Annotated in this window: 107 protein-coding genes and 1 pseudogene; 45 read left to right on the top strand and 63 right to left on the bottom strand. The window is 64.9% G+C overall.

Going from position 1 to position 115,343, the window contains the following annotated elements:
- Positions 1-223: 223 nt before the first annotated feature.
- Positions 224-523 (top strand): chorismate mutase, encoded by a 300-nt coding sequence (locus ACFWCF_RS13250; RefSeq protein ID WP_378561861.1) that lies wholly within the window; start codon positions 224-226, stop codon positions 521-523.
- A gap of 82 nt (positions 524-605) precedes the next feature.
- Here the strand turns inward: ACFWCF_RS13250 and ACFWCF_RS13245 are convergent, their stop codons facing one another.
- Positions 606-1,070 (bottom strand): hypothetical protein, encoded by a 465-nt coding sequence (locus ACFWCF_RS13245; RefSeq protein WP_378561858.1) that lies wholly within the window; start codon positions 1,068-1,070, stop codon positions 606-608.
- Positions 1,071-1,216: 146 nt separating this feature from the next.
- Positions 1,217-2,641, bottom strand: coding sequence for an aldehyde dehydrogenase family protein (locus ACFWCF_RS13240; protein ID WP_378561855.1), 1,425 nt, complete (start codon positions 2,639-2,641; stop codon positions 1,217-1,219).
- 326 nt (positions 2,642-2,967) lie between these two features.
- On the opposite strand from ACFWCF_RS13240, the gene ACFWCF_RS13235 reads away from it, so the two are divergent.
- Together ACFWCF_RS13235 and ACFWCF_RS13230 are read left to right on the top strand one after the other, a co-directional pair.
- Entirely contained in the window at positions 2,968-8,457 is a 5,490-nt protein-coding gene (locus ACFWCF_RS13235) for a glutamate synthase-related protein (RefSeq protein WP_378561852.1), read from the top strand.
- Positions 8,454-10,211, top strand: a complete 1,758-nt coding sequence (locus ACFWCF_RS13230; RefSeq protein ID WP_378561849.1) for a sulfite reductase subunit alpha — start codon at positions 8,454-8,456, stop codon at positions 10,209-10,211. The genes ACFWCF_RS13235 and ACFWCF_RS13230 overlap by 4 nt, the downstream gene beginning before the upstream one ends.
- 82 nt (positions 10,212-10,293) lie before the next feature.
- Here ACFWCF_RS13230 and ACFWCF_RS13225 read toward each other — a convergent pair whose 3' ends face one another.
- The 8 genes from ACFWCF_RS13225 to ACFWCF_RS13190 all read right to left on the bottom strand — a co-directional run bounded on the left by ACFWCF_RS13225 (position 10,294) and on the right by ACFWCF_RS13190 (position 18,273).
- A complete protein-coding gene (locus ACFWCF_RS13225) occupies positions 10,294-10,830 on the bottom strand; it encodes a hypothetical protein (RefSeq protein WP_247274371.1) in 537 nt (178 codons plus the stop codon).
- A 53-nt stretch (positions 10,831-10,883) separates the two neighbouring features.
- On the bottom strand, positions 10,884-11,237 hold the full coding sequence (locus ACFWCF_RS13220; RefSeq protein ID WP_247274370.1) for a hypothetical protein: 354 nt from the start codon (positions 11,235-11,237) through the stop codon (positions 10,884-10,886).
- A complete protein-coding gene (locus ACFWCF_RS13215) occupies positions 11,234-11,938 on the bottom strand; it encodes an ABC transporter ATP-binding protein (RefSeq protein ID WP_247274369.1) in 705 nt (234 codons plus the stop codon). Before ACFWCF_RS13215 ends, ACFWCF_RS13220 begins: the two co-directional genes overlap by 4 nt.
- Positions 11,935-12,648 (bottom strand): ABC transporter ATP-binding protein, encoded by a 714-nt coding sequence (locus ACFWCF_RS13210; RefSeq protein WP_247274368.1) that lies wholly within the window; start codon positions 12,646-12,648, stop codon positions 11,935-11,937. The genes ACFWCF_RS13215 and ACFWCF_RS13210 overlap by 4 nt, the downstream gene beginning before the upstream one ends.
- Positions 12,626-14,749 (bottom strand): ABC transporter permease, encoded by a 2,124-nt coding sequence (locus ACFWCF_RS13205; RefSeq protein WP_247274367.1) that lies wholly within the window; start codon positions 14,747-14,749, stop codon positions 12,626-12,628. Before ACFWCF_RS13205 ends, ACFWCF_RS13210 begins: the two co-directional genes overlap by 23 nt.
- Positions 14,749-16,137, bottom strand: a complete 1,389-nt coding sequence (locus ACFWCF_RS13200) for an ABC transporter substrate-binding protein (RefSeq protein ID WP_378561842.1) — start codon at positions 16,135-16,137, stop codon at positions 14,749-14,751. Before ACFWCF_RS13200 ends, ACFWCF_RS13205 begins: the two co-directional genes overlap by 1 nt.
- Before the next feature lie 413 nt (positions 16,138-16,550).
- Positions 16,551-17,159 (bottom strand): class F sortase, encoded by a 609-nt coding sequence (locus ACFWCF_RS13195; protein ID WP_378561839.1) that lies wholly within the window; start codon positions 17,157-17,159, stop codon positions 16,551-16,553.
- A gap of 1 nt (position 17,160) precedes the next feature.
- Positions 17,161-18,273 (bottom strand): collagen binding domain-containing protein, encoded by a 1,113-nt coding sequence (locus ACFWCF_RS13190; protein WP_378561836.1) that lies wholly within the window; start codon positions 18,271-18,273, stop codon positions 17,161-17,163.
- A 224-nt stretch (positions 18,274-18,497) separates the two neighbouring features.
- Here ACFWCF_RS13190 and ACFWCF_RS13185 point away from each other — a divergent pair, with 224 nt between their 5' ends.
- Entirely contained in the window at positions 18,498-20,552 is a 2,055-nt protein-coding gene (locus ACFWCF_RS13185; RefSeq protein WP_378561833.1) for an elongation factor G-like protein EF-G2, read from the top strand.
- A 69-nt stretch (positions 20,553-20,621) separates the two neighbouring features.
- Complete coding sequence (locus ACFWCF_RS13180) at positions 20,622-20,801, top strand: hypothetical protein (RefSeq protein WP_378561830.1); 180 nt, start codon at positions 20,622-20,624, stop codon at positions 20,799-20,801.
- 53 nt (positions 20,802-20,854) lie between these two features.
- Here the strand turns inward: ACFWCF_RS13180 and ACFWCF_RS13175 are convergent, their stop codons facing one another.
- Both ACFWCF_RS13175 and ACFWCF_RS13170 read right to left on the bottom strand, forming a co-directional pair.
- On the bottom strand, positions 20,855-21,667 hold the full coding sequence (locus ACFWCF_RS13175; RefSeq protein ID WP_378561827.1) for an alpha/beta fold hydrolase: 813 nt from the start codon (positions 21,665-21,667) through the stop codon (positions 20,855-20,857).
- 31 nt (positions 21,668-21,698) lie between these two features.
- On the bottom strand, positions 21,699-22,649 hold the full coding sequence (locus tag ACFWCF_RS13170; RefSeq protein ID WP_378561824.1) for an ADP-ribosylglycohydrolase family protein: 951 nt from the start codon (positions 22,647-22,649) through the stop codon (positions 21,699-21,701).
- 61 nt (positions 22,650-22,710) lie between these two features.
- Here ACFWCF_RS13170 and ACFWCF_RS13165 point away from each other — a divergent pair, with 61 nt between their 5' ends.
- Complete coding sequence (locus ACFWCF_RS13165; protein WP_378561821.1) at positions 22,711-23,397, top strand: NUDIX domain-containing protein; 687 nt, start codon at positions 22,711-22,713, stop codon at positions 23,395-23,397.
- 34 nt (positions 23,398-23,431) lie between these two features.
- Here ACFWCF_RS13165 and ACFWCF_RS13160 read toward each other — a convergent pair whose 3' ends face one another.
- Together ACFWCF_RS13160 and ACFWCF_RS13155 are read right to left on the bottom strand one after the other, a co-directional pair.
- Positions 23,432-24,346, bottom strand: coding sequence for a pseudouridine-5'-phosphate glycosidase (locus ACFWCF_RS13160; protein WP_378561818.1), 915 nt, complete (start codon positions 24,344-24,346; stop codon positions 23,432-23,434).
- A gap of 16 nt (positions 24,347-24,362) precedes the next feature.
- A complete protein-coding gene (locus tag ACFWCF_RS13155) occupies positions 24,363-24,926 on the bottom strand; it encodes a maleylpyruvate isomerase family mycothiol-dependent enzyme (protein WP_378561815.1) in 564 nt (187 codons plus the stop codon).
- A gap of 37 nt (positions 24,927-24,963) precedes the next feature.
- Here ACFWCF_RS13155 and ACFWCF_RS13150 point away from each other — a divergent pair, with 37 nt between their 5' ends.
- The gene (locus tag ACFWCF_RS13150) at positions 24,964-25,803 is read left to right on the top strand and encodes a helix-turn-helix domain-containing protein (protein WP_378561812.1); all 840 of its coding nucleotides are present in this window, start codon (positions 24,964-24,966) and stop codon (positions 25,801-25,803) included.
- A 5-nt stretch (positions 25,804-25,808) separates the two neighbouring features.
- Here the strand turns inward: ACFWCF_RS13150 and ACFWCF_RS13145 are convergent, their stop codons facing one another.
- On the bottom strand, positions 25,809-26,507 hold the full coding sequence (locus ACFWCF_RS13145) for a hypothetical protein (protein WP_378561809.1): 699 nt from the start codon (positions 26,505-26,507) through the stop codon (positions 25,809-25,811).
- 129 nt (positions 26,508-26,636) lie between these two features.
- On the opposite strand from ACFWCF_RS13145, the gene ACFWCF_RS13140 reads away from it, so the two are divergent.
- Positions 26,637-27,065, top strand: coding sequence for a PPOX class F420-dependent oxidoreductase (locus ACFWCF_RS13140; RefSeq protein ID WP_378561806.1), 429 nt, complete (start codon positions 26,637-26,639; stop codon positions 27,063-27,065).
- Positions 27,066-27,079: 14 nt separating this feature from the next.
- Here the strand turns inward: ACFWCF_RS13140 and ACFWCF_RS13135 are convergent, their stop codons facing one another.
- Positions 27,080-28,129: a DNA polymerase IV gene (locus ACFWCF_RS13135; protein ID WP_378561803.1), complete on the bottom strand. Its 1,050-nt coding sequence runs from the start codon at positions 28,127-28,129 to the stop codon at positions 27,080-27,082.
- Positions 28,130-28,158: 29 nt separating this feature from the next.
- Between ACFWCF_RS13135 and ACFWCF_RS13130 the strand changes: the two genes are divergently transcribed.
- Positions 28,159-28,791, top strand: coding sequence for a maleylpyruvate isomerase family mycothiol-dependent enzyme (locus ACFWCF_RS13130; protein WP_378491447.1), 633 nt, complete (start codon positions 28,159-28,161; stop codon positions 28,789-28,791).
- A 16-nt stretch (positions 28,792-28,807) separates the two neighbouring features.
- Here ACFWCF_RS13130 and ACFWCF_RS13125 read toward each other — a convergent pair whose 3' ends face one another.
- Both ACFWCF_RS13125 and ACFWCF_RS13120 read right to left on the bottom strand, forming a co-directional pair.
- Entirely contained in the window at positions 28,808-29,551 is a 744-nt protein-coding gene (locus ACFWCF_RS13125) for an energy-coupling factor transporter transmembrane component T family protein (protein ID WP_378491448.1), read from the bottom strand.
- Complete coding sequence (locus ACFWCF_RS13120) at positions 29,551-31,566, bottom strand: ABC transporter ATP-binding protein (protein ID WP_378561800.1); 2,016 nt, start codon at positions 31,564-31,566, stop codon at positions 29,551-29,553. The genes ACFWCF_RS13125 and ACFWCF_RS13120 overlap by 1 nt, the downstream gene beginning before the upstream one ends.
- 301 nt (positions 31,567-31,867) lie before the next feature.
- Between ACFWCF_RS13120 and ACFWCF_RS13115 the strand changes: the two genes are divergently transcribed.
- The 3 genes from ACFWCF_RS13115 (at position 31,868) to ACFWCF_RS13105 (ending at position 34,158) form a co-directional block, all read left to right on the top strand.
- Positions 31,868-32,518: a DedA family protein gene (locus tag ACFWCF_RS13115; RefSeq protein WP_378561797.1), complete on the top strand. Its 651-nt coding sequence runs from the start codon at positions 31,868-31,870 to the stop codon at positions 32,516-32,518.
- 75 nt (positions 32,519-32,593) lie between these two features.
- Positions 32,594-33,751, top strand: a complete 1,158-nt coding sequence (locus tag ACFWCF_RS13110) for a serine hydrolase domain-containing protein (protein WP_378491451.1) — start codon at positions 32,594-32,596, stop codon at positions 33,749-33,751.
- Positions 33,752-33,891: 140 nt separating this feature from the next.
- Entirely contained in the window at positions 33,892-34,158 is a 267-nt protein-coding gene (locus ACFWCF_RS13105) for a hypothetical protein (RefSeq protein WP_378561794.1), read from the top strand.
- Between the two features lie 51 nt (positions 34,159-34,209).
- On the opposite strand, the gene ACFWCF_RS13100 is transcribed toward ACFWCF_RS13105, so the two are convergent.
- The 7 genes from ACFWCF_RS13100 to ACFWCF_RS13070 form a co-directional block, all read right to left on the bottom strand.
- Positions 34,210-36,939 carry a fumarate reductase/succinate dehydrogenase flavoprotein subunit gene (locus tag ACFWCF_RS13100; RefSeq protein WP_378561791.1) on the bottom strand — a complete coding sequence of 910 codons (2,730 nt, stop codon included), beginning with the start codon at positions 36,937-36,939 and terminating at the stop codon, positions 34,210-34,212.
- A gap of 11 nt (positions 36,940-36,950) precedes the next feature.
- Complete coding sequence (locus ACFWCF_RS13095) at positions 36,951-37,679, bottom strand: ABC transporter ATP-binding protein (RefSeq protein ID WP_132471363.1); 729 nt, start codon at positions 37,677-37,679, stop codon at positions 36,951-36,953.
- Positions 37,680-37,788: 109 nt separating this feature from the next.
- Entirely contained in the window at positions 37,789-38,937 is a 1,149-nt protein-coding gene (locus ACFWCF_RS13090) for an RNA-guided endonuclease TnpB family protein (RefSeq protein WP_132471190.1), read from the bottom strand.
- Between the two features lie 84 nt (positions 38,938-39,021).
- Complete coding sequence (locus ACFWCF_RS13085; RefSeq protein ID WP_132471191.1) at positions 39,022-39,864, bottom strand: ABC transporter permease; 843 nt, start codon at positions 39,862-39,864, stop codon at positions 39,022-39,024.
- Positions 39,861-41,285, bottom strand: a complete 1,425-nt coding sequence (locus ACFWCF_RS13080; protein WP_378561787.1) for an ABC transporter substrate-binding protein — start codon at positions 41,283-41,285, stop codon at positions 39,861-39,863. Before ACFWCF_RS13080 ends, ACFWCF_RS13085 begins: the two co-directional genes overlap by 4 nt.
- 19 nt (positions 41,286-41,304) lie before the next feature.
- Complete coding sequence (locus ACFWCF_RS13075; RefSeq protein WP_054715267.1) at positions 41,305-41,532, bottom strand: ferredoxin family protein; 228 nt, start codon at positions 41,530-41,532, stop codon at positions 41,305-41,307.
- Positions 41,529-42,290 (bottom strand): GntR family transcriptional regulator, encoded by a 762-nt coding sequence (locus ACFWCF_RS13070; protein ID WP_378561783.1) that lies wholly within the window; start codon positions 42,288-42,290, stop codon positions 41,529-41,531. Before ACFWCF_RS13070 ends, ACFWCF_RS13075 begins: the two co-directional genes overlap by 4 nt.
- A gap of 459 nt (positions 42,291-42,749) precedes the next feature.
- Between ACFWCF_RS13070 and ACFWCF_RS13065 the strand changes: the two genes are divergently transcribed.
- Genes ACFWCF_RS13065 through ACFWCF_RS13055 form a run of 3 tightly spaced genes read left to right on the top strand, consistent with a single transcriptional unit; the run spans position 42,750 to position 45,435 of the window.
- Positions 42,750-43,583, top strand: coding sequence for an ABC transporter permease (locus tag ACFWCF_RS13065; RefSeq protein WP_054715288.1), 834 nt, complete (start codon positions 42,750-42,752; stop codon positions 43,581-43,583).
- Positions 43,580-44,641, top strand: a complete 1,062-nt coding sequence (locus ACFWCF_RS13060) for an ABC transporter substrate-binding protein (RefSeq protein ID WP_378561780.1) — start codon at positions 43,580-43,582, stop codon at positions 44,639-44,641. The genes ACFWCF_RS13065 and ACFWCF_RS13060 overlap by 4 nt, the downstream gene beginning before the upstream one ends.
- The gene (locus tag ACFWCF_RS13055) at positions 44,638-45,435 is read left to right on the top strand and encodes an ABC transporter ATP-binding protein (RefSeq protein ID WP_132471195.1); all 798 of its coding nucleotides are present in this window, start codon (positions 44,638-44,640) and stop codon (positions 45,433-45,435) included. Before ACFWCF_RS13060 ends, ACFWCF_RS13055 begins: the two co-directional genes overlap by 4 nt.
- 59 nt (positions 45,436-45,494) lie before the next feature.
- Here ACFWCF_RS13055 and ACFWCF_RS13050 read toward each other — a convergent pair whose 3' ends face one another.
- From ACFWCF_RS13050 to ACFWCF_RS13015, 8 genes are all read right to left on the bottom strand, one after another.
- A complete protein-coding gene (locus ACFWCF_RS13050) occupies positions 45,495-46,649 on the bottom strand; it encodes an LLM class flavin-dependent oxidoreductase (protein WP_378561776.1) in 1,155 nt (384 codons plus the stop codon).
- 213 nt (positions 46,650-46,862) lie between these two features.
- Positions 46,863-47,201, bottom strand: a complete 339-nt coding sequence (locus tag ACFWCF_RS13045) for a 4Fe-4S binding protein (protein ID WP_378561773.1) — start codon at positions 47,199-47,201, stop codon at positions 46,863-46,865.
- Positions 47,198-48,790 carry an FAD-dependent oxidoreductase gene (locus ACFWCF_RS13040; protein ID WP_378561770.1) on the bottom strand — a complete coding sequence of 531 codons (1,593 nt, stop codon included), beginning with the start codon at positions 48,788-48,790 and terminating at the stop codon, positions 47,198-47,200. Before ACFWCF_RS13040 ends, ACFWCF_RS13045 begins: the two co-directional genes overlap by 4 nt.
- 65 nt (positions 48,791-48,855) lie before the next feature.
- The gene (locus ACFWCF_RS13035) at positions 48,856-49,659 is read right to left on the bottom strand and encodes an ABC transporter ATP-binding protein (RefSeq protein ID WP_378489468.1); all 804 of its coding nucleotides are present in this window, start codon (positions 49,657-49,659) and stop codon (positions 48,856-48,858) included.
- Positions 49,656-50,711 (bottom strand): FecCD family ABC transporter permease, encoded by a 1,056-nt coding sequence (locus ACFWCF_RS13030; protein ID WP_378489469.1) that lies wholly within the window; start codon positions 50,709-50,711, stop codon positions 49,656-49,658. The genes ACFWCF_RS13035 and ACFWCF_RS13030 overlap by 4 nt, the downstream gene beginning before the upstream one ends.
- On the bottom strand, positions 50,708-51,694 hold the full coding sequence (locus ACFWCF_RS13025) for a FecCD family ABC transporter permease (protein ID WP_378489586.1): 987 nt from the start codon (positions 51,692-51,694) through the stop codon (positions 50,708-50,710). Before ACFWCF_RS13025 ends, ACFWCF_RS13030 begins: the two co-directional genes overlap by 4 nt.
- A 53-nt stretch (positions 51,695-51,747) precedes the next feature.
- Positions 51,748-52,779, bottom strand: coding sequence for an iron-siderophore ABC transporter substrate-binding protein (locus tag ACFWCF_RS13020; protein ID WP_378562064.1), 1,032 nt, complete (start codon positions 52,777-52,779; stop codon positions 51,748-51,750).
- A 151-nt stretch (positions 52,780-52,930) separates the two neighbouring features.
- Positions 52,931-53,698 (bottom strand): AraC family transcriptional regulator, encoded by a 768-nt coding sequence (locus ACFWCF_RS13015; protein WP_378561766.1) that lies wholly within the window; start codon positions 53,696-53,698, stop codon positions 52,931-52,933.
- 82 nt (positions 53,699-53,780) lie between these two features.
- Here ACFWCF_RS13015 and ACFWCF_RS13010 point away from each other — a divergent pair, with 82 nt between their 5' ends.
- Positions 53,781-54,029 (top strand): FAD-dependent monooxygenase, encoded by a 249-nt coding sequence (locus ACFWCF_RS13010; protein WP_378561763.1) that lies wholly within the window; start codon positions 53,781-53,783, stop codon positions 54,027-54,029.
- Here the strand turns inward: ACFWCF_RS13010 and ACFWCF_RS13005 are convergent.
- A complete protein-coding gene (locus ACFWCF_RS13005) occupies positions 54,017-54,679 on the bottom strand; it encodes a TetR/AcrR family transcriptional regulator (RefSeq protein ID WP_378561760.1) in 663 nt (220 codons plus the stop codon). The genes ACFWCF_RS13010 and ACFWCF_RS13005 overlap by 13 nt on opposite strands.
- A 151-nt stretch (positions 54,680-54,830) precedes the next feature.
- On the opposite strand from ACFWCF_RS13005, the gene ACFWCF_RS13000 reads away from it, so the two are divergent.
- A complete protein-coding gene (locus ACFWCF_RS13000) occupies positions 54,831-56,057 on the top strand; it encodes an oxygenase MpaB family protein (protein WP_378561757.1) in 1,227 nt (408 codons plus the stop codon).
- Between the two features lie 66 nt (positions 56,058-56,123).
- On the opposite strand, the gene ACFWCF_RS12995 is transcribed toward ACFWCF_RS13000, so the two are convergent.
- Positions 56,124-57,002, bottom strand: coding sequence for a sulfurtransferase (locus ACFWCF_RS12995; protein WP_378561754.1), 879 nt, complete (start codon positions 57,000-57,002; stop codon positions 56,124-56,126).
- A 118-nt stretch (positions 57,003-57,120) separates the two neighbouring features.
- Positions 57,121-57,666, bottom strand: a complete 546-nt coding sequence (locus tag ACFWCF_RS12990) for a hypothetical protein (protein WP_378489474.1) — start codon at positions 57,664-57,666, stop codon at positions 57,121-57,123.
- A 274-nt stretch (positions 57,667-57,940) separates the two neighbouring features.
- On the opposite strand from ACFWCF_RS12990, the gene ACFWCF_RS12985 reads away from it, so the two are divergent.
- A complete protein-coding gene (locus ACFWCF_RS12985; protein ID WP_378489475.1) occupies positions 57,941-58,534 on the top strand; it encodes a TetR/AcrR family transcriptional regulator in 594 nt (197 codons plus the stop codon).
- Here ACFWCF_RS12985 and ACFWCF_RS12980 read toward each other — a convergent pair.
- Together ACFWCF_RS12980 and ACFWCF_RS12975 are read right to left on the bottom strand one after the other, a co-directional pair.
- Positions 58,518-58,928, bottom strand: coding sequence for a serine/threonine protein kinase (locus ACFWCF_RS12980; protein ID WP_378489476.1), 411 nt, complete (start codon positions 58,926-58,928; stop codon positions 58,518-58,520). The genes ACFWCF_RS12985 and ACFWCF_RS12980 overlap by 17 nt on opposite strands.
- Before the next feature lie 232 nt (positions 58,929-59,160).
- Positions 59,161-59,565, bottom strand: coding sequence for a MarR family winged helix-turn-helix transcriptional regulator (locus tag ACFWCF_RS12975; protein WP_378489588.1), 405 nt, complete (start codon positions 59,563-59,565; stop codon positions 59,161-59,163).
- A 104-nt stretch (positions 59,566-59,669) separates the two neighbouring features.
- On the opposite strand from ACFWCF_RS12975, the gene ACFWCF_RS12970 reads away from it, so the two are divergent.
- On the top strand, positions 59,670-60,344 hold the full coding sequence (locus tag ACFWCF_RS12970) for a maleylpyruvate isomerase family mycothiol-dependent enzyme (RefSeq protein WP_378489477.1): 675 nt from the start codon (positions 59,670-59,672) through the stop codon (positions 60,342-60,344).
- A 52-nt stretch (positions 60,345-60,396) separates the two neighbouring features.
- On the opposite strand, the gene ACFWCF_RS12965 is transcribed toward ACFWCF_RS12970, so the two are convergent.
- Positions 60,397-61,194, bottom strand: a complete 798-nt coding sequence (locus ACFWCF_RS12965; protein WP_378489478.1) for a hypothetical protein — start codon at positions 61,192-61,194, stop codon at positions 60,397-60,399.
- Positions 61,191-61,904 carry an ABC transporter ATP-binding protein gene (locus ACFWCF_RS12960; protein ID WP_378489479.1) on the bottom strand — a complete coding sequence of 238 codons (714 nt, stop codon included), beginning with the start codon at positions 61,902-61,904 and terminating at the stop codon, positions 61,191-61,193. Before ACFWCF_RS12960 ends, ACFWCF_RS12965 begins: the two co-directional genes overlap by 4 nt.
- 82 nt (positions 61,905-61,986) lie before the next feature.
- Here ACFWCF_RS12960 and ACFWCF_RS12955 point away from each other — a divergent pair, with 82 nt between their 5' ends.
- Both ACFWCF_RS12955 and ACFWCF_RS12950 read left to right on the top strand, forming a co-directional pair.
- Positions 61,987-62,514: a helix-turn-helix domain-containing protein gene (locus ACFWCF_RS12955; protein WP_378489480.1), complete on the top strand. Its 528-nt coding sequence runs from the start codon at positions 61,987-61,989 to the stop codon at positions 62,512-62,514.
- A 138-nt stretch (positions 62,515-62,652) separates the two neighbouring features.
- The gene (locus tag ACFWCF_RS12950; protein ID WP_378489481.1) at positions 62,653-63,156 is read left to right on the top strand and encodes a hypothetical protein; all 504 of its coding nucleotides are present in this window, start codon (positions 62,653-62,655) and stop codon (positions 63,154-63,156) included.
- Positions 63,157-63,276: 120 nt separating this feature from the next.
- On the opposite strand, the gene ACFWCF_RS12945 is transcribed toward ACFWCF_RS12950, so the two are convergent.
- The 7 genes from ACFWCF_RS12945 to ACFWCF_RS12915 all read right to left on the bottom strand — a co-directional run bounded on the left by ACFWCF_RS12945 (position 63,277) and on the right by ACFWCF_RS12915 (position 71,298).
- The gene (locus ACFWCF_RS12945; RefSeq protein ID WP_378561749.1) at positions 63,277-63,849 is read right to left on the bottom strand and encodes a TetR/AcrR family transcriptional regulator; all 573 of its coding nucleotides are present in this window, start codon (positions 63,847-63,849) and stop codon (positions 63,277-63,279) included.
- A gap of 31 nt (positions 63,850-63,880) precedes the next feature.
- Positions 63,881-64,567 carry an ABC transporter ATP-binding protein gene (locus tag ACFWCF_RS12940; protein ID WP_378561746.1) on the bottom strand — a complete coding sequence of 229 codons (687 nt, stop codon included), beginning with the start codon at positions 64,565-64,567 and terminating at the stop codon, positions 63,881-63,883.
- Entirely contained in the window at positions 64,564-65,694 is a 1,131-nt protein-coding gene (locus ACFWCF_RS12935; protein ID WP_378561743.1) for an ABC transporter permease, read from the bottom strand. The genes ACFWCF_RS12940 and ACFWCF_RS12935 overlap by 4 nt, the downstream gene beginning before the upstream one ends.
- A gap of 138 nt (positions 65,695-65,832) precedes the next feature.
- Positions 65,833-68,991, bottom strand: a complete 3,159-nt coding sequence (locus tag ACFWCF_RS12930; RefSeq protein ID WP_378561740.1) for a helicase HerA domain-containing protein — start codon at positions 68,989-68,991, stop codon at positions 65,833-65,835.
- A 17-nt stretch (positions 68,992-69,008) separates the two neighbouring features.
- Positions 69,009-69,680, bottom strand: coding sequence for a hypothetical protein (locus ACFWCF_RS12925; protein ID WP_378561737.1), 672 nt, complete (start codon positions 69,678-69,680; stop codon positions 69,009-69,011).
- Positions 69,677-70,738, bottom strand: coding sequence for an endonuclease domain-containing protein (locus tag ACFWCF_RS12920; RefSeq protein WP_378562061.1), 1,062 nt, complete (start codon positions 70,736-70,738; stop codon positions 69,677-69,679). The genes ACFWCF_RS12925 and ACFWCF_RS12920 overlap by 4 nt, the downstream gene beginning before the upstream one ends.
- 122 nt (positions 70,739-70,860) lie before the next feature.
- Positions 70,861-71,298: a hypothetical protein gene (locus tag ACFWCF_RS12915; protein ID WP_378561734.1), complete on the bottom strand. Its 438-nt coding sequence runs from the start codon at positions 71,296-71,298 to the stop codon at positions 70,861-70,863.
- 79 nt (positions 71,299-71,377) lie between these two features.
- Here ACFWCF_RS12915 and ACFWCF_RS12910 point away from each other — a divergent pair, with 79 nt between their 5' ends.
- From ACFWCF_RS12910 to ACFWCF_RS12890, 5 genes are all read left to right on the top strand, one after another.
- Positions 71,378-71,677: a hypothetical protein gene (locus tag ACFWCF_RS12910; RefSeq protein ID WP_378561731.1), complete on the top strand. Its 300-nt coding sequence runs from the start codon at positions 71,378-71,380 to the stop codon at positions 71,675-71,677.
- Complete coding sequence (locus ACFWCF_RS12905) at positions 71,674-74,178, top strand: hypothetical protein (protein WP_378561728.1); 2,505 nt, start codon at positions 71,674-71,676, stop codon at positions 74,176-74,178. Before ACFWCF_RS12910 ends, ACFWCF_RS12905 begins: the two co-directional genes overlap by 4 nt.
- Before the next feature lie 149 nt (positions 74,179-74,327).
- Positions 74,328-74,975 carry a hypothetical protein gene (locus ACFWCF_RS12900; RefSeq protein WP_378561725.1) on the top strand — a complete coding sequence of 216 codons (648 nt, stop codon included), beginning with the start codon at positions 74,328-74,330 and terminating at the stop codon, positions 74,973-74,975.
- A 131-nt stretch (positions 74,976-75,106) separates the two neighbouring features.
- Complete coding sequence (locus tag ACFWCF_RS12895) at positions 75,107-75,760, top strand: hypothetical protein (RefSeq protein WP_378561722.1); 654 nt, start codon at positions 75,107-75,109, stop codon at positions 75,758-75,760.
- 8 nt (positions 75,761-75,768) lie between these two features.
- The gene (locus ACFWCF_RS12890; RefSeq protein ID WP_378561719.1) at positions 75,769-76,545 is read left to right on the top strand and encodes a hypothetical protein; all 777 of its coding nucleotides are present in this window, start codon (positions 75,769-75,771) and stop codon (positions 76,543-76,545) included.
- Between the two features lie 188 nt (positions 76,546-76,733).
- Here ACFWCF_RS12890 and ACFWCF_RS12885 read toward each other — a convergent pair whose 3' ends face one another.
- The gene (locus ACFWCF_RS12885) at positions 76,734-79,520 is read right to left on the bottom strand and encodes a DUF2804 family protein (protein ID WP_378561716.1); all 2,787 of its coding nucleotides are present in this window, start codon (positions 79,518-79,520) and stop codon (positions 76,734-76,736) included.
- Between the two features lie 294 nt (positions 79,521-79,814).
- Between ACFWCF_RS12885 and ACFWCF_RS12880 the strand changes: the two genes are divergently transcribed.
- The 6 genes from ACFWCF_RS12880 (at position 79,815) to ACFWCF_RS12855 (ending at position 85,889) form a co-directional block, all read left to right on the top strand.
- Positions 79,815-81,452 carry a flavin-containing monooxygenase gene (locus ACFWCF_RS12880; protein WP_378561713.1) on the top strand — a complete coding sequence of 546 codons (1,638 nt, stop codon included), beginning with the start codon at positions 79,815-79,817 and terminating at the stop codon, positions 81,450-81,452.
- Positions 81,453-81,488: 36 nt separating this feature from the next.
- Positions 81,489-82,550 carry an alpha/beta fold hydrolase gene (locus ACFWCF_RS12875; RefSeq protein WP_378561710.1) on the top strand — a complete coding sequence of 354 codons (1,062 nt, stop codon included), beginning with the start codon at positions 81,489-81,491 and terminating at the stop codon, positions 82,548-82,550.
- Positions 82,551-82,698: 148 nt separating this feature from the next.
- Positions 82,699-82,899: an EthD family reductase gene (locus tag ACFWCF_RS12870; protein ID WP_378562058.1), complete on the top strand. Its 201-nt coding sequence runs from the start codon at positions 82,699-82,701 to the stop codon at positions 82,897-82,899.
- Between the two features lie 216 nt (positions 82,900-83,115).
- Positions 83,116-84,849, top strand: coding sequence for a sigma-54-dependent Fis family transcriptional regulator (locus ACFWCF_RS12865; protein ID WP_378561707.1), 1,734 nt, complete (start codon positions 83,116-83,118; stop codon positions 84,847-84,849).
- Between the two features lie 109 nt (positions 84,850-84,958).
- On the top strand, positions 84,959-85,084 hold the full coding sequence (locus tag ACFWCF_RS12860; protein ID WP_378562081.1) for a hypothetical protein: 126 nt from the start codon (positions 84,959-84,961) through the stop codon (positions 85,082-85,084).
- Positions 85,038-85,889: an alpha/beta hydrolase family protein gene (locus tag ACFWCF_RS12855; RefSeq protein ID WP_378562055.1), complete on the top strand. Its 852-nt coding sequence runs from the start codon at positions 85,038-85,040 to the stop codon at positions 85,887-85,889. The genes ACFWCF_RS12860 and ACFWCF_RS12855 overlap by 47 nt, the downstream gene beginning before the upstream one ends.
- Positions 85,890-85,981: 92 nt before the next feature.
- Here the strand turns inward: ACFWCF_RS12855 and ACFWCF_RS12850 are convergent, their stop codons facing one another.
- A complete protein-coding gene (locus ACFWCF_RS12850) occupies positions 85,982-87,703 on the bottom strand; it encodes a CocE/NonD family hydrolase (protein WP_378561704.1) in 1,722 nt (573 codons plus the stop codon).
- 176 nt (positions 87,704-87,879) lie between these two features.
- On the opposite strand from ACFWCF_RS12850, the gene ACFWCF_RS12845 reads away from it, so the two are divergent.
- The 3 genes from ACFWCF_RS12845 (at position 87,880) to ACFWCF_RS12835 (ending at position 90,002) form a co-directional block, all read left to right on the top strand.
- Positions 87,880-88,299: a hypothetical protein gene (locus ACFWCF_RS12845; protein WP_378561701.1), complete on the top strand. Its 420-nt coding sequence runs from the start codon at positions 87,880-87,882 to the stop codon at positions 88,297-88,299.
- 160 nt (positions 88,300-88,459) lie between these two features.
- Positions 88,460-88,837 (top strand): DUF4345 domain-containing protein, encoded by a 378-nt coding sequence (locus ACFWCF_RS12840; protein ID WP_378561698.1) that lies wholly within the window; start codon positions 88,460-88,462, stop codon positions 88,835-88,837.
- Between the two features lie 121 nt (positions 88,838-88,958).
- On the top strand, positions 88,959-90,002 hold the full coding sequence (locus tag ACFWCF_RS12835; RefSeq protein ID WP_378561695.1) for a flavin-containing monooxygenase: 1,044 nt from the start codon (positions 88,959-88,961) through the stop codon (positions 90,000-90,002).
- Positions 90,003-90,131: 129 nt separating this feature from the next.
- Here ACFWCF_RS12835 and ACFWCF_RS12830 read toward each other — a convergent pair whose 3' ends face one another.
- A complete protein-coding gene (locus tag ACFWCF_RS12830; RefSeq protein WP_378561692.1) occupies positions 90,132-90,542 on the bottom strand; it encodes a flavodoxin domain-containing protein in 411 nt (136 codons plus the stop codon).
- A gap of 378 nt (positions 90,543-90,920) precedes the next feature.
- Here ACFWCF_RS12830 and ACFWCF_RS12825 point away from each other — a divergent pair, with 378 nt between their 5' ends.
- Positions 90,921-91,874: a ScbA/BarX family gamma-butyrolactone biosynthesis protein gene (locus tag ACFWCF_RS12825; protein ID WP_378561689.1), complete on the top strand. Its 954-nt coding sequence runs from the start codon at positions 90,921-90,923 to the stop codon at positions 91,872-91,874.
- Between the two features lie 7 nt (positions 91,875-91,881).
- On the opposite strand, the gene ACFWCF_RS12820 is transcribed toward ACFWCF_RS12825, so the two are convergent.
- Positions 91,882-92,538, bottom strand: coding sequence for a ScbR family autoregulator-binding transcription factor (locus ACFWCF_RS12820; protein ID WP_378561686.1), 657 nt, complete (start codon positions 92,536-92,538; stop codon positions 91,882-91,884).
- A gap of 146 nt (positions 92,539-92,684) precedes the next feature.
- Here ACFWCF_RS12820 and ACFWCF_RS12815 point away from each other — a divergent pair, with 146 nt between their 5' ends.
- Entirely contained in the window at positions 92,685-93,587 is a 903-nt protein-coding gene (locus tag ACFWCF_RS12815; protein ID WP_378561683.1) for an NAD-dependent epimerase/dehydratase family protein, read from the top strand.
- A 191-nt stretch (positions 93,588-93,778) separates the two neighbouring features.
- Here ACFWCF_RS12815 and ACFWCF_RS12810 read toward each other — a convergent pair whose 3' ends face one another.
- The 5 genes and pseudogenes from ACFWCF_RS12810 to ACFWCF_RS12790 all read right to left on the bottom strand — a co-directional run bounded on the left by ACFWCF_RS12810 (position 93,779) and on the right by ACFWCF_RS12790 (position 98,774).
- Positions 93,779-94,201: an organic hydroperoxide resistance protein gene (locus ACFWCF_RS12810; protein ID WP_378561680.1), complete on the bottom strand. Its 423-nt coding sequence runs from the start codon at positions 94,199-94,201 to the stop codon at positions 93,779-93,781.
- A gap of 7 nt (positions 94,202-94,208) precedes the next feature.
- Positions 94,209-94,664, bottom strand: coding sequence for a MarR family winged helix-turn-helix transcriptional regulator (locus ACFWCF_RS12805; protein WP_378561677.1), 456 nt, complete (start codon positions 94,662-94,664; stop codon positions 94,209-94,211).
- A gap of 96 nt (positions 94,665-94,760) precedes the next feature.
- Positions 94,761-96,155, bottom strand: coding sequence for a hypothetical protein (locus tag ACFWCF_RS12800; protein ID WP_378561674.1), 1,395 nt, complete (start codon positions 96,153-96,155; stop codon positions 94,761-94,763).
- A pseudogene (gene treS, locus ACFWCF_RS12795) lies at positions 96,152-97,576 on the bottom strand (maltose alpha-D-glucosyltransferase); the annotation flags it as partial. The gene ACFWCF_RS12800 and the pseudogene treS, both read right to left, overlap by 4 nt.
- 34 nt (positions 97,577-97,610) lie before the next feature.
- Positions 97,611-98,774, bottom strand: a complete 1,164-nt coding sequence (locus ACFWCF_RS12790; RefSeq protein WP_378562052.1) for an RNA-guided endonuclease InsQ/TnpB family protein — start codon at positions 98,772-98,774, stop codon at positions 97,611-97,613.
- A 134-nt stretch (positions 98,775-98,908) separates the two neighbouring features.
- On the opposite strand from ACFWCF_RS12790, the gene ACFWCF_RS12785 reads away from it, so the two are divergent.
- Both ACFWCF_RS12785 and ACFWCF_RS12780 read left to right on the top strand, forming a co-directional pair.
- Complete coding sequence (locus ACFWCF_RS12785) at positions 98,909-99,949, top strand: SMP-30/gluconolactonase/LRE family protein (protein ID WP_378561671.1); 1,041 nt, start codon at positions 98,909-98,911, stop codon at positions 99,947-99,949.
- A 136-nt stretch (positions 99,950-100,085) separates the two neighbouring features.
- Entirely contained in the window at positions 100,086-100,466 is a 381-nt protein-coding gene (locus ACFWCF_RS12780; RefSeq protein WP_378561668.1) for a hypothetical protein, read from the top strand.
- A 28-nt stretch (positions 100,467-100,494) separates the two neighbouring features.
- Here ACFWCF_RS12780 and ACFWCF_RS12775 read toward each other — a convergent pair whose 3' ends face one another.
- The 5 genes from ACFWCF_RS12775 to ACFWCF_RS12755 all read right to left on the bottom strand — a co-directional run bounded on the left by ACFWCF_RS12775 (position 100,495) and on the right by ACFWCF_RS12755 (position 103,741).
- Positions 100,495-100,860, bottom strand: a complete 366-nt coding sequence (locus ACFWCF_RS12775) for a VOC family protein (protein ID WP_378561665.1) — start codon at positions 100,858-100,860, stop codon at positions 100,495-100,497.
- Positions 100,861-100,949: 89 nt separating this feature from the next.
- The gene (locus ACFWCF_RS12770; protein WP_378561662.1) at positions 100,950-101,474 is read right to left on the bottom strand and encodes a flavodoxin family protein; all 525 of its coding nucleotides are present in this window, start codon (positions 101,472-101,474) and stop codon (positions 100,950-100,952) included.
- 76 nt (positions 101,475-101,550) lie between these two features.
- Positions 101,551-102,516: a TIGR03557 family F420-dependent LLM class oxidoreductase gene (locus ACFWCF_RS12765; protein WP_378561659.1), complete on the bottom strand. Its 966-nt coding sequence runs from the start codon at positions 102,514-102,516 to the stop codon at positions 101,551-101,553.
- 125 nt (positions 102,517-102,641) lie between these two features.
- Positions 102,642-102,821 carry an RGCVC family protein gene (locus ACFWCF_RS12760; RefSeq protein WP_378562049.1) on the bottom strand — a complete coding sequence of 60 codons (180 nt, stop codon included), beginning with the start codon at positions 102,819-102,821 and terminating at the stop codon, positions 102,642-102,644.
- A 272-nt stretch (positions 102,822-103,093) separates the two neighbouring features.
- A complete protein-coding gene (locus ACFWCF_RS12755; RefSeq protein WP_378561656.1) occupies positions 103,094-103,741 on the bottom strand; it encodes a TetR/AcrR family transcriptional regulator in 648 nt (215 codons plus the stop codon).
- Positions 103,742-104,083: 342 nt separating this feature from the next.
- Between ACFWCF_RS12755 and ACFWCF_RS12750 the strand changes: the two genes are divergently transcribed.
- A complete protein-coding gene (locus ACFWCF_RS12750) occupies positions 104,084-105,397 on the top strand; it encodes an alpha/beta hydrolase (protein ID WP_378561653.1) in 1,314 nt (437 codons plus the stop codon).
- Between the two features lie 15 nt (positions 105,398-105,412).
- Here the strand turns inward: ACFWCF_RS12750 and ACFWCF_RS12745 are convergent, their stop codons facing one another.
- Positions 105,413-108,526 carry a DEAD/DEAH box helicase gene (locus ACFWCF_RS12745; RefSeq protein ID WP_378561650.1) on the bottom strand — a complete coding sequence of 1,038 codons (3,114 nt, stop codon included), beginning with the start codon at positions 108,524-108,526 and terminating at the stop codon, positions 105,413-105,415.
- 151 nt (positions 108,527-108,677) lie between these two features.
- Between ACFWCF_RS12745 and ACFWCF_RS12740 the strand changes: the two genes are divergently transcribed.
- The 5 genes from ACFWCF_RS12740 (at position 108,678) to ACFWCF_RS12720 (ending at position 113,663) form a co-directional block, all read left to right on the top strand.
- Positions 108,678-108,983, top strand: a complete 306-nt coding sequence (locus ACFWCF_RS12740; protein ID WP_378561647.1) for a hypothetical protein — start codon at positions 108,678-108,680, stop codon at positions 108,981-108,983.
- Positions 108,984-109,036: 53 nt separating this feature from the next.
- Entirely contained in the window at positions 109,037-111,370 is a 2,334-nt protein-coding gene (locus ACFWCF_RS12735; RefSeq protein WP_378561644.1) for a hypothetical protein, read from the top strand.
- Positions 111,367-112,113 (top strand): hypothetical protein, encoded by a 747-nt coding sequence (locus ACFWCF_RS12730; RefSeq protein ID WP_378561641.1) that lies wholly within the window; start codon positions 111,367-111,369, stop codon positions 112,111-112,113. The genes ACFWCF_RS12735 and ACFWCF_RS12730 overlap by 4 nt, the downstream gene beginning before the upstream one ends.
- 67 nt (positions 112,114-112,180) lie before the next feature.
- A complete protein-coding gene (locus ACFWCF_RS12725; RefSeq protein ID WP_378561638.1) occupies positions 112,181-112,888 on the top strand; it encodes a hypothetical protein in 708 nt (235 codons plus the stop codon).
- A gap of 31 nt (positions 112,889-112,919) precedes the next feature.
- Positions 112,920-113,663 carry a hypothetical protein gene (locus ACFWCF_RS12720; protein ID WP_378561635.1) on the top strand — a complete coding sequence of 248 codons (744 nt, stop codon included), beginning with the start codon at positions 112,920-112,922 and terminating at the stop codon, positions 113,661-113,663.
- A 239-nt stretch (positions 113,664-113,902) separates the two neighbouring features.
- Here the strand turns inward: ACFWCF_RS12720 and ACFWCF_RS12715 are convergent, their stop codons facing one another.
- Complete coding sequence (locus ACFWCF_RS12715) at positions 113,903-115,207, bottom strand: lipase family protein (RefSeq protein WP_378561632.1); 1,305 nt, start codon at positions 115,205-115,207, stop codon at positions 113,903-113,905.
- Positions 115,208-115,343 lie beyond the last annotated feature (136 nt).

The following is a 115,343-nucleotide window of genomic DNA, read 5'->3' as shown; positions in this document are numbered from 1 at the left end:
GCACCCCGCCAGGCACCCAGCACAAAGTCTTGGCACACGCCAGTGTGACGATTACCATACGGACCGGTCAGTTGGGGTATTTATCCAGTTCACAACGGATTTATGGGGAGTCGATTCGGCCATGGCGGCAGTGCCCGAGAATTTTCATGTACGGATGAGTAACACGTTCGCCGGAGAACACGACACAATCTGTGACGATTCAGACGAGACCGGAGGAATCTGCATGACCATCCAGCTTGATTCGCCTGGCATCGAGCGCGCCGAAGCAACATCGTCGGCCGACGACACGGATCTGGGAAGCCTCTTCGACCAGATCCGCGACCTCGACGCCCATATCCTCGAGGCGGTCAAGCGGCGCTCCGAATTGTCCCAGCAGATCGGCGCCGCAGCGAAAGAATCGGGTGAAACCCGCGAAGCACAGACCACCGAGATGGGTGTGCTCGACCGCTTCGCCGAACTCGGCAACGACGGCAAGACCCTGGCCATGACCCTGCTTCGTCTGGGACGCACACGCCGGTCCTGACCGCACCCGCTTGCACGGAGCCCCCGCACCGAGGTGCGGGGGCTCCGTGCGTCGGCGGGACTCCCACCGGCCGACCTCTCGTCTATCCGACGACCGTGCGAGCCGACTCGTCCAGTTCGAATTCGGCCAGTGCACGGCCGGCCAGTGCTGCGGCCCTCACGGAGGGCAATCCGTCGTACGCGCTCAGCACGATCGTGACCTGTTCGAGCGGCGAGAGTGCCCCGAAGAGCACGGTGTCATCGACGCCGAGATCCGGATGCGGCGGACCGAGCCGAGGCCGCTGCGACTGCAGCAGATACCCGAACCAGTACAGGACGTAAGCACACAGTTCAGGGCCGACCGGCTCTCGCCAGGTCGCTGCGGCGCGAGCCACCGCACGATCGAGCAGTGCGGTGTCCTCGTCGCGCCTGCCCGCCAGGACTCGCGCGCACGGCGCGAGAGCCGGAAGCCTCGCCTCGAGGATCGCGCGCAACTGCTGCTCGGCACCGCCACCCGGACCACCGCCGTGCCCGAACCCACCGTTGTCCGTGTTCGCCGACCAATACATAGCCGCGCTTCTTCCTGTGCCGTTGCGTCCTGCGCCACGATTCATCGCTTGCTTCGACTATCTGCCTACCTCGACTATCGTCCGAGATGTGCGGAACGTCACACACCGAGAGCTCGGCGTGTCGCGGCGCAGGCACGCAGTGCCAGTCAGCGCAAGATCGTTTTGATCTCCAGGAATTCTTCGAGCCCGAACACACCCGCTTCACGGCCGATACCCGACTGCTTGTAACCGCCGAACGGGGCGTCGGTGTTGAACGCCCCGCCGTTGATGTACACCTGCCCGGTACGGATACGACGCGCGACGGCCTCGGCGCGCGCGGGGTCGCTCGACCACACACCACCGGACAGGCCGTACTCGCTGTTGTTGGCGATGCGCACGGCATCGTCCTCGTCCTGGTAGCCGATGATCGACAGCACCGGACCGAAGATTTCCTCCTTGGCGATGGTCATGTCCTCGGTGACGTTGCCGAACACCGTGGGCCCGACGAAGTATCCGGTGGAGAATCCGTGCTCTCGACCGTCGAGCGCCAGTTCGGCCCCTTCCTCCACACCCTTGTCGATGTAGGACAGGACCCGCTTCTGCTGCGTTCCGCTCACGAGCGGACCGAGCTTCGAGCCTCGCTCGGAGGGCAGCCCGACGGTGTAGGCCTTCGCCACCTCCGTCGCGATGGCGGTGGCCTCGGGAAGCCGCTGCGCGGGCACCAACATGCGGGTCAGTGCCGTGCAGGTCTGGCCGGAGTTGAGGAAGCACTTGCCCACTCCCTCGGTGACAGCAGCGGTGAGGTCGGCGTCGTCGAGGATCAGGTTCGCCGACTTGCCTCCGAGTTCGAGCGCCACCTTCTTCACCGTCTCGGCGGCGACCACCGCGACGCGCTTGCCCGCGCGTGTCGACCCGGTGAACGACACCATGTCGACGTCGGGATGCGCGGCGATGGCCTCACCCACGACCGGGCCGTATCCACTGACGACGTTGAGGACACCCTCCGGCAGCCCCGCTTCGTCGACGATGTCCACGAGCGCATAGGTGATCAACGGCGCGACCTCGGTGGGCTTGAGCACCACGGTGCATCCGGCCGCAAGTGCCGCGAACACCTTGAGGACCACCTGATGCAGCGGATAGTTCCACGGGGTGATCGCCCCGACGACACCGATCGGCTCGCGCACGACGAGGGCGTTACCGAGCTCCTGATCGTCGAAGTCGTAGGTGCCTGCCAACGCAGCATAGGCGGCGATGTTCTTGAGCGGCATACCGATCTGCACCGGCTTCGCCAGGCTCAGCGGCATACCCATGTCCTGCGACACGGTCGCTGTGAGCGCATCGACACGCGAGTTGGCGAGAGACGAGATCTTCTCCAGATAGGCGGCGCGTTCCGCACCGCTCAGGGCCGACCACGCCGGGAACGCCTCGCGGGCCGCTGCCACCGCACGGTCGACATCGGAGGCGACGCCCTCCGCGACCGTCGCGATGACCTGCTCGGTGGTCGGATCGACGACGTCGATGCGTCCGGCACCATCGGAATCGACCCACTGTCCGCCGATGTAGATCTTGGTGCGGTCGAGGACTTCACTCATCTGCAACACCCCTGCTCTTCTGAATCGGACGACGTTCGCAGCGTATCCGAACGCTGTGACCTGCCGCACTCGCTCGCACGTCGCCCCGACTGTGACGCATGACGCGGACGCACAGCCGTAACCTGTGCGCTACAATCGACAACGCTGCTCGCGCGCTCCACTGTCGCAACGCTCGGCGCATTCGGACAAAGACGTCTGTTTCTTCATCTTTGGTCACCTTCGCCGGCACCGGTCTATCTCTCGCGCATTCTGTGCAGCACAGCTGCTTACTTGCGCCCTCCGCCGCCGCCGACGGTCGACTTCGAATCGCCGAGGAGGATGGTCCGTTGACGCATGACACCGATACCGGGTTGTACGACAGCACGCTCGACAAGAGCAGTTGCGGAGTCGGGTTCATCACCCGCAAGGACGGCGCCCAGACTCACGAGGTCCTCACTCGTGGACACGAAGCGCTGTGCGTGGTTCCCCACCGCGGCGGCATGTCCGCCGAGGGCGTCGGCGACGGCGCCGGTGTCAACGTCGACCTGTCCGTCGATTTCTTCTCCGCGCTCACCGGACACCCTTTGCGCGCACAGGAATTCGGCGTCGGGAACTTCTTCATGCCTGCCGACCGATCCGTGCACCACGACACGGAAGCGTTGGTCACCGGAGCGCTCACCGCGGTCGGTGTCGAGGTCATCACCGTCCGTGAGATCCCCGTCGACGATTCCGTATTGCGTCCGTCGGCCGCGGCCTACCAGCTGCCGATCCGTCAGTGGATCTTCGGACGGCCCGACAGTTGCACGTCGGCAGAGGAATTCGACCGCATCCTGCACGAGATACTGCTCACGATCGAGTCCCGCGCCTACACCGAGCCTGCCCTGGCCGGCCTCTACCCCCTGTCGCTGAGCGCCCGCACCCAGGTCCTCAAGGGCCGCTTGAACTCTCACGAGGTCATTCCCTACTTCCGAGACCTCGTCGACCCGCGACACGCGGTGCACACGTTGTTCTTCCACACTCGCTTCTCCACCAACACCGACCCGCATCCGACGATGGCACAACCGTTCCGGCTCATGGCCCACAACGGGGAGCTCAACACCGACCGGAAGAACCGCCTGTTCGAAGGCGCCCAGGCGCGCGCCGCCGGACGCGACATCATCCGCCCGCCCGGACAGTCCGACAGCTGCCGATTCGACCAGACCCTCGCTGCGCGCATCGCGCCGGGCGATCTGGATCTCGTCACTGCGGTCGTCCAGATGGTTCCGCCCGCGTGGGAGAACGATCCGACCGTGTCGCCGCAGGTCCGAGCGATGCTCGAGTTCTTCTCCCTCTACGAGGAGAAGAACGACGGGCCCGCCGCACTGATCTTCGGCAACGGCACCGTCGTGGGCGCGCGCCTCGACCGACTCGGCCTGCGTCCCCTGCGGACCGTCGAGACCGACGAGTATCTCGCCGTCACCTCCGAGGCCGGCCAGTTCGACTTCGCGCCCGAAGCCGTGATTCGGCGCGGCCGCATCGAAGCCGGCGGCATGCTGTACTTCGATCACCGCACCGGCCGGTCGTACGGAGCCGACGAAGCACTCGAGATGCTTGCGGCTCAACGAGATTACGCGACGCTGGTCGACGAGGCCCGCCGCAACCTCGACGCGCTGCCTCCGGTCCCGGCCGAGAAAGCCGGCTCACCGCTGCGCTACAACGGCAACCTCGCGCGGCACCAGCGCTACGTGTCGTACTCGCTCAATCAGGAATCGTTCCGGTTCATGCTCGACCCGATGCTCGCCTCGGGACAGGAGCGAATCTCGGCGATGGGCTACGGCAACGCGATCAATGCCCTCTCCGATCAGGAGGGCGGTGTTGCGAAGTACTTCTCCCAGCGATTCGCGCAGGTCACCAACCCGTCACTCGACTCCATTCGCGAAGCCGACGGCATGACGCTGAGGGTCGCGCTCGGTGCACGCCCCGGCAGCGGTGCACCCTCCGCGGCACAGATCGTCGTTCCCACCCCGATCCTCACCCACCTCGACATGCTCCGGATCCGCGAGCAGTCCGAGACACCGACACAGCGTTTCGAGATGCTGTACTCCCCCGTGTTCGACGACAGCAAGGCCAATGCCGCGGCGCTCGCCGCCGCCGTCGACGTCGTCGCCGACCGGATCACCGAATTCGCTCGCACTACAGGCGGTATCGCAGTCCTGACCGACCGCCACGTGTCCGCCGACCACGCGCCGCTGCCGATGATTCTCACCGTCGCGGCCGTGAACCAGCGACTCATCGACGACGGCGTACGCCTCCGGGTGTCCGTGATCGTCGAATCCGGTCAGCTGTTCTCGTCGCACCACATCGCTGCCACGCTCGGCTTCGGCGCCGCCTCCGTCTACCCGCTGACAGTGCAGATGCGCGCCGAGGAGAAGTTCAGCGACGACGCCGACGCGGCATTCCTGAAGTTCCGCAAGGCCGCCGAGAAGTCACTCATGAAGACGATGGGCCGGGTGGGTCTGTGCACCGTCGAGTCGTACATCGGTGGCGAGTTCTTCGAACCGAGTTACCTCGACACCGACGACGAGGTGCTGAGCCGCTGGTTCCCCAACGTCAGGACCCCGGTCGGCGGTGTCGGATTCACCACCATCGCGCAGGCCGTCGCCGACTGGCACAGCCACGCCCTGAGCGTGCAGGGTGAGACCGACGTGCCGTTGCTCGGCCTGTTCAAGGAACGCGCCGACGGCGCCGGTCACTCCTTCGGCACCACCGCGGTGCGCGGGTTCGTCGACATGACCGAGGAAGAGGTCACGTTGCCGGCCGAGCGTACGGGCGAGGCCGACCTGACCGATTCCCTGCGGCTGCTTCCGCTGCACCGGCTGTCCGACGCACACGGCCTCGACGACAACGCCTACCGCTACGGCGGATTCCGCGCGCTCACCCCCGACGAGATCGACGCGTTCGACATCACTCCCGGCTACCGCGCCTTCGCACGCACGATCGCCGACGAACGTATACGCCGCCCCGCCGCATTGCGCGACGTGCTCGCACTGCCCGCCGACGTCACGTACCTCACCGGCGCCGACGACTTCAAGCGCGAGATGGGCCGGTTCGCCCGGTACGGCAACAACTCCATGCTGGTGCGCGGGCTCTCCGCGTCCCGCGTCGGCGACAACGAGTTCGTGCTGCGCCTGACCGGCCCGCTGGCCGACGACCACACCCGCCCCGAGGCGCTCGCGCAGTCGCTCGTCGCACGGTTCGGCGACTCGATCGTCGAGTATCGCAGTTACTGCGACACCCTCACGGTGCGGGCACTCGGGCAGGCCGCCGACTATCTCGGGCAGATCCGGCAGGCGCCGCAGAGCCTGCGTCTCGACAGGATCCAGCCGGCCCACGAGATCACCCGCACCCTCGCGTCCGGTGCGATGAGCCACGGTGCTCTCAACTCCAACGCTCACGAGGCAGTCGCACACGGCACCAACATGGTCGGTGGCATGTCGAATTGCGGTGAGGGCGGCGAACACATCTCCCGCTACGGCACCATCCGCGGATCGCGGATCAAGCAGTTCGCGTCGGGTCGCTTCGGAGTGTGGGCCGGGTATCTGGCCGATCCGATGCTCGAGGAGATCGAGATCAAGATCGCGCAGGGCGCCAAGCCGGGCGAGGGCGGCCAGCTTCCCGCGAAGAAGGTCACCGTCGAGATCGCCGCCGCCCGCGGTGCGACCCCCGGTGTCGAACTGGTCTCCCCTCCCCCGCACCACGACACGTACTCGATCGAGGATCTAGCGCAGCTCATCCACGACGCGAAGGCAGCCCGCGTGCGGGTGATCGTCAAGCTCGTCTCCTCGGAGGGCATCGGCACGATCGCCGTCGGTGTCGCCAAGGCCGGCGCAGATGTCATCAACGTCGCAGGCAACACAGGTGGCACAGGTGCCGCATCGGTGACCTCGCTCAAGTACGCCGGCCGGTCCGCTGAGATCGGTGTCGCCGAGGTCCACCAGGCGCTGTGCGCGAACGGATTGCGCGACAAGGTGATCCTGCGGTGCTCGGGTGCTCACCAGACCGCCTCCGACGTCCTGACCTCCGCACTGCTCGGCGCCGACAGCTTCGAGTTCGGCACCACCGCACTGATGATGCTCGGTTGCGTCATGGCGAAGAACTGCAACGTCAAATGCCCCGCCGGCCTGACCACCAACCCTGAGATGTTCAACGGCGACCCACGGGCGATGGCGCAGTACCTGCTCAACATCGCGCACGAGACCCGCGAGTTGCTCGCCCGTCTGGGCCTGCAGTCGCTCCGCGACGCACGCGGCCGGTCCGACCTGCTGCACCTGCTCGACCATCCGTCGAGCGTCGGCGAACTGGACCTGCGGGCGATGCTCGCCGTAATCCCCGAGGTCCACGTCGACAACCCGGTGTATCTGGAGAAGGACTACTCGCTCGACGACGAGTGGATCAGCGAGCTCCGCGGCGCTCTCGACAACGAGAACGAACTCACCGTCGTACTCGGCGAGGGCGTGCGGCTGACCAACAACAACAAGAGCGTCGGCGCGCAGCTCGCGATCGACATCGAGCGCATGCTCAACCACGAGCAACTCGGCCACGTGCCATCCGCGCTCACCGACGAGCGCGGACGCCGCTGGCTGCGCGACGGCACCGTCACCATCACCACCACCGGCTCGGCAGGCCTGTCGTTCGGGGCGTTCTGCAACGACGGCATGGTGCTCCACCACACCGGCACCGCCAACGACGGAGTCGGCAAGGGCCAGTGCGGCGGGCAGATCGTCGTGTCCTCCCCAGGTGGTGGCGCGAACGACCGCGGCGGCAACGTGCTGATCGGCAACTTCGCGCTGTTCGGCGCCACCGGCGGCCGCTTGCTCGTACAGGGTGAAGCAGGCGATCGTTTCGCCGTCCGCAACTCCGGTGCGACCGCCGTCGTCGAAGGTGTCGGCGACTTCGCGTGCGAATACATGACCAACGGTGCGGTACTCAACATCGGTGGGTTCGGCAAGGGCGTCGGCAACGGCATGTCGGGCGGGTTCGTCTACCAGTACGACCCCGAGGGTCAGCTCTCCGGCAAGGCCAGCGCCGATTCGATCGTGCTCGGCTCGATCACCGGCGACGACCCGCAGGCCGCGATCCACAACGCGACCGTGCTGCGACTGCTGCACCTGCACGTCGAGGCCACCGGATCCGAGAAGGCCCGATTCCTCATCGACAACTGGCAGGTCGAGCAGCAGCACTTCGCGTACGGCATGCCGCGCGCTCTGCTGCAATACCAGGACTTCGACGCGATCCTCGCCGCCTCGACCCGCAAGGAACTCGCGAGTGAGGTCGCCACAGCACTCGTCGCCCATCAGGTGCGCAAATTCAAGGAGAGCTACCGGTCGGGTGCGCCCGTCGCCGGTGGTGTCACCCCGAACGGCACCGACACCGAGTCGATGTACGCGCTGCTCAACAACTACACGGTGCTCGCCGCCGCACAGGAGATGGCACTGCAGAAGGTCCCCGGCGCAGCAGGCACCGACGATCCCGCAGTCCAGAAGGCGGCGCGAAATCTGTTGCTCACCGAGGACTTCTTCCTCATCAGCAAGCTCGAACGCTATGCACTCGAAGCGATTTCAGACCACACCGACACTCAGTTGGCGGCGCTCGTCGCCGACAAGCGGCTCACCGACTACAAGCAGGCCCTCGCGCTGCGCAACGTCCGCTCGGTGGATGCACCCGGCACCTACGGGTGGATCCTGTGGCAAAGCGGCAAGAATCTCGACATCGCCGGTGATCTTCCGGGCTACGAAGAACTGTTCGCCCGCCACGCGGTACCCGGCCTTGTTGCCCCGACTCTGGGAGTTTCCACATGACCGCTCCGTTCATCCCCGTCGACGCTCCTTTCACCACCGACCAGCGTTCGTGGCTGGCCGGCTTCCTCGCGGGCATGCAGACCCGTCTGTTCTCCGGTGGTCCCGCCAGCGCTGTCGGCGCCACCGGTTCGGCTCCCGCCCTGCACGTGCTGTACGGGTCGCAGACCGGCAACGCCGAAACGGTTGCCGAGGATGCCGCAGCAGCGGCCCGCACGCACGGATTCGCGCCCGTGGTCTCCGCCCTCGACGATGTCGATCCCGCGACGTTCGCGTCGCTCGGGCGGGTCCTGATCATCACGTCCACCTACGGTGAGGGTGAGATGCCCGACAACGCCGAACTGTTCTGGGACGCATTGTCGGACGAATCCGCACCTCGTCTCGACGGTGTGGACTTCGCAGTGCTCGCTCTCGGCGACACCGGCTACGACGGATTCTGCCAGGCAGGCAAGCTGATCGATATGCGCCTCGAGCAACTCGGAGCGGCGCGCATCGTATCGCGCGTCGATTGCGACGTGGAGTTCGAGGACGTCGCGGCAGCGTGGATCGCCGAGACGTTGCCCCTCGTCGCTGCGGTCGAGGGCATCAACGGCGACAGCGCGGCCGCCGCTCCGGCCGAGACCGCACCGGCACGGTCGAAATCACAGTGGACACGGAAGAACCCGTTTCCCGCCACGCTGACTGTCAACCGACGGCTCTCGAGTGAGGATTCCGCGAAGGAGATCCGGCACTTCGAGTTCGCGCTCGCCGACTCGGGCATCGAGTACGAGGCGGGCGACGCACTGAACGTGGTTCCGGTCAACGACACCGGGCTCGTAGGATCGTTGCTCGGTGTACTCGGGCTCGACGGCGAGACGGTCCCCGACGGTCACGACGAGACACTCGAGCACCTTCTGACCTATCGGTACGAGATCACCGCGCCGAACGTCGACCTGCTCGAGGCAGTCGAAGAGCGCACGGGCAACGAAGAGCTCACCTATGTATTGCGCCACGGCGACAAGGCAGCCCTCGACGAATGGCTCTGGGGCCGAGATATTCTCGATCTCCTGTCGCTCGAACCTACGCCGGCGTTCTCACCGGAAGAGCTCCTCTCGGTCCTCAAGCCCCTGCAGCATCGGGCCTATTCGATCTCGTCGAGCCCCAACTGCGCCGAGAGGTCCGTGCACCTGACGGTCGCGGCCGTGCGTTACGGCAACGACGAGCGTGAACGGCGCGGCGTGTGCTCGACGTTCCTCTCCGACCGTGTCGGCGAGAACACGGTCGGAATCTTCGTGACGAGGAACAAGTCGTTCCGCGTCCCATCCGATGACACCGCGCCGATGATCATGGTCGGACCGGGCACCGGTATCGCACCGTTCCGCGGTTTCCTGCAAGAGCGCCGCGCCCGCAGTGCGACCGGCAAGAATTGGCTGCTGTTCGGCGACCAGAAGCGCAGCTGCGACTACATCTACGAAGACGAGCTCGCCGACTTCGTCGAGTCCGGTCTGCTCAGCCGCCTCGACCTGGCGTTCTCCCGCGACCAGGCCCAGAAGATCTACGTCCAGACCCGGATGAAGGAGCACGGCGCCGAGCTGTTCGCGTGGCTCGAAGAGGGCGGGCACTTCTACATTTGCGGCGACGCGTCGCGGATGGCGAAGGACGTCGACGTCGCGCTCCACGAGGTCGTTGCCGAACACGGCAACATGAGCGCAGAGCAGGCCACCGAGTACATCACCTCACTCAAGCGTGAAAAGCGGTACGTGCGCGACGTGTACTGACGCTGACGGTCCGCTGACACGCTCGATGGCCGAATGTCACGATGTGGCATTCGGCCATTCGACCGTTCAGGGTCTGGCAGCGTCAGCAGCCGGGCACCTGACTGCCATCGCCTTGGATCGCGAGCAGCGTGCAGAAGGTCACGGCGGACACTTTCCACTGACCGTCCTCGAGCAGTGCCTCACCGGACTGGTCGGGAAGTACGGGAGCGCCGTTCATCAGCAGTGTCCACGAGACGGTCGCAGCATCATCTCCCGCGCTCATCACACCTTCCACTGTGGCAGTGGTCGCCGTCGCCTGCGGATCTGCAGCCATTCCCTGCAGCGCAGGGAGGAACTCGTCACCGTTCTCGACGAGGCCCGCGCGGGTCTCCGGCGGGGTCGTTCCGTTGAAGAACGCGACCCAGGCGTCGGTGACCGCCTGTGTCGTCTCCGCGTCTGCGGCGCCCCCGGCAGCCTCCGTCGTCTCCTCGGCCTCCGTGGTGGCGGTGGCGACAGTGGTCGAGGTCGTGTCGTCGGTGGCGTCCGACGAATCGTCACTACTGCAACCGACGACTCCGGCGAGAGCCACGGCGGCGATTCCGGCAACCGCCAATGCCCGACGGATGGAATGTGTGCGCACTTGGTGTTCCTTTCGAAGGGTGGACCCTCGTCCACGTGGGTGGTGCAGTCGAGTCAGGGTGCGGTGGGGTCCGCGGGAAGTCGATCACCGAGTCGAGCGAATTCGTACGACTGCCGAGCGAGCCAGAATCTCAAGAATCCCGTGATCGAATATCGCAGGAATACAGCCGCTCCCACGACTGCCACCGCAATACCGAGTAACGCCACGATGATGGCGTCGCGTTGAACGAGCGCGTCGGAGGTGTTGTGCGACAGGAAGTACGCCACGATCGCGAGCACCGGCCCGAGAACCATCAGCGCGACACCGAGTTTCAACCACAGGCCGGATCGGCCGGCAGCCGGATCGGGGATCTTCAGTTCGGTCAGTTCGCGCGCAAACCTGTCGGCGCGTGTTTCCGTCGCGGTCATGATGCACTTCCTAGGTAGAGGGAGGCGAGTTCGTCGCCGAGTTCGTCCGGTGGGCCTTCTATCTCGATCTCGCCGCGGACGAGCACCGCGGCGTGATCAGCGGTGTGGAGCACCGCAGTGGCAAACTGCTCGACCACCAAGACCGCGACCCCCTGCGCCGCGGCCTCGGCGACGTGCTCGTACAGTTCCGCCACGATCCGGGGAGCCAATCCCATCGACAGCTCGTCGAGCATGAGCACCGCAGGATCGGTTGCCAATCCCCGTGCCAGTGCAAGCATCTGCTGTTCGCCGCCGGACATCGTTCCGGCCGTCTGCGACACGCGTTTACCGAGGATCGGGAACCGCGTGTAGGCGATCTCCTCGATCTCTTCGATCGAGCGTCCCGTGAACGTCATCATCACGAGGTTCTCCCGGACCGTCAGGTTGGGGAAGACCCCGCGACCCTCCGGGATCAAGCACACACCGATACGGGCGAGGTCGCGCGATGAGGCACCTGTCATGTCGCGGCCGCCGAGCAACAGTTGACCCGAACTGACGGGATGAGCACCGCACGCAACGCGTAGCGTCGTGGTCTTGCCCGCGCCATTGGGGCCGAGCAGCGCCACGACCTGTCCGGGCATCACGGCGACGTTCACACCGCGCAGGACGGTGATCTTCCCGTATGCGGCGGAGACATCGCGGAGTTCGAGAATGGGGTTCATGACGCTCCCAGGTAGGCCGTGATGACGCGTTCGTCGCTGCGGATCTCATCCGGAGTACCGACACTGATGATCTTCCCGAGATCGAGGACGTGGACGGTGTCGCACACCTTCATCACCAGGTCCATGTCGTGCTCGACGAGCAGGACCGCCACGCCGTCGTCGGCAACCGTACGCAGCAGCGTGGAGAAGCGCTCGGTTTCCTCGTGATCCTGGCCTGCGGCGGGTTCGTCCAAGAGAAGCACGCTGGGCCGCGCGGCCAGTGCGCGTCCCACTTCGACGAGGCGCCCCATGCCGGTCGACAGCGCATCCGCGGTCGTGTCGGCGATGGTCCGTAGATCGAGGCGATCGAGGAGTCCGTCGACCACGGTGGACGCCTGCTTCCGGTCGGGTCCCATCTCGGCTGCGACGAGGAGATTGTCGCGGACGCTGAGCCGCCCGAACAGTTCGAGCCGTTGGAAGGTACGGGACATCCCGAGCCGCGCGCGGCGCGCGGGGCCGAGCTTGGTGATCTCCCGTCCGCCGAGGGCAACGCTCCCGTTCACCGGCTTGCGCAGTCCGGAGATCACGTCGAACAGCGTGCTCTTTCCCGCCCCGTTGGGACCGATCAGCCCGGTGACATGTCCCGGTTCGGCCCGGAGGTCGACACCGTCGAGGGCTCTGCGGCCGCCGAATGCCACCGTGACGTTCTCAACCTCGAGTTGTGATGGCACGATCGAGCACCTCCTCATCGTTCTCGTCCCACGGGCGCTGCAGTCCCCACCACTCGACGGGGATATCCAGCTCCGAGCCCGTCTCGGGCACGCGACGCGCACCCCATCCGAAGGCGACCGCTGCTGCGATCACGATCCCCAGGACGAGCACGTAGCCGTTGATCACGTCGGCGATCCGCAGCAACCACAGCACTACGACCGCTATCGTGAGCGAGCCCATGGCAATCGGGTTGCGAAGCGCACCGTCGAATCGTTCTCTCAGGGAGGGCACCACACCGTCGTCGACCGTCCCCGACCCGTAGGCGAGTCCGGCCGCTGCCGGGAGGGTCTGCACGAGATTCTGGGTTGCAGGCCACAGCGCGACGATCGCGTTCATCGGTCCGGCGATCATCGCACCGGTGAACAGTCCATTGCCGACCACACCGAGTCCGCCGACCACCGCGATCAGGAAGATACCGAGACCCGCAACGAAGTTGAACTGCTGGGGTGCCACCGCTTGCAGTTGCATCCCGTACAGCACACCGCCGAGTCCAGCGATCGCAGCGGAGATCGCAAACACCAGCGCCTTCATGTACAGCAGACTGCCACCGAATGTCGCGTATGCGGTTTCGCTGTCGCGCAATGCAATCAGACGACGACCGAGCTTCCCTCGCCGAATCGCCGCGACGAACGCGGTCACCAATGCCAGACACACGGCAGCGAACACGGTGAGCTCGGCTGTGCTGTCGAGGTGGTATCCGGCAAAGCTGGGCCCCACCAGGTTTGCCGATCCTTGGTTGAAGAAGGTGAACTCCCTGCCGAACACCGTCACCGGTGCCAGGGGGAAGACCCACCGATCGAGAACAACCGCAATTGCAGCTGTCCCCAAGGCCAGATACACCCCGGACAGGCGCAACGCCGGCAACGCCACTAGCGCACCGATCGCACCCGCCACCACCATCGCGAGAGGTATCGCCCACCATTGACCCTCCGCACCGAAGTTCGCGCACACGACCGCACCGATGCCGGCCATTCCCAGCTGAGCCAGCGAGATCTGCCCGGCGTAGCCGATGAGCGGCACCATCGACAACGCAATCACACCGAACGCGAAGATCTGACCGTAGGTGATCAGGTCGCCTTCACCGAGCACCGTCGCCAGCATGAGACCGAAGACGACGATGACGACGGCGAATGCGATCGTGCCCCGCACTGTGGGCACCGGCACCTGTGTGAGATTGCGTTCGCGTCCACGGAGTTTCCGATGCGGGAAGATCAGCAGTGCGATCAACAGCAGGAGCGCCGGCGCCGCGAGACGGAGCCCCGGCAAATAGTCGTTCTGTGGTAGGTATCCCGCGAGGTAGGCCTCCATGCATCCGACGACAATCGCACCGACGAACGTCATCGGCAGGCTCTTCAGCCGACCGAAGATAGCGGCCGCATACGCGCTGACGATCAAGAGTGACAGCTGAGTCGCGTCGAGCGACACCATAGGTGCGATCAACACCCCACCGAGAGCAGCGAGCATAGTGCCGGCTACCCAAGCAACGCGGTTGGCCCGCACCGGGTCTGCTCCGGTGAGCCCGACGAGCGCCCGGTCGTCGACGGTGGCCCGCATCTCGACGCCGGTGCGGGTATTGAACAGCAGGACGCGGAGTGCAAGCGCCACTGAAACGGCAATCACCATCGTCAGTGCCTGATGCCAGCTGATCGTCGCCGAACCGATATGGAAGGGCACCCGGTCAGCGAAGAAGGTGGGAAGTGATCGCGCCTCTGTCGGATTCCACACCCACCGCGCAAGCGCGATCAGGCCGCTCAGCAACGCGATCGTCATCACGAGTTTCTCAGCGTCACCGAGCTTTTGGACGGGTCGCATCAGCAGTTCGACGAGGATCCCGAACAGCGGTGCCAGCACCACCAGAATGATCGGCAACGCCAGCCACACGGGCCATCCCCAACCGACACTGAGCTGCCAGTAGGCGAAGGCCGCCATCATTCCGGTCGCGCCATGCGCGAAGTTGAACACACCGGTGGTGGTGTAGGTGACCACCAAACCGCTGCTGATGACCGCATAGATCGCAGCCGTCGAGAGGCCTACGAGGCCGAAGGTGATGAACTGGTCCATTATTCGACGTCGTTCATGCTCTTGCCGACGTCGGCGAGCGTCATGGGCACACCGTAGTCGCCGGTGAGCTCACGAGCCGGGATGTCGCACCGGTACAGACCGTTGTCGGCTCCGAAGTCTGCCGTCTTCCATCCGTCGGATGTGGCCCGCTCGACGTTGAAGCATGGCTGCGGGGGAAGTGGTTCGGCCACATTGATGGGGACGTTGAGTCCGCCACCGGTCCACTCGGTTTCCTGCCTCGCCGTGTCGTAGAGGCATCGGCGTGTCAGGTCGTCTCCACATGCATCCGCGGACTTCGCAAAGAGCAACCAGGACGACCACGCGCGCAGCGCGGGAAGAGTGATCTGGGCATCCGGCGCGTACTTCTCGTACAGCGCACGAAGTTCCTCCACCGCCGGCTCGCCACTTTCAAGCGGAGCAACACCGCCGAGATCGACCAGGTTGTTCTGGAAGTCCGCAGATCGACCGAGCAATTCGATGAATTGGTCGTTGTATGCGTTGTTGTTGGCGTCGATCCAGTCGAGCTTGTAATCCATGTTGGTGAGCGACTCTTCGAGCTTGGCGAGCTGCTCGAAACTACCCATGAAGATCAGGCCGCGCACGCCTTTGGACTTGATGGCCTGAGCGTAGGGAGTCCAGTCGGCGACTCCCATTGCCGGATAGAGCTCGTCGTAGATCACCGTGGCCCCGATGTCCTGGAGGGTTTCGTTGCTGATCTCTCCGACGACTCTGGTCACCGCGGAGTCGCCGTTGATCATGCCGACCGCAGCTTTGGACTCCGGGTACGCCTCGTTCAGCACCCAGGTGCGGAATCCCGCGTAGTTGTCGTAGCCGGGAATCTTGGACGGTGAGGCCGAGATCTCGAGGTCTGCACCCGCGGCCTTCTCCTGGACGGCCTGGGCCGTGAAAGTGGGCAACATGCACTCGAGACGTGTCTCGACACCGAGCGCATCAAGTCCTGCACCGCCTCCGACAAGCGCGAAGTCGTCGCGACACGCTTCGATCATCCGCTGGCGCGGCTCCATGAGTTTGGCGTCACGCGTGGTCGCGATGAGCTCACGACCGTTGATGCCGCCGGCCTCGTTGCACCACGAGGTGAAGACCTTCGCGGCGTCCACGAACTCGGAGTTCTTGGTGAATCCGATGTCGGAGAACACCCCGACCTCGATGGAATCGGCCGTCACGCCTTGAGCCGAGGCCGTGGAGGCGTCGCCCGGACCGCATACCTCGGACAGGTCACCGAAGTTCGCTGTCGCCACCGAGTCGGATTGTCCCGAGCCGGAGTCGACCTCCTCCGCGCCACCCCTGCCACCACATCCGGTTGCGAGCACTGCGAGAGCCGCGAACGCCACAACCACCTTGTGCAATTTCAATATTGAATCCTTCATCCGGGCCGTTTCCGGCCGTGCTGATGATCCGGGCAATCACAGCGCCCGGAAATCCCCAGGGAGAGTGCGTCATTGACAAATGGAATCGATGCCACTCGCCGCGTACTTTCTCGAGAATGCTGCCGTTTCGACCCCTCTGCCCCGTAGCCCCCCACCACGTCGAGCGCGTTCGATCTGCAATCGACCCCCATATGGTGCAACTCACATACTCGAATGTCAATAACGCAATTCTCATTCGTGAAATACGTTATTTCTCCGTGGAGTAACTATCCCTGCGGGTATGTTTTCGTCGTCGAGATCACCTATTCGACCCAGGTATGGACGACGATGGGCCGACGGGCTTTCCTGCGTCCGGTTCAGCACTCGCGTTCCGATACTCAGGCGCCGAGCGCCGAGCGCCGAGCGCCGAGCGCCTACGCCAGCGGCGAGGCGAAGACGAAGTCGTTGTCTGCGTACCCCAAAGGCGGTCCGACGAACTCTCCCCCGCACGTGACGAGTACGAGGGTTTCGGGGCCGTCGAGCCGGTTCAGTTCGTCGAGCGGTAGGTCGCCGTCCTTACCGACGCTCAGTAACCGGTCGACCCGGTATTTCCGCGCCGATCCGTCGTTGAGAGACAGGGCCACCTCATCGCCCTCCGACAGATCGGCGAACCGCGTCGCGAAACCGTCACCCTGCGCGACGTCGTCGACGTGCCCGGTCACCACGATCGAGCCGGCACCGGATCCGGGAGGCGACGAATCCGCCCACCACCCCAGGCGCCCCACATCCTGCGGCGGAAGCAGTACCCCTGCGGTGTCGGTCGCGACCGGGTCGGTCGGCGCCGACTCATCACCGATCGTCAGTGTGACCGGCGCGGACGGATCGTCGGCGATCACCTCCACCGGTGGTGGCATGTCGTGCTTGCCCGGCTCCTGCTGTGTCGACGGCGCAGCAGGAGCTGCGTCCTCTGCGCCGTCGGCACAGCCTCCGACGAGGAGAAGAGCCACCCCAGCCAACGCTGCTACGACTGTGCGCGAACGCATTTCAGCCCCTCTCCAACGGACCGGCAGGGATCGACCGGATGGGAACGCGCACCGCAGGGTTACGGAAGATCGGTCCTGGCTGCTCGGGCATGTTCAGAGCCTGGACGGTGAAGAAGTCCTCCTCCGTCACCTCGAACGTGATCGGCCTGGTGTCTGCGATGTAGCCGTCGGGAGCGATGATCTCCTTCGCCACATGGCACCCGGGGACGAGCGCAAGCGGGATCTGGCCGTCCCGTCCGGTCACCTCACGATGATTCCACTCCGACCGACAGGGGCCCACCACGAAAACTGCTCCCTCCAACGGCTCTCCGGAGATCCTGTCCATCTTGACGATGCGCCCGTGCGCGGTCGGTGCCGGTGGCTCCGGTGGCTCCGGTGGCAGCGAGAAGTTCAGCGTGAACTCCGCTGTGCGGACCACACCGGGGGCGTCGAGTTCCGCAGTGAACGGGCCGCCGTACACGAGTGCCGTGTCGGCCGGGGTCGTCGTCGCCGTCACTACGTAGCAACCGAGCGGGAACTGCGCCGACGCGTTGCCGTTCATGTCTGTGGTCAGATACCCGTAAGGCACCTCGTCGACGCAGGACCGCACGGACGACGTCACACCGGGGACAGGGCTCCCGGCATCGACGTGGCGGGCTCGGACCGCGATCGTACCCTCACCGGGCGGCGTCCAGCGAGCGAAGATGAACCCCACGTTCCGGACCTGGCCGGGCGCCGTGAGGTCGACCTGCCACGGTCCGGTCGACACAGGATCGTAGCCGTCGGGGAATCCGGCCGCCGACGCCACGTAACATCCGAGGGAAGCCGAAACACTCGCCGTACCATCAGGATCCGTTGTCGGTGTACCGACGAGCTCCCCGGTTTCACATCGCGCGACGGCGACCGACACACCGGCGATCGGCTGATCGTCGGACAGTGTCGCCGCGCGAATCGCGACCGTCCCCATCTCGATCCCGACATCCGGTGGCGGTGTGGTGGGAGTCGTCGCGCTGGTCGTCGTGGCGACGCTGGGTGCTGTATCCGTCTCCGACGGTTCTGCGCCTGCTGTACCGGCCACAGCGACGACCAGTGTCACCCCGACCAGTGCAGAGAGGATGCGTGAGGGTGCTCGCATGGTGGGTGCCTCCTTCGACGATCCGAAAGGTGGGTACCCCGACACAGGTGTGGTCGGCCTGGCCATCCCGCCCGTTAGCACCGCCAGAGTCTCGATACCGAGCCGTTGCCACTCCGACATCGCGCGGTGTCTTACGGCCGTCCACGATCTTGGACGTTCCAAAGACGACCGCGGAACGGGTGCGGCTGCCTAAACTGAGCGGAAGCGACACGAGGAGCAGGTCGATGTCCGATCGCACCGCATCACGCACCCGGCAGACACCCGTTGCGGACACGCCGGACGCCATTCGCAACGTCGCACTGGTCGGGTGCAGCGCCACGGGAAAAACGACCCTCGCAGAATCGCTGGCCTTCGCATCGGGCGCGATCGGTCGCGCGGGGCGGGTGGTCGACGGCACCACAGTGTCCGATTACGAGGAGATCGAACAGCAGCACCGACGCTCGGTGCAGCTGGCGGTATTGCCCCTCGAATGGAAGGGCATCAAGATCAACCTGATCGACACGCCCGGTCACCCCGATTTCGACGCCGAACTCCGTGCCGGGCTGCACGCTGCCGATGCAGCGATCTTCGTCGTCTCTGCCACCGACTCCATCACTGCAGCGACGCGCGCGTTGTGGCGCGAGTGCGACGAGGAGAGGATTCCGCGCGCAATCGTCGTGACCAAACTCGACATCGCGCGGCACAGCTACGACGAGCTGCTCGAGCAGTGCCACGATGCCTTCGGCCTCGGACCCGACACCGTGCGCGCACTGTTCTATCCGGTGTTCGACGGGGATCGCCCGATCGGGTCGATGGGCCTGCTGACCGGTCGCAGTTACGGTGAGCCGGGCCCGTGCCCGGTCTCCGACTCCGCGCGCGAGAGCCTGGTGGAAGCGATCTCCGGTCAGGACGATGCACTCATGGAACGGTTCGTCGCCGGCGAAGAACTCGATCCGGAGTCCCTGCAGGACGGCCTCACCCGCGAAATACTCTCGTGTGCACTGCACCCCGCCGTACCCGCGACGGAGAGCGGAGTCGGTGCGGTCGAACTGCTCGAATTGATCGTCACGGGATTCCCCGCCCCCACCCACCGCCTGCGGGGCGCTCCACCGTGCGATCCCGACGCACCGCTCGTCGCTCAGATCGTGCGGGTGACCGGGGATTCGTATGTGGGTCGGATCAGCCTGGCGCGGGTCTACGCGGGCACGTTGAGACCGGACACGACGGCCACACTCACAGGCAGTGAGCGCTCGGCCGAACGGATCCCGGCACTGACCAATCCGTTCGGTAAGCAGCAGCGACCTGTCGGCGAGGCAGTGGCCGGTGATCTCGTGTGCGTGGGCAAGCTGGCGACCGCGCGCCCCGGCGACGTGCTCCACGACTCCGATCACCCCGCAGACCTGGCGATGTGGCCGATTCCCGAGCCGCTGTTACCCCTGGCGATCGAGGCGCATTCACGCACCGATGACGACAAGCTGTCCCAGGCCCTGTCTCGGCTGACTGCAGAAGACCCAGCCGTGCGGGTAGAACAGAATCCCGACACCAATCAGGTGGTGTTGTGGTGCACCGGCGAGGCGCACGCCGAGTTGGTCATCGACCGACTCCGTCACAGGCACGGTGTGCAGGTCGACGTGGTCGAGCATCGTGTTCCGCTCCGCGAGACATTCGCAGCCCCGGTTTCGGGGCACGGTCGCCTGGTGAAGCAGTCCGGAGGACACGGTCAGTACGCGGTGTGCGACCTCGAGATCGAACCGCTCCCGGTGGGCAGCGGGGTCGTGTTCGAGGAACGTGTTGTCGGAGGCGCGGTTCCGCGGCAATTCATCCCGTCGGTGGAGAAGGGTGTTCGGGCGCAGGCCGCCAAGGGTGTCGCGACGGGTAATCCGATGGTGGATGTCCGGGTCACGCTCATCGACGGCAAGGCCCACTCGGTGGATTCGTCGGACGCCGCGTTCCAGGCAGCCGCGGGTCTGGCGCTCCGCGACGCTGCTTCCCACGGCGAGACCCGACTGCTCGAGCCTGTCGCCGCGGTGCGGGTGACCGTGCCCGAGGAACATCTCGGGTCGGTGTTGAGCGACCTGTCGGCGCGCCGGGGCCGGGTACTGGGAACCGAATCTCCCGGCCCGGGCGTCGCACTGCTGCGCGCGGAGGTCCCCGAGCTCGAACTCGGCCGCTACCCGATCGACCTGCGTGCGATCACCCAGGGCACCGGCGACTTCGCCCGCGGATACCTCCGGCACGAGCCGATGCCCGCCTCCCTCGCCGCGCAATATCTCGATGGGAAGGCGCCGGCTCGTTCATGAGGCCGGTTTCCCGGCCCGCCGAGCCGGGTACCGTCTGACTCAAAGGCTCGCACGACGAAAGGAAGACCCATGTCCGACCCCGATCGACGTGCACACGACAACGATCTGACCGGCGACAACCTGTCTCAGCTCATCGACGACATGGAAGAGAACGTCAAGAAGGAACGAGACGAGGAGGGCGTTCCGGGGAATCCCACCGACCGTGAGAAGACCGAGAAGGTCGAACCCGACGACCAGGCCCCTTCCTGACTGCCCCTGGCCGAGCTGGAACTCGCCGCTTCGGCCTGCAATGACGGTGTAGGTCATCCGGCGAGGAACGCTCGCACCGGAGGTGCCACCGCATCGGCGTCGACCGCATGGCCGGGTGCGTCGATCGTGCGCCGAGTGGCGTTGGCCAGCGCAGCTACCACCACATCCGCCGCGGCTGCAAAGTATTCGACGGGGAGCGCAGGCATATGCGGGTCGGAAGTGGAACGGGTGAGGACCAACGTCTCCTGGTGGATGCCCGCGAGCCGGTCCACCGGTGGCACACCGTCGCCGAGGACTGCCGCGTCGTATGCGAGGGTCGGTGCAAGCGACAGCAGCTCGTCCCAGAACGGCGTCGATCGCGCATCCGCCAGGTCTCGGTCGCCTGCCCCACCCAGCCGCAAGAATGCGGCGAGGGCGTCGTCGGCTCGGCCTCGCGAGAGGGCTTCGTCGAGCTCGGTTCGGTAGACGCTCCACCGTTTCACCGCATCACCGGAAACGCTGTACGGGACGTCGTACACGACGAGGCGATCCACCGGCAGTCCAGCCGCGGCTGCCTCGAGGGCCAGCGCCCCGCCGGTCGACGCGCCGAACAGATGCGCCGTGCCCCCGGCAGCGTCGAGGAGCGCGGCCAGGTCGTCGAGTTCACACGACACGCGGTAGGGCCGAGTGTCGCCGCTGTCCGCGCGTCCCCGGCGCGCGTAGTCGAACACGGTGAACTCGGTCGCCAACTCCGGCACGAGTACCGCGTTCTCCGAGCCGTCGTCGAGCGCGCCGCCCACCAGGACCACCGCTGGACCGGCACCCTCACGCGCGTAGGCGATCCGCGTGCCATCGGCGGACCTCACCGTCTGCGTACCGCTGCCCATGCTCACCGAGGCTACGCGCGCACGAGGCCTTCTACCGGTCCACCGCATTCGTCGCTGTCTCGAGCGCAAGCTCGGTGAGGCCGTCGACGCGGTATCCGGGCCATCCGTGCAGCATCTGCTTCCACCGTTCCGGCACCGCCGACGCGCCCCAGCGGGCGCCGAGCAGGCCGCCGGCAATTGCTGCGGTGGTGTCCGTGTCGCCGCCTGCGCGCACTGCGGCTTCGAGTGCGTCGACGAGGTGGCCCGGTCCGGATGCGTCGGTGTGGGTGATGGCCCACCACGCAACCTGCAGTGCGTGCACCACCCAGCCGTTCTTGTCGAATACAGCTGCAGTTTCTGCCTTCTCGGCTTCGTCGAGGAGCGCTCCCCAATACTCGGCCACGTCAGTGGACGCACCCTCGAGATACAGCCGGGCGCCGTCGAAGCTTCCGTACAGCACAGCGTGGCGGATCGCGTACGACCAGAGTCTGCACGCCTCGATGGCCTGCGGGTCGTTGTGGGTCAGGGCGCTGATCTCGGCGGCCGCCGCGACGCACGCGTCGGCGTCGTCCAGGTAGGCGATGCCGACGGGTGCGGTACGCATGAGAGATCCGTTGCCCGCCTTCCGTCCCGGAATGTCGCGGGCACGCTGGCGCATCGCAGCCGCCGAGGCGGGTCGCACCGAGAGCACGGCGGCGGTCTGGTTGCCGATATCCTTCGGTCGGGTGTCGTACCAGCGCACGAACTGCGCAGCCACAGCATCGAGTCCGTCTCCGTACCCGATCGGCAGTCCCGAGGCGGAGATCTCGGCGATCGCGAGGGTCATCGACGTGTCGTCCGTCCACTCCCCCGGAGCGAACGGGCCGAGCCCTCCGCCGATCATGTCGATCACCGTGTCCGGTCGCGGGTAGGTGAACTCGTATCCGGCGCCGAGCGCATCACCTGCTGCAGTGGCCACGAGCACTCCCGCGACACGATCCTTCTGCTGCATGTCCAGTTTCACGTTCTCCCCTTCGCTCAATGTTGCGCTAATGAAATTAGCTCATGTTTGATTTAATGTCTACGTGAGTAAGAACCCCGGGTCTCCGAGCAAGCCCCTCACCGACTATCCGCGCCCCTCGGTCGCCGTCGACGTGGCCGTGCTGACCGTCGTCGACGAGACCGTGAAAGTGCTGGTGGTCGACCACCCACGGGGGCGCGCGCTGCCCGGGACGTTCCTGCATCCCGGCGAGCGTCTCGCCGACGCCGCACGTCGTGCGCTCCACGACAAAGCCGGACTCGACGACGTGGAGTTCCACCAGATGGCCATGCTCGACGACCCCGAGCGCGACGACCGCGGCTGGGTGCTGTCGATGACCCACAGTGCAGCAGTACGGGTCGAGAACTTCCCCGCCGGAGCACAGCTTTTGCCGGTGACGGATGCCCGACAACTCGCGTTCGACCACGAAGAGATCGTCGCCCTCGCCGTCGCCGACCTGCGACGCCGCTACGCGACAGCGGTCGATCCCTCGGGATTGATCGGCGACGAGTTCACCATCCTCGAATTGCGTCGACTGTACGAGGTGATCTACGGGCGCAGATTCCCGAAGGACACCTTCCGCCGTCACCTGTCGCACGGTCTCGAAGCAACCGGCGAGTTCAGCCGTGAAGGCGCGGGTAGACCTGCCGAGCTCTATCGGAAGACCGCCGAGCCGCTACCTCCGAGTGCGGCGTCGTTCCTCGCGCAACTTCGGTGGGATTTTCTCCGGTGAGCGGGCACTATTCCACCAAAAGTGGCCCGAGCTATCAGGACACACGTGCGAGGGCTGTCGCGATCTCCGCCGCCACCTGCACGTTCCCCAGATACACCGCAACGTTCGTGTCGAGCGTGGCGCCCTCGGTGCTGCGGTGCATGTGGTCGAGGAGGAACGGCGTCAGGTCTTTGCCGCGAATACCCGCCTCTGCCGCTTTCCGTTCCGCGTCGGCAAGGACGCGATCATGCAGGGCAGGTTCGACCTGCTTGTCTACAGCGACCGGATTCGCGATGAGCACCGCCGACCGTAGCGCCAGATCGTCGCGGGCGCGGGCAACTGCGGCTGCCTCCTCCGGCGAATCGACCGCATCGACCACGCATCCGCTGTCGCGCACATAGAAACCCGGGAACCGGGTGGTGCGATATCCCAGCACGATCACGCCAAGTGTCTCGAAGCGTTCGAGGGTTGCGGGCACGTCGAGGATCGACTTCACTCCCGAGTTGACGATGAGAATCGGAATCGACGACAGCGCAACAAGATCTGCACTCTCATCGAACGTCGATGCCGCGCCACGGTGGACACCCCCGAGCCCCCCGGTCGCGAACACGGCAATCCCCGCGCGACGTGCGAGCCAGGCGGTCGACGCCACCGTCGTCCCGCCGTGCAGACCTTTCGCCGCAGCCAGCGGCAGGTCGCGGATCCCGGTCTTCACCGTTCCGGAATCCGCGGCCCCGATCATCTCGACCTGATCGTGCGACAGACCGATCGTGGGCTCGCCGGCGACGACGCCGATCGTCGCCGGCGTGACACCCGATTCGCGCAAGAGCCGTTCAGCGTCGAATGCCACCTCGACGTTCCGCGGACGAGACAGACCGTGCGTGAAGATCGACGACTCGAGCGCCACCACAGGCGTCCCCGCAGCGACTGCTGCGCGCACCTCATCGGCAACGACGATTCGTCCGGTCATAGGCCGACGATATGCGTCATCCCTCTGCTCGACGTCCCAAACGGGCCAGGATCTGCGACTGCCGATCGTCCGACGCCGCCTCCACCCCGGACTTGCACACACTGTCCATGTAGAGGGCGTCGCCGAAGCTGTCGGCGCCGGCTTCCATCCGGTCGAGTTCGGCATCCGTGAAGGCCGCGGGAATCCCGGCGCTCTGCGCGATGTCCCACCGATGTACGAGCAGATCCCAGATGTAGAACTGCTCGAACGTCGCACCGAGCGTCGTGGGTCCGAAATATCCCTCGTACGGGGCGTCGACGAGTGTGTCGTCGGCCAGCAGCGTCGCAACTCGACCGGTGTGCTCACGCCACCCGGTTGCCGGGTCGTCGAGGTCGGGGCGCTCGCCGACGTCCAGTCCGCGGCCGATGAGGAATTCCCGTTGGGTGTCGACGATGTGGGCGACGACGTCGCGCGCGGTCCAGCCCTCGCATGGTGACTGCTTGTTCCACGCTTCGGCGTCGACCGCGTCGATGACGTCGGTCAGAGGCGCATTCGCGTGTCGGTGTCGGAGTGCTGTTGTATTGATGGAGCTTGTACTCATGTTCTGACGATATTCCCGCGCGAGGGGTGCGGTATTGATGAAACCCGACACCGGAGAAGATCCGGAACGGCAGCGGATCGAGCGCGCCCATCTGAACGATCCGATCGACACGACCAGCAAGGTCTTCCGGTATCCGGCCGCGTCCGATCTCACCGCGTTGGTGCGTCGGTACTGGATTCCGGTGTGGTCTGTGCCCGAAGGTGAGGACTCCGTCCAGCGGGTTCTGCAGTATCCGGTGTGTCTGGCGGTGGTGGCACAGGATTATGCGCGCTTCTACGGGATCACGTCAGGACTGTCCCGCACCACACTCACAGGCGACGGATGGGCGGTCGGGGTGATGTTCACGCCGGCCGCGGGTCATCTGCTCACACACAGACCGGTCGCGGCATTCACCGACCGGTTCGCCGACCTCAGTGACGTCTTCGGAGAAGAAGGCCTCCTCCTCACCCGCAGTATCCGTACTGCGATGGCGAGCGCTCCTCGCGCTCCCGAGTCGCATCGCGCCGCGATGGACCTGTTCGACGAGGCGCTTCGTCCGTTCGCGTCGATCGACGACGAGGGCCTGCTGATCAATCGGGTCGTCGCGTTCGTCGAAGACAATCCCGACGTCCTGCGCGTCGAACAGGTACGCGACGAGTTCGGAATGTCGGAGCGGGCACTACAGCGACTCGTTCACCGCAGGATCGGGTTGACACCGAAATGGTTGATCCAACGACGCCGCCTTCAGGAAGCGGCGGGCCGCTTACGCGAACGCGCGATTCCTCTCGCGGAGATCGCTGCGCTGCTCGGGTACGCGGATCAACCGCATTTCGTGCGCGACTTCGCGAAGGTCGTCGGCATGACACCCGCGGCATTCGCCGAAAAATACGGCATCTGAGTGTGTCAGGGATTTCCGCCGGCCGGTTCCTGCCCCGCGTTCTCGGGTAGGGATTCCAGATACTCGGCGTGCACCTTCTCGTGGACGCGGTCGGGATACCAGCTGGTGAACTTGATGGCGCACAGCATCGCCCCTGTCTGCAATACCCATCCGGTCCAGATGTTGTTGTTGTCGTCGAGAACGGCGTCGCCGTACCACCCAGCAGCCGCGGCAACCGCGAACGCGAGCGCCCATACGCCGGTGATGATGTAGTTGGTCCGCACGAATATCGGAGAGTTCCAGAATTGCGGATCGACCATGTCGCGTGCGTACTGGAGGGTGAAGGGCATCCGGATCAGAATCGACCCGACGGCAATGATCACCAGAGTGATGTTCGAGATCTCACCGATCCATTTCTCCAGCCACACCTGTCCGTCGACGGTCAGGAAGAAGTGCACGATGAACAGGCCGGCGAAAAAGAGGACGTCGACGATTCCGAGAAGCTTGAGTTGTCTTCCGCGAATCCGGTCGGCCACGACGAAGAACACCGAGATGGCGAGCGCCACCGCGGACACCCAACCAGTACTGCCGGGGCCTTCGAAAATAGCGAGGAAGATCCAGGGAGCGAGACCGGTCAACGGTCCGTCGAGCACCTTGCCGATGATCGACGACCCCGCCCCCTTCCCCTGAGTTGGAGCGGGATTGTTCACAGTGTTGTCAGCCATGGCTGCCTCGATGTCACGACAATAGGGCCCCGACCCTCATTCGAGCGTAGACCCTTCACCCTTACCGAATTTCACCTTCGGTGACTTCGACTGCATGACTGCCACATTCGGTCGAAGTATCCTGACCCCATGGCAGCTGATGAGTCCACGCTCGAAGCCCTGTTCGGAGACACCGGAGTCGCCGCGCTTGTCACTCTCAAACGCGCGGGAAGACCGCAGATCTCGAACATCCTCTATCACTACGATCACCGGACACACACGTTCTCCATCTCGATCACCGATACCCGCGCGAAGACGAAGAACATGCGCCGCGACTCCCGCGTGAGTCTGTTCAAGGACTCCGACGACGGCTGGTCGTACGCCGTCGCCGAAGGCAACGCCGAACTGTCCGACGTGGCGCGCACTCCGAACGACGACGCGACCGAACAACTCGTCGCGCTGTACCGCAAGGTCCAGGGTGAGCATCCCGATTGGGACGAGTTCCGCGCCGCCATGGTCGCCGAACAGCGTCTGGTATTGCGGGTGCGTGTCGACCGGTTCTACGGCGCCGCCAGGTAGCTGCCGCCAGGTAGCTATCGACCGTCCGCCATCTCCACCCGCACCCCCACCAGCCGCACCTGCCTTTCCTGATCGAACCGTTCGAGCAGCGACACCGCTGCCGCGGAGATCACCGAAGGATCCAACGTCGGATCCGGCAGCGCGCGGCTGGTGGTGTGCGTGATGAACGGTGCGTACCGAATCTTCACCTCGACACGAACTCCCGGTCGCCGTTCGGCACGGATGTCCTCGGCGACCCGCTCACTCAACTGCCGCACATGCTCGGCGACCTCCGCCCAATCGGTGAGGTTGTGCTGGAACGTCATTTCGCGGCTGTGCGACCGCGCCACCCATGGCTCGTCGGATACTTCGGCGCTCCCCGCGCCTCTCCCCAGTCCGACGAGCCACGGCCCGGTCTTCGGCCCGAATCTCGATGCCATGTCGTCGACAGAAGCTGCAGCCAGTTCACGTACCGTGCGAATTCCCAAGGCATCCAACTTCTTTGCAGTCTTCGATCCGATGCCCCATAGCGCGCCTGCACCCAGGTCTCCCATCACCGCGAACCAGTTGTCGCGAGTCAAGGTGAATTGGCCCTGAGGTTTGCCGAACCCTGTCGCGATCTTCGCGCGCAGCCTGTTGTCACCGATCCCCACCGAACAGTGCAGTCTCGTTGCGTCGAGTACCGACCGCCGCACGAGTGCGGCGAACTCATCGGGGTCATCGGTCTCCACACCGAGAAACGCCTCGTCCCACCCGAGCACCTCCACCGTGACACCCAGCCCGCGCAGCGTATCCATCACCTGCTGCGACACCGCGTTGTAGACATCGGCGTCGACAGGCAGAAACACCGCGTCGGGAATCTTCCGGGCGGCGACACGCAGCGGCATGCCCGACCGCACCCCGAATGCGCGGGCCGCGTAGGAGGCGGTCGACACCACGCCTCGTTCGGTGGGGTCGCCGCGACCACCGACCACCACGGGCTTTCCGGCGAGGTCAGGGTTCCGGAGCACTTCGACGGCCGCGAGGAACTCGTCGAGGTCGACGTGCAATACCCAGTGCACATCGCTCACGCTACCGCCGGACATCCGCCGCGCAGCCCGATATCGTGACCCGGGTGACCGACCGCGATCGTCTCTGGACCCTTGTCCACACCGAACGTGCCGTCCTGGCGAACGACCTCGCCGACCTGAACTCCGACCAGTGGGCACACCGCTCACTGTGTGGCGCATGGAGCGTCGAACAGGTCGTCGCGCACCTCACCGCTGTTGCGACCGTCGGACCACTGAAGTGGATCAGAAGTGTGGTCGGCGCCCGTTTCGATACCGACCTGCACAACGCACGACGACTCACAGAGCACCTCGGCCCCACACCCGACGACACACTCGCGAACTTTCGACGCGTGCTCACCAGCACCACGGCGCCGTTCGGACCGACCGAGGCGTGGCTGGGTGAGGTGATCGTGCACGCACAGGACATCCGGCGTCCGCTCGACATATCCCACACGCCGCCCGTCGAGGTGATCGCAGAGGTCGCGCGCTTCTACGCACGGAAGGACTTCGCGGTGAACAGTAAGAGCGCCGCCGAAGGACTCCGACTCACAGCCACCGACAGCGAGTTCACCGCAGGCAACGGCCCCGAGGTCAGCGGCCCGACATTGGCGTTGACGATGGCGATGGCCGGCCGCGCCCTCTACTGCGACGACCTCACCGGACCGGGCGCCGCGACACTCCGCTCTCGCTGTTCCTAGGCACTACCTCGAGAGTTCACCCCACCAACGACACCGCGACACACGCCGCGACGACGACGAGCACCACCACCAGGTCGCCCACGCCGAGTCGCGGCCACGCGCGCGCAACGGGTCGCGGGCCGCGCACCGACAGCGCGTCGCCGAGGTCGCGCGCCTGGCGCATCGATACCGACGCCACCGCGCCCACCGCATCGATGATTTCGTTCCATGAGCCGCGCGGCGACGGCAGGCCTGCACGGCCACGCAGTCGTCGCGCCGCGAACAACATGCGGAGCTCTCCCCGTATCGACGGCAGCACCCGCAATGCGAGCGCGCAGGTGGTCACCCATTCGTCGACGGGGATACGCACCAGACGTAGCGGCGCGAGCAGCACGGGCAGTGCGTCGACGAGGTCCGACAACCGCGTGGTCCACCCCACGAGCGACGCAAGGGCCAGCAGAGAGATCCCGAGCAGCGTTGCCCGAATGTAGGCATCGATGCCCCCGCCGACCGCATTGATGACACCGAAGAATGCGATGAACGCGAACACCCACCACGGGACGGTCGGCACCACTCCACGTGGAATCCGTGCGACGAGTACACCTGCGAGGAGCACGGCGACGATGACACCGAGCCCGGTCCACGACGGCTGGAAGCTGACCACCACCGACAGCACCGCGGCAGCAATTACTTTCGTGCCCGCCCACACGCGGTGCAGCGGGGTCTCTCGCGGGACCGGCCGCAGCAGAATCAAGGGGCGACGCTGGCGTTGCTTCTTCATCACGCGACCGCCTTCGTTCCGTCGTCGACGACGGTGCCGTCCTCGAGTACCACGGTGCGCGAGCACACCTCTTCCATGCCGTGCAGATCGTGGGAAATGACGATGATCGTGACGTGTTCGACGGTCCGCAGGTACACGAGGATCGAGATCAGTTCGCGTCGGCCTGCAGTGTCGAGCCCGGCGAGGGGTTCGTCGAGTACCAGCACACGCGGCGCCCGCGACAGTTGCGCCGCGATCGCGACACGTCGCATCTCGCCGCCGCTGAGCTGGTCGATGGGGCGAACCGCGAGGTCGACGCCCAAACCCACCCGCTTCAGGACAGCGGCGACGTACTGGTGGTCGGTGCGGGGCAGGCCTGCGACCTCCGAGACCTCCCTCGCGACGGTGGGTCGCTGCAGTTGCAATCGCGCCTGCTGGAACACGAGTCCGACCTCTCCCCTCACGTTGGCGGTCGGAGTGTCGTGCACGGTGCATGTTCCGCTCGTGGGTCGTAGGAGACCCGCGATGGTCCACGCGAGGGTGGTCTTTCCCGACCCGTTGGCACCGACCACCACTATCCCTTCCCCGCGGCCGACGGTCAGCGTCACGTTGCGCAGCGCGGTGTGTGCCCATGGGGTGCGATCCGCATACGTGTGGGTGACGTCGCGGAGCTCGAGTACGGGGAGCCACTGCGACGGCGGTGCGGCTGTGACCGCATCACGACGTTGCTCGCGTGCAGGCGGGTCGACGATGCGTCCCCGCTCCAGGTGCACGACACGATCGGCGCGTGCGGCTTCGTCGTCGAGGTGGGTGATGAGCACGACGGTGGTGCCGCTGGCGGCGATGTCCGCGAGCACGGCAATGAGCGCGGTGCGGCTGTCGGCGTCGACCATCGCGGTGATCTCGTCGGCGATGAGCAGCTTCGGCGTGCGCACGAGCGCGGCGGCCAATGCCAGTCGTTGCTGCTGACCACCGGAGAGGTCTTCGGTGGCACGGTCGGCCATGCCCTCGAGTCCGACGCGATCGAGCAGGATGTCGATATCGATGTCGCCGGTCGTTCCCCAGCGCAGGTCCTCACCGACCGTCCGTCCGAGCACCTGGGCTTCCGGGTGCTGGAAGACCAGCACGGTGCCGTCCGGGGAGCCGAGTCCTACCGGGCCGGGTCGATCGACGAATCCGGAGGTGGGGTCGAGACCGGCCAGGATGCGGGCGAGCGTCGATTTGCCCGAGCCGTTGGCACCGACCACCGCGACGAACTCGCCTTCGGTGATCGTCAGGTCGACCTCGCTCAGCGCGTCGCTGGTCGCGTTCGGGTAGCGGTAGGAGACGGAGTGCAACTTCACGGGCAGCGGGCCGGGCTCGCACTCGGTGATCCGGGCCGGCCATCCCGCCTGCTGCCGCGGCCAAGTGCTGCGCTGTGCCACGGAGGCGAAGATCCCGAACGACAGCAGTGCCGTCCCCACCACTCCGAGAACGACGGCGCTACCGATCCACAGCCACCAATAGGTCACGAGGAAATCGATGGTCTCGTTCACCACACGGCTCAGCTCCGAATCCGATCCGGCAGCCTCGAACGCGGTCAGCATCCCGCGCATGGTGTTGACCAGTGCCTCGAGCAGCAGGACACGGGTCTGCTCGAACACGACCAGCAGCCCGACCACGGCCGCAGCCACCGCCACACCCATCGGCACCGAGCAGGCGAAGATGACGAACACCGCGGATCGTCCCCAGCGGCGTTGCGCGAACCCCACCAGGGTGCCGATCGCGGCGAGCAGCACCACCGCCGCGACCGCGAACGGCCCACCCGCGATCAGCGCGACGACACCCGCCGCCGTGGTGGCAGCAATGACCGTGCGGACACGACCGGTGACGGCGAGGAACGCGACGGGCAGCGCGACCAGCACTTGCGCGACCCCGACCGGAATCAAACCCGCGACCACCGACAAGACCGCGGTGAGCGCGCCGAAGATCGCTGCAGCAGCGAGCTCGGGTGGTTGAAGTGGTCCTCTGACCTTGGTTCTGGTTGCCGCCTTCACTGGGCCCAGTTTGCCAGCCGCGTGCCGGGCTGTTCGAAAGCTCGCGCCAGTGGGTCCCCTGTGCCCCCGCCGTGAAGGCGTCCACATATCGACCCCACGCGGTATGTGAATCGTCACTATCAGTACGCGATTCTGCGACCTTGCACCAAGGAGTCCTACGCCCCCATTCGGACATTTCTCCTACGCTCGGCCGGGTTTGCCCGATATGAGACGAAATTGGTCGACGATTCGACCTCACTGGCGCCACCCGTTGCGGTGGGCCGCCCGGTGGGATGACCGCGACGGTCCTATCGTGAGTGTGATGAGCGTTCGAGATACCGCCGCTGCCCCCACCGACGGACTCGCCGGTTGGGCACTGGACCTGATGGATCGACTCGGCGGTATCGGGGCAGGCATCGCGATCGCGCTCGAGAACTTCTTTCCGCCGCTGCCCAGCGAGGTGATCCTCCCGCTCGCGGGCTTCGCCGCGAGCCTCGGCAGCTTCACCTTGGTCGGTGCACTGTTCTGGACCACGCTCGGATCCGTCGTGGGAGCACTGGGGCTCTACTCGCTCGGACGCTGGGTGGGCGAGACACGGATACGTCGCGTGGTGGACCGACTCCCCCTGGTCGACGTGGACGATCTGGATCGGACCACCGCCTGGTTCCGGCGACACGGACGCAAAGCGGTGTTCTTCGGCCGGATGGTGCCCATCTTCCGCAGTCTCATCTCGATTCCTGCCGGGGTGACGCGCATGCCGATCTGGCAGTTTCTCGCCTTCACCACCGCGGGCAGCCTCATCTGGAACAGCATCTTCGTGATCGCCGGGTATCAACTGGGCGAGAACTGGTACCGAGTCGAGCCCTATGCAGAAACACTGCAATATGTCGTCATCGCAGTGGTCGCGGTGGCCGTCATCTGGGCGGTCGTGCGGCGCGTGCGGTCGCGGGCCGAGCGCAGGGCGGAACAGTAGCGGTTTCCGCATTCCACCGATCTTCCCCACCGTACGGCGGATACTGAGTCGAAGGCCGTTCCCTCGGAGGCACTCATGCGTCGGCTGACAGTCGCGTTGACCGCGGCACTCCTCGTATTCGCCACGGCATGCGGCAGCGACGACTCGACCGACCCCGCGACCGGCGAACCCACGGTTCCCGACACTGCGACGACCACCGAATCCGGATTCGGCGCCGATCTGCAGAGTGTGCTCGACCGAGTGCATTCCGAGGTCGGGTTTCCCGGCGTCGTCGCACGTGTCGCGAGTCCGGACGGCGAATGGACCGGTGCGGCAGGCAGCGCGGGCGGAGACGAGGCGGCGTTGCCCGAGCCGATCGACCACACACGCATCGGCAGCGTCACCAAGACGATGACCGTCACCGCACTGTTGCAGTTGATGGACGGGAATCTACTGTCGCTCGACGACCCCGTCGGTCGATATGTTCCGGGCCTGCCGAACGGCGATACCGCCACTCTCGGACAGCTTGCGGCCATGACCAGCGGTATCCCCAGCTACACGTTCGACGACGAGTTCCAGCAGAAGGTGTTCGCCGACCCGACAGCCGAATGGACGCCCGAGCAGCTACTGGATCTCGTGCGGGGCGACCCGCCCAACTTCGCGCCGGGTGAGAAGTTCGAGTACTCCAATTCCAACACCATCGCCCTCGGTCTGGTGATCGAGGAGGTCAGTGGCCAGTCCCTCGGCGACTATTTCCAAGAGAACCTGTTCGGGCCTCTCGGTGCGATGCAGACGACTTTCCCCACCGACGCGTCGCTCCCGTCCCCGCGGCTGCAGGGCGTCACCGAGCAAGGACAACCGGAAGGACAGACCGCGAACGCCACCGACTGGAACCCGTCCTGGGCGTGGTCGGCAGGCGCCGTCACCTCCACCGTCGACGACCTCGAGATCTGGGGGCGGGCGCTCGGCACCGGACAGGGCATCCTGACACCGGAAGCCCAACGGCTGCGGCTGGACTCGTTCCAGTACAACCTTCCGCCCGCTACCCCGCAACGCGCGTACGGGCTCGGTCTCGGCATCGAGGACGGCTGGGTCGGGCACACCGGTGAACTGCCCGGTTACAACACGTATGTGGGCTATCTGCCCGAGACACAGACCGTGCTCGTCGTGGCAGTCAACAGCGACATCCCGACCGCCGACGGTGCCGAACCCGTCACCGTGGTCGTCGAGGAACTGAGGAAGGCCCTGCAGTAGGACGCCGCCTGCCAGCGCTGTGCCGACCAGGGCATCGGCCGGGTTCTGACCAAGACACATTTTTCGCCCGAGCGCAATGTAACGAAAAGAACACACTGGACGACACCCCTATCGAGGCATGTAGAACAAAGGGGTTCCTCGTGGCACACGACCAGTTGCTGTTCATCGGACGTCCGGACGCAAATGAGATCGCGCACTGGAGCACGCTGCGCGAACTTGCTCCGCAACGAGGCTGGGTCTCCACCCGCAAGTTCGACCCGGGCAAGGTCGTGTGGGCGGTTGCGGCCAGCAGCGTCCTCGCCGACCAGGCGGAGGTGGTCGCCGAGGTTCGCAAGGCCGACATCCCCTGCACCAGCGCGCTCGACGCGATCAAGGACGCCTACTCGGCTGCGCATCTCTCCTCATAGACCGCACAGTGTGGATCCGAGCCCGGGGATTCCGGGCTCGGATCCACCTCCTCAACCGACGGACGCACCCGCCCCCTCAACGACGAGGGCTCGGCGCGCGTACGCCCGCACATCGGCATCGACATCGTCGAGGGCGCCGGTCAATGCGTCCCTCGCCTCCGGTTTCGCCGACCACTGCATCAGAGACAACACCGCTGCTTTGCGCACATCGAGATGAACATCCTCGAGCGCTCCTGCCAGCACGTCGACAGCAAGATCCGGGTCGGCCCCGGCCAGCCCGCGCGCAGCGCCCTGGCGCACCTGCCACGCCGATTCCCCCAGCCCCTTCGCGAGCGTGCCCACATCCTGTTCTCCACACCCGAGCGACGCGAACGCAGTCAGCGCGGCAGCCCGCACCAACGGGTCGGTATCCGAAGCGAGCGCGCGAACAGCCTCTGTTCCACCCCTCGCGATGGTGGCGAGTCCGTGTGCGACGACGACTCGGACTTCGCGATTGGCATCCGCGGACGCGGCGGCGACCGCTTGCCACTCGTCCAGCGAGACCAATGCGCGGATCGCCTCGACCCGCACGCGATGATCAGGATCCGCGACCGCCTCCAGGAACTGTTCGCGCCTCCCGGTATGCCGTGCGCGCAGCACGTCGACGGCCGTCGCACGAGCCAGAGGATCGGCCGATCCGAGATATGTGGCGATCTTCTCCACCTCCGGCAGTACCTCGACGAGTTCCCTCACACCCTCGGCCGCGGTGCGACGCACCGCCGGGTCGGAGTCTCCCAGTGCCCCGATCAGCGCCGCGGAGAATCCCTCCGGTGTGTTCTCCGTCAGCACCGACACCGCGGTTGACCGCACCTGCGGATCATCGCTCTGCAGATATGCCTGCAGGTCGGTGAGCGTGGGCTCGTCCAGGTTCAACAGTGCCACGATCTGCGGCGACACCGCCTGCTCCAGCGACACCGCCTGCTCCGCCTGCGCCGTCGCCCGCTCACGTTCGACGCTCGGGGCGCGACCGACCCGGATCTCGGGTGCCGCGATCGGAATCACCGACCGATCGACCGGCGGGAGGTGATCGTATTCGGGGACCGGCACCAGGTAGGGCGCGACCGGACGCTTGAGAAATTCCATCGACCCATCGGCTCCGCGCCGGAGGTTGAGGTGATAGCCCCATGTGCTGTCGTTCGGTTCCGGGATATCGGCGCGCTCATGATAGAGCCCCCATCGGCTCTCCGTGCGCACCAGCGAACTGCGCGCGGCCATCTCGGCGCAGTCCCTGATGAAAGCGACCTCGGCGCACCGCATCAGCTCGTGCGGTGTGCGGGCGCCCATCTCTGCGATCTCGTGGGTCATGCGATCGAACGTCTCCACCGCGATGGACAGTTTCGCGCCGGTCTTCGGCGGTGCGACGTAATCGTTGACGAACCGACGCAGCTTGTATTCGACCTGGGGCTGCGGCGGGCCATCGGGATGTCGCAGCGGCCGGTAGATCAGCTCGTGGGCCTCCGCGAGCTGGTCGGCGGGCAGATCCGTCGGCGGCGGCACGTCGTCGAGGGTGCCGGTTGCGTGTGCTCCGGCGAGGTCGCCATAGACGAATGCCCCGATCATGTAGTTGTGCGGCACGCATGCCAGATCGCCCGCGGCGTAGAGCCCCGGCACGCTGGTCGCGCCGTGTTCGTCCACCCACACACCCGACGCCGAATGCCCACTGCACAGGCCGATTTCGGAGACGTGCATCTCGATGTCGTGCGTGCGGTAGTCGTGTCCACGGTTCTCGTGGAATGTCCCGCGCGTGGGTCGCTCTGTGGTGTGCAGGATCGACTCGAGCGAATCGAGGGTTTCCTCCGGAAGGTGACTGACCTTCAGATAGATCGGTCCCCGCGCCGATTCGATCTCGCGTTGCACCTCCGAAATCATCTGCCCGGACCAGTAGTCCGAGTCGACGAATCGCTCCCCCAGCGCGTTCACCTGGTATCCGCCGAACGGGTTCGCAACGTACGCGCAGGCGGGGCCGTTGTAGTCCTTGATCAGCGGGTTGATCTGGAAGCATTCGATGCCGCTCAGTTCTGCACCCGCGTGGTAGGCCATCGAGTACCCGTCGCCGGCGTTGGTGGGGTTCTCGTATGTCCCGTACAGGTATCCGGACGCGGGGAGTCCGAGCCGGCCGCACGGTCCGGTCGCGAGGATCACCGCTTTGGCGCCCACCGCGACGAACTCCCCGGTCCGGGTGTTCAGCGCGGCCGCACCGACGGCGCGTCGACCCTGCGGGGTGTCTGCGGTGAGGACGCGCACGGGCATGAGCCGGTTCTCGATACGGATCTTCTCCCGCATGTTCCGGCGCCGAAGCACCCGGTAGAGGGCTTTCTTGACGTCCTTGCCCTCCGGCATCGGCAACACGTACGACCCCGAGCGATGCACGCGTCGCACCGCGTACTCGCCGTATTCGTCCTTCTCGAACTTCACGCCGTACTTCTCGAGTCGCTGCACCATCGCGAAGCCACGGGTGGCGGTCTGATAGACGGTGCGCTGGTCGACGATGCCGTCGTTGGCGCGGGTGATTTCGGCGACGTAGTCCTCGGGCACCGCCTTACCGGGAATGACGGCGTTGTTGACCCCGTCCATCCCCATCGCGAGGGCACCCGAGTGCCTCACGTGCGCCTTCTCGAGCAACAGCACGTTCGCGCCGTTCTCGGCGGCGGTGAGCGCGGCCATCGTTCCGGCGGTGCCGCCTCCGATCACCAGCACATCGCAGTCGAGCCGCACAGCATCATCAAGATCCGGTATGTCCATCGGTGTTCTCCTCAGTGCTCGAGCGCGGCGAGCAGTGCGCTGCGCACGGCGCGTGTGTCGGGACGGTCCGCTGCGTCGGCCACGCGCGGGTGCGGGACGTCGAGGAGTTCGCGTAGCTCTCCGCCTCGTCCCAGCACGGCCGCGCGGTCGCCGAGCAGCACCGCCTCGTCGACGTCGTGAGTGACGAAGACGACGGTGGTCGGGTGGGTGCGCCATGTGTCGATGAGCAGGCGCTGCATGGCGCCGCGTGTCTGGCTGTCGAGGGCTCCGAACGGTTCGTCCATCATCACCGCGCGTGGCGCTCCGGCCAGCCCCCGTGCGAGTTGGACGCGTTGACGCATGCCGCCGGACAATGATTTCGGTAGGTAGTCGCCGAATCCGGTGAGACCGACTTCCTCGATCCACCTGTCGGCTGCCTCGCGTCGACCCGCTCGCGGTTCGCCGCGCAGCGACAGTGCGAGTTCTATGTTGCTGCGGACGGTGCGCCATGGCAGCAGTGCGTTGTCCTGGAAGACGACGGCGCGGTCGCGGTCGGTTCCGGTGACGGGCATTCCGTCCGCGCGCACTTCTCCGGAGTCCGGGACGAGCAGACCTGCGAGTGCACGCAGGACCGTCGATTTACCGCAGCCGGACGCTCCGGTGAGCACGAGGATCTCGCCTGGTCGTACCTCGAGGGACAGCCGCCGAACGACGGGCGTGCCCGTGTAGGAGAGGGTGACGTCGTCCAGGTCGAGGGTCATTCCGCTGATCACACTGTTGACGTCCTCCCGGCCGTGAACAACCGGGATTCCTCCTGAGGCGCTGCGCGCCACTCCGGTGGGTTCCTGTTTCACAGGGGCTCGCTTCCCGCTAGACGGAAAGACTGACAGCCCCTCCGCAGGCGTTTAACCACTCCGCACGTCCTGCGGCGTGGATGTTCTTCGCAGCGTTGACGTCGCGGTCGTGGACCGCACCACACGCCGCGCACTGCCACTCCCGAACCGAGAGTGGTTTCGGCCCGTCGAGTACCCCGCACGTCGAGCAGATCTGACTCGACGGGTAGAAACGGTCCACCTTCACGAAGACGCGCCCATACCGGGCGGCCTTCTCCTCCACCATCCGAGTGAACATGCCCCACCCGGCATCGTGCACCGACTTCGCCAACCTCGTTCGCGCCAGCCCGGTGACACACAAGTCCTCGACGAACACCGCTTGGTTCTCGCGGACGATCGCCGTGGACTGCTTGTGCGCCCAATCCTTGCGGGCATCGGTGACCTTCGCGTAAGCCTTGGCGACGCGGATACGTGCCTTGGCCCGATTCTTGCTGCCCTTGTCCTTGCGGGACAAGGCTTGCTGCGCCTTCTTCAACCGCCGTTCGGCCTGGCGGAAGAACTTCGGGGACTCGATGACCTTCCCATCCGAGAGCACCGCGAACGTCGTCAAACCCAGGTCGATCCCCACCTCCGCATCGCATTCCGGTAACGGATCGTCGGTCGTTTCGACCACGAACGACGCGAAATAACGACCCGCCGCGTCCTTGATGATCGACACACTCGACGGTACCGACGGCAACTCCCGCGACCACGCCACCTCCACCTCGCCGACCTTGGCGATATACAACTTCCGGTTGCCTCGGATACTGAAGCCGTTGCGGGTGAGCCGGATCGCCTGCCGAGTGTCCTTGCGGGACCGGAACCGCGGCGCCCCGACCTTGCGCCCCTTCCGCTTCCCGGTCAGTGAATCGAACCAGTTCCGGTACGCACGCCGCGCATCCTGGCAGGCTTGGATCAACACCACCGACGCCACCTCGGAAAGCCATACCCGCTGCGGGGTCTTCTTCGCTGCGGTGACGACCTGCTTCTGCACGTCGGTGTCCGAGAGTGTCACCCCGGCCGCATACGCGTCCTGGCGGGCGCGCAGCGCATCGTTGAATACCACCCGCGCGCACCCGAACGACCGGGCCAGCATGTTCTGCTGGCCGGGCGTCGGGTAGACGCGGTACTGGTATCGAAGTTGCACAGCGGGACCATAACCACGAGCACCGACATGATTGATGCGCTATCCCGGCCTTGAAGGACCAGGCTTGCGCGCTACGTTCTCCGGTCATCGCTGTTCTTCTCCTCGTGGCAGCCACCGGGTGACTCGGCGGCCGAGCAGTTCGACCGCGCCGGACGTGACGAAGCCGAGCACTCCGATGGTGATCATCCCGACGAACACTCCGGGGTAGTCGACGATCGTGTACGCCTGCCACGTGCGGTAGCCGACGCCGAGACGTCCGGAGATCATCTCTGCGGAGATCACGCAGATCCACGCCACTCCGAGCCCCACGGACAGTCCGGAGAACACACCCGGGAGGATTCCGGGGAGCACCACACGTGCCAGCACATCCCACCGGCTTCCGCCGAGTGTGCGCACCGAGTCCTCCCACAGGGTCGGCAGTGCACGCACCGCATGCCGGGTGCTGACCATGATCGGGAAGAACGCGGCGACGAAGGTGATGAACACGATGCCGGCTTCGTCACTGGGAAACAGCAGGATCGCGACGGGCACCACCGCGATCGCCGGGATCGGGCGGGCCAATTCCGCAAGCGGTCCGATGGTGTCTGCGGCGATGGCCGAACGCCCCAGTGCCACACCGACGATCACTCCGATAATGGCGGCGAGACCGAATCCCGTGAGGATGCGGAGGAGTGATTGAGCCAGATCGAGGTAGAACAGGTCGCCGCGCAGTTGCGCGCCGAAGGCTGCGAGGACGTCCGTGACGGTCGGCAACGTATCGAACCGCAGCCAGACACGGACGTCGTGTGCGGTGAGGAGCTGCCACACTCCGACCGCGGCCAGCACGGACACACCGCGCAACAGGCGTGAGCGCCATCGGCTCGTCGTCGGTGTGTCGACGGCCTCCTGTTCTGCGAGGCCGGTGGGTGTATCGACGACAGCGGTCACGGTCGCACCTCGTTCACGGCGGTGTCGTAATCGACGACGGTGGCGGTCGGGTTGGTCGCGAGATACCGATCGACCGCGGCGTGAGTGATGAACGGGAAGTAGGTTTCCCCGTCGCGGACCCACAGCGCTTTGTCAGCAAACCAGCGGGTGCCCAGTTCCGCGTCCGGAACGTATGCGGCGCGGATCGTCTCACCGGCTGCTCGCGCGTGCTTGACCGCACGCAGCAGGCACGTCGGGTCGGCCGCGACCTGGGTCGTGTCGGCACCGTCGAACCAGATCTCTCCTGCCAAGGCCGGGTCGGTCGCATCGGAACCGCACACCGGGTCCGCGCCGGTGACTTCGGCGGGATTGCCCGTCTGCGCGAGGGTGGCGTCGTAGTCGAGTCCTTCGGCCTCGAATGCGGTGCGCAACGGGCCGTCGTCGACGAATCCGTCGATCGACAGTTCCTCGAATTCGCCGATCGACTTCAGGTACGGCACATCGCGTTTCAGTGCGTCGACCAGATGCGGTTTGAGGGTGGTGTCGAACGACGTGCCACCCGGGCCGTTGTACAGGTACACGACTTCCTGCGGCAGGCCCGAGTCCTCGGCGACTATTCGTGAGGCTTCGAGCGGCTCCGTCTGGATGAACCGGGTCGCGTCGAGCTGCGCGCGCAGGAAGGCATCGAGCACTTCGGGATGGTCGGCTGCGTAGGATTCGCGTACCACCACACCGTGCAGCGTCGGGACGTTCAGCTCTGCTCCGTCGTACAACAGCTGCGCTTTGTCCTGGAACACCAACAGCCCGGGCCAGGCCACGAACTGCGACAACGCCGCCACCTGTCCGGATTCGAGCGCCGAGGAGCCGACCTGGGGCTGCTGATTGAGGACCTCGACATCGGTGTTCGGATCGACTCCGGCACGATCGAGCGCCTGGACCAGGGTCCCGTGACCCGCAGACCCGACGCTGGCCGAGATCTTCTGCCCGGCCAGGTCGGTGAGGCTTCTCACGGGCGACTCCGGTGGCACGACCACCATATTGAGGGCGCCCTTCGGGTTGTATCCGGTGACCGAGACGATTTCTGTTTCCGCGTTCGGGTTCGATTGTGTCCGAGATCCGTTGATGAGCATCGGATAGTCGCCCATCGACCCGATGTCGATCTTCTCGGCGACCATCTGCGCGGTGATGGGGGCGCCGGTGTCGTAGTCCTGCCATTCCACCGAATACTCGACCCCGGTCGAGTCCGTGAGACTCTGCAATCGCTGTTCGAGATAGCCCTGGGCGCGCAGCAGTGTGCCGGCAGTGACGGTATTGATGGTCTTCGACTGGTATCCGACGACGACTCGGACGGTGTCGTCGGATGAACCTGTGCCTTCGAGGGAGCAGGCGGCGGTTGACGAGACGGCGGCAACGAGCGCGAACGCCGTGACAGTGCGCTTCATGTGGTTCATCCGTTTCGGGTCAGCGGAGGAGATAAGGCATGTTCACGGTGACCGCGCCGGTGGGGCAACGCGCGGCGCACGGACCGCAGTACCAGCACTCGTCGACATGCATGAATGCCTTCCCGTTCTCCGGGTTGATGGCGAGTGAGTCGAGAGGGCAGATCTCGACGCACAGCGTGCATCCTGTGATGCACAGTGACTCGTCGATGGTCACGGGTACGTCGGCGCGCTGATTGATCAAACTCATGTGGTGATCTCCCACCCTGTAGGTTCCGGCCTGCGGGCAAGACTGCCGCGCATCGTGATTCGATCTCCGCGCATGCGGATGTACTCGAGGTCTACGGGACGCCCGTCGTCCAGCGCTGTGAGGCGTTCGAGCAGCAGGAGCGCCGCGTGCTCGGAGGTCTGCAGGAGCGCAGCGGAATGGGCATCCGCGGTGACCGCTTCGAGCCCGAGGTCCGCTCCCCCGAGTGGCCGGTCGCAGATCTCCTCGATGAGCGCGAACACGTCATTGCATTCGAGGTCGCGTTCGAGCAGTTCGGTTCCGATCTCGGGCTCGAGGTAGGTCTGGTCGAGACTCAGGGGCAGATCACCGAGATAGCGGAGTCGTTCGACGTAGACGACGGGACTGCCCGGGTCCAGTTGCAGGCGACGGGCAACAGCCGGGGGCACGGTGATGACCGATGCGGCCCTCAGCTCGTTGCGGACCTCACCGTAGCCGCGCAACGTCTCCTTCAGACCGAGCAGTGCGTCGAGCCCGTGTTCGTACTTGCGCCCGACGACGTGGGTTCCCACTTTCGGCGCCCGATCGATCAGACCCTCGTCCTTGAGCAGGGACAGTGCGGCGCGGATTGTGTTGCGGGATGCCCCGAACTCGTGCGCGAGGTCCTGTTCGCCAGGCAATGCCGATTCGTACGCGCCGCCGTGGATCTGCCGGCGCAACACGTCGGACACCTGTCGCGCCCGGTCGGAGCGTGGTTGGCGCAGCCGCGCGACGTCACTCATAATCTGTTCCCCCGAGAAGTTCGATTCGGACGAAACAGGACGATATCGCCGACGGCATCGAGCCCGGATCCGACGGCAAGTGACCGTATCGAGCCGCGGGACATTGCGCCGGTAAGGGTTCCGGATCGATAGAGGTACCCGGACTCACAGTCCGGTATTACGCCACCTCGCCATGCATTCCGCGAGTTCGAATCACGCTGATCCGAATTCGTCGAGTGCCGAGAGAGATCGCCCCCACTTCCGGAACGAGAGGTTTTTCGATCCGTAGCACGCGGGAAACCACTGTGGCCGTAGTTCGAATCGTCACGATTTCAACTGTGGACCTCGGTAGCCGACCTGCCCGAGGATGGTGCGGTTGAACATCTCGAAGGTACGGCCCGGATCGTCCGGCCAGGAGGTTCCGGTATGAGTTTCACCGCGCAGACGCCTGTGCAGGAAACGGACAAGGTGACGCCCGACATGGGCGACGCACCTCAGCATCGCCGATCCGGGCAACTACGCCGTATCGGCGGGCGTGTGCTCGCGCTGGTCGTGTTCCTGCTCGCATGGTGGGCAGTCACTGCCGCCGGCCTGATCAAACCCCTGTTCCTGCCCTCCCCGGGCGCGGTGTGGGACGCATTCGTCCAGGCCAACACATGGCACCGGGTCGCGCCGGGGGTCGATCGCCTCGTGCAAGGCGAGCAGGGCTACTTCCTGTGGGAACACCTACTCGCAAGCTGTCAGCGCATTTTCGCCGGTGTAGGTGCCGCCATCATCGTCGGCCCGCTCCTCGGGTTCGCGATGGGCATGTGGCGGCCACTGAATACGCTGCTCGAGCCCTATCTGAACTTCCTGCGCGCACTACCGCCGCTCGGCTATATCGGCCTGCTGATCGTGTGGTTCGGCATCGGCGACACATCGAAGATCTGGTTGCTGTTCCTCGCAGCATTCCCCGCGATCACGATCGCGACCATCAACGGAGTCCATTCGGTCCCCCGCGATTACATTAATGCGGTTCGGTCACTCGGCGCCAACCGGCTCCAGGTCCTCGCCCACGTCGTGCTCCCGTCGACCGCGCCGGAGGTTCTCACCGGGATCCGCATCGCCGTCGGGTTCGCGTGGACCACCGTGGTCGCAGCCGAACTGAACAACGGAATCCCCGGTATCGGTGGTCTCGCCTATCTTTCCGGTACACAGCTCGACACGCCACTGACGATCGCGTGCATCGTCGTCATCGGCATCACCGCTCTGGTTCTCGACGCACTCATCAAATGGATCGGCGTGCTGGCCGTGCCGTGGAAAGGAAAATCGTGAAACGCACAGTCCTGTACGTCTCAGCGGCCATCGCGGCCACTGCCCTCCTGTCGGGTTGCGTATCGTCCGATCGTGAGACCTCGCCCAGCGGCGACACGTCCTCCGACTCGCAGGCCTGCCCGTTCGAGGTCGACGAATCCGTCACCACCGACGCGCGCATCGCGTTCCAGGACATCCCCAACGGCGACCTGCTCGTCAAGGATGCCGGCATTCTCGAGGCCTGCCTCCCCAACGCCACGATTTCGTGGAACCGTTTCGCATCGGGCGGCGACGTGGTGCAGGCGTTCGGTTCGGGCAGTGTCGATCTCGGACTGCTCGGGTCCAGTCCCGCCACGAAGGCATTGTCGGCGCCGCTGAACATCGGCATGCAGGTCATCTGGATCCACGACGTGATCGGCGCCGCCGAATCATTGGTCGTCCACGACCCCGCGATCACCTCGGTCGAACAGCTCGCCGGTAAGACGATCGCGACGCCGTTCGCGTCGACCGCGCACTACAGTCTTCTCGCCGCTCTGGATCGGGCGGGCATCACCGACCAGGTCACGCTCGTCAATCTCGCCCCGGATGCGACGGTCGCAGCGTGGCAGAGCGGGGAGATCGACGGCACCTGGATCTGGGAGCCCACCCTGTCGCAGCTCACCGACGGACACGTGCTGCTCACCAGCGCCGACACCGCCGCCGAGGGTGTTCCCACCTTCGACCTCGCCGGTGCGACCCGCGATTTCATCGAGAGCAACCCCGAGTTCATGGAGACCTGGACGCGCGCGCAGGACTGGGCCGTCGAGCAGCTGCTCACTGATCCCCAGGAAGCGTCCGTCGCACTCGCGGTGCAGCTGGGCATCACCCCCGACGAGGCAACTCAGCAGCTCGAGGGGCTCGAGTTCCTTCGCGCCTCCGACCAGGCTTCACCCGAGTACCTCGGCGGCGCGATGGCAACCAACCTGCAGTCCACCGCGGAGTTCCTGCTCAGCCAGGGCGAGATCACCGAGGTCAGCGCACCCGAGACATACAGCAACGGTGTGTACGTCGACGCAGTGAACGCGGTCGCGGAACAGTGACCGGCACACGGACGGCCCCCGGCCGAGTCGAATTCTCCGGGGTCTCGAAGGCGTACGGCGACGGAGCCACCGCGGTGCGCGCGGTCGACACCACCGACCTGACGATCGAGCCCGGCGAATTCGTGTGTCTGGTCGGGCCGTCCGGGTGCGGAAAGACGACCGTGCTCCAGATGCTCGCCGGTTTCGAGCAGCCCACGAGCGGATCGATCCGCATCGGTGACGACGTCGTCACCGGCCCCGGACCCGAACGTGGGGTCGTGTTCCAGAAACCCAATCTCTTCCCGTGGAAGTCCGTGCGCGCCAACGTCGAACTCGGACCGCGCCTGCGCGGGGCGTCGAAGGAGGATCGTCGCGCGCGGGCCGAGGACATTCTCGAGATGGTCGGGCTGGCCGATTTCGCTGATCGCCGCACCTACGAACTGTCGGGCGGTATGCAGCAACGCGCCCAGATTGCACGGGTGCTCGTCAACGATCCCCGCATCATCCTGATGGACGAGCCGTTCGGCGCGCTCGACGCGTTGACCCGCGAGAAACTGCAGCTCGAGTTGCTCAGCATCTGGCGCGAGCACCACCGCACGGTCCTGTTCGTGACGCACAGCGTCGACGAGGCCGTGCTTCTCGGCACCCGGGTGCTCGTGATGAGCGCCCGCCCCGGCCGGATCATGCAGGACATCCCGATCGAACTTCCCGAGGACTCCACGGACGAGCGACGGTCGGCCACCGTGCGCACATCCACGGAGTTCGCCGCATACAAGGAGACGATCGCAAGCGCGATCTACCACGCGCACAGCTGATCACACCACGAAACCCGGCCGCGTCCTCGCTCGAGGACACGGCCGGGTTCGAGTCTCGATCAGAGGGCGAACGCAGGCTTGCGGTCGGCACCGACTCGATCCGGATGCGTCCACAGTCCTCTGCTCTCGAGGATCGGCAGCACACCTTCGCCGAACCAATATGCCTCTTCGAGATGCGGCACGCCCGACAGCACGAATTCGTCGACGCCCGCCGCCCGGTATTCCTCGATCAGCGACGCCACCTCGGTGTGGCTGCCGACCAGTGAGGTCCCGGCGCCACCGCGCACCAATCCGACTCCGCTCCACAGACCCGGGTGGATCTCGAGGGTGCGGGCGCCACCGTCGTGGCGTCGTGCGCTGCCGTGCAGTTCGCTCATGCGACGCTGGCCTTCGGATTCACTGGCCGCGAGGCCGGCCTGTGCGAGCGCGATGTCGTCGGGGTTCATGTCGTCGAGCAATCGTTGAGCTTCGTCCCACGCCTGCTCGGAGGTGTCGCGGCTGATCGTGTGCAGGCGGACGCCGAAACGCAGCGTACGGCCGAACTCGGCTGCCGCGGCCCTGACCCGTTCGATCTTCTCCGCAACCTGGGCCGGTGGCTCACCCCACGTCAGGTATACATCGGCGTGCCGGCCGGCCACCGGAAGCGCCGCGGGCGACGACCCCCCGAAGTACACGGTCGGTGTCACGGCCGGGGTCTTGTCGAGCCGTGCGCCCTCGACGTGAACGTGCTTGCCCTCCAACGACACCAGATCGCCGCGCCAAAGCCCCCTCACCACGCTGAGGAACTCGTCGGTGCGCCGATACCGTTCGTTCTTCGGCTGGAAATCGCCGTACGCACGCTGTTCGCTGCTCTCACCACCGGTGACGATGTTGATCAGCAGTCGCCCGTCGGAGTGCTCCTGGTATGTCGTGGCCATCTGCGCGGCCAGCGTCGGCGACAACGCGTCGGGACGGAACGCCACGAGGAACTTCAGTCGCCGGGTCTGCGGCACCAGCATCGCCGTGGTGACCCACGCATCCACGCACTGCAGGCCCGTCGGGGTCAGCGCGGCCTCGAATCCGAGCTGCTCGGCGGTACGGGCGACCTGGCCGAGATAGTCGAGGGTCGCGGGACGGTCGCCGGCGTTCGCGCGCAGGTCGGCGCCGTGCCCACCGCCGACGATCGAGCGGCTGTCGCCGGAGGTGGGCAGGAACCAGTGGAAGGACAGAGACATGAGAGGAATCCTCGAGGTGTGGGAACCGAGCAGGCATCGTCTTGCCCGATCACCACGGTGATCGAGCGGAGCCTACGTTCGACAGCGCTCGGTGCCGGTGCGACACAGGTCCACATAGAGCCGCCAGCTGTGCCAGACCGTGCGCAGCGACGCGGGCTGCGGTCGATCGGTGGCGGACATGGCTGTGACCTCTGTGTTCTGCTGCACGGACGATCACGACGATACCAGGCGCGGTGGTGGCGCACCACGCGGAAGCTCGGGCCCCACCGCGACACGAGATCCCGCGACCCGTCCACTCCCCCAACCGATCTGCTCCCGATACCGCCCGATGTGGTCACCGTCATCGCACTGGGCTTCACGTGGTGTCGACTGCGGGTGCACGAACAACGCGTCGGTCGGGCAGTACGCCTCGCACATGAAGCACGTCTGGCAATCGTGCTGCCGCGCGATCGTCGGGATTCCCGACTCGGTGCGATCGAATACGTCGGTCGGGCACACGTCGACGCACTTGTCGCAGCCGATGCACGCGTCGGCCAGCAGGATCTCGATCACGATGCCACCAACACCGAATTGTGCACCGGAGCGGCCCGCGTCCATACCTCGTCGAGACCCCCGGTGAGAATGTGATGATGTTGGGCCGGATCGAGATCCGGGTGATCCGCTCGTTTACTCATACCGCGAGTCTCGGTGCGGGCCAACGCAGAGTGATAGGCCCAGCGACCGACGGCCGTGATCGCCGCAGCCTGCCTCGCCCGTATACGCTCCGTGCCTGCGCCGGGAGCCAGGCCGAATGAGATTACCGTCCAAAGTGATTCGAGTTCGTCGATCGACTTCTGCAACCCCACGCCGTTCCGGAAGAGGTTCTTCTCATACGGGATCAGCTCGGCGCGCGCGGCCGCGAGCACGGCAGTGGCGTCGAGTTCGGTGCGCTGGGCCGGTCGCAGCCCGGCGCGACCGGCCCCGCGCAGGTCACGAGCCCGCACCTCGGTGACGTGTCGCGAATACTGGGCCGCCCCCCGCCCGGCCCAGCTTCCCGATGACATCGCCCACGCCGCATTGTGGCTGCCGCCCCCGGTGAAGCTGCCGCAGATGCGTTCGCGGGTCGCGGCGTCCCCCGCGGCATACAACCCGGGCACCGACGTCGCGCACGTATCGTCGACGACATCGATACCGCCCGTGCCACGCACGGTTCCCTCGGCGAGCATCGTCACCTCGAACTTGTCGGTGAACGGGTTGATTCCGCGTCGATCGAACTGCAGGAAGAAGTTCGGCTGCCCGAGCCGCATCTGCCGCTGCACCTCGGCGTCCGCCCGATCGAGCTGCGCCGATACCGGCTCGTTCTGCAACGTCTTCGCGATGATCGAACGCCCCGTGCTCGATCCCGCGCCCTCGAGCACGCTGCCGTCTGCGTGGAAGAAGGTCGCGTAGCCGTAGTACGCGGTCTTGGTGATCGTCGAACCAGCTGCCGCGATCCCGTAGGCGTTGGCGAATTCCATACCGGAGAAGGAGGCACCTGCCTCGGCGGCCATGAGGGCACCGTCACCGGTGTCGACGTTGGTACCCAACGCACCGGAGAGGAACGCGCAGCCTCCGCTGGCGATCACCACGGCCCCCGCCGTGATCCGGTAGTCGCGATCGGCCTGCCGCTGGTACCCGGCAGCGCCGCGCACGACCCCGTCGCGGTCGACCAACAACTCCAGCGCCGGTGAGTGATCGAGGATGCGAACCCCGAGCCGCTGGACCCACGCCCGCATGCGCCGCATGTATTCGGGGCCCTGCACCCCGGTACGGATCTGGTGTCCCGTGTCGGGGTCGACCGGGAACGGGTAGCGCCCTTCGTCGCCGAGGAGGTGCATGTTCTCGTAGGTGCGGTCGAGTACGCGGTCCATCCACGCGTGGTCGGCCAGATATCCGCCCAGCGCTTCCCTGCTCGCTTTCGCTTTCGTCCGCTGCTCCGGATCAGGTGCGACGTACCACACCCCGGTTCCCGACGGCGCTGTTGCGCCGCTGGTTCCGCAGTATCCCTTGTCGACGAGGATCACGTCGGCGCCGGACTTGCGCGCATTCAGCGCCGCCCAGGTGCCGGCCGGTCCTCCTCCGATGACGAGGACGTCGGTGGCCAGATCGAGAGGTTCGTTCATGGCGAAGATCATTCCTAGCTCGCGCCCGGCCCACCACGTCTGAAATCAGCGTGATGCTAAGGACTTCACACCATGACGTGATGTCGCCCGACCGGCAGCACCAGCGGCTTACCCGAGACCGGGTCGTCGATGACCCGGCTGTCGAGCCCGAACACCGCTGCGACGGTCTCGCTGGTGAGCACCGCGGACGGATCCCCCGCCGCATACAGGCACCCGTCTGCCAACGCCACGAGGTAGTCGGCGTACCGCGCGGCCAGATTCAGATCGTGCAGCACCATCACGATCGTCGTGCCGCGGCTGCGGTTGAGATCGGTGAGCAGGTCCAGCACCTCCACCTGATGACTCACATCGAGGAAAGTGGTGGGTTCGTCGAGCAACAGCACATCGGTCTGCTGGGCGAGCGCCATCGCGATCCACACGCGTTGACGCTGGCCGCCGGACAGTTCGTCGACGGCGCGTTCGGCGAGTTCGGTGGTGTTCGTCGCGGCGAGCGCATCGGCGACCGCGGCGTCGTCCTCGCGACTCCACCGCGACAGGACCCGCTGATGCGGATGCCTGCCACGACCGACGAGGTCGGCCACGACGATCCCCTCCGGCGCGATCGGCGACTGCGGCAGCAATCCGAGGGTGCGGGCGAGCTTCTTCGCGGGCAGCTTGTGCACGTCCTTGCCGTCGAGCAGCACATGTCCGCCTCGCGGAGCCAGCAGCCGCGACATCGACCGCAACAATGTCGATTTGCCACACGCGTTCGCGCCCACGATGCACGTGATTCGCCCGGGCGGCACCTCGAGCTCGAGGTTCTCGACGACGGTCCGGTTGCCGTAACCGAGTTCCAGGTTCTCGACCGTCAGAGTGTGCGATGCGGTCATAGCGAGCCTCCCGCTCGGTTGGAGCGAATGATCAGGTAGACGAGATAGGGCGCTCCGAGCGCACCGGTCACGACTCCCACCGGATAGCGGGTGCCGAACGCGTATTGGCCGATGAAGTCGGCGACGAGCACCAGCAACGCGCCGACGAGCGCGGCCGGGATGAACAGAGACGTGCCCTGCCCGACGATGCGCGCGGCGATCGGGCCTGCGAGGAACGCGACGAACGCGATCGGCCCCGCGGCGGCGGTGGCGAACGCGATGAGCCCGACGGCCGCGATGATGGCCACGATGCGTGTGCGCTCCACGCGCACACCGAGCGCCTGCGCGGCATCGTCGCCGAGTTGGATCATCGACAGGTTGCGGGTCTGCCCCAACAGAATCGGACCGAGAATCGCCAGTGCGACGATCACGGGGATGGTCGCGCCCCATGTGGCTCCGTTGAGGCTGCCGGTGAGCCAGCGCATCGTCTCCTGCAGATCCCACGCGGCCGCGGTGCTCAGCAGGTACGCGGTGACGCTGTCGAGCATCGCCGCGATGCCGATACCGATGAGGATCAGCCGCGTACCCGCGACCCCACCCCGATACGACAACGCATAGATCAGCAGCGCCACACCGAGCCCCGCAACGATCGCGAAGATCGACACCTGGCTGCTCCCGAGCCCGAGCACGATGATGCCGAACGCGGCCGCGGCGCTCGCCCCGGCGCTGATGCCGATGATGTCGGGGCTCGCGAGCGGGTTGCGCAGCATCGTCTGGAAGGTGATGCCGCCCAGACCGAAACAAATGCCCGCGACCACCGCCAGCACAGCACGTGGCAGGCGGAGTCGGCCGACGGTGAACGTCGCGCCCGACACGTTCTCGCCGAGGATCACGCGGATGATGTCGGAGGCCGGATAGAACGTCTTCCCGAACATCAGGCTCGCGACGAATGCGGCGACGACCAGTGCCGCGAGGATCCCGATCACGACGCGACGACGTCGCCCGCGGCGCACACGGCTCGCGGCGACCTCGTCGACGTCGGGCTTGGCGGTGGTGGTGAGTGTCGCTGTCACAGTTCCCGGAGTTTCTGCCGTCGGACGATGTACACGAAGAACGGTGCGCCGATGAGCGCGGTGATGATCCCGACGTCGATCTCGCCGGGTCGCGCGACGATACGACCGAGGACGTCAGCAGCTGTGAGCAGCCCGGCTCCCACCAGCGCCGAGAAAGGCAGCAGCCATCGGTTGTCGACGCCGATCAGCAATCGGCACAGGTGCGGCACAACGAGTCCGACGAAAGCGATCGGTCCGGCGACAGCGGTAGCGGCGCCGCACAACAGCACCGCACCGACCGAGGCAAGCCCGCGCGCGAGAGCGACACGCTCACCGAGTCCGGCCGCCATCTCGTCGCCCAAGGCCAGGGAGTTGAGGCTGCGCGCCGACAGCAGGCAAATCAGAAATCCGACGAGCAGGAACGGCACGGCCTGCCCGATGACGTCGAAGTTCGCACCGCCCACACCACCGATCTGCCACGACCGCACGTTCCCGGAGATGTCGTTGCGCGGAAGAATGATGGCGGTGATGAACGACGACAGTGCCGCCGCGGTCGCTGCGCCCGCGAGCGCAAGTTTGAGGGGTGTCGCCCTGCCGCGACCGAGCGAGCCGATCGTGTAGACGAACACCGCGGTGACGCCCGCACCGAAGATTGCGACCCACAGCATCGCGGTCTGCGTCCACAGCCCGAACCAGGCCATACCCACGACCACGGCGAGCGAGGCGCCCATGTTGATACCGAGAATGCCGGGGTCGGCGAGCGGGTTGCGGGTCACGCCCTGCATTACCGCACCCGAGAGACCCAGCGCTGCACCGACGAGGAGCGCGAGCACCGTGCGCGGAATGCGCTTGGCGATGGCGCCCTGGCCGATGTTGTCCGTCGATCCGCCGAGGGCAGCGACGATGTCGGCCCAGTCGACGTCGCGCGACCCGATGGTCACGGACGCGATTGCGAGGAGCACGAGCACTGCGAGCAGGACGACGAGCCAGGCGGAGTTGCCGATCGCCGAGCGCCGCGGAAGTGCGGCGCTCGGCGTCGGGGCCGGTTGAACGGAGATCACTCCGCGTTCGACTTGCCTGCTGCCTCGGCGAGCATGTCGACGTAGTCGCTGAGCACCCAGGAGATGGCGAGCGGGGTCGGGTTCGCGGCCGTGCCGAGCGGACCGGATCCATCGAGGAACACGATCGAGCCGTTGGCGACGGCAGGCATCTGCGACAGCAGCGGGTCGGCTTCGAGGGAGTCGACGAGCGCCTGGTCTCCGTAGGTGACGATGATGTCGACGTCGTCGAACATGTCGACCTGCTCGGCGCTGACCTTCTTCGAGAACTCGTCGCCTGTGGAGGCGTCGGCGACGCTCTTCGGGGTGGCCATGCCGAGGTCCTCGAAGAATGCGGCGCGTGTGTCGTTCGCGGTGTAGAAGCTGACCTGGCTGAGGTCGGCGGTGTCGACGTGGGTGAGGAACATCGTCGCCTTGCCCTCGAGCTCCGGATGCGAGGCGGCTTCGTCGGCGATCTGCTGCTCGAGGTTCGCGATGAGTTCCTGGCCTTCCTCGGCCATGCCCATGCCCTCGCTGTTGATCGCGATCATGTCGCGCCATGCCGTGGCCCACGGGGCTTCGGGGTACGCGATGACGGGAGCGATCTCGCTGAGGGTGTCGTAGTCCTCCTGCGTCAGACCCGAGTAGCCGGCGAGGATGACGTCGGGGTTGGTGTCGGACACTGCCTCGAAGTCGATGCCGTCGGTTTCGTCGAACAGCACGGGGGTTTCGCCGCCGAGTTCGGCGAGCTTCTCCTCGACCCACGGAAGGATGCCATTGCCGTCGTCGTCGCCGAAGTTGGCGGCGGCCATGCCGACGGGCACGACACCGAGCGCGAGGGGCACCTCATGGTTGGCCCACTGTACGGTGGCGACGCGCTCCGGCTTCTCGTCGAGCGTGGTGGTGCCGAATGCGTGCTCGATGGTGATGGGGCCGGACGCGGTGTCGGTACCGGAATCGGTGGGCTCCGACGAGTCGGAACTACACGCCGACATACCGAGTGTGACGGCGACCGCGGCCGCGGCCACCGCCAGGAAGCGCTGTGAACGCATGTGGACGTACTCGCTTTCGTGCAAGGTGGTGCCCACATCCGGACCATCGGATATTAGGCGAGGTTTGCCTAAATCTAATGTTTACCGACCTGAGACGCAATCGCGCGATTGGGACACCTGATGTCGCGATCGGGTCACCGCCGAGTGGGTATCAACCGACCCGGAATGTTGCGGGGGTCGCGCCGGTAACTCGCCGGAATGCCGCGCCGAAAGCGCTCACCGAGCGATATCCCATCTGCTCGGCGACCTCACCCAGCTCGAGACCGTGCCCGAGCAGCATCACCGCGCGCTGTGCGCGCACCGCCGCGACCCACCGCCCGAAGCTGAGCCCGGTCTCGGCCCGGAACGCACGGGTGACCGTACGACGACTGACACCCAGCTCCTCCGCCCAGTCCGACAGCGTTCGGGGGTCGCTGGGATCGGCACCGACCGCCTCGACGATGGGCCGCAGCACCGGGGAGGTCGGCACCTGCACCAGCAACTCGTGCGTAGCAGGGGCCAGCACGTCGATCACCATCTTCTCGGTCAACGACCGCGATGCGGTTCCGAGCGACTCGTCGGCCAGGCGGTCCAGCAGTAGGCGCAGCAACGATGTCATCTCGACCGCCACCGGACCGTCGGACAGCAACGGGGCGTGGTCGATTCCGAAATGCGCAGTGCGATACCACGTTCCCGTCGGCATGATGCCCCAGTGCAACAGACCCGCCGGGATCCACAGACCGATGGTCGATGTGATCGTCCAGGTCTGAGTGCCGATGGTTGCGCTCGAGGCGCCGCGCTCGTTCCACAACAGTTCGTGGGTGGGATGCGAGTGCGGCTCGAACCGGGTGTCTGCGCCGATGAGTTCGTCCATACCCGCGATGACGAACGGCACGTCGATCTCCCCGGCGTCGTACACCGGCAGCGACCGGCTCTCCATAGTTCCTCCTCGATCCGGTCCGTCGGCGACCAAGTATGTCGCTCGCGGCGCAGAGTTCGCATTCAGGCCCACGAACCGACCGGTGAACACGGGAATCCAGGATGCCTACAACCTCGGTTGGAAGCTCGCGCTCGCGGTGAACGGCCAGGCCGTCGACGGCCGGGTGCGACGAGACCATGCGGGCAACACCACGCGGACATACAGGTTCGGCACAGACTCCGAGATCGTCGTGGTGCGCCCCGACGGATACATCGGACACCGTGCGAAGGATCCGAGCATGGACAGCGTGGCAGAGTACCTCGACCATATCGTGCTGAGTCAGCCGCGCTGACCGATCATCGGCACGATGAATTCCCGCGCGATCGCGGCGAGCTGCTCCTCGTCGTCGAGGTCGACGATGTCGGTCGGGACCATCAGGAACGACGCCGCGATGCGCACCATCATCTCCGCCGTCAGTTCGAGATTCAGTTCATGCGGGATGGTGCCCGCCCGCCGCTCACGGCGAAGCTGGGCGGCGACGAACTGCCTTGCGATGGCGAGCATTCGACCATCCCCCACCAGGGACCCGGCGAGGAGCGTCGGTTCGGCGTCGAGCAGACCGCCGATCAACGCGTTGGTTCGGATAGCGCGCAGCGAACTCACGAATCCGAGGACGATGCGGTCGGCCACGGTACGCGCGGTTCGGATGTCGATGAGGAACTGATCGAAGTATCGACGGAACTCGCGCAGCAGAACCTGTTCGACGAGCGCGTCCTTGGACTCGAATCTCCGGTAGAGAGTGACACGCGACAGGTTCGCTCGGCGGGCAACCTCCTCCATCGACGAGCGATGGATTCCCGACCGGCAGAACTGCTCGTAGGCGGCGTCCAGTAGGCGGGTGCGCACTGCGTCGACCTCGTCGGCTCGTTCGACGGCTTCGAGGAACGCGCGTTCGAGCAGGGATTCCGAGGCCGGTATCCGGACATGCGGCGGAGAATCCACGATCACCTCCTGGGCATCCGACGTTACACGCCGCCGAATAGTTCGATTTCACAAAACTGCACACACGCGTCGTCACACCATGCTAGAAAATGATACGCAGTAACGGATTTTGTAACCCTGTTTCTCTGCAATCTCACCGGGGGTAGACAGCATGGCCGAACTCAGTAGGCGAAAGATCCTGCAAGCAGGCGGAGCGCTGAGCGCGCTCAGCGCGATCGCGCTCGCATCACCCGCACATGCGCAACCCTGGCGGTGGTCACCGGCAGGCTCGATTCCGGGCACCGGCAGCGGCGCAGACCCGAGAACCGTCTGGGACACCGAAGCCGACCCTCTGGTCGCGTCACTCTTCGATCGAGGCGAGGTACCGAGGGTCAACCAGCTCCTTCGGACGTGGACGAAGAACGGGCAACCACTGCCCGACGGACTCCCGCCCGATCTGTTGGACTTCATGGAACGCCATCGGCAGCTGCCGGAATGGGCAGATCGGAACAAACTCGCGACGGCCGTGCGGTTCAACGAGAAGCGGGGTCTCTACCTGGGGGTCCTGTACGGTTTCGCCAGCGGCATGATGAGCACCGTCATCCCCAAAGAAGCCCTCGCCGTGTACTACTCGAAGGGCGGCGCCAACATGAAGCGCCGCATCTCGAAGACCGCGAAACTGGGCTACGACATCGGTTCACGCAACGCGTATCTCGACGACGGCGAAATGATCGTGACGGGTCTCAAGACCCGGCTCGTACACGCCGCCGTGCGCCACCTGCTGCCGCAGTCGTCACATTGGAATCAGGCTGCACCGGAGAACATTCCGATCAACCAGCACGACATGATGGTCACCTGGCACAGCCTGCCCACCACCGTCATGCGCGTGCTGAAGCAGTGGAAGGTACCCATCCCGGCCGACGAGGCCGACGGGTTCCTCCACTCCTGGCAGGTCAGCGCCCACATGCTCGGCATCGAAGACCAGTACATCCCCGCGACGTGGGACGATGCCGAATCTCAGGCGAAGGCGTCCCTGGATCCCGTCCTCGCGCCCACAACCGAAGGTCTCGCGCTCGCCGACATGCTCCTCGACCTCGGTGCCGGCCTGGACTTCACACTGCTCAGCCGGCCGATCCTGGGCGCACTGACCCGCTTCACCCTGGGCGACGAGGTCGCGAACTGGCTCAACATCCCTCGAGAGTTGTTGTGGGACAACCTTCTCAATGTGGCATGGGGTCCGTTCATCGCGGTGCGTGAAGGTCTGCTTCCCCTACCGTTGGCACCGGAGGCGTACTGGACGTTCGACGAACTGCTACGCCAGTTCGTTCTCCTCTACATGTCCGAACTGCGCCCGATCAGCATCGAGCTCCCGGAGTTCAACAACCCCAACTACCCCTGAGCCCAATTCCGGAGCGCCCCTGATCAGTAGCGCGAAGCTCAGCTCCACCATCGAGCGAGGCGCCTCTCAACGGGGATTCGGCCCTTCGACCAACGGCAGCGACTCGTCGGCGGTCCACGCGTTGAGGGATCCGTCGTACACCGCGACATCGGAGCGTCCCGCCACCGCGAGCGCATGAGCGAGACCCGACGCGGCGATGCCGCCACCGCAGTACGTCACCGGTTGCACATCCGGGTTCAGGGCACCTGCGTCCTCGAACACCGCACGCAACTCGTCCTTCGGCTTCAACCGGCCGGTCGACGGATCGACGAGGTCACCGAACGGAATGTTGATACTGCCCGGAATGTGGCCGCGCCGCGGGTACGACGGGCTCTCACCCCGGTAGGTCGCCGGGTCCAAAGCGTTGATGATCAGGGTGTTCTCGTTGTCGAGAACACCAGCTACCTCGTCGGTGGAACGCACCAACTCGGGACGACGGTTCGTGGTGAAGGTGGCCGCGTGCGGAATCACCTGTTCATCCGACACCGGGAATCCCGCCGCCTGCCATGCGGGCAGCCCACCGTCGAGGACGGCGACGTCGTCGAACCCTTCGAGCCTGAGCTGCCACCACAGGCGCGCGGCCCAGATGCCAGACGACTGGTCGTACACCACGACCCGACGCCCCTGGCCGATTCCCACAGCGCCCGCGGCTGCCGCGAACCGTGCGGACGACGCCGCGGTGAACGGCAGCGGAGCCAGGTGTTCCGAGAAGTCCGTGAACAGGTCCGCGTACACGGCACCCGGGATATGGGCTTCGAGGTACGTCGCGAGACCGGGCTCGATGTGCACCGACCCGTCGGGCGGCATGGACAGGTGGGTGGTCGCGTCGACGACCACCAGGTCTTCGTCGCCGAGTTGTTCGTACAACCATTCCGGGGTAACGGTGTGCGGCTTGTGTTCGCTCATCGGGCCCTCCTCTTCGGAGAATGCGAAATCTGCTGTCTTCACCAGCGTATAGCGCCGGCGCACACACCGGATCTCCCCTCACTCACGTGCGCCCGTGAGATCGGCAGAGCAAATCTGGTCACATCAAGACCAGCTGGATCGCAATCAGCACGTCGATGACGCCGCACAGCTCGGCGAAACTCCGGGACACGACCCGATCGCGCCACAGGTGCACGAAATCCCACACACCGTGCAGAAGCCATCCTGCCGCAATGACATACGTTCCCATCTGCGGGTCGATCACAAGCCCGGTGACAGCGAGACCACAGAAAAACGCCACCCCGATCGCCTGTAGCCGCAGAGCCCCGGATCGGCCCAACTGACCGTTGAGAGAGACCCACACCAGCAGCAACAGCGAGGCGCCGATCAGCACTGCAGACGGCGCGACTGCACCCGACATCTTGATGACCACGACGCAGGCGACCACCACTGCGACAATGGGCCACGTGAATCTGCGGTTCCCGATCTTGGCCATGAGCAGGTAGACGAGCGCGAGCATCGGCAACGTCTGGCCGAGCAGATCCCCCAGATCCTCGGCGGAGCCACTCGCGTTTCCGAGCGCGGCCGCAATGACGTCCGGACCGATGAATGCGAGCGCTACCAGGGCGGGCCATCGTCGGAGCATCCCTCGGATCGGCCCGGGAAGAGAGTTGCTCCGCCGAGTCGGAGGCCTGCTCGACCCGGCGGGCGGGTCTTGTGTGGATTCGGTTCTGTCGACAAGGCCGGCACTCATGAATGCACGGTTCATCGTGGTACCTCCGCGCCTGGAGAACACATCGAATGTGTAGGCAGCCATATCGGTCACGCCTCCGCCCGGGAGATCGCTAAGTTGAACAGATCCGTTCAAGTTGTGACGCTGCTACCGTAACCTGTACAGCGGTGTATGGGAAGAGGGATTCATGCCGGTACCACGGATCGCCAAACGCGCCGACGCCGTGCGCAACGTCGAGCGCATCGTCGACGCCGCGATCACCTGCCTGAGCGACCGGCCGTCCGCATCGATGACCGACATCGCCAAAGAGGCAGGCCTCGGCCGCGTCACGCTCTACGGGCACTTCGCATCGCGCGCCGATTTGCTGGAGGCAGTGGTCGCCCGAGTCCTCGAGAAGAACGAATCTGCGCTCTCCACAGTAGATCTCGCCGGAAACCCGCGTGACGCGCTGATCCGCGTGATCGACAGTAGCTGGATGCTCACCAACCAGGCACGCTCGATCGTCGCCGCTGCAGAAGACGAACTATCACCGGAGAGAATGAACGAGCTCCACGCACGGCCTGCCGCGCGGGTGGAGTCGCTCGTCGAACGGGGCCGCGCGCAGGGCGTGTTCCGCACCGACATGCCCACGTCGTGGCTGGTGAACGTGATCCATCAGGTCCTGCACGGCGCAGCCACCGAGGTCTCGACCGGACGCCTCGACCCCCGCGACGCGTCCGATCTGATCACCACCACGATCCTGGCGGTACTCGACAACCCTCGGATCAGTTCAGATAGATGACGTCGTCGTCTCCGCCGACGCAGGTAACCACGGGGCTGCCCGAGCAGTTCATGCTCTGGACCTGACGGGTCGCGGGGTTGCGTGCATCGACTGTCACCAGCCCGTACCGCAAGGGCTGCTGCAGGTAGGAACGACGAACTTCCTCGGCGAATTCACAGGACGTGGCCGTACTTGCGACCGCAGAAGTCGTCACGTCCGGGCTGCCGAACGTACTGGGGCAGGGAGTCGCATCCTCCGGCACAGCCTTGAGGCCTTCGAGGCCCGCGACAGAAGCCGAGGATGTTGTGGACGCTACTGCCGCCGAGTCGCTGTCACTCCCACCCTGTGTCGAGAACAGGAAAATCCCGACAATGACGAGAACGGCAGCGACGACGATGGCAGCAATTTTCGGCATCGCAGACTTCGAGTTCTCTTCCATTGTTCACAGGCCTTTCAATCTACCGACCTGCCCCGCAGGCCATGGAACTCACTACGGCAAGCAACCGCACAAGGTCGGCCGATTCAGCCGACAGCCTGTACGTTGTACCGTTCGCAACCCTAACGGTATCCATCGTTCGAACTACATCGGAGTGGACCGACTCACCTTCGAGCGGATGAAGTGGTGGTGATCACCGAGTCGGCCGAGGTCATGCATACGGGTCAGTGATCTCACGAAGCAAAGTGAGCGTCTCTCGCAGGGCACGCATGCGTGGGGCACCGATGTGCGTCGTCCATTCCTCATCGATCCTGGCCTCTTCAGCGCGTGCAGCCGCGATGACCTCCTCGCCGCGCGGCGCCATACGTACGAGGCGGGCGCGCGCGTCGGTGGGGTCCACGACACGTTCTACATAGCCCGCGCGTTCGAGCTGGTCGACGAGGTGCGTTGCGGTCTGCTTCGAGATCAAAGCCTGCTCGGCAAGCTCTGAGAGCCTTGTTCCGTCAGGCCCTATGCGAGCAGCAATACGCGCCTGCGCAAGGGTTATTCCTGAAAAACCTGCTTGACGAATCGCATCGAACACACGCCTCTCGGCGTTGCGGTGGGCAGTGAACATCAAGACGGCGATGTGCGGTTCATCCACGAATACCTCCTTGCCATTGATTCGAAGTCGGGACTAATATTAGTCACATCTTCGAACTGATACCACCGAGGTCGGTCATGAACATCGATGAAATCTGGACAGCGATCGACGACCATCGCACCCGTACCGCAGATCTGCTCGAAACACTCCGCGACGACGAGTGGCAACAGAATTCACTGTGCGACGGATGGACCGTGCGTGACGTTGCCGCACATCTGACGTTGCAGCAGATCGGTGTTCGCCAAGCGTTCACCATGCTCCCTGTCGTGTTCCGACACCCGGGAGGCATGAACGCGGTGATCCACTACTCCGCCAAACGGAAAGCGGCAACGCCTACCGACCGCCTGGTCCGCGACATCCGCGCAATGATCGGATCCAGGAAGCACAACATCGGCCTCAGTCCACACGAACCCCTCATCGACATCCTGATCCACGGGCAGGACATCGCGATTCCGCTCGGCCGGACGCTGCGGATGTCCCCCGAGGCCGCCGCGGAAGCCGCGACCTACATCGCGTCCTACGGCACAGGATGGAAGTCGAAAGTGTTCCGGCACAGCGTGTTCAGCACATCGCATCTGCGCGCGACCGATGTCGCCTGGTCGATCGGCACCGGGCCGGAGATCCGAGGACCGATGTCCACTCTCCTCATGCTTCTCGTCGGCCGAGATCTCGACCTCGGTCAGCTCTCCGGTGACGGGCTCGCAGTCATACCCCGACTCTCCACGAATCCGCAGCAGACGCGACCTGCGTGACGGCCGGGTGTCCGTATAGCGAGTCCGCGAGAACACCGAAGTCGGGTGTTCGTCACACGAGATCGCGCCGAAGCGGTGCCACGACGGCCGCTGCCGATGCCACTGCCGCGTACACCACCAGCACAAGGGCTCCGAGCAACGGCGTGAGCAGAGTCGTAGCCCCCACCGACATCTCCCCCGCCACGGTGTCGGTGAGGAACGTGAAGTCCGTCAATGCGGCCGTCGCTCCTCCCGGCATGTACGGGTACAGAGTGTTGAGGCCCGGAAGGATCATGAGGAAGGGCTCGAGGAAGTAGAAATACCCGAGCACGATTCCGACCGCCACGAGTTGGCTGCGGACGAGCGCGCCGATCCCCACACCCAGCACGGTGTAGATCGCCGCAGCCACGGCCACGCGGGAGAGCATCGTCGCAATGTCGCCTGCCGATGCACCGAGCTCGATCCCCGTCACGGCCGCGACGGACCACAGGGCAAGCGCCGACGACAATGACATCAGAATCCCGTATACGAGCCCGAAGGTACTGTAGACGAACAGTTTTGCGCCGAGAACAGCACCTCGCCGAGGAATCGCGAGGAACGTCGTACCGATCGTCTTGTGCCGGTATTCGCCCGTGATCGCGACCGTGCCGAACAACGCGGGTACGAACAGCAACAGACCGGTGAACCCGATCGCGATAGCCACGCCTTCGGGCGTATCGAGGCCGGGCATCGGCGGCGACGCATTCTCCGGTCCGGCAACCCCGAGCACGCCTGTGAGCCCGGCACCGCTCAGAACGGCTGCGACAATCGCCCACACCGGCAGGCGTGTGGAGAACAGTCGAGTGAACTCACCGCGGACTGCATTCTTCATTGCGCACCTACCTGGGTAGTGAGTCGAAGGAAAGCGTCTTCGAGGGTGTCTCCACTGGTGACGAGTTCGGAAAGGTCGCCCGTCCATGCGATGCGTCCGCGGTCGATGAGCACCACGTCGTCGATGGTGTTCTGCAGTTCGCCGAGTGCGTGACTGGAGATCAGGACCGTCCCGCCTGCCGCCGCGTACTCGCGAAGGTAGGTGCGCAACCACACGATTCCCGAGGGGTCGAGACCGTTCGACGGTTCATCGAGGACCAGCACCTCGGGGTCACCCAGCAACGCGGTGGCCAGAGAGAGTCGCTGTCGCATCCCCGTCGAGTATCCGCCGACGCGACGGTCGGCGAACCGATCGAGTTCGACCACCTCGATCACGTCGTCGACCCGCGTGGACGGGTACCCTCCGAGCGCGCAGTAGGTGCGCAGGTGTGCACGGGCGGTGGTCGCGGGGTGGGCCGACGCAATGTCCAGTACGGCACCGACAGTTGTCGTGGGCGACGCGAGATCCGCGTATGCAACCCCATCGAACAGTGCTGTTCCGTCGTCGGGTCGAATCAAGCCGAGAAGCATCCGTAATGTCGTGGATTTGCCGGCACCGTTGGGGCCGAGAAACCCTGTCACTCGCCCGGGTTCGGCGGTGAAACTCGCGTCAGCGACAGCCTCGATGGGGCCGAACCGTTTGGTGAGGCACTCGACTGCGATTCCGGTCATGGCAGCAGCCCTTCTGTCAGCGGTAACCTGGACTCGATGATGAGAACATTATCAAAGTGAGAATAATGGGGAAAGGGGCACGATGGACAGCGAACCGTCGATAGCCGAGGTCGTGCTGCATCCGGTACGCCTGCGGATCGTCCAGAAGCTCGGCGGCCGTGAGCTCACCACCGGAGCACTCCGCAAGGAACTGCCCGACATCACCCAGGCCACGCTGTACCGCCACGTCTCCGCCTTGATCGACGCAGAGATCGTCACGGTCGTGGACGAACGACGCGTGCGCGGAACCATCGAACGCACACTCGCTCTCGGCGAACGCATGGCGCACGTGGGGCAGGACGATCTCGACGCGGTCAGCGATGCCGAGCTCCGCAACGCCTTCCTGTCGTTCCTCGGCATACTCGGCGAAGAATTCGACAAGTTCATCGATTCCGGCGACCGACAACTCAGGAGATACCTCGGTTTCGGCACGACGCCGCTCTACGTCACCACCGACGACCTCGCCGAAATCCAGACCAAGTTCGGCGAACTTCTCGCGCCATATCAGGCCGAGAAAGACGGTTGCATGCGAATCACCTTGTCCACGACGGTGCTACCCACCACGCCATAGGCCGGCCACATCCTGCCGAATCCCGCATCACGGATCTTGCAGGAACTTGCCGCGACCGGAAGATGCACGAACATTGGCGTCGGACCGCGCTGGCATACTCGCCGCCATGAGCGAACCTCGGATCTACAGGCACGCACGATGACGGCCCGCGCAGGCGAGGCCTTCGACACAGATCGAGCCGTGTCGGACATCGAGTCCGCCCTCGCCGTTTCCCTCCCCACATCCGGGCCGACAACCGATGAAGGCGAACCGGTCACCGGCGAATGGACGGTCACGCGTGGAGAGGGTCTCATGCTGTTTCCCCTCTGGGAGAGCGACGACCTTGTGGGCGTGTACGCACCGGAATGGAACGACGCCGAGGACCTTGCCGAGGGCCATCTCACAGCGTTGGTTGCGGAGTTGGACCGCAGATGGGGTTCTCACCGAGAGGTGTCGATGGGTCCGGCCCTGTGGGAACGTCCCACCACGGAACCTTTCCGCACCCTCGTTGCCAAAGACTGTCTCGGCAGCCTGTCCGTATGGGGGCCGGTCACCGGGTCGAACTCCCGTTGGGTCGCAGTCTCTCTCAATCAGTGCGACGGGGACGCGCCGATGATCCTCACGGCACTCATCACCGACCGCCCGATCACTTCGCTCGAGTAACGCGGCATCCGCCAGCGGTCTCATACAGGAGAACTACACGAAGTCCCTGATCTTGGTGGGATAGTGCCCGCTCAGCGGGCACTATCCCACCGAAACGAAGGTGCGAACGACCGAGAAACCTCATCGGCTTGCGGTCGCCAGCGCACTGCGGACTGCGGCACGAACCTCCTCGAATCCACGGCCGGACTCGATCATCTCGGTGCCTTTGTGCAATAGCGCACTGATGAGGTCCGCGCTGAGCTCGGGATCTGCTGCCCCACTCTCGCGCAGTGCGTCGACGAGGGGCAGAACCAGATCGTCGTGCATCGCGAGCATGCTCTCGTCGGTGAATGACTGCGGCGTGAACGTCGCGAGAGCACCGACGATCGCATGCTCGCCCTCTGCTACCAATTGCAGGTTCACGTCGATGTAGGCCAGCACCCGCTCGCCCGGATCGGACACCTTGTCCATTGCTGCGACCACTCGGGCATTCCATCGGGGAAACATGTCCACGACGACCGCTCTCAACAGGTCGTCGCGGGAGCGAAAGTAGTTATACGCACTGGACCGGGCGAGACCGGCGCGGGCAGCGACCTCACCGAGTCCGGGCGCGTGCTCCGGAGCCTCGGCGAGGAGTTCGAGTGCGGCATCGAGGAGGGCTCGGCGTCGAGCGGCGCGATGTTCCGCGACGGTTGCTGCGGAAATCTTCGGCACCGAACCCACCTCTCACCGTTGTCGTAACCGGTCAGTCGTGTGGCCGGAGCTTCCCATCGACCATTTCGAGCACCCGATCGCAGTGCTGGAGCACGTCGTGGTCGTGGGTGACCATGATCGTAGCCACTCCGACCTCATGGGTCTCCTTCGCCAGCAGTTCGACGACCTCATGGCTGCGCTTCCGATCGAGCGCCGCTGTCGGTTCGTCGACGAGAAGCAGTGACGGCCGTCCCATCAATGCCCGGGCGATGCCGACCCGCTGCCGTTCACCGCCCGACAGCTGGCCGGGTCGCCGGTCGGCGCGGTGACTCATGCCGACGGACTCGAGCAGTTCGTCGGGGTTGCGGACGTCGCCGCCGGTGATCTTCCCGACGAGCAACAGTTGGTCGCGAGCAGTCAAGGCCGGTAGCAGGTTGCCCGCCTGGAACACGAAGCCGATGCGTTCGCGGCGCAGTGCGGTCAGTGCCCGCCGGCCGAGAGCGGTGAGGTCGATGCCGTCGACAGACACGGTTCCGGACGAGGGCATGGTGAGGCCACCCGCGACGGCCAGCAGGCTCGACTTGCCGGCGCCTGATGGGCCGACGATCGCGACGAGTTCACCCGCGGGCACGGTCAGGTCGACCTTGTCGAGAGCGTCGACGGTGCTGTCGCCGTCGCCGAACGACAAGCTGGTGTCGGACAGTGCGAGTCCGGTGGTGGCGGTGGTGGTCGTGGTCATCGGTTCTCTCCCAGCGCAGCGAGTGGATCGATGCGGACGATGCGGACTACGGCCACGGCGGCACCGATCAGGCCGAGGACAATGAGCAGGAGCGCTCCTTGGAGGATCGGTCCTGATTCCAGAGCGAACGGCATGCCGGTGCCCTCGAGTCCGCTGCCGAGGCCCAGGCCGATGAGCACGCCGACAGTGACGGAGCCGACCAACACGAGCACCGCCTGCAGCAGTGCGTCACGGAGCAGGAAGCCGGTGGAGGCGCCCATCGCGCGGAGCACTGCGATCTCCCGGCTCCTCTGCACGGTCCAGATTGTGAAGAACGCGCCGACGACGAGAGCAGAGATTGCGTAGAGGAACGCTTGGATCATCGACATGGTCATCGTCTCGGCGGTGTATCCGGGAGACGAGTCGAAGGATTCCTCGAGAGTCTTCGTCAAGGTCCCGGCTGCGGCGTCACCGGCGGCGAGATCCGGGAGGACTCCGTCGACGCCTTGGATCGCGACGACGCTCGCCTCGCTGTATGCGCCGGCGGGGGTCTGTTCGCCGAGTTCGACGCCTGCGTGGATTTCCTGCCACGTGGTCAGCGGAACATAGGCAACGTCGACGTGGCCGAAGGTGCGCTTGTCCGCGGTGAAGCCGACGACGGTCAGTTCGGTGCCGAGTCGGTCGATGATGATGGTGTCGCCGAGAGCGACGTCGGCGTCACGTGCACTGTCGCTGAGGACGATGTCGGTGTCGGCGCCGAGTGGTGCGCCGTCGGAGGCTGCGGGCTCGAGGAACGAGCCGGGGCGGATGCCGAACAGGGTCAGGTCGACGGGCGTGCCGCTGTCTGTTTTCGCATTGACGATGGCATTGCCGAACAGTTCGGCGTTCGCCACGTCGGGGCGCGCACGCCAGGCGTCGGCTTGCTCTTCGGTGACGACCGAGCGCGAGAATGCCGAGTCGGTCTTGGTTCCTTCGGAGAAGGCGAAGGCCTGTACCGGGGTCCGTTGCAGTGCGGAGACGCCGTCGACGACAAGTCCTGAGGACAGGCCGGACAGGATCACCATGAGGACAGAGATGAGGGCGACGACGGCGCCCATCAGGAGGAATCGGGTGCGCGCGAACCACAGCTCGCGCAGTGCCAGGAACATAAGTGGATCTTTCGTCGGCGATACATGGGTACGCGCCGAAGAAGGCAGCAACTTGACGACGCGCTGTCGATATCTTATCGACAGCGTGTCGACATCCCACATCGGCTTCCACATCCACGGGTCACACGATCAGACCCCTCACACTTTTCCCTCCCTCGCGAGTGCAAGAACCTCTTCTTCCGTCGGCGGACTCTTGGGGTGGTAGGTCAGGCACAGCGGAGTCTGTGTCCTGCGGAACTCCGCACCCTCGATTGCGGCATAGAACTGCCCCGCTGGAAGCTTGCCGACGTCAGGCACCTGCCCGCCCTTCACCCGCGCCATCTCCTTGGCCGCCTCGATCTGGACCGGACTGTTGAGCAACCCGTAGAACTGGGTGGCAGCATTGCCGGGAATCCGGTTGTGCAGGCCTTTCGGAGACTGCGTCGCGAACACCAACCCCAGGCCGTATTTGCGAGCCTGCGACGCGAGCGCCAATGTGCTCTGCGTGCACGCAGTATTCGCCCCCGAGGGCGCGAACGTCTGCGCTTCGTCCATGACGAACAGACCGCCGAGCGGCCGATCACCGGCCGGGTTCTTCTTGATCCACGCGAACAGCGCCATCTGCAGCTGGTTCACGAACGCTTGCCGCTGGGAGTCCGAGGACAGGCCGGCCATGTTGATCACGGACACCCGCGCGCGGTACCCCGCTGCCGGTGTCAGGAGGACACCGGGATCGACGGGCGTACCTTCCCCACCGAACATCGGGTCGGTGGCCATGGCCGCCTTGAGATTCTCGGCCAGATCCGCAGCGATCCTCACCCCGTTCTTCATGCCACTGACGTCGTCGGGCAGGTCCTCGAGCAGGCTCACGAAATCCAGCACACCACTGTGCGGTTGTTCCCCGAAGTATTCGAGCGCTTCCCGCAGGACCGCCTGCGAATGCTTCGCCTTGGCCGTCTTTCCTTCCGCGAGCGCCCGTGGCGCAAGTGCGGCAACCGCAGAGTCGACGGCAACGTCGAACTCGTCCCGGTCGTCTCGGACGCTCGCGAAATCCGGAAGGGGTTGGAAGCTGAGTGGACGGCCGCTCGCACGTCGCGGGGTCCAGACCACCACCTCGGTGTTGCCGAAGTATTCCGTGGCCTTGTCCTGTTCGCCGGTGGTCCACGCCCGGGCGCCGTCGGGCCACTCAGTACCCAGCCTCGCCAGGTCGTTGTTCGGATCGAGGACGATCGACGAAACTCCCTGCAGAGCACACTCTTCCACCAGACGTCGAATCAGGACGGTCTTACCCGACCCTGATCCGGCGAAAATCGCAGTGTGCTTACGCAACGCTTCGAGCCCGACCCGTACGGGAGTCTCGTCTGCAACCGTGACGCCGAGCGGAACAGCAGGCACAGCGTCGTCTACCTCAGCCGCCTCCGCTGTCTCGTCGGCCTTCGCAGGCTGCGACACCTCCGGGTCGACCAGTGCAGCGCCGCCGACCAGTGCAGTGCCATCGACCAGCGCAGTGCCACAGACTTCCCCCAACGCGGCCCGGAACACGCTCACGTCGTGAGCGGGACGGCGGGCGACGAGCCACTCGTCGAGGTATTCGGAGTTCTCCTCGAGTAGCGCACCGAGAGCAGTGAGCGCCCGGATATCGTCATCGGGAAGCGGCAGCGTCTGCCCTCCGGCCGATTCGAACGCCTCGATGCTCTCGCGCGTCTTCGCGCCGTTGGACCATGGCGAGTTGCGCAGGAGGAACAGCCGCCGACCGGGCATATGACTGTCGATACCCGCTGCAGTGCAGGACTTCTGGATTCGGTTTATCGCCGCAGTGGCGTTCGATGCCGCTACCGCACGGAACGACCAATGTTCCTCGTCCTCGGTCGCCGCATCGAGCGTGCGCCGTAGGCGCGCGTGCAGCGTCGGCTTCGCTCCCGAGATCGGATCGCGCTGGAAGACACCTTCAGGTGCACCGGTCTCCCTGATCCACGCATCGAGCCCGGACGTGAGCAAGCGGGACACCACCCTGTCTTCGGTGGTGGTTCCGAAGGCCCCGCCGACCGTTGCGGTAGCCTTCAGCTCCACGAACCGGCGGTCGAGTGCAGCGAATTCCGAATCGGCGGCGGCCACGGGCACATCTGCCCGATCAGTAGTGTCGGCCTCTCCGAGCGTCGATAATTCGATGACTACGCCGAGGCGTACGCAGTGGCGAAGATGCGCGTCGACGATCTGAAGCAGGCTTCGGGGCGTGAACTCGGGCGTCTCCTGCAGCGCACTCTCGGTCACCGGCCAGGTCGGGTACGGCGGCTGGAAACCGGCCGCGTAATAGTGGGGTCGGAACCGCTTCTCGAGCATGGTCCGTGCGATATCCGGGGTCGGTAGTCCCTTCAGCGCGGGGCACAACCGGAATCGGTCGCGAACCGTGCTGACGGCATAGTGTTCGATCGTCTCCCACGCGCTCGGCGTGCAGGACAGGATCGACACCGTCCTGCTGAGTGTTTCCCGGAGCGACATCAGCCCGTGGGCGATGTCTGCGATCTTCGAATCGTCCTGGTTCGCACTGTCATTGCCGAGTTTTGTCTGCGTGGCCGCGATCAGGGTGTCGATCTGATCGACTGCGAGAACGGATGGACCGGTGAGAGCGAGGAGGCACGAGATGTCTCGCACGATCTCCCGCGGTGCCTGTACAGCAGAACCGAGGCCCCATTTCTGCCGCTCACCCGGAACCATCTCTTCCGTCGACTGCAGGTAGCCGTCGCCGATGTCCTGGAGTCTCATGTCCCCTGCGGCGTACAGCACGAGGGCGCGCAGTGTGCGGCGAGATTCTCGGATCTCGGAGGGGTGTTGCGTGAACAAGGCTTCGATGAAGCTGTTCAAGGTGTCCGGATCGATGGATGCCTCACCGGCGATTGCTCGGCGATGCGCTCTCGGTACGTGCGCGATCGTGGCCAGTCGCCACAACAATGCCGACAGCTGGGTGGCATTCGCGGGCCGGCCGAGGTTCTCGAGCATCTGGACCAGAATCGATCGCCAAAAATTCGACAGCTCGGTAATACCGATGAGGAAGAAGTAGCCTCCGTCGCTCTGCGCCTGCTCACGAACGTGCCCGAGAAGATGGGTCTTTCCGGACCCGGCCTGCCCGCGGACAACGACACCGAGCGGGCTGGCACCCGCACTCGCACGGGCATCCTCGAACCCCTCCATCACGGTCGCGATCGTCGAATCGTGCAGCCCGTGTACGTGGACACCGCTCTGAGGCTCCCACACGTCCTGTGGAGTCGGAGCCCACGTCAGCCGCACCGACGCAAGCGCCTTACGTTCGACGTCGGTCATCCGGTTCTCGGTCCGAATCATTGGGTCTCGATCGCTAGAGCATGCTTGTCCTGGTTTCCGATGGTCACCGCAGCAGCGCGATCCTGGGCCGTCAGCATCTTCTGGTTCTCGTCAGGGACCAGGTGGATGTCAGGAAGTCGATACATGCGCACGAGCTCACGATCGAGGTCGTCCTTCGCGATGTCGGTCAGTGCCGAGCGCAGGTCCGCCAGGCCCACCCATTTTCCGGGTCGGGATGCCAGTCGCGAATACACCTCGCGGATACGGCCCTCGACCGGAGCGGCACGCACGTCGGTTCGTGCCACAACCTCACGTGCCGGGTTCTCCGGTGTCTTCTCGACCGGCGCAGGCAGGAACACGTCGGCGGGGCGCAGATCATTGCGTGCGAAGTGCCGTCCCAGTGACGAGAGCACGGTGTAGAGCGTGCGGGCCGCCGGGGTCGCGCGGGGCGGAGCTCCGGCAGACAGTAGCTCGTAGCAACGGGCCCAGCCGTTGTCGGCAAGCTCGTGCGTGAACGGCCGGGTCGACGTGTTCGTGTCCACCAACTCGAGCCGGTTCAGCTTTCGTCTACTGTCCGCCCGCAGCTCCGGCCCGAGGGACTTCAGTTCGGTGTTGGTGACCGGCCTCGATTCGGCCATCAAGGTGAGCAAGACCAGAATCTCGGTCTGGGTCAGTTCGTCTGCACTCACTGTGCCACGCCTTTCATTGCCGTCGACCGGATCATCTCCTGATCGCGGCGTCGACTGGAGACATATTGTTCGATGGCGACGAGCACTGTCGCTACGTCGTCGAGGACTTGTTCGTTGGTGAAGCGGAGCACGCCGAATCCGTCGAGTTGCAGACGCACGTCACGGGACCGATCGGCAGCATATTTTTCTCGCAGACGGTGGTCGTCGCCGTCGACTTCGACAATGCATCGTGCGTCGGGCCACATCAGGTCGACCCGGATCAGCGGCCGGAGCGGGGAGGTGTGGTAGGTCGTGTTCCATTGTCTGCCGTGCGCCCACTCGCAGGCCTCGAGCGCCACTTCCAGTTTCTGTTCGGCTTCGCTGCCCGGGTGGGGGCGTCCTGCGAGTGCGGGGTATCGCAGGCGGGTCTCACCTGCCGGCGACGGCGCCGAGAACCGTGTCGCGGGTGTGGGCAGGGCAACCGTGGGGAGTCGGTCGGTCTCGCGGATCGAGTCACCCGTGATCCACACCGCTACCGTGCCGTGGTCGGCCAACCACTCACACGCTGCGACAAGCAGTTCCTGATGGCGGGCACCGGAGTCCTGAGGTGCGCTAACGAGCAGTGCGACATACGGACGCTGGTAGCTGTCCGCAAGGATGCGAATGAGACCGGCCGCACGGGTCTCCCGCGCGAATATCCCAGGCTCGGGCCGGGTCGTGGCCTGAGCCGCTCGAGCGAGGGCTGCCACGAACGGGCCGAAATGGTGACTGTTCGCCGCCAGCTTCCTGGCGAGGATGCGGACGGCACCGATCTCCAGCGAACTCCGCCCATCCATCGCGTCGGCACCTGGAAGCCACGCGGGGAACATTCGCAGCGCTGCGGTCTCGAGTTCGTCGAGGATGTCGTCGACTATCGCTGCCACGGAACCACCTGTCGCCACGTGACAGGTCAGAACAGCCGGTGCGTGCCCGAGGAGGAGATCGGGTGATGCCAGGACTGCCTCGCCGGACTCGAGACGAACGACGCGGTCCCGCTGCAGCACAGCCCACATATCGGACCCGTCGAGCGCACCAGCCATCACGGGCAAACCATACATTCCAGACACTCGGGACCAGCCGCCGCGGGTGCACCAATCGCGTCGCTGCTCGGTACCTGCCCCTGTCTGCACCGCGGCATCGACGACATCACCCCGGAGCAGGACTACACGCGTCGCTCCATTGCCGGTACAAGGTAGGACGATGGGCGAACGTAGTCGTCGCACTCCGACTCTCGACGTACATCAGCTTGCGTGATCGAAGGAAGCGGCGCATCGGCAGCACCCGCCACTGCAGAGATCGCCTCCGCGACACGCGGATCCGAGCGCAGCGCCGACTCCGCCGCTCGACGACGCTCACCCAGTTCCGCATGCGCGCGGCCGATCACCTGCATGAGGTGGGAAGCCAACATCGCCCCGCCGCCGTGCAGCGCTCGGTCGTCGATCTGCAGATCCTGCAGCGCCCCATCGGCACCCACCCTCACCGACACCGTCGCACTGCTCGCGGCGCCGGTCGCGGTGGTCAATGCGGAAACGAGCTCGTCGAGCTGCCCGGACAGCGGATCGATGTCCGAACCTGCCCCTCGACCGGATGCAGAATTCACAGCCCCCCTCACCTCACACCCACATGGCCGAGTTACCATAGCCGATCATCCGCGGGGGCCGGATGCATCGGGGGGATACATGTACGTCGATACAGCATTGGTGCGGGAGTTCGCGTCGACGATGGGCGCCACAGGCGTAGAGGCAGGTGAGATCCGTACCGACAGCGGGTGTAGTTCCGTAATCGAAGGGCTGCCCGGGTCATCGATCGCGACCGCCGTCATGGCGCACGCTCTGCTGGCCCACACCGCACTCCAGCAGGTCGCCCACCAGCTCGCCGATGCCCGCGACCGCCTGATCGCCAGTGCCGAAGCCTACGACACCACCCAAGATGACACTGCTGCGCAGCTTGTTTCGGTCGACGGGTCCGCACTGTGGTGACCCCCACCGTCCCGCAGGTCCTCGCATGGTCACCCGACACGCTCCAGTCCACGGCAACTGCGTGGGCCGAAGCCGCGGCGACCCTGGACAGTCGGTTCCGGAACGCAACCCATGCCACTGCCGGGTCCTACACGTTCTGGACCGAAGGCGCAGGCGACACGATGCGCAACCATGTCCACGACGTCCTGTACCCAGGCCGTACCGCCGCCACAGCACTGGCCGATGCCGCGACCGAACTGACGACCCACGCTGGGCGGCTGCAGGATGCGGTAGGAACAACGGCCGCCCACGTCCACAGCGCACAGGCGTCCGGATTCTCGGTCGCCGACGACGGCACCGTGACGCCACCGCCGCCTGTGGTGTCGGGCGCGCCGGACTCGAGCGGATCCCAGGTCGTCATCCAGATGGCCGCGTTGAGCCAACGCGCAAACATCCTGACCAGGATCATCACCGCGGATCTCGTAGCAGTCGAGACCGCCGACTCCGCTGCCTCTATCGCCGTCGCCGACGCTTTCTCCACGATACGACGCGACGGGGACCTCGACCCACGCCTGCTCACCCACTACGAAAGTCTGGCCCGATCGGATGGGGCCGGCGACGGTGCCGCAGCACGCGACGGCACCCTGACACCCGAGGATCATCAGCGGATCGGCGACATCCTCATTGCCACCCACCTGTCCCCTGCCCAGTTGGAAGCGCTCGCGCGCGGGGACACCGTCGACAATGTGCCGACGGTCGCGTTGAACTACTTGCGCGACTTCTACCGCGAGGCAGGCGCGGACGGCCTCCTCGATGTCGCCGAGGTTCTGCGTGCCCGCGAGGAATCCGGCGACGAGGATGCAGCGTCCCGACTCGATGCACTCGCCAACGGACTACTCACGGTCTCGAACGAGAATGTCGGAGACGGCAACACGACCGGGGGCTACGAGTTCGTTCCGGATAGCCTGCGCGATACTCTATCTCGCATCAACGAGACGAGCGATGAGGCTCGGTTCTCGGGAGACTACTTCGACGACGTGTATACCGACCGCCGGCTCGCCGGCGTGGCCGCGCTTCTCGGTGAAGCCAATCCCGGCGTTGTTCCCGGCAAGGAATTCGCGAACGAACTGGACCACGCGGCCTCACGCCTGATCGACATCTCCTCGGGCACAGATGGTCTCTACCGAGATGCGTATGAACCTGTTGCAGAGAAGTTCCTGGACATCGGACTGCGGAACGAGGACGCCTCCTACGAACTGCTCACCGCATCCGACAACACCCGAACATTGATGCCGCTGTTCGAGCATGATTGGGACGACGACGGAGCCACACTCGGCCGTCTCGTCGACTGGATCCCCGAAGACTCCGTGGTGACCGACCCCGACGACACCATCCGTGCCGAACGCGCAGGAGACGCAGCGCACTCGCTCGCGCTGATGCTGTCATCGTCGGGTTCCGAATCTCCCGTCGCCTTCACCGATGCGGACAACACCAATCCCTACGGAAGACTGATGGACATACCCGGGGTCGGCGATGGGAGATCTTCTCTCGGAGAGGTCAACCCGGAACTGACACAATCGATCGCCGGAGCCATGTCGCCCTACGTGATCGATATGGTGACCGACGATCCGCGACTGGCCTACCACGACAGCTTCGACAGCCTGGGTCCGGTCGAAACCACGCGCATCTTCTCACTGCTCGACAGCGACCCGCACGCAGGAACACTCATCAGCGGGCATGCGCTCGCGGCGGCAGACGAGATCGACCGCGCGTTCGCTCGCTCGGACGTCGATCCACCACCGATCACCCTCGGCGAAACCTCCGGGAGACTCCGCGCAGTGGTGGAGGGCGGTCTCAGGACCGAACTCGGCGACAGGTTGAGCGACTCCGACGAAGCGAAATCCGACCGCGCCGCAACACGCGCCGGGCATTTCGGAGCCGGGCAAGCGATCACCGCCACCGGGTTGAGCTACCTGCCTCCGCCGTGGGGCATTGCGGCGTCTGGCGCTGTCTACACTGCCGGAGCGTTGGTCTCGGGCGACATCATCGATGCCAATGGCAACCTCACCGACCGGTTCTCCGAGTCGCCGGAGGCTCGTTTCCGGCTCAGTCAATACGAAGTCGGCCCCGACCAGGTTCGTATGACCGACAACGAGATCAAGTACACAATCCTCACCGAACTCGTCGACTCGGGCCGGGTCCCCATTACCGAACTCCCGCCAGCAGTGCGTAGCAGCGGCACCTTGATCAGCTATGGGGAGTTCATGACACCTGGAGTCACTGGGGATGCAACACAGAGTGAGCAGGACATGATGTCGGCCCGGCGGACCGTTTTCGAAGACGCTCCTGATATTTTCGAGAATGCCGGGACTCGGCGTGTCGCGGAATACATCGACCAACATGCGATCGCGGTGAATGCCTACTACGACAATGTATTCCACAGTAATGACGACCAGCGAGTATTCGAATCCGTGTTCCTTGGCGACGGTAAGTCTACTGGGATGAGTAGGTGGCCGGTATGAACCGTTCGCGCGCATCGCTTTTTGCAGTTGTACTTTCCGCAGCCCTGCTGACCTCATGCACCTCCACCCACATCGACAGCAGCTCGGAATCGGTATCCGAATCCGAATCCGCTGGTGTAGTAGGGCCCCCTGGATCAGCGGCGTACACAGTGCCGGAGAACCGGCGCACGTCCACCATCATCTGGTCCGCTGAACCGGGTATCGATCTATTCGGCAATGAAGCCACCCTCGCACGCGCAGCCATCGAAGCCGACGCGATAGCCCTCGCCAACCCCATCACCGCCACCTACCTGGGATTCACGCGGGCCATCGACCAAGAGACAAAGGACCAGTACGAAGAATTGCCGCGCGACACAACACAACACATCGGAACTGGACGCTTCCACATCATGCGCATCGAACCCACAGACACCGGCTTCATCGCACACACCTGCCGACAGATGGCCAACGTCGCAGTGAAGACAGGCGGCGGCCACTACAACCGCTCGGTCACAACCGGAGAGCACAATCCGCGTTTCGTCTTCGAACGAACTTCTCCTGACTCACCGCAGTTCCAGCTGGCCGCGCCCACCTCCACCCCACCCGTCGACAGCACCGGGCAGCCACAGTGGCAAGCACCCACCTACGACGTCTTCACCGGCTGGAACATCAACATCGACGGCTCCTCCGGACGCGACCACACCCACGCCTGCCGGCGTTGGGGCCACCAATACGCGCCCAACGCCATCGAAAACGAATACCTCATCCTCACCACCGACACTCCGCCCGACACCCTGCCGGCCTACCCCGGATGGTGAACGCACACATGACATCTGCACCGACAATGATCGTTTTGCTCACTGCACTCACCGTCGCAGGGTGCAGCACCCCAGACGAACCCGCCGAACCCACGACGACCACAACAACGGCCTCACCACACGCATACACAGTGCCGGAGAACAGGCGCACGTCCACCATCATCTGGTCCGCTGAACCGGGTATCGATCTATTCGGCAATGAAGCCACCCTCGCACGCGCAGCCATCGAAGCCGACGCGATAGCCCTTGCCAACCCCATCACCACCACCTACCTGGGATTCGCGCGGGCCATCGACCAAGAGACAAAGGACCAGTACGAAGAATTACCGCGCGACACAACACAACACATCGGAACTGGACGCTTCCACATCATGCGCATCGAACCGACCGACACCGGCTTCGTCGCCCACACATGCCGCCAGATGTCTGGCGTCGCAGTGAAAAACACCAACGGCCATTACAGCCGCTCCGTCACAACCGGTGACTTCAACCTGAAATTCGTGTTCGAACGAACCACCACCGACACAGCACCAGCAGCGCCGCGAACAACTGAACCCACCTCCACCCCACCCGTCGACAGCACCGGGCAACCACAGTGGCAAGCCCCCACCTACGACGTCTTCACCGGCTGGAACATCAACATCGACGGCTCCTCCGGACGCGATCACACACAGGCCTGCCGGCAATGGGGACACCGATACGCCCCCGAAGCCATCGGAAACGAATACTTCATTCTCACAAGCGACACCCCACCCGACACCCTGCCGGCCTACCCCGGATGGTGAACGCACACATGACATCTGCACCGACAATGATCGTTTTGCTCACTGCACTCACCGTCGCAGGGTGCAGCACCCCAGACAAACCCGCCGAACCCACGACGACCACAACAACGGCCTCACCACACGCATACACAGTGCCGGAGAACCGGCGCACGTCCACCATTGTCTGGTCCGCGGAAGCTGATGTTGATTTGTTCAGCGAAGAAGCCACCCTCGCCCGCGCCGCGATCGAAGCCAACGTGATCGCACTTGCCAGCTCTAGTGCCGACAGCTATCCCGGATTCGACCGAGTTATTGATCAGGAGACAAAGGACCAATACGAAGAGTTTCTCCCGACCGACAACGTAGAGGTCGGTACCGCCTACTTCCACATCATGCGCATCGAACCCACGGACGCCGGATTCATCGCCCACACCTGCCGCCAGATGTCTGGCGTCGCAGTGAAGAACACCAACGGCCGCTATAGCCGCTCTGTCACAACCGGTGACTTCAACCTGAAATTCGTGTTCGAACGAACTACCACCGACACAGCACCAGCAGCTCCGCAAACAACTGAACCCACCTCCACCCCACCCGTCGACAGCACCGGGCAACCACAGTGGCAAGCCCCCACCTACGACGTCTTCACCGGCTGGAACATCAACATCGACGGCTCCTCCGGACGCGACCACACCCAGGCCTGCCGGCAATGGGGACACCAATACGCCCCCGATGCCATCGAAAACGAATACTTCATCCTCACCACCGACACACCACCCGACACCCTTCCGGCCTACCCCGGATGGTGAACGGCGCTCGAGATACCCATCCGCAGGGTCCGAGATCGTTGCCCGGAATCGCCACCGATAGCCGCACCCGAAAAAGGCAGGTGCGCGCGGTCGACCGGACGCGTCTGCCTTTTTCGGGTGCGGCTACGCCGAGCACTCCAGGATTCGAGCGACGACCCGGCGACGTTCCACGATCAGCACAGGGGCCATCACCAGCGGTTATGCACATCCTCCGCCCACCCCACGACCTCCTCGACGCGCAGCCACGTGCCGGTGTCATCCGCGACCGTTCCGGACCAGTGGCCGAAGCACTGGTGGGTTCGGGAAGAGAACACCAGCAGGTCGGTGACGGACTTCTTCAAGTGGAATGGGGTGAAGGTGAGGTCGACGGTGTCGCCGGTGATCCGCCACGGCGCCATCCAATCCCCCGGATCGTAGGTCCACACCAGCTCTTCGCTGATCTTCGACAGATGTCCGTCGACGACCAGAGCGTTCTCCACCGAACCTGCTCCGTCGGTCCACTTCCCGCCGACCTGGATGCCGATCACCTTGCCGTCGGTGCGACCGGAACCTGCACCCCAATTCCAGTGCACCGCGTACGGCCAGCGTCCACGACCGTGATCGAGCGTCGCCCACGACTCCCCTTCGAGCACGTCCGCGACGACACCGTCGACGCTGATTGTCCCGGTCGCGGGCCTGGCGACGTCCTTGACCGTGTACTGGAAGAGTCGATCGGTCCACGGCACGACCACCCCGAGACACTCGTGGCCTTCGGGGCGGTGGGCAAGCACGTCGATCTCCAGCCGTTCTCCGCGTGCTCGGAGCCGTGTGCCGCCGTCGATCTCGTCGATGTCGATCCGCACCTTCTTCGTGCGTGCCCGCACAGGGCCTCCGCCCAGCGTGCTCGGCAGGGTTGCACTACGGGGCAGGCCGATCGCGTCGTATGCGATCGTCTCCCCACTTTCCCGATCCAGCATCCAAATACCGTGCACTGCGGCGTAATCGATGTCGGACACCACGAGCGTGACCACATGGGTCGGTGTGGTCACCGCCCAGTACTCCCACCGCTTGTTGCGCCCCTTCCCCGCCCTGCCGCTGCCGATGCCGTCGGTGGTGATCAACGGTGTGCGCGTCCACCCGACCGCGCCGGGGTTCAGGCGTCCGTCGGGTCGAGTCAGGGGTACCGGTTCGGTTATCTCCCGCTCGCGCACCGCGAGAGGTGACTCCACTCCCCCGGCTGCGTGGTCGTGCCGGCCGCGCAACCGAAGGTTCGACGCACGAACGGCATCGGCGTCGACCTTCAGGACCCGGCGGTCGTAGGTCATCAGACCGTTCGTCTCCTCCTCGACGTCCGCGAGCTGCGTGTACACGAAGGCTGCAAGCCCCTCGTCGATTGCCGGACCGAGTTGGGTGTGCTGCAGACGCAGGAATGCACGCTCATAGGTCCACTGGTCGGAGAACTTGCGGTAGCCGAACTCCTTGTCGCTCCACACGTTGCCCGGGACCCGGTAGGAATACCCGCCGTACTCCGACAACACAGCGACCCGCTCGTCCTTCGCGTCGGCCCGCGACAGCCGGTAGGGCCGGAAGTAGACGTGGCGGCTTGCCATGTCGCCGCCACCCTGGTCATGCCAGCCGCTGGCATGGTCGATGGGCCGGGTGGCGTCGAGCTCCTTGATTCGCGCGGTGGCCGCGACGGCATCGAACTGACCCCACGCCTCGTTGAACGGCACCCACGCCGCGACGCTCGGGGTCGAACGCAGCAGCGCGACAGTCGCGTCGAGCTCCTCGAGGAACTCGGTGCGCCCTTCGGCGTCCTGCCGTCCGAACCAGGTGTAGCGAGAATCATCCAACTTCACGGGAAGAGCGACGGGCGCGGTGACGACGGCCTGACGGTAGCTGCGACCACCGTTGACCATGTCCTGCCAGACAAGGATGCCCAACCGGTCGCAGTGGTGGTACCAGCGCAGTGGCTCGATTTTGATGTGCTTGCGCAGCATCGTGAAGCCGAGATCCTTGGCGGTGACGATGTCGTGGATGAGCGCGTCGTCCGAGGGTGCGGTATAGAGGCCGTCGGGCCAGTACCCCTGATCGAGCAGACCCGCGTGCAAGTACGGCTTGCCGTTGAGCAGCAGCCGGGTGGTGCCCGTCTCGTCGGGTCCGATACCGCACGAACGCATCCCGACGTAGCTGCAGACGCGGTCGGCGCCGAGCCGCACCTCCACGTCGTACAGGAACGGATCCTCGGGCGACCAGAGGCGCACGTCGTCGCCCAGTCGCAACCGCGTCGGCACTCCCACCGTCACAGTGCCGGACACGACGTCATGATCGTCGGCTCGCACAGTGACCTCAGCGGTCTCCTCACCGGTACCCCCGGCCGTCACACAGACCTCGACTTCGCCGGATTCGGGATGCGGTACGAGATCGAGCCGGTCGACCCAGCACTGCGGCACCGATTCGAGCCACACCGTCTGCCAGATCCCGGATTGCGGTGTGTACCAGATCCCTCCGCGGTCGAGTTGCTGTTTTCCTCGGCTGCGCCACGAGGTGTCGGTGACGTCTCGGACCCGAACCACAAGTTGGTGACTCTCGCCGCGAAGAGCGTCGGTGATATCGAGCGTGAACGGGAGATAGCCGCCGCGGTGTCCACCGACGAGGGTGTCGTCGATCCACACCTCGCAGTCCTGGTCGACCGCACCGAAATGGAGCAGCACCCGATCACGCACGAAACCTTCAGGCAGCGTGACGGTCCGGCGATACCACAGGGATTCGTCCGGCTGCAGTATGCGATTCACCCCCGACAACGGCGCCTCCGGAGAGAAGGGCACCACGATCTCCCCGTCCCACTTGCCGGGCCGCGCGGTGATCGCAGCGGAGGTGATGGAGTAGTCCCAGCGGCCGTTGAGGTTGACGTACGAGTCGCGCACGAGCTGTGGACGTGGGTATTCGGGCAGAACACATTCGGGATCGAGAGTTTCGCCCCATTCGGTGATCACAGGCCGGTCTCCAGAGATTCTTGTCCTCGTGTTGTAGACGAAAGGTTGAGATACATGTTCTCGACCGTCCAGGCCGGCCCGTCAGGCCGAGCAGCACCACCCAGGTCCACAGGCGACGATCGGCGATACGTTCGTGCATCCCGCGACCATAGTGGTTCGCGCCGTCCCGGCGCGTGCACCGATCTCACTGTGTCGGGCATCGTCACGTCGCGATGTGTCCGAAGTTGGGACAGCCATACGTGTCGGTCATCACAACAATGACATCACAGCGACCCACACGACGGAAGGTTCGAGATGTCGACGACGAGTACTGAACCCACGTACACCGCAACGCAATCGCTCGATCTCGATGCACTGATCATCGGCGCGGGAGTTGCCGGTCTGTACCAACTGCACCAGCTACGAGAGCAGGGGCTGCGAGTGCGCGCATACGACGCCGCCGACGACGTCGGGGGCACCTGGTACTGGAACCGTTATCCCGGTGCGCGTTTCGATTCCGAGGCGTACATCTACCAGTACCTGTTCTCGGAAGAGCTGTACAAGAACTGGAGTTGGAGCCAACGCTTTCCCGGCCAACCGGAGATCGAGCGCTGGATGCACTACGTCGCGGATTCCCTCGATCTTCGCCGCGACATCCAACTGTCCACCAGGATCACCAGTGCACACTACGACGAAGTCGCCGCCAAGTGGGTCGTGCGGACCGATCAGGACGAAACGATCACCACTCGGTTCCTGGTCGCATGCAGCGGAATGCTCTCCGCTCCGATGTCATACCTGTTCGAGGGCCAAGAAGATTTCAGCGGCCCGATCTTCCACACCTCCCGTTGGCCGAAGGAAGGTGCTGATCTCGACGGAAAACGAGTCGCAGTCATCGGCGTCGGCGCCACCGGAATCCAGGTGATCCAGACCATCGCTGACGACGTCGAACACCTGAAAGTCTTCATCCGCACACCTCAGTACGCCCTACCCATGAAAAATCCGACCTTCGACGAGTCGGATGTGGTGGCATACAAGAGCCGATTCGCCGAACTGAAAGAGACACTGCCGACCACCTTCAGCGGCTTCGAATACGACTTCGAACACGTGTGGGCAGATCTGACACCGGAACAGCGCAACGACGTACTCGAAGAGATCTACGAGAACGGCTCATTGAAGCTGTGGCTCGCCTCGTTCGGCGAGATGTTCTACGAGGAGGAGATCAGCGAAGAGATCTCGGAGTTCGTGCGGCGCAAGATGCGTGCACGCCTGCAGGATCCACACCTGTGCGACCTGCTCATCCCCACCGACTACGGCTTCGGAACACATCGTGTGCCGTTGGAAACGAACTATCTCGAGGTCTATCACCGCCCGAACGTCGAGGCCGTCGGAGTCCGCGACAACCCGATCACCCGGATAGTGCCCGAAGGCATCATCCTGGCCGACGGCACGCTGCACGAGGTCGACGTCATTGTCATGGCGACGGGTTTCGACGCCGGAACAGGAGCTTTGACGCGGATCGATATCCGCGGACGCGGCGGTCGGTCACTGAAGGACGACTGGAATCGCGACATCCGCACGACCATGGGTCTGATGGTGCACGGTTACCCCAACATGCTCACCACCGGCGCCCCTCTGGCACCTTCCGCAGCACTGTGCAACATGACCACCTGCTTGCAACAACAGACCGAATGGATAGCCGAATGCCTCCGGTACATGCGGGCGCACGACTACACTCTCATCGAGCCGACGCAGGCCGGTGAAGACGAGTGGGTCGCCCACCACGACGAGACCGCGAACGCCACTCTGGTCTCGAAGACCGACTCTTGGTACAACGGTGCCAATGTCCCCGGCAAGCCTCGGCGAGTGTTGTCCTACATCGGCGGAGTCGGCGTCTATCGGGAGAAGACCCTTGCTGCCGCCGCCGCTGGGTACAAGGGTTTTCAACTGAGCTGATCCCACATCCACTTCACCGGTCCAAGGAGGACGACAGTGATCGAGAACCCGTACTACACAAGCGAATTTCATGGCGATTACGAACTGATCAGCATCGGATCACTCGACTTGGAGGAAGGCGGCTCCGTCCCCGATTGCCAACTGGCGGTGGCAACCTTCGGTGCCCTGAACGAGGCCAAGGACAACGCGATCCTCATCCCGACGTGGTACTCGGGTACGCACCAGGTCTGGCGGGATGTCTATATCGGCCCCGACCACGCGCTCGACCCGGAGAAGTACTTCATCGTCTGCATCGATCAGATCGGCAGCGGGCTGTCGATTTCACCGCACAATGCTGCTGGCGCCAACGCAGGTATTGCGATGTCGAAGTTCCCGCATGTCCGCATCGGCGACAACGTGGTCGCGCAGGAAAGACTCCTGCGGGAGCACTTCGGAATCGAGCGGCTCGCACTCGTGACCGGCGGTTCGATGGGAGCTCAGCAAACCTACGAATGGGCAGTGCGATTCCCCGACAAGGTCTTGCGTGCCGCGCCGATTGCGGGCACCGCCCAGAACACGCCGGGTGACTTCCTCATCGCCCAGGTCATGCGCGAAGCGATCCAGTCGGATCCAGGGTGGAACGGCGGTGAGTACACCTCCCACGAGCAGGTCGTCGACGGTCTGACCCGTCAAGCGCACATCTGGGCAGTTCTCGGCTTCTCGAGCGAGTTCTGGAAGCAGGAGGCCTGGCGGGCAATGGACTTCGACTCCAAGGAAGCATTCCTCACCGGATTCCTCGAGCCCTACTTCACTGCGATGGATCCCAACGCGCTCCTCACTCAGTCATGGGCGTGGCAGCGCGGCGACGTCGCCCGTCACACCGGTGGTGATCTGGCTGCAGCACTCGCCCGAATCACCGCGAAGACCTTCGTCATGCCCATCGACGAGGATCAGCTGTTCCCGGTGCGGGACTGTGCACCCGAGCAGAAATTGATCAAGGACAGCGAACTGCGGGTCGTCGAAGACACCCTTGGCCACTTGGGTCTGTTCGGTGTTTCACCGACCTATATGCCTCAGATCGACCGTCACCTCGGAGATCTCCTCGACATCGAGATCTGACCTGCCATACCGCGCAGAACGTCTTCGAAGGGAATCCGATGCATCACCTCATCGTCTGTTACGGCCACCCCGATGAACCCGAGTCCTTCGACCAGTACTACAGCGCTACTCATCGCCCACTGGCCGACAGGATCCCCGGTGTGCGTACCTGGCACGCCGGCAAGTCAGCACGCTCGACCGGTCGCAGGCGCCCTACTATCTCGTGGCCGTTTTGAGCTTCGACTCCAGACAGGCGCTCGACGACGGGCTCGCATCAGCCGAAGGGCAGGCCGCCGCCGCCGACATCGGAAACTTCACCACCGGCGGCGCCACCTTGTTCGTCACCGACAGCTTCATCCCCTCCGCCTGAACTGGGGCCACACCTCCCGGACCCTGCACTACCGGGTCCGGGAGTCGCAGTTCGCCGGCTCCGCCGCCCCACCTCGCACCTCGCAGCCCGCCGCAGGTTTCCCACCGGTGTCCCATTCTGGGACACTCGAGAAGGGTGATCTGCAACACAATGGAGGTAAGCGCCGGAGGCACTCAGGACGGAGATGTGATGGACAACAACTGCCGGAGGAGGCGAGTGACTACCGACCGTCGACCCGCTTCAACCCTGGTCACAACTGACGATGTCTCGAGTATTATCGCCCAGTCGTGGCAGCGCTCTCGTCAGGCAGGTGTAGTACCGGACGGTTCGAATCCCCCTCGCCTCCAGTTCGTCGAGGACCTCGACCTGCGGCGCAGGTTGGTCCAATGCGCCTCACCGATCCTCGATCGCCTCCACGACGACCTGTCCGGAATGTCGCTGAGCGTCGCGCTGACCGACGAGCATGCCCAGGTCATGTTGCGCCGAGACAACGACCCGGCCCTTGCCGCGAGGCTGGACAGTGTCTCCTTCGCGCCGGGGTTCAACTACTCGGAGGACGTCATCGGTACCAACGGCGTCGGCACAGCCCTCGAAACAGGAATGGCCGTCTACGTCAGCGGGCGTGAACACTTCCACGAGGCAATCCACGATTTCACCTGCGCCGGCGCGCCTATCCACAATCCGATTCTCGGGCGCGTCGAGGGGCTGATCGATATCACCGGTCTCGCCCGCGAGGCAAACCCGCTGATGCGTCAACTCGCGCTCGGAGCTGCCCGGGACATCGAGTCCGCACTCCGTTCAACGGGATCGGAGAAGCAACAACTCGTACTGGGAGAGTTTCTGGCGGCCTGTCGGCGACGGCAGACCGCGGTGTACTCACTGAGCTGCGGTGTCTTCATGTCGAACTCGATCGGCTCTCGCCTGCTCGATCCGATCGATGAAGCGTTTCTCCGCGAGGAAGCGCATGCGCTGCTCGGACCCTCGCGGATCACCCAGCTCGACCTTCACCTGCCTTCCGGCGCGACGATCACGGTCAAACGCAACGTCATCGAGGACGGTGTCGAGGTCGCGGGGGTGATTCTCGAAGTCGAACGGTCGCCGCACGCCACGCGTGCGATCATGCGCCACCGAAGCATTCCTGCGCTTCCTGGGTCGACCGGTTCGTCGCCACAGTGGACCCGGTGCAGCAGTGAGCTGATCGCGCTCGCCTCGTCGGAGGCCAACACGATCCTGCGAGGGGAAGGTGGGAGCGGCAGGCTCACCCTTGCCCGCGGCGCGCACCTGTACAAAAATCCGCAGGCACCGATCGTCGTCGTGGATTGCGCTGCCACCGAGTCCGTGGAGGCCGGTGTGAGCCAGGCGATCGAGTCTTCTGCCACCACAATCGTTCTGCGCGATATCGATCTGCTCGACGCACATCTGGACCAGGTCGTCTCCGATTTGGTGTCCGCCGACCAGCGCAGCTATCCCGCCCGGTGGATCGTCGCCACCTCGTCCACGGATGGAACTCGACTCCTGCACTCGGCCCTCGCCCGAAATTTCGCCACGACGCTCGACGTCCCCGCTCTACGGCATCACCCCGATGACATACCGGCAATCATACGAATGCGACTGGGGCAGATCACACCTCACCGCGAGTCCGACATTCTCGACGACACGTTGCGAGTGTTGAAGAAGTATCACTGGCCCGGCAACGTCACGGAGCTCGTGGGCACGCTCGAGTTCGCCCTGCGCGTCAAACCGGCGGGGGCGATCACCCCCGCAGATCTGCCACCCGCACTCAGTTCTGCGCCTCGGCGAACGATGACGACGATGGAAAGCACCGAACGCGATGCCATCGTGGTGGCGCTCCGCGACTGTGGCGGCAACCGCGTCGCAGCCGCGAAGTCGCTGGGAATCGCCCGATCATCGCTCTATCGGAAGATCGAGACCTTCGGCATTCATGCCTGATCAGAATGTTGTGGGCCTGGAGTTGATTCCGCGCGCCGACTGCGATGTTATTTGTTTGTCGCGCTGATCGAGGCCGATTTCGTGCAGGATTTCAGTATGAACTGCGACGATGACATTTCCGCGCTTCGACGATAAAGGTGTGCCGAATGAAGTCGATCCGATCAACAAGGCAGAGAACTGCAGTATTTCTGACGGCCGTCGCCGTCGCTGCCGGCTGCTCGAACTCTCCGGGTGACACCGCAGCAGACGAGCACGACACGCAGCCGGAAACAATACGTGTCTCCTACGGAGACGACGCCGACAATTACGGATTCCTACACATGCCCGGTGGTGACGGCCCGCACCCGGTGGTGGTGATGGTGCACGGTGGGGGGTGGCTCGAAGATCACGACCTGTCGTATTTCGAGCCGCTCTCGCAGTCGCTTGCCGACGAAGGCATCGCGGTCTGGAACATCGAATACCGTCGTGTCGAGGGCGCCGGCGGATGGCCGATCACGCTCGCCGATGCCGACGACGCCACCGAAGCACTCGCGACTTCTGTGCAGGACGCGGCCGGTGGAAGCCTCGATCTGGATCGAGTGCACCTCGCCGGACATTCAGCAGGAGGGCACCTTGCCGCCTGGATCGCAGGACGACACACCCTTCCCCCGGATGCCCCGGGCTCGCAACCACAGATCCGTCCGGTGAGCGCGACCATCATGGCCGGGGTGTTCGATCTGTCGCTGGCTGCCACTGCCGGGCATGACGGATTCGTACGCGAACTGCTCGACGGCATGCCCGAGGACCATCCCGACCGCTACGCAATCGCCTCGCCCATCGAGCATCTTCCCGTCGGCCTGACGGTAACGGCTGTGCACGGCACTGCAGATCAGACAGTGGACCCCGTGCAGTCACGCACGTACGTCGAGGCGTCGCAGGCCGCCGGTGATCCTGCCGAACTGCACATGCTCGACGGGTTCGGACACGGCGAGTTCGGGGACGTCCATTCACCCGCATGGGTCGCCGCAAAGCAGATCATCGTGGACCGCGTAGGTACCTGAGAGCGCTTACGGTGAATCGACTGGTCAGCTGTGCCCATCGAGTTCATCGGCGATGAACGCTCCAGGACCACGTGCGAGCGGAGACAGTACGATCAGTGCGGCCACGTCGGGAGGTCGATACACGACGGTGTGGCCGATTCGTGGGAGATCTCCTGCTCCGCCCGATGCAGCGAGGTCGCGGTGGCCGCGGGTTCGCCCGACCCGGGGTTTCGGGCGTAGCGGGGATGGGCGCCGGAGCTGATCTGGATCCCGATGCGGTGGCCTACCGCGAACTCGTGGAACGTCGGCCACAGGTGGACCTCGACGATGCGGAATCCTTCCGAATCGGGTTCGGGATCCGTGCTTTTCGTGCCGATGGAGCCGATCCGGCGGATACCGTCGCAGACGGTCATGACGCGCCCGTCCGGATGCACATCGCAGATGCGGACGAACAGATCGGCGCTCGGACGCAACGAGCGGAACCGGATCCGGGCAACGGGTTCACCCGCCACGGTGAGCGATTCGACGAGCACGTCACCACGGAACACCACGACATCGGCGCGGCGTTCGTGCGCAGTGTTGTCCACCGGGTCCGATGTCGGCTCCAAACTCGGACCGCCGAGAGCAGGAGTGGGGTCGGACGGGTCGTAGACGTAAGTGGTGCTGCCGCCCGCAGGATCGCCGGGTCCGAGTCCGCCGCCGGGCTGAAGGAACAGGGATCGGGTCGACACGCCCTGGGGCGGCCAGGCAGCGAGATCGTGCCACTCGTCGGCGCCGGTGCGGAAGGCCCGGACCGGCGCGACGCGGGTCGTGGGCCCGTCGGCGAACTGTTCCTTCAGGAATTCGACGGTCTCCCGAATCGACGGCGCACCCATCCCACGAGACAAGTGACCCCACGGACCCACGGTCAGGCGCGGTGGCCTTCCTGCCGCGGCGAGCTGCGCGTAGGTGCGCAGCTGCCACGGTAGGAAGATGTCGTACCAGCCGGTGACCATATACATCGGGGCGGTGACCTCAGGGACCGAGGCGGTATGCGACTGCTGGGTCCAGTACTCGTCGGCGAGATCCTCATAGGTGACCCAATCCTGGTACCAATCGACCTGTCTCCCATTCGCAGCGGTGTCCCCCGCGGTCAACGGCAGCACATCGAAAGCCGTACGCAATTTGGCGTCGGGGCGAAGCCGGCTCAACACCAAGGGCAGCATCTCCCGGTGGATCATCCTGTCCATCATCTGCGTCCAGCCGAGCGCATTGCGCATGGCGAAGGCGCCGTTGTCCCAGGTGACGGCCCCGAAGTCGGGCATGGTGATCTGCAGGCACAGCGCTTCCGGGGCGCTATCGGGGTCGGTGCGCTCGAGTTCTGCGGCCACTGCCCACTGGGTGAAACCCATATAGCTGGAGCCGTAGGTCGCGATCGGTCCGGTATGCCAGGGCTGGGCGCGGACCCACCGATGGGTGGCAATACCGTCCCGCTGTTCGTCGATCTGCGGCGTGAACGCACCCTCGGACCCAGAGGTGCCACGGCAACTCTGGAACAGCACCCGAAAACCCTCGCGGGCCAGAGCACGGGCCGAATTCGCCACCGGGCCGCTGCGCCCGTACGGGCCGCGAATCACGATGGTGGGAAGGCGAGAATCGGTATCGCGGAGCGGGGTGATGAGGTCGGCGAGAAGCACGACGCCGTCGTCCATCGGAACCCGGAGATTCTTGCGGACCGTGAGGTCGTACGGCCCCGGATCAAGCCCTGTGAGAGTCTTGGCCTGGATCCAACGGCCGAGACGTTGACGTAGCGCGTTCAGTCCACCGATGTCCGCCCCCGCGGTGCCCCCGCCCATGGCCGGTCAGTGTTACAGCAATGCTTTCCGCGGTCAATCACCCTGCACCGACGTCCAGTCGCGTGGCAACACGGATCGGCCGAATGCTCCGTGCGGGCAGCGAGCTCCTCTCGAGGTGCGCCCGTCTGCATTCGGCACACCACGCAGGTGGAAGGTCCCTCGGTTACGTTGATGACATGAAGACGCTTTGGAGCGTGTCGGCCGTCTCCGTGCTGTGCACGACGGTGATGTGGCTGTTCTCCGTGCCGCAACTGGTGCTCTCCGGCGTCATCGACGTCGGTCCCTTCTTCGGCCTGTTGATGGTGCTTCCGACGTTGATCGGGCTGCCGTGCGCGCTCGCCGGTGCCCTCGTCGGCATCGTCTGCGTCTTTCGGCAGCGCGCACGCAGGTGGGCCGTGAACCTCATGGCCTTCGGCCAGTGCGTGACCGTCGCCTTGGCCATCGCCATAGTCGTGTGGGCGATCGGATTTGCGACGACCGGATGGGAACTGATCGCGTTGCCGACGTCGCTCATGGTCGGACAGGTCGTGGTCGTTGCGGGACTCATCAAGGCGGGACGCCCGAGAATGCCCGGTTCGGTCCGCGCGTCGACGTGAGGATGCTCTGTTCAACGCGCAGTGATGTTCCCGCGATCGCACCAGCTTCTTGCTCGCGCAATCGCGGTCTCGGAAATCTGGGATGATCGCGACAAGCTGACGTAAGGCGATCACGTCCCGACGCGGTCCAGGTGAATGTCGTGTCTGCCAGTATGGGCTCATGTCACCCCTGAGAACGCTAGGACGTGTCACCGGATGGACCTGCATAGCGATCGGAGGAATCCAGCTGGTCGGCGGAGTATCCGGGGAGCCCGGCATGACCGGCGATGCGACGGTGGACTCACACGTGCGCTTCATGGGTCCCGTCTTCGCCGGCTACGGATTGGGTTGGCTCGATGCCGCGGCTCACCCTGAACCGGACCTGAACCGGATGCGGGTTCTCGCCGGGCTGATGGCCCTCGGGGGCGTGGGCCGGCTCGTGACCCGCTCCGCCCTGGGTCGGCCACACCGCTTCCACGATCTGCTCCTCGCCGTGGAGCTCGCCGCCCCCGTCGTGGTGGAGATGTCGGCTCGGCTCGAACGTCCTGCGCGCGGTTAGCACCAGCCCAGAGCTACAGAGCCGACCGCCGAGCCATCCACCAGGGTCCGTACCCGAAAACCGATCGACATCGGCGATACGGTGAGACCGTACACGTGAGCAGACGGACGGGTGGACCGTAATGGCATGGGATGCAGTGGTAATCGGCGGCGGCCAAGCAGGATTGACCGCCGCGCGTGAACTGACACGGCGGGGGTTGTCGTCGACACTGCTCGAGAAGGAAGCGACGACTTCAGGGTCGTGGCGTGGCTACTACGACAGTCTCACCCTGTTCACTCCAGCACATCTCAATTCTCTTGGTGGAGAGCCTTTTCCCGGAAGTCCACATCGGTATCCCAGCGGCATCGAAGTGGCAGAGTATCTGGAAGCGTACGCAGAGTCGCTCAGCGCCGAAGTGCGCACCGGATTCACGGTCGACCGCGTATCGCGCCAGCGCGAGCACTACCTGATCCACGGATCGGACGGCGAGACCGTTGTCTCACGGGCAGTGATCTCGGCAACGGGCGGATTCACGAACCCCTATCGTCCCCACATTGCAGCGCTCGACAGGTTCACCGGGGAAGTGATCCATGCTGCCGACTACCGCTCCCCCGAACGCTTCCGCGACAAGAGTGTCGTGGTGGTCGGCGCCGGAGATTCCGCCGTCCAAATCGCGGTGGAGCTCCGTGAGCATACGAAGGTGATCCTGGTGTCTCGCCATCCGATCCACTACGCGACCAGCACTCCGATTCCGCCGAATTCCCGATTCTGGTCGTGGCTTGCGCGCGCGGGACGCTTACCGATCGGTCGGTGGTTCGGTCACACACCGATCCCCGTGGTCGACACACAGGGCTACAAGCAAATGATCGACGGCTGTGCGCCCGAAAGACGCGAGATGCCCTTTGGTGCACGGGAGTGCGTTCTGCTGTGGGCCGACGGACGCGAGGACCGCGTGGACACCGTCATTCTCGCCACCGGCTACCGCCCCTCGCTCGGCCATCTCTCCAGTCTGGAGCAGTTCGATAGCCAAGGCTTTCCCCTGCATCGTTCGGGTCTGTCGCGTAGGCACCGAGGTCTCGCGTATGTGGGACTCGAATACCAGCGCACGATGCTGTCAGGTACGTTGCACGGCGCCAACCAGGATGCTGCCTACGTGGCCCGACGGATCGCTCGAACTCTCGAGTGACGAGAAAGGCACGTTGCCGCAGGTCCGGAAGTTCCCGACACCGTGACCTGATTGCCCTCCTGCCGCAGTGCTCCGATTCTCATCAGGCCTCGAGAGGAATGCTCGGATGACCGCAGAACGAGAGGCCCGTCAGCTGTGCCCGTCGAGTTCGTCCGCGATCAACGTCGCCCACGACAGAATCTGATCGTTATCGGTGCTGGGGAAGTTTTTATAATCCCGTGCCTTGAGCGTCGCTGCCAGTTCGGACAGGTCGATGTTGTCGCTCGCCGTGCTGTCGTCCGCAAGGCCGGCGAACAGCCAGACCAGCCGTTGCGACAGAGCGGGGGCGTGACGTGTGCATGTCTCTCGCGCAACGACGGACCAGCCGTCGCCTTCCACGTCGCTCCCGATGACGATCGCGTCGAAATCCTTGGCGTGTTCGAGGTCGGGCAGGGTTCCTTGCGTAACCTCGAATCCGTGTTGGGCCAGCGACTCGGCGATCACCGTGGCGACCTGCCAGGTCGCGCCTCGAATACTCTCGGTTGCGATAAGGACGGACATGCCTACCGAGTTCCCAAGCGCCAGGGTGGGGAAACATCACCGTCGAGAGTGGGTTGCCGCAGCAGAGAGAAAGCGGACGCTCCCACAGTTCGTCACCCACCTGCCCCAGCACGTCGGCGGATTCGAATGAGCCGTACCACAACTCGGCGGCGGGCAGACGCCCTCCGCTCGCTTCGGCCCGCATCAATTCATCCACCACGAGTCTGCCGACGTTTCCGGTCGCCCCCGTTTCGCCCCGAGCACCACCCTGCACTCTCGAAGCGGACCGCCGACCCCGCGCTCACCGGCGACACGGCGAGCGTGGCGCCGGGGAGTGCCGGCGCAGAACTCCGTAGACGCTATACATGCGGTATGGATAGAAGAAACAGTTCGCCCGGTATGGCGACCGACAAAGTCCCCGAGCCGGTGTTGTCGTTCGAGTCGACAGTGCCGCGCCGCTACGTCCACCGCCAATCAGTGACGGAGGTCTTCCTGACCGACTGCGTGCCCGCGTCGGAGCCCGACCGATACGTACTGGGCGCACAATGGCCACGATTACACGGCTTCTACCGCGGTCGGGGCGGACGCTACGACACGATGCTGCTCGCCGAGACGTTGCGTCAATGCGTGATCTACTTGGCCCACACCCGCTATCGGATCCCGCTCGGGAACCCGTTCGTGATGCAGACGCTCGAGATCACTGCCGAGCTGGAACGACTTCAGATCGGTGCAGGAGCTGCGGAGGTCTCCGTCACCGTCGCTGTGTCGGGCGTACGACGTCGCGGTTCGCAGGTCACCGGGCTCAGCGCAGCACTCGTGTTCGAGATCGACGGCCGGCGGGTCGGCTCCGGAAAGGGGAGCGCAGTCGTCCTCACGCCCAGCGAGTACGCGGCCAGTCGGTGGGGAGACACCGGGCCACGGACGATCGGGCGCGTACCCGAGTACAGGCTGGTCGGCCCTGAAGAGGTAGGGATGTCCCGTGAAGACGACGTGGTTGTCGGCGCGACGGAGCGGCACGGGCGCTGGCGGGTGGTGCCGGATCTGGAGCACCCGGTGATGTTCGACCACCCGAGTGATCACCTGCCGGGCATGCTGATGCTCGAGGCTCTCCGTCAGTCCGCACGAGCCCAGTGCGCACGTCCGGACGCCGAACTGGTGTCGTTGAGCGTCCAGTTTCACCGCTTCGTCGAACTCGACCTTCCCACCGAGGCGGTCGTATCGAACGCCCAGGACGTCCCGAACGGTGTGCGCGTAGTCCTCGAGCAGCACGGGGTGCCAACGGCGTCGGCGACCTTGACTCTGGCTCCTGACACCGGCGCACGCCCGCGGGCCGGGGCCAGGACCGGTGGGTGAGGTGGTGTCAGTTGGACGCCGGCTCGCGGGTCCAGCGGGCTTGCCGGATCTGTTCGCTCGTACCGGCACAGGTAGGTGTCAGGATTCCTTCGAGCAGGAACTGCCACATCTCGTCGATTCGCTGTTCGAGATCGACACGCCGATCAAGCACGTTCGAGACCATCTGCACGCCGGTGAACGACGAGATCACGAATCGGGCCAGCTCAGGCGGTTCGATCGTGGAGAGCAGGTCCCCTTCGGTGATCGCGACTTCGATGAGCCGTCGACAGGCGTCGATCCAATCCTGGTACGGTCCCGGACGCTCCAGGCCGGTGCTGACACTGAACTCGAGAGTCAGCCGGATCCCCGCTCGCACGATCGGGTCCTCGATGATCTGTCGGCCCATCTCGTGACAGAGCATCACGATCTGTTCGAGCGCCGAGGCGCGGGTCGAGGAAATACCCTCGACCGCAGTGATCGAAATTTCGTGCTGCCGTTCCACCACAGCCTGCGCGAGTTCGTCCTTCGACTTGAAGTGGAAGTACAAGGCGCCTTTGGTGAGACCGCTACTCGCTTCGACGATCTGTCCGAGGCTGGCACCATGGAAACCGAACTGATCGAAGGTTGCCGCAGCCGCTACAACAATCTGCTCTCGGGTCGCCACCGCCCGGGCCTGCTTTGCCAAAACCCGTGTCCTTCTCTCGAATTGATTCGATAGGGCGAACTATGACAAATCCCCACGATCCACCCCTGCCGAAGCAGACCGTACCAGTCGACCGGAATCTACCCGCAGACCATCCTTCGAGTCCAACGTTCGCGTCGCATGTCGCCGTGGTCGGAGCGAGCGGGTTCCTCGGCCGCGCAGTGCTCGACGCGCTGCTCCGCCGCGGCGTGCTCTGCACGGCGATATCCCGCTGTCCCCCGGCACCTACCGGACCATCGATGCGATCTCGGGCTGCGGATCTGCGCGACTCCGAGGCCCTCGTCGACGCACTCGTCGGCGTCGACACGATTGTGCACGCCGCGTCGTACACAGGTTCCGATCCGGACCAGTACGAGCAGATCAACACCGCAGGCACCGCGAACCTCGTGGCGGCCGCCGCTCGCCTCGGCATCGATCACGTGATCTATCTCAGCACCATCGGGGTCTACGGCCCCGGACCCCACCGAAACATCACCGAAGGTGAGCTGTCACCGAGCCCTGTCACTGCGCTGAGTGCCAGTCGTCTCGCCGCCGAGAATCTGGTTCGTGAGCACGGCGGGCTGGTCCTGCGTCCTGGCTTCGTCTACGGCCCGGGTGACCGGTGGTTCTTACCCGGGCTGGCCCACATCGTGTCGACTCTCGGAACTTGGATCGACGACGGCGCCGCACGCCAGTCGGTGATCTCCCACCACGACGTCGGCCGGCTGACCGCGGCGATCGCGGCCCGTCCCCTGCCTGCCGGGCTGCGCAGGCAGGTACTCCACGTCTCTCACCCACAGCCGGCCACCGTTCGTGAACTTGTCCACACTGCGGCCGCGCAAGGACTGCTCACCCCGCCTACCGCGTCCCTGACCTACGAGCAGGCACTACGCACCGGCGTGGAACGAGGACTGTCCGAGCGTCATATCGACCTGATCGGGCACGACCACCACTACGACAGCACCCGAATCTGGGCGCACACCGCACTGGAGCCATCGCCTGACGACCACACCACGACCCGGACATCACCGGGTCGCGACGCCACGTCGTGAGCGCCGAAACAAGAAGTTCCCGTCGCAATGCTGTGTCACCTGACCGGATGAGGTACATTTACCCCGATACCGGTTGATTGGTATTGTTCATGACCGGGGAGGCATGGACATGTCGGCTTCGGCCGATAAGGGAATAGCGATGGTGGGGATCAACGGGGGGTCCCCACCATCGCCATCCGCTCACACCGAATCTATTCGTCGGTCACTTCGAGTGCCACGTCGATGTTGCCGCGGGTCGCGTTGGAATACGGGCAGACCTGGTGGGCCTTCTCGGTGAGTTCGAGAGCCTTGTCGCGCGTCAGATTCGGCAAGGTGACCTCGAGTGTCACAGCGAGCGCGAAGCCGCCCGCGTCGGTCGGGCCGATACCGACGCGAGCGCCGACTGCGGAGTCGCTGACATCGGCACCCTCCTGGCGCGCGACCATTTGCAAAGCCGAGTGGAAGCACGCGGCGTATCCCGCGGCGAACAACTGCTCGGGGTTGGTGCCGTCACCGTTGCCACCCATTTCGGTGGGAATCGCCAGGTTGACGTCGAGCTTTCCGTCACTGGTGCGGGCGTGTCCGTTGCGTCCCTCGCCGGTGGCGAGGGCTTCAGCGGTATAGATGATGTTCATGTCGGGTCTACCTTTCGTCGGAGGTTCCGCCGGTTGCGTCCTGCAGCGAGGCGGTCAAACGATGGAGCGTGTCGCGGAGCGCGACCAGTTCGTCGACGTCGAGCCCGCTTGCGCGCGCGACGCAGCCTGGAATGTCTTCGGCTTCCTCACGTAGCGCGTTGCCGGCGTCGGTGAGGTGGACGACGACTCTGCGTTCGTCGGCGCGTTGCCGTCGGCGTTCGACGAGCCCGGCGGATTCCAGCCGTTTGAGCAGCGGCGAGAGGGTGCCGGTGTCGAGGTCGAGGGCGTCGCACAGGTCGTGCACACCACGCGCGTCGTGCTCCCACAGCGCCAGGAGTACGAGGTACTGCGGGTAGGTGACACCTAGCCTCTCGAGATGCGGCCGGTACACGGCGGTGGTGGCGCGAGACGCCCGGTACAGCGCAAAGCACACCTGCTGGTCGAGCGCGAAGTGATCAGACACAAGACGAACAGTAGTGCACCGTTTAGTTGTGCGCAATATAGATTTTCCACTCGACCGAGTCGGACACGGGTGCGCCCACCCCTCGCCCTCCGTCTCTCATAGCCGAGTCAGACGCCGAATCGCATTGAGAGGCAGCCTCAACCAACTCGGACGATTCCTCGACTCGTACACCACCTCGTACACCGCTTTGTCCACCTCGTACGCACGAAGCAGCGCGCCGAAGTCCCGTGGATCGAATCCGGATGCGGCGGCATACCCATCACAGAACGCGGCGGAATTGCGCTGCGCCCACTCCCCCGCCCGGAACTCCCGCTGGGTCGCGACCCCCTCGGATTCACGTTCGCGCACCGAATGGTGGGCCGCGTAGTCGAAGGACCGCAGCATTCCGGCCACGTCACGCAGGGGCGTGTCAAAGTGTCGCCGTTCGGTGAGCGACTTCGCCGGTTCGCCCTCGAAGTCGATGAGCAACCACCGCTCCGGTGTGCGCAGCACCTGACCGAGGTGCAGATCGCCGTGGACTCGTTGCACGGCCACAGAGCCGAGCGCCGCTACCTCCTCGAACAACGCCCGCATGTCCGGCACGAACGCGGCAAGTTCGTCCACTTCCGCGGCAGCGGCGTCGAGCCGCCGGACCATGCCCGCAGCCAGGTCCGACGCCGGACGCTCCGATGCGCCGAGACCTTCGAGGAGATGAGCGTGGACCTCGGCGACCGCGGCACCCATCCGATGCGCCTCGCCCGCGAAATCCGTACCGATCTCGTCGGCGCGCAGATCCCCTTCGATGAGCAGGTCGCGGACACTTCCGAGCGCCATCGACCAGCCGTCCGCGGAGTTCGCCGCGAAATCCTGGACCATCGCGAGAGTCGTACGGACACCGTCGATGTCCGCCTCGATCCATGCACGGATCGGCGCCACCGACCGGCTCCCCACCTCGGCGAGCGCAAGATGGAGTTCGACGTCGGGGTTGATACCGAGGGTGATGCGACGGAACATCTTGAGCAACAACTGCTCTCCGAGCACTACGGACGTATTCGACTGCTCCGCACTCAGTGTGCGGCCCCGCATCCCCGGCTCGATCTGCGTCCCCGGAACGGTGTGAAGTTCGATGGCGCCGCGTGTTCCGCCGCGTGCGAGGCTGTTCGCGTACAGGCCGATGACTTCTTGATCGCGCAGGCCGTCGTAGACGAACACGGCATCTGCGGCCGTCCCGTCGGGCGCGGCCACCGTCCACGGCGCCAGGTCCTCCGGCAGATGTGCTCGGTAGCCGAGCGGCACCTGGTAGATCTGTTCGGGTGTGGAGTCGAACGTGACGGCCACCAGCAGGTGATCTGCACCGAACCCGGGTTCCTCGGCGAGCGGCTGCCGCAGCAGCACTCTCACCCCAGTGATCGTGTGCCCCTTCGCGGCGAACCACCGCTGGTGCGGCAGCCACTGCACCAAACGAGCCTCGAGGTCGGCGTCCGGGTACAGCACGTCGTTCTGTTCGGTCATGGCTGCACCGCCGCTTCCGCCTCACTGCTCACCGGATGCACTCCGGCACCCTCGCTCGCCGGATCGGGCTGCAATGCGAACCAGAAGAACCCGTGTCCGGGAAGCGTGATCATGTAGCCCTCCTCCGTGATCGGCGGGAACGGCACCGAGCCCGTGAGCTCCACCGGAATCCACCCGGCGAATCTCGACAGATCCAACACCACGGCCTGCGGATACCGCGACAGGTTGTTCACACACAGGATCACGTCGCTGTAGTTGCGGTCCGGCCCCGAATCCATTTCCCGCAGATACGACAACACCGCCGGATTCGCGCTGCCGAGTTCGGTGAACGCGGCCTTGCCGAACGCCGGATGCTGCCTGCGAACCTGGATCATCCGGCGCGTCCAGTGCAACAACGAGTTCGACGAATTGAGCTGCGCTTCGACGTTGATCGCCTGGTATCCGTACGTCTGGTCCATGATCGTCGGCAGGTACAGCCGTGCGGGGTCGGCCCGAGAGAAACCGGCGTTGCGGTCGGGCGTCCACTGCATCGGTGTCCGGACCGCGTCGCGATCGCCGAGCCAGATGTTGTCGCCCATCCCGATTTCGTCGCCGTAGTACAGCACCGGCGACCCGGGCAGGCTCAGCAGCAACGCCGTGAACAGTTCCAGCTGATTCCGGTCGTTCTCGAGCAGCGGAGCGAGGCGTCGCCGGATCCCGATGTTCGCGCGCATCCGCGGATCCGTCACGTATTCGGCATACATGTAGTCGCGTTCCTCGTCGGTCACCATCTCGAGAGTGAGTTCGTCGTGGTTGCGCAGAAAAATGCCCCACTGGGCGGTTTTCGGGATCGGCGGGGTCTGCGCGAGGATCTCGGAGATGGGAAACCGGTTCTGGCGTCGCACCGCCATGAAGATCCGCGGCATGAGCGGGAAATGGAAGGCCATGTGGCATTCGTCGCCGATCTCGGGTTCGCCGAAGTACTCGACGACGTCGGTCGGCCACTGATTCGCTTCGGCCAGCATCACCCGGCCGGGATATTCGGCGTCCATCACCGCGCGACACTTCTTGAGGAACGCATGCGTCTCGGGCAGGTTCTCGCAGTCGGTGCCCTCGCGCTCGAACAGGTACGGCACCGCATCGAGGCGGAATCCGTCGATGCCGAGATCGAGCCAGAACCGCAGCACGTCGAGCATCGCGTCCTGCACGTCGGGGTTGTCGTAGTTCAGATCCGGCTGGTGCGAGAAGAAGCGATGCCAGAAGTATTGTTTGCGGGCCGGATCCCACGTCCAGTTCGACGTCTCCGTGTCTACGAAGATGATGCGTGCATCCTGGTATCCGGTATCTGAATCGGACCACACGTAGAAGTCACCGTACGGGCCGTCGGGGTCGGTGCGGGATTCCTGAAACCACACGTGGGTGTCGGAGGTGTGGTTCTTAACGTCTCTCCTACCCTGTTGACAGGAGATTCCCAGCTCAGACCGCACCCGAACCACCACCCGAAAGAGGCGGATCCCAGTGACCTACGTCGTCGACACCGGTGTGGCCACGCTCCGCCACAGCCAGAATCACTCTGGCAGCATTCCGATCCCGACACGCGGTATGACCGCATGCCCAGCATCGGAAGACTCGCTGTGCGAGTTCGAGGGGTTGCTTGGCTCTCGCGAAACACCCCGAACACGTCATCGTCGTATACGCGGGCCGCACCAACACCACCTTCCGGCCGGCCCGCCTGCCGCGTTCGACAAGTTCCCGTTTCATGGTCGCGATCGCCGCATCCGCAGCTTTGCGCGCCATCGTCGTTTTCGCCAGAAACTTGGGCTTGAAGTCCTCCACCGCCAGCAACTGATGCTCGTCGACGACCCGCTTGGCCCAGGCTCGGCCGTCGTGCCGGTTCTGCCGGGCCGCTTTCGTGTGCACCTTCGCGGCCTGTCTGCGGGCCCGCTGGTAACCCTTCGACGGCGCCTGCCCCTTCCCTCGTCGACGTCGGGCCATCCGTTTCTTGGATTTCGCCAACTCCGCCGCACACCGTTTCCGATGTTCGGCATGCGGCAGATCGAACTGCTCATCGGTAGCCGTCGCGGTCCGGGCCACACCCCAGTCGATCCCCACACCACTGTCGTCGTCGAGCACCGGAATCGGCTGCCTCTCGCGGGTCACCACGAACGACGCCCACCAATGACCGAGCGAATCACACGTGATGCGCACACTCGACGGCTCCGACGGCAGATCCCGGGACCACACCACCGGCATCGACACACCTTTGGGCAGCACCAGCTGCTCGTCGCGGATCCGGAAACCTCGGCGGGTGTACTCGAGCGACGGCAACGTTTTCTTCCGCGCCTTGTAGCGGGGACGACCGCGGCCTTTGACTGTGAACGAGGCATCGAGGGCCTGCGCGTAGGTGCGGAGCATCTGCTGCTGCGCGACTTGGGAGCCGTCCCGCAACCAGGACGAGCGACCTCGGGTCTCGGTCAGCATTGTGCTGAGTTTCGTGAAGTTCGGCTTCCGACCGGTCTTCTGCTGGTGAACGGCTTCGTTCCACAGGAACCGGCAACGGTGCCATTCCTCGATCAGAGCACGTTCGGCGAGCGTGCCCGGCCGCAGCCGGTACTTGTAACGCACCACCTCGGTCCCCATGCCCGGCACGATATCTGCGCCCACCGACACGGTGTGCTCGGTCCGACACGGTTGCTCCACGCAGCCCGCCTTGTGGAAGGAGGACAGCGCTTCCTTTCCCTCGTGAACGAGGGAGTATCCGCGCCGAACACCAGATGACCGCAGTTTCCCGTTCCTCCACACGTCTACGACCTCATCGTTGGGCACCACCCCCGGCACCACCGAGAGCAAGAAGGAAATCAAGCAACCCTCCACTTCCCCCTGCTCGGCAGATCGCGCTGCCAGGCGCCGGCCCTGAAGACGTCGTGCTCGGTGCAGACGGATTCATCTACACCGGTATCGATACCGGTGAGATTCTGCGCGTCGACCTCGACACCGAGGAGGTCACCACCGCGCTCGACACAGGCGGTCGCCCACTGGGCCTCCACGCTGGCGCGGACGAGTCGCTGCTCATATGCGATGCCGAGCGCGGACTTCTGCACTGGCCCGGTCCGGGGCATTCGGTCACGGTGTTGGTCGACACGGTCGACAACAAGCCACTGAACTTCGCGAGCAATGTGGTGGCCGACCCGGACGACGGAACGATCTACTTCACCGCATCCTCCCGTCGCTGGCCGCTGGAGCAGTGGATGGGCGATCTGGTCGAGCACTCCGGCACCGGCCGCTTGTTCCGCCTCTCGCCCGGCGGCGAAGTGGAGACACTGCTCGACGGTCTGCAGTTCGCCAACGGCGTGGCGTTCACGCCCGACCGCTCGGCGTTGATCGTCGCAGAAACTGCCGCCTACCGACTCAACCGCTACTGGCTGCGCGGCCCCGACGCGGGCACCCGGGAAACACTGGTGGACAACCTGCCGGGCTTCCCCGACAACATCGCCCTCGGCAGCGACGGACTGATCTGGGTAACCCTCGCATCACCACGAAACCCTGTGCTGGACACTCTACTTCCGCTTCCGGGCATCTTACGTAGAGCGTTGTGGATGCTGCCCGACCGGCTCTTGCCCGCACCCGCCCGCACCGCGTGGGTGCTGGGGGTAGCAGCGGACGGTTCGATCGTCCACGACCTGCAGCAGGACGGAACCGACTACGCCATGGTTACCGGAGTCGTCGAACACGACGGCACCTTGATCCTCGGCAGTCTGCACGAGCGCGCGATCGCAGTGACCCGCGTTGTGTCACGGTCTCGGCGCGGAACGTGAAGTCCGTCAACGCCGAGCGCCCATCTCCAGGCAGGAACTGAGTCATCACGCCCGTTGTCAGTGCAGTCTCTGATCCACGTACGTTGATCCCATACGGCTACTTCCGGTTATGTCGACGATCTCTGCTCTGTGCGCGGTGCCGATCCTGCTATTCGTCGTTCCACAACTGGTCGCCTCGGGAGTTGTCGAGGTCGGGGGCAGTGTCAAGTTCATGGTGGTGCTCCCGACTCTGATCGGGTTGCCCTGCTCGCTCATCGGAGCCACCGTCGGGGTCGCCGGTCTCCTCAGGCGGCGCACTCACGGGCTGGAGACGGTACTCATGACCATCGGCCAGGTGACGACGGTGGTGCTGGCGCTTGTCATCGCTGTGTGGGCGTTCGGCTTCGCCTCGACGGGGTGGGAGCTGCTCTTTCTGCCCACGTCGCTCATGGTCGGTCAGGTCATCGTAGCGGCGGGTCTGATCAAGACCGCTCGGCAATACAGGGCGTCACTAGTGGCGGGTCCCGACGCAGCCTAGTGACGCAGCGCGTCGATGCCGCCGAAAGCTATTGTTCGTCGTCCGAGTGGCTCACGATGTTGACCACGGTGCCGTCCGGCGCGCGGACGAAGAATCGCCGTACGCCCCACGGCTCCGTCGTCAGCGGATATACGATCTCGAACCCGCGCCGCTGCGCGTCCTCGTAGGCGGCCTCCACCTCGTCGCCGACGTGGATGGACAATGCGGAATCCACCGGCGCTGTCTCGTCGCCGCTCACCAGTTGTACGGTGGCACGCCCGTCGGGGGTGGTGAACCGGGCGACCCATCCCAGATTCATCTCCTCGACGGAAAGCCCGAGATAGTCGGCGTAGAAGCTGCGGGCTTCCTCGATGCTCGGGACGTTCAGGTTTGCGGTGAGACCGGTGGGATGCATTCGGAATCTCCTTCAGACTCGGCTGTGTTCCAACCGATTCCACTACAGACACAGGCGTCCCCGTGGCGCTTCGGGCTCGCGCAAGACCGTCAACCGCCATCTGCGTCGATGAGCGCGCGCCCCCACTGACTCGCACGTTCTGCCTCGCCAGGTGCGAGGACCGTCCGCTTGTCGACGAGGAAACTCTCCGGCTCTGCAACGAGAGTGAAACCGGCCTTGCGAAGCTTCTTGCCGATCGACTTCGATGCTCGGCCGGTCAACAACGGGTTGGCGTCGAGTCTCGTATCGAACGCGGCGGCCTTCCCGGTCACCTGTCCGAGGGAAGCGAGCCATTCGCGCACGCCGTCGCTCTCTGCATCAGGTTCGAGGGTGAGCGGGTTGTCGGGTTTCTCGGCCGCCTCCACTGCGCCGTGGCGGGTGGTGGGCCTGCTCATGCCGTGCACGTGGGTGGGGCCGCCGACCACCACCAGGTCGTACGCGGTGAGATCTTCATCCTTCGCATCTGCGGCGGCGACGGTGGTCACCGCGGCAGCTTCGCCGATCCCCTGCGCAATCGCTTCCGCGACGTGACGGGTGTTCCCGTACATCGATTCGAAGATCACGAGAACCTTCATGGCGGATATCCTCTCGCCGGGAGAACTGCCGGCCTCGAGGCGACCGGCACGTCAATGCTATGCCCGTCGGGGTGCGTCATTCGCGGATTTCCTTCGACAGCACCGGTGCGAGTTCATCCGCATAGAACCGGAAGAACCCGTCGACGTCCGGCCCGGCATTCACAAGGGCGAGATGGTCGAATCCGGCATCCGCGTAGGTTCGGATCTTCTCCAGATGACGTTGCACATCGGGGCCGAAGGCGAAGCTCTCGGCTATGTCCGATTCACGAACAACGGACGCCGCTGCTTCGAAGTTGACCGGATTCGGCAATTCCGCCTGAACCTTCCATCCGGTGGCAGAGAAACGAAACAGAGTGTGCGCCGACGTCAGCGCTGCTTCTTCCGTCGGAGCCCACGACAACGACACCTCGGCATAGCGCGGCCCGTCACCACCGGCCTTCTTGTACTTCTCGACCAGATCGGGATCCGCATCTGTGGTGAACAGTCCGTCGCCCAGCTCTGCAGCGAGCTTCACTGCCGGCCCGCCCGAACCCGCGACCACGATCGGTGGGAGCTCGTCGGGAAGATCGAACACACGCGCATCCTCGAGCTGAATGTGGCGTCCGTTGTAGCTGTGGTAGCCGCCGCTCCACAACAAGCGGATCACCTCGATCGACTCGCGAAGCATTTCCGTCCGTGTCGCGGCGGGTGGCCAGCCGCGTGCCACCACATGTTCGTTGAGCCGCTCACCGCTTCCCAGACCGAGAGTGAACCGGGCTTCGGACAGGAGGGCCGTCGTCGCCGCAGCCTGCGCGACGATCGCGGGGTGATAACGAATGAACGGGCATGTCACGCCGGTGGCCAGGCCGAGAGTCGAGGTCTTCGCGGCAATCGACCCCAGGATCGACCACGCGAAACCGGAGTGTCCCTGGTCATGCAGCCACGGATGGTAGTGGTCGCTGATCTCGACGAAATCGAAGCCGACCTCCTCCGCACGCACCGCCTGCCGCACCAACTCTGTCGGTGAATACGCCTCCGCGAACAGTTTGTATCCGATTTTCACAACGCCTCCGTGCACTCTTTCGGCAATGCGCATGCATAGGCGCACACGACTGCCTCGTAGAGCGGTCTACCCACGGCGACGCTTCTCGAACCTGCCGACGGCACGTCGAGGGGTGAATTTCTCGTTCAATATCGGTTGTAATGCTGCACATTCTGCACTTCGCCAGAGCAGATGCATTTTCGGTCCAGGCTTCGGCTCGAGGTCACGGCACAAAACCGAACACCGAGAGCATCGTGGGAATCAATGCTGTGCGGACATGCCGTGCAGGACAGCGCTGATTCCTCTGCGCGTGCCGGGTTCAACATTTCGGTCGGGTACGACGCCATGGTGGCGCTCCAGTTCTCGGCCTTTCGACTTCCGGCCGGGTTACGCGCCGAGGACGACATGGCTGATCGCTCATATTCGAGTGTCCTCGGTGACCCCGAGGCTACCTTGGACCCGGCAGAACTGCAGAATGCTCCCGCGATCATCCCAGCTTCCCGCTCGCGCAATCGTCGCTGCGGGAAGCTGGAATGATCGCGACAAGGTCGCACCGACCCGCCGACCTGAGGGCGTTCGCCACCGAGCGGCCGGCGGCCTACAAGGTACCCGATCTATGGACGTTCGTGACCGACCTTCCGCGTGATCCCGTCGACAAGATCGAATCTACTGCGGTATAGAGGATTTCCGTTTCTCGCTGAAGGATGGACTCGTCGGAGGGCAGCGCGCGCTCCATCGACAGTCCGTTGAGAACGGTGTTCAGAAGCTTTGCGTACGCGGCGATGTCGCTTTCGGGTAGAGCGTCTTCCTTGGCGAGGATCGTGAGCCAGTGTTCGATCCTGCGCTCCCCTTCGCTTGCCATGGCGAGGTATGCGGTTCGGATGTCGTCGGTGGGTTCGGCGGCGATGAAGGCGTCGAAGAATTTGATCCAGGCTTGTCGCGACTGTTCACCGATCTCCACCCTCAGGACCTGCCGCAGGCACTGCACCAATCGGTCTCGAGCAGGCACCGCCTTGTCGTGGATGATCTGGCCGTCGGGCGCGACGACGTCGTAGATCGTTTCGAGAACGGCGTCGCGCAGTGCCCGCTGGGTCGGGAAGTGGTGGCGCAGCGATCCCATACTCACCCCGGCTCGTGCCGCCACGGTCCGCACGCTCAGCGTCGACGCCGGGTCCTCGTCGATCATCTCGCAGGCCGCGATGATGATTCTGGCCTTCGTATCGAGACCATCCTGATGTTGCTTCATCGCCCCACACCTCCATTACCAACACACCGTGCTAGCACAGTGTGCTACTGTCGCCCTATCCAGCGAATAGTACAGCGTGCTGGTCGTCGCCGATCCGGTGCAGTGGAAACAACGTCACCGTAGGCAAACCAGGTCCGTCGGCGGCTTCACCTCGAAAGGAGCCACATGAAACCCCACGCCACGATCCTGGCCATAGTGCTGGCAGGTTCAGTCGTCGCCGGCTGTTCACAGATACCTGCGCACGTCAGCGCAGAGCCGATGGTGACCGATCTGCAGTGGAACCCATGTCCCGACGGCGTCGAAAATCCCGAAGACGGCCCACCTGAATTACAGTGCGCCACTGTGCCCGTGCCACTGGACTACGGCAACCCCGACGGCACACACATCGACCTCACGATCTCCCGGCTGCCATCGAAGAACCCCGACGCACGACGAGGTGTGTTGTTGCTGAACCCGGGCGGTCCGGGCGGAACCGGGCTGGACCAGCCCAACTTCCTTGTATCGCAGGGAATATCGCCCGATGTTCTGGACAGCTACGACCTGATCGGCGTGGACACCCGCGGAGTCGGGAACTCCTCGCCCGTGAGTTGCGGATTCACCGACGACCTGCAGTATTACGGCGCGGTCCCGCCGTATGCCTTCGACGAAACAGCATTCGCCGAGCAGGCGGCCACCGCGGAGGAAGTCGCCGAACGATGCGCAGCCAATGACCACGACGGGCGAATGCGCCACGTGAACACGGCAAACATGGCCCGCGACCTGGACCGGATCCGGGCAGCCCTCGGCGAGGAGAAGGCGAGCTTCCTCGGATATTCCTATGGATCCGCGCTCGGCGCCGCGTACGCCTCGATGTTCCCGGAGAGTTCGGATCGGGTCGTGCTCGACAGCAACATCGGCGACACCCATCTCGATCATGACGGGATGCGCAGATACGCGCGAGGCATGGAGGAGACGTTCCCCGACTTCGCCGAATGGGCTGCCACACAGGATGATCTATACGGTCTTGGCGAGACGGCGCAGCAGGTGCGCGAAACCTACTTCACCATCGCCGAGCGCCTCGACCGTGCTCCGGTGGACGGGGTCAACGGCCGCGCGTTCCGACTGGCCACCTTCGTGACGCTGTACAACCCGGCCTCCTACGAGACAGCAGCACAGAACTGGCAGTACTTTCTGAACCCCACCGAGGCGACAACACCCGCAGCCGAGACAGGCAATGGGCCGCCGCCGGCAGACAACAGCTGGTCGGTATTCCTCGCGGTCACGTGCAACGACGTCGAATGGCCCAGCGATGTCGACACCTACCGACGAGCAGTGGACGAAGACCGAGAGACCTACCCCCTCTTCGGTGCCGCGACCGGGAACATCATGCCGTGCGCGTTCTGGCAGTACACGCCGGCAGAGCCGCCCGTGTCGATCGATCAGGAGGGTCCGACAAATGTCCTGATCGCACAGAACCGACGCGATCCCGTCACGCCGCTGCGCGGCGGCGAACTGCTCGACGAGAAATTCGGCGAGCGCTCCCGGCTGCTGACCGTCGACGGAAGCGGACACGGTGTCTACGCCCTCGGCAACAACCCTTGCGCCCAGGACACCATCACCGATTACCTCGTCGAGGGCGTGATGCCCGAACAGGACACCACGTGTCGCGAGGGTTGATCGGCTCCGGCGACGTCACCGACTGCACTCCGCATGACGATCCAATTCCCGTGCAAGCACATCGAACCGCGGGTGCCGCGACCACGCCGAACGATCCCCGATCACATACAGACGCTGCTTCGCCCTGCTCACGGCAACGTTTGCAAGGTTCGGTTTCGACGAAGCCCACCGCTTCGCACCTTCACGGGCCGGGTCGCCTCCCAACACCAGGACGACGACCGTCGCCTCCCGTCCCTGTGCGGTGTGCACGGTTCCGGCGGTGATCCCGTCGAACCGGGAGCGCAATCCCGTGAGACGCCGCGCGACGTCCCGGAAGGGACTGAGCACGATCACGTCGTCCATCGGATGTTCCCTGCTCATCAGATCCTCGAGAAGTTCGACGAGTCGGTCGTGTTCGGCCTGCACGAAGTGACCGTTCGACGCCCCCGACACGTCGTACCACTGCGACGGCGGCAGAGTGCCGTCCGGCTGCGGGTTCCCGCCGTGGATCATCGTGCCGCCGTAAGCGATGGTGTTGACGACGGAGAACATCGGCTCGGAACAGCGCCGGTGCACACGCAGTGGTGCACCCACCCAGATCGGTTCGTCGTCGCCTGGCAAGGTCGTTCCCCACCGAGTGAGACGGTCGGCGATGGACTGCGTCGACGACCGCCCAGGCAACCACCGTTCGTCCACGCCGAATGCACCCCGCACCGCCTGCTGCGCCCGGAACGGCAGAGTCACCACAGGTTCGAGTTGCAGCGGGTCCCCCACGACGACGGTCCGTCGCGACCTCCAGATCGCACCGACGGGGTTCTGCGGTGTCGCCTGGCCGGCTTCGTCGATGAGCAACCAGCCGAGGGCTTCACGTCCGAGCCCGCGGAACACCCTGTCGAAGGAGGCGAACGTCGTCGACACAAGCGGGACGACGAAGAACAACGCGCGCCATGCATCGGCGACGGCCGCCGGATCCAGGTCGTGTGGCGCGTTCCCCGCGACGACGTCCATCGCCCCGTGCAAGCTCTGACGCATCTGTTTCGGCACCTGTGCGAGGAAGTCCTTGTGCAGGTCGAGCGCGGCCACGAACAGTCGCGACCGTGCCTCGTTCAGTGCCGTGTCCGACCACGGCGCGGCCAGCTCCCGGGCCGGGTCGTCGGCCCACTCCGGTCCCGGCGTCGCGCGGCCCCACCGCTGCCGCAACTCGTCGAGTGAGCGGTCCAGTTCGTCGCGTCGATACCGCACAGCGTCGGATCGCTGCACGAGTTGATCGTGGGTGCCCCGTAGGTCGACCAGGTTCTGCAGGGTCTGCTGATGTGCCACGAACGCGTCGGTGTACTTCTCGTCCCACCCCGCGAGTGCATCCGTCAACCGGGTGCGGTGCGACTGCCAGCGCCGACGTTCCTCCCGGGCGCCGCGGCTCATCCGCCACCACGCGACCCGCTGCTCGTTGTGCGCGGCGAGTTCGCTTTCGACTGCGCCTCGGCCCTGCCGGAGACGGTCGATGGCACCGCGTTGCACCACCTCGATGTCGGCCGCAGAGCGGAGTGTCTCTGTGTGGGCCGCTATTTGGTCGAGTACTGCTCGGAGTTCGCTGTCGCGGTGGGCTCGCTCACGGTACCGCTCGTATCCGTGCTGACGTTCGTCGATCATCGCGGCGACAACGTCCCGCGCGCGGCGATACTCGGCGACGGCATCGTGCCACGATCTGGTCGGCCCAGCCGATTCGAATTGCTTGAGGATCGACTGCAGTCCTCGTCGAGGTGCCTTCTTTCCGGTGCGCTTCTCGTCGAACCAGAGCGTGTTCGTGAATCCGGTGCGGTAGCTCTTACGTCCGAGCCGAGCGGCCGTCAATCCCCAAGCCTTCGTTTCCTCGCCGGTGTCGTCGTTCAGCAGCGCCGTCGCGATGTCTGCGAAATAGTCGGTGTCGAACCGGTCGGAATCGATGGCGTCCGCCGCGGGCATCTCGAAGCTGATGTTCTCGACAGCACCGTTATTGGACGAGGCCACCACGATCTCGAATCCGTGGAAGGCGTCTGTCCACCGCTGCACAACCCGCGTGTACTCGCCGGCCTTCCAGCGGTGTGGCGTCGCCGTGAACGCATCGGCGGGGCTCGCGAGATGCGCGAGACGATCGGCGCGTTCGACGACGACCGCGGCGACGAGATCGCGCAGCAGCGTCGACTTCCCTGTGCCCGGTGGCCCGTTCACCGCGAAAATACCTGCGTTGCTGTGCAATTCGTCCATGATCGTGTTGACGGCGAACTGCTGCCCGAGCGCCAAGGGATTTTCGGGCTTTCCGGGCCACCGGCCGGGCGGAATTGCTTCGGGTCGGCACGCCACGAACGACGCAGCCGGCACAACACTGACGTCGACGCGGCGGGCTGTGTCGAGGGCTGCATCCTCGGTGAGGTAGTGCACGAGGCCGGTGCCGATGTCGCCGGCGGCGACTCGACCGGCCACCATCCCCAGGTCGGCGGCGATGAAACTGTTGAGAAAGTCGGTGCCGTCGACACCGTCGGACTGCTTGACCTCCACCGACCGGACACGGATCTCGGCGCAGTCGATCATGCCGTCCACTCCCACAAGCGCGGCGATACGTTGCCGTATCGCTGAGAGCCGTTCGGCGTCCAGGGGGAGGCGGCATCCGCAACGGGGGTTGATGCGCTGTTCGTCGTCGAGGAGTTCGGCCAGAAGCTTCTGAGCTTCGTCCAGTCCGTGCAGCCATGACGCGGAACCCGGGCCCGGATTGCAGGTACGCCCGGCCGCCCACGCCAGCCCGGACAGCACTTCGGACCCGGAAACAACACATCCGTACTTGTCGACGACGAGTGCGGCCAGGGCGCATTCCCCCGAGGGCCGCGGGTCGTAGTTCTCCTCGCCCGGGGCGAGAATCTCGTCGACAGCGGACCACACTTCGTCGATGCGGTACACACCGAGGTAGATGATGTGCTGCCGCTCGTAGCCGGCGCGGCGCGGCGATAGGCGCAGACGGTGGCCGTGTTCCCACGGCAGCAGATCGTGAAGCGTCGTCTTCTCCACAGGCGACAGAGTGTCGAACTTGTCGACCTTCGGTACCTGCTGAGGGCTGAATAATTCCACCGCTCGCCAGAACTCGATGACGTCGCCCTGCCGACGATATTCCGTGTCCACCGCTCCCCCTCACTGCACAGTCAAGTCGGTGGCGAACCCTAGCGAAGGGTGCCGACACGGCGACCACTCACCGCGGAATTGGCGGACACCACCCGAGACGCTAGTCTGTGGCGGATCGGACAAGGGGACCGATCGATGGGGGATCATGGGGATGACCAACACGCTCGAAGCCGACCTGCCACAAATCCGGTCGGTGTCACGCCACTTCGATCTGCACGCCGAAGAGCTCTGCGAGATCGACACCTCACCGATGAGGGCTCATTCGACAAGCGGATTCCTGCAGGCGTCGTCCGTCGCCGCCGCGCTCGGCGACGCCGAGGCAGCAACCCGCCGCGCACTGTTGATCCTCGCCGATCGAGCATGGGCACTGCACGACACCATGAACCGTGTGTGCGAGGACTACTCGCACACCGAGGAGTACTTCAGGGACGAGCTCGCGAGGGCAGTGTCCGCATGATTCCCTCGGTATCCGATGTACGTCAATGGAATTGGTCTGCACTGTCCGAACAGGTGACCTCGACCGAGTCGGTCGCCACGCGACTCGAGGACGCCCGCGACTCGATCCACGCATCCACCAACGACCTCTGGTCCGCGTGGACAGGTATCGCTGCCGACGCCGCAGCAGGTCACCTCGACCGCGAACGCAAGTCCGACACCACCATCTCCTACGAACTACGCGAAATCGCCTCCGCTACCAGAAGAGCCGACGAAGATCTCGCACACGCAGCACGCGTGGCTCTCGACAGAATCGCCGCCGCCGAACGAGCCGGCTTCACCGTCAGCGACGGAGGCGTCACCGCCGGGCCCGACTTCACCGGGGTCTACGAGGGAGAACCCGACGCCGCCGCGCACTGGGGCATGATTCAGGACGCACTGCGGGTGGTCGGCGAGGTGGACGACGACCATGCCCGCCGCATCACCGGCATCATCTCGAACCTCATCGACGTCACACCAGCACCAGCAGCCTTCTCCCCCGACGAAGCCGCCCACGACTGGGCCATGCTCACCGATGGCACGGTCACGTCCGAAGATCTGGCACGGTTCACCACGAACCTTGCCGCAGCAGGTCTCGACCCGCAGTCTCTCGAGGAGCTTGCGAACGGCAAGGTCGTCACGACTCTCCCAGCGGGCGCGTTCGGCTACCTCGAGAATCTGTACGGCGAAGCCGGAGCGGATGGCGTCATGGAGTTGCAGCAGCAACTCCTTGCCGACGGCAGCACCTCAGCACTCGACGCCCGCGACAGTCTCGCAAACGGAATCCTCGCGCTGTCGAACGAACACGTCCGCGACGTCGACGACGACCGCGGCGGATGGGACCGCCTACCCCAGGACGTCCGCGACCTCGTCGAAGCGCGTCCGGGCTCGGCCCAGCTCGACGGCTACCAGGTCCCGCCCACCTTGTCCGCATTCATGGACACCCTGCCGCCCGACGTCCGGAGCGAGCTCGAGTTCGAGCCGGGGGCCGCAGCCACGGCGCACCGCAACGCACTCGCCAATCCGGGGGGCGCCGCGTACATCGACTCGGTGATCCGCGGACGCGAATTCTGGGAGTTCGTCGGAACCGGGAGCGGCACTCCCGGCGCCGAACTCGGCACGAAGCTCGTCGAATCTGCCGCATCGCAAGCATCCGTGATCGATTCGATTGGATCCGGCACCGGGCCGTACGACACCATCCCCATCACGGTCGGTCACGCCGGCGAATCGATGCTCGACGTCGCTGCCAGCAACCACGACGTCAGTGCCCGCGTGCTTGCAGGAGACCTGGACGGAGACGGCCGCCCCGACATTCAGCGCGACGACATCCTCACACCACTGTTCACTCATGACTGGGACGACGGCGGCGAATCTGCAGGACGCCTCACCAATTGGATGACCCACGAAATGGGCGATGCCCACGCTGCCGGCGACCCCGCACGTGTCGACCGAGCGGAGCGTGCTGCACTCGATCTGTCTCAGTATCTTGCGCACGAAGAGAACTTCGACCGTTTGATGGACGTCCACGGCGAGAACACCTCCAACATCGGTGAGGTGAATCCCGGACTGGTTCGAGCATTCGCCGATGGGTTGCACGGGTACATCCCCGAGCTTGTCAGGGCGGATAACGTGGGTGACTGGAAACAAGACAGCCTCGAATCGCCCAATTTCAACGAAGCCGCGCGGCGCATCTTCACCCTCATGGCAACGGATCAGGAATCCAGTGCCACATTCGGAAGCGCAGCGACTGCATTCGGTCGGTACTACGCAGACGATTTCGTCGAAGGCCCCTCGTACCTCGGTGCGTCCAACGCGGGTCGTCTCCAAGCGCTGCTCGACACCGGGATCTACAACGCCGGAAGAGAAATGTTCGACGATCGGGCACGGATCGACGAGTTCGTGCAGCGACGACGGGAAGACACGTTCAACACGAACTACACGGTCATCCGGAATCTCGTCGCACTCGATCCTCGTCTCAGCGGCACAGTCGGACTGCTGATGGACATCAACAGCACCTCCATCCGAGACACATTCGTGCCCGCGTTCGAAGATCCCGAGGCGACGCCGTTCACCGGCGACTTCAGTCGATACAGTGCGCCGAACGCGTACAACCTGCTGGAAAATGCGGTGGGACGGTATGGGTTACCTCAGGATCCTGAAATTGTGGAAAACCTTCTTCGCGAAGATCTTCTGCGGCCTGATGGCACGCTCGGCTACCCACCCAACGGAGTCTCGGTCGACGCGATTACCGATGCCGCAGACAGGGCCTTAGAGGAGTACGGAATAGATTTCTCTACTTTCCGCGAGTACTACATGGACGCATACGGGAGCGTCGCGCCCACGAATAGAGAACCGAGTACACCACGATGAACGCCTCCCGTGGCCGCACACCCACCCGCCTCATCGCCACCGCGATACTCGCCGCCGTCGTCTCAGCGTGCGCACCGCAGGCCGCTCCCCCACCCCAACCGGAGCCCGACCGTTTCGCAGCACTCGAATCCGATGCAAAGGTCATGTCGCACCGCTGGACCGCGCCCACCGGCATCGACCTCGACTCACCAGAAATACAAGTGTCCCGCGGCTACATCGAGAGCGAAAACAACTACGACCGCACCGCCGACCCTGCCACCCTCTACCCCGGATACACCGACGTCGCCCACGTCCAGAAGTCACCACCCACACCACGAACCGGCACGATCAACCACCACATCCTCCAAGTCGAAACCACCACCCACCTCGGACAACCCGCCAACGAAATCCACGTCTGTTCCACCTACATGCAGACAGGCATGCCCACCGATACTGGGTGGGCACGCTTAGAATCACTGTCCTACGTATCGCTTCGTATCCAGTCATCCGGAACGATGGCAGTGACTACCCCGTCAGTTGACAACGACCGCAGGCTTTCGTTTCCAGCCTGGAACGTGTTCAGCGGCTGGGAAGTCGAACGGTTCACGGACAAGCGAATGGGCGAGAATGACCCGTGGCGCGTGTGCATGTCGCGGATGCCCGGATTCGATTACGACGCCCCACTGAAGGAATTACTTCACGCCGCTCCCGTCGTCGAACCGTTCTACCCTGGTTGGCCCACCCTCGTCGACAACAATGAGTAGGAGCAGGGGCACACCCGAAATAGCCACTAGAGTGAAACATTCGCCCCGAACTCTCATCCGACTCATCGTGGGCGCGACACTCGCCGCCACCATCCCAGTGTGCGCACCGCAGGTCGCCCCACCACCCCAACCGGAGCCCGACCGTTTCGCTGCACTCGAATCCGATGCAAAGGTCATGTCGCACCGCTGGACCGCGCCCACCGGCATCGACCTCGACTCACCAGAAATACAAGTGGTCCGTGGCTACATCGAGAGCGAAAACAACTACGACCGCACCGCAGACCCATCCACCCTCTACCCCGGATACACCGACGTCGCCCACGTCCAGAAATCACCACCTACGCCACGAACCGGGACGATCAACCACCACATCCTGCAAGTCGAACCCACCACCCACCTAGGACGACCCACTACTGAACTTCATGTCTGCGACGTCCACACACAGACCGCCATGCCCACCACTGACGGGTGGACCCGTATGGAAAGACGGTTCTACATGTCCCTCCGACTCCAACAGATCGAGCGGGCCGCAGGAGACCCACCCACGCTCGACTACGAGCATCGGCTGCCGTATCCCACCTGGAACGTCTTCGACGGCTGGGAGATCGAGCTCTTCACCGACAAGCGTATGGGCGAGAACGACCCGTGGCGAGTCTGTATGTCGCGAATACCGGGGATCACCCCGGACACCCCGGTGAAGGAACGTCTCCCTGCAGCACCCGTCGTCGAACCGTTCTACCCCGGCTGGCCGATCCTCGTCGACGACAATGGGTAGGAGGAGAGGCACACTCGAAACAGTCACTACGGTGAAACATGCGACGCGAACACCAATCCGACTCATCATCACCGCGACACTCGCCGCCGTCATCTCGGCGTGCGCACCGGCAGCGACTCCACCACCCCCGCCGGAGCCCGATCGCTTCGCCGCACTCGAATCCGACGCACAAGTCATGTCGCACCGCTGGACCGCACCAGACGGCATCGACCTCGACGCCCCGGAACTACAAGTGGCCCGCGGCTACATCGAGAGCGAGAACAACTACGACCGCACCGCCGACCCCTTGACCCTCTACCCCGGATACAACGACATCGCCCACGCGTACAAGTCACAACCGACACCACGAACCGGCACGATCAACCACCACATCCTCGAAGTCGAACCCACCACCCACCTGGGTCGACCCGTCACCGAAATCCACGTGTGCGACGTTTTGATGCAAACTGCTATGCCCACTGACGCCGGTTGGACTCGCATGGAAACCCGCCTCTACACATCACTTCGATTGCAACCGGCTGATTGGACCGCAGGCAGCCCGACCATTCTCGACTACGACAACCGTCGCCCGTATCCCACCTGGGACGTCTTCGGCGGATGGGAAGTCGAGCGCTTCACCGACAAGCGGATGGGATACGAAGACCCGTGGAGCATCTGTGTGACAGGTATGCCCGAATACAACTTCGACACCCCAATAAGGGAACAGCTTGCCGCAGCTCCCGTCGTCGAACCGTTCTACCCCGGATGGCCCACACTCGTCGTCGACGATGAATAGGAGCGCGGACACATCCGGAATGGCTTGCGCGGTGAAGCATTCGAGCCGAATTCCCATCCGACTCATCGTCACCGAAACGCTCGCCGGCGTCATTTCGTCGCGCTCACCAGCCGCTGTTCAGGCGACAGTCTCCGGCCCGTCCGCATTTTGCCCGCCGCGGACAGGACCAGGTTGACCCGCCGGAAAGCGGTGAGTCCCAGTACTCGCGGGGTGTCGACCGCCGAACATCCACGCGGCGGTCAGGGAACCGGGGTGGCCGCGAGGTCATTTCCGGGCCCGACCACGGCGCAGTTGTCTGCGGGGGCCGCGCCGGCGAAGCGGTCGGTGAAGAACTGCGCTGCCTGCGCCTGGAACGGCAGGAACGCCTCGCTGTGTGAAAGGCGGTCGTACTGCGCATAGGTGACGGCAACACCACGCTCGCAGTAGTCGTGCGCCAACCCTTCGACGTCTCCGGTGATCATCACCGAATCACCCGTACCGTCGACGTCTCCGACCGCCAACAGCATCGGCACCCGCGGAGTACCCGCCGTACCCATGATGTTGTCGTTGATGGCGCGGATGACGCCGGGGATCTCGAGCAGCGACGTGTAGGGGGCTCGGAGCATCTCGGTGTCGGTCAGCCCCGGGTAGTGGGAGGCAAACGCATTGATGCACTGGGAGCTGACCGTGTCCACGATCTGCTGCCCGTGAGGGTTGAGGAAGGCGGCGGTGTCGAGACCGTAGGTGCGCTGGTAGGCGACGATCAGCGCGGGGATGACACCGGCCCAGTCCGTGCTGCCGCTGACGTAGGGCAGATTGTGGGCCAGGTTCACCGGCAGGCCACCCGCCGCCGCGCCGACGATGTTCAGTTCGGGTGCGTACGTCGGCGCGACCTCCGCGCCCCACTGGGTGGGCACCGAGCCGCCGGAGTAGCCGGCCAACCCCACCGGTGTCGACGCGGGAAGTCCCAGCACCGACTCCGCGGCACGAACCCCGTCCAGCGCGGCGTAGGCCGACTGGCGTCCGATGGTCCACTCGAGGTCGGGGCCCTCGTAGTCCGGAACGACTACCGAGTATCCGGAAGCCAGGTAGCCGGTGATCACGCCCTGCTCGAGCGTGCCCGCCTGACTGTAGGTGCCGTTCCCGGTGAGCGTGTACGACGGATCGCATTCGGAGCCGAGCGCGTCGTACGCCATGTGATACGAGATCATTTTGGCCGGGCCGGGTATTAGCGGACGCAGGATGGTCGCGACCGTCGTGGTCGGGCGGTCGAACTGGTCGGTGGTCCGGTACAGCACCTGTGTGCTCGTGATCGGTGTGGCCTGATCGTGGAATCCGAAGGGCATCGTCCTGGTGTCCAGCACCGCGCCCGGTGCGACGTCGTCGAGGGGGCCGTCCCACGTGTAGAAGGGGTCGGCCGACGGCAACGGAACCACCATCGGGGCTGTGGGTTGTGCGGTCGCGGTACCCACGCCCACCACCGTTCCGGCGCAGAGTAGGAACGCGGCGAATGCGGCTGCGGCGAACGGCCGTATCGGCGTGGCGGAGAAGCTGACTGGGCGCATGATGAGAAGCCTGTCTCGGACACGACTCCCACCCAGCGGTCTGGTGGAGCGCCGTCCATCGTCGGGAGAGGTGACGAAGGACCGGGCCGGGTGCTGCCCCGACGTGCGGACAGATTCCCAGCCCGAGACTCCGCTA

The organism is Rhodococcus sp. NPDC060090, from assembly GCF_042729855.1.
Classification (GTDB): domain Bacteria; phylum Actinomycetota; class Actinomycetes; order Mycobacteriales; family Mycobacteriaceae; genus Rhodococcus.
This window is presented reverse-complemented; position numbering and strand designations above follow the sequence as displayed.

Bases quoted from the DNA above. Each gene is read 5' to 3' on its own strand.
- ACFWCF_RS13250 (WP_378561861.1), top strand. From the start codon at position 224: ATGACCATCCAGCTTGATTCGCCTGGCATCGAGCGCGCCGAAGCAACA.
- ACFWCF_RS12860 (WP_378562081.1), top strand. From the start codon at position 84,959: ATGACATTTCCGCGCTTCGACGATAAAGGTGTGCCGAATGAAGTCGAT.
- ACFWCF_RS13040 (WP_378561770.1), bottom strand. From the start codon at position 48,790: ATGAACGAACCTCTCGATCTGGCCACCGACGTCCTCGTCATCGGAGGA.
- ACFWCF_RS13180 (WP_378561830.1), top strand. From the start codon at position 20,622: ATGTCCGACCCCGATCGACGTGCACACGACAACGATCTGACCGGCGAC.
- ACFWCF_RS12730 (WP_378561641.1), top strand. From the start codon at position 111,367: ATGAACGCCTCCCGTGGCCGCACACCCACCCGCCTCATCGCCACCGCG.
- ACFWCF_RS12995 (WP_378561754.1), bottom strand. From the start codon at position 57,002: ATGAGCGAACACAAGCCGCACACCGTTACCCCGGAATGGTTGTACGAA.
- ACFWCF_RS12740 (WP_378561647.1), top strand. From the start codon at position 108,678: ATGACCAACACGCTCGAAGCCGACCTGCCACAAATCCGGTCGGTGTCA.
- ACFWCF_RS12755 (WP_378561656.1), bottom strand. From the start codon at position 103,741: ATGAAGCAACATCAGGATGGTCTCGATACGAAGGCCAGAATCATCATC.
- ACFWCF_RS12960 (WP_378489479.1), bottom strand. From the start codon at position 61,904: ATGACCGGAATCGCAGTCGAGTGCCTCACCAAACGGTTCGGCCCCATC.
- ACFWCF_RS12880 (WP_378561713.1), top strand. From the start codon at position 79,815: ATGTCGACGACGAGTACTGAACCCACGTACACCGCAACGCAATCGCTC.
- ACFWCF_RS13190 (WP_378561836.1), bottom strand. From the start codon at position 18,273: ATGCGAGCACCCTCACGCATCCTCTCTGCACTGGTCGGGGTGACACTG.
- ACFWCF_RS12770 (WP_378561662.1), bottom strand. From the start codon at position 101,474: ATGAAGGTTCTCGTGATCTTCGAATCGATGTACGGGAACACCCGTCAC.
- ACFWCF_RS13245 (WP_378561858.1), bottom strand. From the start codon at position 1,070: ATGTATTGGTCGGCGAACACGGACAACGGTGGGTTCGGGCACGGCGGT.
- ACFWCF_RS12840 (WP_378561698.1), top strand. From the start codon at position 88,460: ATGTCACCCCTGAGAACGCTAGGACGTGTCACCGGATGGACCTGCATA.
- ACFWCF_RS13125 (WP_378491448.1), bottom strand. From the start codon at position 29,551: ATGAAGAAGCAACGCCAGCGTCGCCCCTTGATTCTGCTGCGGCCGGTC.
- ACFWCF_RS13100 (WP_378561791.1), bottom strand. From the start codon at position 36,939: ATGGACATACCGGATCTTGATGATGCTGTGCGGCTCGACTGCGATGTG.
- ACFWCF_RS13115 (WP_378561797.1), top strand. From the start codon at position 31,868: ATGAGCGTTCGAGATACCGCCGCTGCCCCCACCGACGGACTCGCCGGT.
- ACFWCF_RS13240 (WP_378561855.1), bottom strand. From the start codon at position 2,641: ATGAGTGAAGTCCTCGACCGCACCAAGATCTACATCGGCGGACAGTGG.
- ACFWCF_RS12800 (WP_378561674.1), bottom strand. From the start codon at position 96,155: ATGACCGAACAGAACGACGTGCTGTACCCGGACGCCGACCTCGAGGCT.
- ACFWCF_RS13185 (WP_378561833.1), top strand. From the start codon at position 18,498: ATGTCCGATCGCACCGCATCACGCACCCGGCAGACACCCGTTGCGGAC.
- ACFWCF_RS13145 (WP_378561809.1), bottom strand. From the start codon at position 26,507: ATGGCTGACAACACTGTGAACAATCCCGCTCCAACTCAGGGGAAGGGG.
- ACFWCF_RS12890 (WP_378561719.1), top strand. From the start codon at position 75,769: ATGACATCTGCACCGACAATGATCGTTTTGCTCACTGCACTCACCGTC.
- ACFWCF_RS12930 (WP_378561740.1), bottom strand. From the start codon at position 68,991: ATGACCGACGTCGAACGTAAGGCGCTTGCGTCGGTGCGGCTGACGTGG.
- ACFWCF_RS13020 (WP_378562064.1), bottom strand. From the start codon at position 52,779: ATGCGTTCACAGCGCTTCCTGGCGGTGGCCGCGGCCGCGGTCGCCGTC.
- ACFWCF_RS13140 (WP_378561806.1), top strand. From the start codon at position 26,637: ATGGCAGCTGATGAGTCCACGCTCGAAGCCCTGTTCGGAGACACCGGA.
- ACFWCF_RS13150 (WP_378561812.1), top strand. From the start codon at position 24,964: ATGAAACCCGACACCGGAGAAGATCCGGAACGGCAGCGGATCGAGCGC.
- ACFWCF_RS12850 (WP_378561704.1), bottom strand. From the start codon at position 87,703: ATGGGCGGGGGCACCGCGGGGGCGGACATCGGTGGACTGAACGCGCTA.
- ACFWCF_RS12785 (WP_378561671.1), top strand. From the start codon at position 98,909: ATGACCGCAGTTTCCCGTTCCTCCACACGTCTACGACCTCATCGTTGG.
- ACFWCF_RS12970 (WP_378489477.1), top strand. From the start codon at position 59,670: ATGAACATCGATGAAATCTGGACAGCGATCGACGACCATCGCACCCGT.
- ACFWCF_RS12950 (WP_378489481.1), top strand. From the start codon at position 62,653: ATGACGGCCCGCGCAGGCGAGGCCTTCGACACAGATCGAGCCGTGTCG.
- ACFWCF_RS12835 (WP_378561695.1), top strand. From the start codon at position 88,959: ATGGCATGGGATGCAGTGGTAATCGGCGGCGGCCAAGCAGGATTGACC.
- ACFWCF_RS12760 (WP_378562049.1), bottom strand. From the start codon at position 102,821: ATGTTGAACCCGGCACGCGCAGAGGAATCAGCGCTGTCCTGCACGGCA.
- ACFWCF_RS13205 (WP_247274367.1), bottom strand. From the start codon at position 14,749: ATGGACCAGTTCATCACCTTCGGCCTCGTAGGCCTCTCGACGGCTGCG.
- ACFWCF_RS12715 (WP_378561632.1), bottom strand. From the start codon at position 115,207: ATGCGCCCAGTCAGCTTCTCCGCCACGCCGATACGGCCGTTCGCCGCA.
- ACFWCF_RS12990 (WP_378489474.1), bottom strand. From the start codon at position 57,666: ATGCTCCGACGATGGCCCGCCCTGGTAGCGCTCGCATTCATCGGTCCG.
- ACFWCF_RS13050 (WP_378561776.1), bottom strand. From the start codon at position 46,649: ATGTCTCTGTCCTTCCACTGGTTCCTGCCCACCTCCGGCGACAGCCGC.
- ACFWCF_RS12985 (WP_378489475.1), top strand. From the start codon at position 57,941: ATGCCGGTACCACGGATCGCCAAACGCGCCGACGCCGTGCGCAACGTC.
- ACFWCF_RS12980 (WP_378489476.1), bottom strand. From the start codon at position 58,928: ATGCCGAAAATTGCTGCCATCGTCGTCGCTGCCGTTCTCGTCATTGTC.
- ACFWCF_RS13175 (WP_378561827.1), bottom strand. From the start codon at position 21,667: ATGGGCAGCGGTACGCAGACGGTGAGGTCCGCCGATGGCACGCGGATC.
- ACFWCF_RS12845 (WP_378561701.1), top strand. From the start codon at position 87,880: ATGAAGACGCTTTGGAGCGTGTCGGCCGTCTCCGTGCTGTGCACGACG.
- ACFWCF_RS12975 (WP_378489588.1), bottom strand. From the start codon at position 59,565: ATGTTCACTGCCCACCGCAACGCCGAGAGGCGTGTGTTCGATGCGATT.
- ACFWCF_RS12920 (WP_378562061.1), bottom strand. From the start codon at position 70,738: ATGGCTGGTGCGCTCGACGGGTCCGATATGTGGGCTGTGCTGCAGCGG.
- ACFWCF_RS13220 (WP_247274370.1), bottom strand. From the start codon at position 11,237: ATGACCGCGACGGAAACACGCGCCGACAGGTTTGCGCGCGAACTGACC.
- ACFWCF_RS13135 (WP_378561803.1), bottom strand. From the start codon at position 28,129: ATGTCCGGCGGTAGCGTGAGCGATGTGCACTGGGTATTGCACGTCGAC.
- ACFWCF_RS13035 (WP_378489468.1), bottom strand. From the start codon at position 49,659: ATGACCGCATCGCACACTCTGACGGTCGAGAACCTGGAACTCGGTTAC.
- ACFWCF_RS13195 (WP_378561839.1), bottom strand. From the start codon at position 17,159: ATGCGTTCGCGCACAGTCGTAGCAGCGTTGGCTGGGGTGGCTCTTCTC.
- ACFWCF_RS13215 (WP_247274369.1), bottom strand. From the start codon at position 11,938: ATGAACCCCATTCTCGAACTCCGCGATGTCTCCGCCGCATACGGGAAG.
- ACFWCF_RS13110 (WP_378491451.1), top strand. From the start codon at position 32,594: ATGCGTCGGCTGACAGTCGCGTTGACCGCGGCACTCCTCGTATTCGCC.
- ACFWCF_RS12830 (WP_378561692.1), bottom strand. From the start codon at position 90,542: ATGTCCGTCCTTATCGCAACCGAGAGTATTCGAGGCGCGACCTGGCAG.
- ACFWCF_RS13015 (WP_378561766.1), bottom strand. From the start codon at position 53,698: ATGGAGAGCCGGTCGCTGCCGGTGTACGACGCCGGGGAGATCGACGTG.
- ACFWCF_RS13075 (WP_054715267.1), bottom strand. From the start codon at position 41,532: ATGAGTTTGATCAATCAGCGCGCCGACGTACCCGTGACCATCGACGAG.
- ACFWCF_RS13080 (WP_378561787.1), bottom strand. From the start codon at position 41,285: ATGAAGCGCACTGTCACGGCGTTCGCGCTCGTTGCCGCCGTCTCGTCA.
- ACFWCF_RS13200 (WP_378561842.1), bottom strand. From the start codon at position 16,137: ATGAAGGATTCAATATTGAAATTGCACAAGGTGGTTGTGGCGTTCGCG.
- ACFWCF_RS12825 (WP_378561689.1), top strand. From the start codon at position 90,921: ATGGCGACCGACAAAGTCCCCGAGCCGGTGTTGTCGTTCGAGTCGACA.
- ACFWCF_RS13070 (WP_378561783.1), bottom strand. From the start codon at position 42,290: ATGAGTGACGTCGCGCGGCTGCGCCAACCACGCTCCGACCGGGCGCGA.
- ACFWCF_RS12955 (WP_378489480.1), top strand. From the start codon at position 61,987: ATGGACAGCGAACCGTCGATAGCCGAGGTCGTGCTGCATCCGGTACGC.
- ACFWCF_RS12940 (WP_378561746.1), bottom strand. From the start codon at position 64,567: ATGACCACGACCACCACCGCCACCACCGGACTCGCACTGTCCGACACC.
- ACFWCF_RS13230 (WP_378561849.1), top strand. From the start codon at position 8,454: ATGACCGCTCCGTTCATCCCCGTCGACGCTCCTTTCACCACCGACCAG.
- ACFWCF_RS13065 (WP_054715288.1), top strand. From the start codon at position 42,750: ATGGGCGACGCACCTCAGCATCGCCGATCCGGGCAACTACGCCGTATC.
- ACFWCF_RS13155 (WP_378561815.1), bottom strand. From the start codon at position 24,926: ATGAGTACAAGCTCCATCAATACAACAGCACTCCGACACCGACACGCG.
- ACFWCF_RS13095 (WP_132471363.1), bottom strand. From the start codon at position 37,679: ATGACCCTCGACCTGGACGACGTCACCCTCTCCTACACGGGCACGCCC.
- ACFWCF_RS12965 (WP_378489478.1), bottom strand. From the start codon at position 61,194: ATGAAGAATGCAGTCCGCGGTGAGTTCACTCGACTGTTCTCCACACGC.
- ACFWCF_RS12935 (WP_378561743.1), bottom strand. From the start codon at position 65,694: ATGTTCCTGGCACTGCGCGAGCTGTGGTTCGCGCGCACCCGATTCCTC.
- ACFWCF_RS12790 (WP_378562052.1), bottom strand. From the start codon at position 98,774: ATGGGGACCGAGGTGGTGCGTTACAAGTACCGGCTGCGGCCGGGCACG.
- ACFWCF_RS13160 (WP_378561818.1), bottom strand. From the start codon at position 24,346: ATGACCGGACGAATCGTCGTTGCCGATGAGGTGCGCGCAGCAGTCGCT.
- ACFWCF_RS13000 (WP_378561757.1), top strand. From the start codon at position 54,831: ATGGCCGAACTCAGTAGGCGAAAGATCCTGCAAGCAGGCGGAGCGCTG.
- ACFWCF_RS12810 (WP_378561680.1), bottom strand. From the start codon at position 94,201: ATGAACATCATCTATACCGCTGAAGCCCTCGCCACCGGCGAGGGACGC.
- ACFWCF_RS12775 (WP_378561665.1), bottom strand. From the start codon at position 100,860: ATGCATCCCACCGGTCTCACCGCAAACCTGAACGTCCCGAGCATCGAG.
- ACFWCF_RS12910 (WP_378561731.1), top strand. From the start codon at position 71,378: ATGTACGTCGATACAGCATTGGTGCGGGAGTTCGCGTCGACGATGGGC.